The 108,078-nt window shown below is 69.9% G+C and carries 125 protein-coding genes, 1 tRNA gene and 7 pseudogenes (1 of these 133 only partly in view); 32 read left to right on the forward strand and 101 right to left on the reverse strand.

Annotated elements, in window-relative coordinates; genetic code table 11:
- Positions 1 to 215: 215 nt before the first annotated feature.
- Together ACIOKD_RS14115 and ACIOKD_RS14120 are read left to right on the forward strand one after the other, a co-directional pair.
- A complete protein-coding gene (locus tag ACIOKD_RS14115; protein WP_402082733.1) occupies positions 216 to 1,094 on the forward strand; it encodes an alpha/beta fold hydrolase in 879 nt (292 codons plus the stop codon).
- Between the two features lie 55 nt (positions 1,095 to 1,149).
- The gene (locus ACIOKD_RS14120; RefSeq protein WP_402082735.1) at positions 1,150 to 1,626 is read left to right on the forward strand and encodes a peroxiredoxin; all 477 of its coding nucleotides are present in this window, start codon (positions 1,150 to 1,152) and stop codon (positions 1,624 to 1,626) included.
- 412 nt (positions 1,627 to 2,038) lie between these two features.
- On the opposite strand, the gene ltrA is transcribed toward ACIOKD_RS14120, so the two are convergent.
- Positions 2,039 to 3,403 (reverse strand): group II intron reverse transcriptase/maturase, encoded by a 1,365-nt coding sequence (ltrA, locus tag ACIOKD_RS14125; RefSeq protein ID WP_402082738.1) that lies wholly within the window; start codon positions 3,401 to 3,403, stop codon positions 2,039 to 2,041.
- Positions 3,404 to 4,530: 1,127 nt separating this feature from the next.
- Between ltrA and ACIOKD_RS14130 the strand changes: the two genes are divergently transcribed.
- Both ACIOKD_RS14130 and ACIOKD_RS14135 read left to right on the forward strand, forming a co-directional pair.
- A tRNA-Arg gene (locus ACIOKD_RS14130) sits at positions 4,531 to 4,603 on the forward strand.
- A 561-nt stretch (positions 4,604 to 5,164) separates the two neighbouring features.
- Positions 5,165 to 5,398, forward strand: coding sequence for a helix-turn-helix domain-containing protein (locus tag ACIOKD_RS14135; RefSeq protein ID WP_402082740.1), 234 nt, complete (start codon positions 5,165 to 5,167; stop codon positions 5,396 to 5,398).
- A gap of 275 nt (positions 5,399 to 5,673) precedes the next feature.
- On the opposite strand, the gene ACIOKD_RS14140 is transcribed toward ACIOKD_RS14135, so the two are convergent.
- Entirely contained in the window at positions 5,674 to 5,880 is a 207-nt protein-coding gene (locus tag ACIOKD_RS14140) for a hypothetical protein (protein WP_402082743.1), read from the reverse strand.
- A 153-nt stretch (positions 5,881 to 6,033) separates the two neighbouring features.
- On the opposite strand from ACIOKD_RS14140, the gene ACIOKD_RS14145 reads away from it, so the two are divergent.
- Entirely contained in the window at positions 6,034 to 6,279 is a 246-nt protein-coding gene (locus ACIOKD_RS14145) for a GntR family transcriptional regulator (protein WP_402082745.1), read from the forward strand.
- Positions 6,280 to 6,331: 52 nt separating this feature from the next.
- On the opposite strand, the gene ACIOKD_RS14150 is transcribed toward ACIOKD_RS14145, so the two are convergent.
- From ACIOKD_RS14150 to ACIOKD_RS14285, 28 genes are all read right to left on the reverse strand, one after another.
- A complete protein-coding gene (locus ACIOKD_RS14150; RefSeq protein WP_402082748.1) occupies positions 6,332 to 6,697 on the reverse strand; it encodes a hypothetical protein in 366 nt (121 codons plus the stop codon).
- Entirely contained in the window at positions 6,687 to 7,130 is a 444-nt protein-coding gene (locus tag ACIOKD_RS14155) for a hypothetical protein (protein WP_402082751.1), read from the reverse strand. Before ACIOKD_RS14155 ends, ACIOKD_RS14150 begins: the two co-directional genes overlap by 11 nt.
- Entirely contained in the window at positions 7,130 to 7,399 is a 270-nt protein-coding gene (locus tag ACIOKD_RS14160; RefSeq protein WP_402082754.1) for a hypothetical protein, read from the reverse strand. The genes ACIOKD_RS14155 and ACIOKD_RS14160 overlap by 1 nt, the downstream gene beginning before the upstream one ends.
- A gap of 21 nt (positions 7,400 to 7,420) precedes the next feature.
- Positions 7,421 to 7,726, reverse strand: a complete 306-nt coding sequence (locus ACIOKD_RS14165; RefSeq protein ID WP_402082756.1) for a hypothetical protein — start codon at positions 7,724 to 7,726, stop codon at positions 7,421 to 7,423.
- The gene (locus ACIOKD_RS14170) at positions 7,726 to 8,595 is read right to left on the reverse strand and encodes a peptidoglycan-binding protein (protein ID WP_402082759.1); all 870 of its coding nucleotides are present in this window, start codon (positions 8,593 to 8,595) and stop codon (positions 7,726 to 7,728) included. The genes ACIOKD_RS14165 and ACIOKD_RS14170 overlap by 1 nt, the downstream gene beginning before the upstream one ends.
- A 15-nt stretch (positions 8,596 to 8,610) precedes the next feature.
- The gene (locus tag ACIOKD_RS14175; protein WP_402082762.1) at positions 8,611 to 9,039 is read right to left on the reverse strand and encodes a hypothetical protein; all 429 of its coding nucleotides are present in this window, start codon (positions 9,037 to 9,039) and stop codon (positions 8,611 to 8,613) included.
- A 54-nt stretch (positions 9,040 to 9,093) separates the two neighbouring features.
- The gene (locus ACIOKD_RS14180) at positions 9,094 to 9,249 is read right to left on the reverse strand and encodes a hypothetical protein (protein WP_402082764.1); all 156 of its coding nucleotides are present in this window, start codon (positions 9,247 to 9,249) and stop codon (positions 9,094 to 9,096) included.
- Positions 9,250 to 9,260: 11 nt separating this feature from the next.
- Positions 9,261 to 10,025, reverse strand: coding sequence for a hypothetical protein (locus ACIOKD_RS14185; protein WP_402082767.1), 765 nt, complete (start codon positions 10,023 to 10,025; stop codon positions 9,261 to 9,263).
- Positions 10,026 to 10,028: 3 nt separating this feature from the next.
- Entirely contained in the window at positions 10,029 to 11,153 is a 1,125-nt protein-coding gene (locus ACIOKD_RS14190) for a hypothetical protein (protein ID WP_402082770.1), read from the reverse strand.
- Positions 11,150 to 12,169: a hypothetical protein gene (locus ACIOKD_RS14195; RefSeq protein WP_402082772.1), complete on the reverse strand. Its 1,020-nt coding sequence runs from the start codon at positions 12,167 to 12,169 to the stop codon at positions 11,150 to 11,152. The genes ACIOKD_RS14190 and ACIOKD_RS14195 overlap by 4 nt, the downstream gene beginning before the upstream one ends.
- A gap of 13 nt (positions 12,170 to 12,182) precedes the next feature.
- Positions 12,183 to 13,052 (reverse strand): hypothetical protein, encoded by an 870-nt coding sequence (locus ACIOKD_RS14200; RefSeq protein ID WP_402082774.1) that lies wholly within the window; start codon positions 13,050 to 13,052, stop codon positions 12,183 to 12,185.
- Between the two features lie 19 nt (positions 13,053 to 13,071).
- Complete coding sequence (locus ACIOKD_RS14205) at positions 13,072 to 17,124, reverse strand: phage tail tape measure protein (RefSeq protein WP_402082777.1); 4,053 nt, start codon at positions 17,122 to 17,124, stop codon at positions 13,072 to 13,074.
- A 3-nt stretch (positions 17,125 to 17,127) separates the two neighbouring features.
- Positions 17,128 to 17,424 (reverse strand): hypothetical protein, encoded by a 297-nt coding sequence (locus ACIOKD_RS14210; protein WP_402082780.1) that lies wholly within the window; start codon positions 17,422 to 17,424, stop codon positions 17,128 to 17,130.
- 20 nt (positions 17,425 to 17,444) lie between these two features.
- Positions 17,445 to 17,966 carry a hypothetical protein gene (locus ACIOKD_RS14215; RefSeq protein ID WP_402082783.1) on the reverse strand — a complete coding sequence of 174 codons (522 nt, stop codon included), beginning with the start codon at positions 17,964 to 17,966 and terminating at the stop codon, positions 17,445 to 17,447.
- Positions 17,966 to 18,445 carry a hypothetical protein gene (locus tag ACIOKD_RS14220; RefSeq protein WP_402082785.1) on the reverse strand — a complete coding sequence of 160 codons (480 nt, stop codon included), beginning with the start codon at positions 18,443 to 18,445 and terminating at the stop codon, positions 17,966 to 17,968. The genes ACIOKD_RS14215 and ACIOKD_RS14220 overlap by 1 nt, the downstream gene beginning before the upstream one ends.
- Positions 18,446 to 18,513: 68 nt before the next feature.
- Positions 18,514 to 18,843, reverse strand: coding sequence for a hypothetical protein (locus ACIOKD_RS14225; RefSeq protein ID WP_402082787.1), 330 nt, complete (start codon positions 18,841 to 18,843; stop codon positions 18,514 to 18,516).
- 10 nt (positions 18,844 to 18,853) lie between these two features.
- A complete protein-coding gene (locus tag ACIOKD_RS14230; protein ID WP_402082789.1) occupies positions 18,854 to 19,273 on the reverse strand; it encodes a hypothetical protein in 420 nt (139 codons plus the stop codon).
- Between the two features lies 1 nt (position 19,274).
- Positions 19,275 to 19,673 (reverse strand): hypothetical protein, encoded by a 399-nt coding sequence (locus ACIOKD_RS14235; protein ID WP_402082791.1) that lies wholly within the window; start codon positions 19,671 to 19,673, stop codon positions 19,275 to 19,277.
- Entirely contained in the window at positions 19,670 to 20,080 is a 411-nt protein-coding gene (locus ACIOKD_RS14240) for a DUF6093 family protein (protein ID WP_402082793.1), read from the reverse strand. Before ACIOKD_RS14240 ends, ACIOKD_RS14235 begins: the two co-directional genes overlap by 4 nt.
- A complete protein-coding gene (locus tag ACIOKD_RS14245) occupies positions 20,077 to 20,622 on the reverse strand; it encodes a hypothetical protein (protein WP_402082795.1) in 546 nt (181 codons plus the stop codon). The genes ACIOKD_RS14240 and ACIOKD_RS14245 overlap by 4 nt, the downstream gene beginning before the upstream one ends.
- 3 nt (positions 20,623 to 20,625) lie before the next feature.
- On the reverse strand, positions 20,626 to 21,153 hold the full coding sequence (locus tag ACIOKD_RS14250; protein ID WP_402082798.1) for a hypothetical protein: 528 nt from the start codon (positions 21,151 to 21,153) through the stop codon (positions 20,626 to 20,628).
- A 15-nt stretch (positions 21,154 to 21,168) separates the two neighbouring features.
- Positions 21,169 to 22,152 (reverse strand): major capsid protein, encoded by a 984-nt coding sequence (locus ACIOKD_RS14255; protein WP_402082801.1) that lies wholly within the window; start codon positions 22,150 to 22,152, stop codon positions 21,169 to 21,171.
- 16 nt (positions 22,153 to 22,168) lie between these two features.
- The gene (locus tag ACIOKD_RS14260) at positions 22,169 to 22,942 is read right to left on the reverse strand and encodes a hypothetical protein (protein WP_402082804.1); all 774 of its coding nucleotides are present in this window, start codon (positions 22,940 to 22,942) and stop codon (positions 22,169 to 22,171) included.
- A gap of 42 nt (positions 22,943 to 22,984) precedes the next feature.
- A complete protein-coding gene (locus ACIOKD_RS14265; protein WP_402082807.1) occupies positions 22,985 to 24,076 on the reverse strand; it encodes a hypothetical protein in 1,092 nt (363 codons plus the stop codon).
- The gene (locus ACIOKD_RS14270) at positions 24,073 to 25,524 is read right to left on the reverse strand and encodes a phage portal protein (protein WP_402082809.1); all 1,452 of its coding nucleotides are present in this window, start codon (positions 25,522 to 25,524) and stop codon (positions 24,073 to 24,075) included. Before ACIOKD_RS14270 ends, ACIOKD_RS14265 begins: the two co-directional genes overlap by 4 nt.
- 41 nt (positions 25,525 to 25,565) lie before the next feature.
- A complete protein-coding gene (locus ACIOKD_RS14275) occupies positions 25,566 to 27,182 on the reverse strand; it encodes a terminase TerL endonuclease subunit (RefSeq protein WP_402082812.1) in 1,617 nt (538 codons plus the stop codon).
- Complete coding sequence (locus ACIOKD_RS14280; RefSeq protein WP_402082815.1) at positions 27,182 to 27,775, reverse strand: hypothetical protein; 594 nt, start codon at positions 27,773 to 27,775, stop codon at positions 27,182 to 27,184. Before ACIOKD_RS14280 ends, ACIOKD_RS14275 begins: the two co-directional genes overlap by 1 nt.
- Before the next feature lie 188 nt (positions 27,776 to 27,963).
- Positions 27,964 to 28,281, reverse strand: a complete 318-nt coding sequence (locus tag ACIOKD_RS14285) for a hypothetical protein (protein WP_402082818.1) — start codon at positions 28,279 to 28,281, stop codon at positions 27,964 to 27,966.
- 425 nt (positions 28,282 to 28,706) lie between these two features.
- On the opposite strand from ACIOKD_RS14285, the gene ACIOKD_RS14290 reads away from it, so the two are divergent.
- Complete coding sequence (locus ACIOKD_RS14290; protein WP_402082820.1) at positions 28,707 to 28,928, forward strand: hypothetical protein; 222 nt, start codon at positions 28,707 to 28,709, stop codon at positions 28,926 to 28,928.
- 66 nt (positions 28,929 to 28,994) lie between these two features.
- On the opposite strand, the gene ACIOKD_RS14295 is transcribed toward ACIOKD_RS14290, so the two are convergent.
- The 37 genes from ACIOKD_RS14295 to ACIOKD_RS14475 form a co-directional block, all read right to left on the reverse strand.
- Complete coding sequence (locus ACIOKD_RS14295; protein ID WP_402082823.1) at positions 28,995 to 29,204, reverse strand: hypothetical protein; 210 nt, start codon at positions 29,202 to 29,204, stop codon at positions 28,995 to 28,997.
- A gap of 106 nt (positions 29,205 to 29,310) precedes the next feature.
- On the reverse strand, positions 29,311 to 29,511 hold the full coding sequence (locus ACIOKD_RS14300) for a hypothetical protein (RefSeq protein WP_402082826.1): 201 nt from the start codon (positions 29,509 to 29,511) through the stop codon (positions 29,311 to 29,313).
- 16 nt (positions 29,512 to 29,527) lie between these two features.
- Entirely contained in the window at positions 29,528 to 29,791 is a 264-nt protein-coding gene (locus ACIOKD_RS14305; protein WP_402082828.1) for a hypothetical protein, read from the reverse strand.
- Between the two features lie 173 nt (positions 29,792 to 29,964).
- Complete coding sequence (locus ACIOKD_RS14310) at positions 29,965 to 32,085, reverse strand: cell division protein FtsK (protein WP_402082831.1); 2,121 nt, start codon at positions 32,083 to 32,085, stop codon at positions 29,965 to 29,967.
- A gap of 84 nt (positions 32,086 to 32,169) precedes the next feature.
- The gene (locus ACIOKD_RS14315) at positions 32,170 to 32,364 is read right to left on the reverse strand and encodes a DUF6257 family protein (protein WP_402082834.1); all 195 of its coding nucleotides are present in this window, start codon (positions 32,362 to 32,364) and stop codon (positions 32,170 to 32,172) included.
- Complete coding sequence (locus ACIOKD_RS14320) at positions 32,364 to 32,618, reverse strand: hypothetical protein (protein ID WP_402082837.1); 255 nt, start codon at positions 32,616 to 32,618, stop codon at positions 32,364 to 32,366. The genes ACIOKD_RS14315 and ACIOKD_RS14320 overlap by 1 nt, the downstream gene beginning before the upstream one ends.
- A complete protein-coding gene (locus ACIOKD_RS14325) occupies positions 32,611 to 32,850 on the reverse strand; it encodes a hypothetical protein (RefSeq protein ID WP_402082840.1) in 240 nt (79 codons plus the stop codon). Before ACIOKD_RS14325 ends, ACIOKD_RS14320 begins: the two co-directional genes overlap by 8 nt.
- A 97-nt stretch (positions 32,851 to 32,947) precedes the next feature.
- Positions 32,948 to 33,283, reverse strand: coding sequence for a hypothetical protein (locus tag ACIOKD_RS14330; protein ID WP_402082842.1), 336 nt, complete (start codon positions 33,281 to 33,283; stop codon positions 32,948 to 32,950).
- Positions 33,280 to 33,456: a hypothetical protein gene (locus tag ACIOKD_RS14335; protein WP_402082844.1), complete on the reverse strand. Its 177-nt coding sequence runs from the start codon at positions 33,454 to 33,456 to the stop codon at positions 33,280 to 33,282. The genes ACIOKD_RS14330 and ACIOKD_RS14335 overlap by 4 nt, the downstream gene beginning before the upstream one ends.
- Positions 33,453 to 34,337, reverse strand: coding sequence for a helix-turn-helix domain-containing protein (locus ACIOKD_RS14340; RefSeq protein WP_402082846.1), 885 nt, complete (start codon positions 34,335 to 34,337; stop codon positions 33,453 to 33,455). Before ACIOKD_RS14340 ends, ACIOKD_RS14335 begins: the two co-directional genes overlap by 4 nt.
- Entirely contained in the window at positions 34,334 to 34,552 is a 219-nt protein-coding gene (locus ACIOKD_RS14345; protein ID WP_402082848.1) for a hypothetical protein, read from the reverse strand. The genes ACIOKD_RS14340 and ACIOKD_RS14345 overlap by 4 nt, the downstream gene beginning before the upstream one ends.
- Positions 34,549 to 34,908, reverse strand: coding sequence for a hypothetical protein (locus ACIOKD_RS14350; protein ID WP_402082850.1), 360 nt, complete (start codon positions 34,906 to 34,908; stop codon positions 34,549 to 34,551). Before ACIOKD_RS14350 ends, ACIOKD_RS14345 begins: the two co-directional genes overlap by 4 nt.
- A gap of 98 nt (positions 34,909 to 35,006) precedes the next feature.
- Entirely contained in the window at positions 35,007 to 35,219 is a 213-nt protein-coding gene (locus ACIOKD_RS14355; protein WP_402082852.1) for a hypothetical protein, read from the reverse strand.
- 44 nt (positions 35,220 to 35,263) lie between these two features.
- Positions 35,264 to 35,878 (reverse strand): hypothetical protein, encoded by a 615-nt coding sequence (locus ACIOKD_RS14360; RefSeq protein ID WP_402082854.1) that lies wholly within the window; start codon positions 35,876 to 35,878, stop codon positions 35,264 to 35,266.
- Between the two features lie 4 nt (positions 35,879 to 35,882).
- Positions 35,883 to 36,890, reverse strand: coding sequence for a hypothetical protein (locus ACIOKD_RS14365; RefSeq protein ID WP_402082856.1), 1,008 nt, complete (start codon positions 36,888 to 36,890; stop codon positions 35,883 to 35,885).
- A gap of 79 nt (positions 36,891 to 36,969) precedes the next feature.
- Positions 36,970 to 37,500 carry a hypothetical protein gene (locus ACIOKD_RS14370; RefSeq protein ID WP_402082858.1) on the reverse strand — a complete coding sequence of 177 codons (531 nt, stop codon included), beginning with the start codon at positions 37,498 to 37,500 and terminating at the stop codon, positions 36,970 to 36,972.
- A 55-nt stretch (positions 37,501 to 37,555) separates the two neighbouring features.
- A complete protein-coding gene (locus ACIOKD_RS14375) occupies positions 37,556 to 37,711 on the reverse strand; it encodes a hypothetical protein (RefSeq protein WP_402082860.1) in 156 nt (51 codons plus the stop codon).
- A gap of 28 nt (positions 37,712 to 37,739) precedes the next feature.
- Complete coding sequence (locus ACIOKD_RS14380; protein WP_402082863.1) at positions 37,740 to 38,168, reverse strand: hypothetical protein; 429 nt, start codon at positions 38,166 to 38,168, stop codon at positions 37,740 to 37,742.
- Positions 38,168 to 38,461 (reverse strand): DUF6011 domain-containing protein, encoded by a 294-nt coding sequence (locus ACIOKD_RS14385; protein WP_402082866.1) that lies wholly within the window; start codon positions 38,459 to 38,461, stop codon positions 38,168 to 38,170. The genes ACIOKD_RS14380 and ACIOKD_RS14385 overlap by 1 nt, the downstream gene beginning before the upstream one ends.
- Positions 38,462 to 38,650: 189 nt before the next feature.
- Complete coding sequence (locus tag ACIOKD_RS14390) at positions 38,651 to 38,974, reverse strand: hypothetical protein (protein WP_402082868.1); 324 nt, start codon at positions 38,972 to 38,974, stop codon at positions 38,651 to 38,653.
- Positions 38,971 to 39,135 carry a hypothetical protein gene (locus ACIOKD_RS14395; RefSeq protein ID WP_402082871.1) on the reverse strand — a complete coding sequence of 55 codons (165 nt, stop codon included), beginning with the start codon at positions 39,133 to 39,135 and terminating at the stop codon, positions 38,971 to 38,973. Before ACIOKD_RS14395 ends, ACIOKD_RS14390 begins: the two co-directional genes overlap by 4 nt.
- Positions 39,132 to 39,785 carry a hypothetical protein gene (locus ACIOKD_RS14400; RefSeq protein WP_402082874.1) on the reverse strand — a complete coding sequence of 218 codons (654 nt, stop codon included), beginning with the start codon at positions 39,783 to 39,785 and terminating at the stop codon, positions 39,132 to 39,134. Before ACIOKD_RS14400 ends, ACIOKD_RS14395 begins: the two co-directional genes overlap by 4 nt.
- Positions 39,785 to 40,792 carry a hypothetical protein gene (locus ACIOKD_RS14405; RefSeq protein ID WP_402082876.1) on the reverse strand — a complete coding sequence of 336 codons (1,008 nt, stop codon included), beginning with the start codon at positions 40,790 to 40,792 and terminating at the stop codon, positions 39,785 to 39,787. Before ACIOKD_RS14405 ends, ACIOKD_RS14400 begins: the two co-directional genes overlap by 1 nt.
- A gap of 34 nt (positions 40,793 to 40,826) precedes the next feature.
- Positions 40,827 to 41,075 carry a WhiB family transcriptional regulator gene (locus tag ACIOKD_RS14410; RefSeq protein WP_402082879.1) on the reverse strand — a complete coding sequence of 83 codons (249 nt, stop codon included), beginning with the start codon at positions 41,073 to 41,075 and terminating at the stop codon, positions 40,827 to 40,829.
- On the reverse strand, positions 41,072 to 41,359 hold the full coding sequence (locus ACIOKD_RS14415) for a hypothetical protein (protein ID WP_402082881.1): 288 nt from the start codon (positions 41,357 to 41,359) through the stop codon (positions 41,072 to 41,074). The genes ACIOKD_RS14410 and ACIOKD_RS14415 overlap by 4 nt, the downstream gene beginning before the upstream one ends.
- Positions 41,356 to 41,727 carry a hypothetical protein gene (locus ACIOKD_RS14420; RefSeq protein ID WP_402082883.1) on the reverse strand — a complete coding sequence of 124 codons (372 nt, stop codon included), beginning with the start codon at positions 41,725 to 41,727 and terminating at the stop codon, positions 41,356 to 41,358. Before ACIOKD_RS14420 ends, ACIOKD_RS14415 begins: the two co-directional genes overlap by 4 nt.
- Positions 41,724 to 42,314 carry a hypothetical protein gene (locus ACIOKD_RS14425; protein WP_402082886.1) on the reverse strand — a complete coding sequence of 197 codons (591 nt, stop codon included), beginning with the start codon at positions 42,312 to 42,314 and terminating at the stop codon, positions 41,724 to 41,726. Before ACIOKD_RS14425 ends, ACIOKD_RS14420 begins: the two co-directional genes overlap by 4 nt.
- Complete coding sequence (locus tag ACIOKD_RS14430; RefSeq protein WP_402082889.1) at positions 42,311 to 42,655, reverse strand: hypothetical protein; 345 nt, start codon at positions 42,653 to 42,655, stop codon at positions 42,311 to 42,313. The genes ACIOKD_RS14425 and ACIOKD_RS14430 overlap by 4 nt, the downstream gene beginning before the upstream one ends.
- A gap of 56 nt (positions 42,656 to 42,711) precedes the next feature.
- On the reverse strand, positions 42,712 to 42,918 hold the full coding sequence (locus ACIOKD_RS14435; protein WP_402082891.1) for a hypothetical protein: 207 nt from the start codon (positions 42,916 to 42,918) through the stop codon (positions 42,712 to 42,714).
- Positions 42,915 to 43,784: a hypothetical protein gene (locus ACIOKD_RS14440; RefSeq protein ID WP_402082893.1), complete on the reverse strand. Its 870-nt coding sequence runs from the start codon at positions 43,782 to 43,784 to the stop codon at positions 42,915 to 42,917. Before ACIOKD_RS14440 ends, ACIOKD_RS14435 begins: the two co-directional genes overlap by 4 nt.
- The gene (locus tag ACIOKD_RS14445) at positions 43,781 to 44,371 is read right to left on the reverse strand and encodes a hypothetical protein (RefSeq protein WP_402082896.1); all 591 of its coding nucleotides are present in this window, start codon (positions 44,369 to 44,371) and stop codon (positions 43,781 to 43,783) included. The genes ACIOKD_RS14440 and ACIOKD_RS14445 overlap by 4 nt, the downstream gene beginning before the upstream one ends.
- Complete coding sequence (locus tag ACIOKD_RS14450) at positions 44,368 to 44,649, reverse strand: hypothetical protein (RefSeq protein ID WP_402082899.1); 282 nt, start codon at positions 44,647 to 44,649, stop codon at positions 44,368 to 44,370. The genes ACIOKD_RS14445 and ACIOKD_RS14450 overlap by 4 nt, the downstream gene beginning before the upstream one ends.
- Positions 44,646 to 45,068, reverse strand: coding sequence for a hypothetical protein (locus ACIOKD_RS14455; RefSeq protein WP_402082900.1), 423 nt, complete (start codon positions 45,066 to 45,068; stop codon positions 44,646 to 44,648). The genes ACIOKD_RS14450 and ACIOKD_RS14455 overlap by 4 nt, the downstream gene beginning before the upstream one ends.
- Positions 45,065 to 45,376: a hypothetical protein gene (locus tag ACIOKD_RS14460; RefSeq protein ID WP_402082903.1), complete on the reverse strand. Its 312-nt coding sequence runs from the start codon at positions 45,374 to 45,376 to the stop codon at positions 45,065 to 45,067. The genes ACIOKD_RS14455 and ACIOKD_RS14460 overlap by 4 nt, the downstream gene beginning before the upstream one ends.
- Positions 45,373 to 46,119 (reverse strand): DUF2786 domain-containing protein, encoded by a 747-nt coding sequence (locus ACIOKD_RS14465; protein WP_402082905.1) that lies wholly within the window; start codon positions 46,117 to 46,119, stop codon positions 45,373 to 45,375. Before ACIOKD_RS14465 ends, ACIOKD_RS14460 begins: the two co-directional genes overlap by 4 nt.
- A gap of 93 nt (positions 46,120 to 46,212) precedes the next feature.
- On the reverse strand, positions 46,213 to 46,491 hold the full coding sequence (locus ACIOKD_RS14470; RefSeq protein ID WP_402082908.1) for a hypothetical protein: 279 nt from the start codon (positions 46,489 to 46,491) through the stop codon (positions 46,213 to 46,215).
- Positions 46,488 to 46,703 carry a helix-turn-helix domain-containing protein gene (locus ACIOKD_RS14475; protein WP_402082911.1) on the reverse strand — a complete coding sequence of 72 codons (216 nt, stop codon included), beginning with the start codon at positions 46,701 to 46,703 and terminating at the stop codon, positions 46,488 to 46,490. The genes ACIOKD_RS14470 and ACIOKD_RS14475 overlap by 4 nt, the downstream gene beginning before the upstream one ends.
- 206 nt (positions 46,704 to 46,909) lie before the next feature.
- Between ACIOKD_RS14475 and ACIOKD_RS14480 the strand changes: the two genes are divergently transcribed.
- The 3 genes from ACIOKD_RS14480 to ACIOKD_RS14490 all read left to right on the forward strand — a co-directional run bounded on the left by ACIOKD_RS14480 (position 46,910) and on the right by ACIOKD_RS14490 (position 49,243).
- Entirely contained in the window at positions 46,910 to 47,401 is a 492-nt protein-coding gene (locus tag ACIOKD_RS14480) for a helix-turn-helix transcriptional regulator (protein WP_402082914.1), read from the forward strand.
- 115 nt (positions 47,402 to 47,516) lie between these two features.
- A complete protein-coding gene (locus ACIOKD_RS14485; protein ID WP_402082916.1) occupies positions 47,517 to 47,915 on the forward strand; it encodes a hypothetical protein in 399 nt (132 codons plus the stop codon).
- A gap of 32 nt (positions 47,916 to 47,947) precedes the next feature.
- Complete coding sequence (locus ACIOKD_RS14490; RefSeq protein WP_402082918.1) at positions 47,948 to 49,243, forward strand: hypothetical protein; 1,296 nt, start codon at positions 47,948 to 47,950, stop codon at positions 49,241 to 49,243.
- A 446-nt stretch (positions 49,244 to 49,689) separates the two neighbouring features.
- On the opposite strand, the gene ACIOKD_RS14495 is transcribed toward ACIOKD_RS14490, so the two are convergent.
- From ACIOKD_RS14495 to ACIOKD_RS14510, 4 genes and pseudogenes are all read right to left on the reverse strand, one after another.
- Entirely contained in the window at positions 49,690 to 50,823 is a 1,134-nt protein-coding gene (locus ACIOKD_RS14495) for a hypothetical protein (protein ID WP_402082920.1), read from the reverse strand.
- Positions 50,824 to 50,903: 80 nt separating this feature from the next.
- Positions 50,904 to 52,985, reverse strand: a complete 2,082-nt coding sequence (fxlM, locus tag ACIOKD_RS14500; protein WP_402082922.1) for a methyltransferase, FxLD system — start codon at positions 52,983 to 52,985, stop codon at positions 50,904 to 50,906.
- A 21-nt stretch (positions 52,986 to 53,006) separates the two neighbouring features.
- Entirely contained in the window at positions 53,007 to 54,281 is a 1,275-nt protein-coding gene (locus ACIOKD_RS14505; protein ID WP_402082924.1) for a lanthionine synthetase C family protein, read from the reverse strand.
- A pseudogene (locus tag ACIOKD_RS14510) lies at positions 54,278 to 55,001 on the reverse strand (thiopeptide-type bacteriocin biosynthesis protein); the annotation flags it as partial. The gene ACIOKD_RS14505 and the pseudogene ACIOKD_RS14510, both read right to left, overlap by 4 nt.
- A gap of 499 nt (positions 55,002 to 55,500) precedes the next feature.
- Here ACIOKD_RS14510 and ACIOKD_RS14515 point away from each other — a divergent pair.
- Together ACIOKD_RS14515 and ACIOKD_RS14520 are read left to right on the forward strand one after the other, a co-directional pair.
- Entirely contained in the window at positions 55,501 to 55,749 is a 249-nt protein-coding gene (locus tag ACIOKD_RS14515; RefSeq protein ID WP_402082926.1) for a hypothetical protein, read from the forward strand.
- Positions 55,746 to 56,147 (forward strand): DNA-binding protein, encoded by a 402-nt coding sequence (locus ACIOKD_RS14520; RefSeq protein WP_402082929.1) that lies wholly within the window; start codon positions 55,746 to 55,748, stop codon positions 56,145 to 56,147. Before ACIOKD_RS14515 ends, ACIOKD_RS14520 begins: the two co-directional genes overlap by 4 nt.
- 76 nt (positions 56,148 to 56,223) lie before the next feature.
- Here the strand turns inward: ACIOKD_RS14520 and ACIOKD_RS14525 are convergent, their stop codons facing one another.
- The 4 genes and pseudogenes from ACIOKD_RS14525 to ACIOKD_RS14540 all read right to left on the reverse strand — a co-directional run.
- Positions 56,224 to 56,553, reverse strand: coding sequence for a DUF6959 family protein (locus ACIOKD_RS14525; protein ID WP_402083534.1), 330 nt, complete (start codon positions 56,551 to 56,553; stop codon positions 56,224 to 56,226).
- A 123-nt stretch (positions 56,554 to 56,676) separates the two neighbouring features.
- The gene (locus ACIOKD_RS14530; RefSeq protein ID WP_402082932.1) at positions 56,677 to 57,330 is read right to left on the reverse strand and encodes a GNAT family N-acetyltransferase; all 654 of its coding nucleotides are present in this window, start codon (positions 57,328 to 57,330) and stop codon (positions 56,677 to 56,679) included.
- A gap of 543 nt (positions 57,331 to 57,873) precedes the next feature.
- A complete protein-coding gene (locus ACIOKD_RS14535; RefSeq protein ID WP_402082934.1) occupies positions 57,874 to 58,347 on the reverse strand; it encodes a hypothetical protein in 474 nt (157 codons plus the stop codon).
- Positions 58,348 to 58,451: 104 nt separating this feature from the next.
- A pseudogene (locus tag ACIOKD_RS14540) lies at positions 58,452 to 58,638 on the reverse strand (IS701 family transposase); the annotation flags it as partial.
- Positions 58,639 to 58,640: 2 nt separating this feature from the next.
- Here ACIOKD_RS14540 and ACIOKD_RS14545 point away from each other — a divergent pair.
- Positions 58,641 to 59,659: pseudogene (locus ACIOKD_RS14545) on the forward strand (IS701 family transposase); the annotation flags it as partial.
- A 226-nt stretch (positions 59,660 to 59,885) separates the two neighbouring features.
- Here the strand turns inward: ACIOKD_RS14545 and ACIOKD_RS14550 are convergent.
- Entirely contained in the window at positions 59,886 to 60,560 is a 675-nt protein-coding gene (locus ACIOKD_RS14550; protein WP_402082937.1) for a hypothetical protein, read from the reverse strand.
- 207 nt (positions 60,561 to 60,767) lie between these two features.
- The gene (locus ACIOKD_RS14555) at positions 60,768 to 61,334 is read right to left on the reverse strand and encodes a helix-turn-helix domain-containing protein (protein ID WP_402082940.1); all 567 of its coding nucleotides are present in this window, start codon (positions 61,332 to 61,334) and stop codon (positions 60,768 to 60,770) included.
- Between the two features lie 259 nt (positions 61,335 to 61,593).
- On the opposite strand from ACIOKD_RS14555, the gene ACIOKD_RS14560 reads away from it, so the two are divergent.
- Complete coding sequence (locus ACIOKD_RS14560) at positions 61,594 to 62,055, forward strand: hypothetical protein (RefSeq protein WP_402082942.1); 462 nt, start codon at positions 61,594 to 61,596, stop codon at positions 62,053 to 62,055.
- A gap of 258 nt (positions 62,056 to 62,313) precedes the next feature.
- On the opposite strand, the gene ACIOKD_RS14565 is transcribed toward ACIOKD_RS14560, so the two are convergent.
- A complete protein-coding gene (locus tag ACIOKD_RS14565; RefSeq protein ID WP_402082944.1) occupies positions 62,314 to 62,754 on the reverse strand; it encodes a VOC family protein in 441 nt (146 codons plus the stop codon).
- Positions 62,755 to 63,191: 437 nt separating this feature from the next.
- Between ACIOKD_RS14565 and ACIOKD_RS14570 the strand changes: the two genes are divergently transcribed.
- The gene (locus ACIOKD_RS14570) at positions 63,192 to 64,088 is read left to right on the forward strand and encodes a prohibitin family protein (RefSeq protein ID WP_402082947.1); all 897 of its coding nucleotides are present in this window, start codon (positions 63,192 to 63,194) and stop codon (positions 64,086 to 64,088) included.
- A 223-nt stretch (positions 64,089 to 64,311) separates the two neighbouring features.
- On the forward strand, positions 64,312 to 64,677 hold the full coding sequence (locus tag ACIOKD_RS14575) for a PH domain-containing protein (protein ID WP_402082950.1): 366 nt from the start codon (positions 64,312 to 64,314) through the stop codon (positions 64,675 to 64,677).
- On the opposite strand, the gene ACIOKD_RS14580 is transcribed toward ACIOKD_RS14575, so the two are convergent.
- Complete coding sequence (locus ACIOKD_RS14580; protein WP_402082952.1) at positions 64,655 to 65,890, reverse strand: MFS transporter; 1,236 nt, start codon at positions 65,888 to 65,890, stop codon at positions 64,655 to 64,657. The genes ACIOKD_RS14575 and ACIOKD_RS14580 overlap by 23 nt on opposite strands.
- Positions 65,891 to 66,022: 132 nt before the next feature.
- Between ACIOKD_RS14580 and ACIOKD_RS14585 the strand changes: the two genes are divergently transcribed.
- Complete coding sequence (locus tag ACIOKD_RS14585) at positions 66,023 to 67,099, forward strand: transcriptional regulator (protein WP_402082954.1); 1,077 nt, start codon at positions 66,023 to 66,025, stop codon at positions 67,097 to 67,099.
- Here the strand turns inward: ACIOKD_RS14585 and ACIOKD_RS14590 are convergent.
- Positions 67,014 to 68,120, reverse strand: coding sequence for an alkene reductase (locus tag ACIOKD_RS14590; protein WP_402082957.1), 1,107 nt, complete (start codon positions 68,118 to 68,120; stop codon positions 67,014 to 67,016). The two genes, ACIOKD_RS14585 and ACIOKD_RS14590, sit on opposite strands and share 86 nt — an antisense overlap.
- A 61-nt stretch (positions 68,121 to 68,181) precedes the next feature.
- On the opposite strand from ACIOKD_RS14590, the gene ACIOKD_RS14595 reads away from it, so the two are divergent.
- Complete coding sequence (locus ACIOKD_RS14595) at positions 68,182 to 68,607, forward strand: MerR family transcriptional regulator (RefSeq protein ID WP_402082959.1); 426 nt, start codon at positions 68,182 to 68,184, stop codon at positions 68,605 to 68,607.
- Between the two features lie 328 nt (positions 68,608 to 68,935).
- On the opposite strand, the pseudogene ACIOKD_RS14600 reads toward ACIOKD_RS14595, so the two are convergent.
- The 3 genes and pseudogenes from ACIOKD_RS14600 to ACIOKD_RS14610 all read right to left on the reverse strand — a co-directional run.
- Positions 68,936 to 69,803 (reverse strand): annotated as a pseudogene (locus tag ACIOKD_RS14600) (IS5 family transposase); the annotation flags it as partial.
- A 106-nt stretch (positions 69,804 to 69,909) separates the two neighbouring features.
- Positions 69,910 to 70,338: a RacP protein gene (locus ACIOKD_RS14605; protein WP_402082962.1), complete on the reverse strand. Its 429-nt coding sequence runs from the start codon at positions 70,336 to 70,338 to the stop codon at positions 69,910 to 69,912.
- Positions 70,339 to 70,340: 2 nt separating this feature from the next.
- Entirely contained in the window at positions 70,341 to 71,351 is a 1,011-nt protein-coding gene (locus tag ACIOKD_RS14610; protein ID WP_402082964.1) for a DUF6192 family protein, read from the reverse strand.
- Between the two features lie 520 nt (positions 71,352 to 71,871).
- Here ACIOKD_RS14610 and ACIOKD_RS14615 point away from each other — a divergent pair.
- Together ACIOKD_RS14615 and ACIOKD_RS14620 are read left to right on the forward strand one after the other, a co-directional pair.
- Positions 71,872 to 72,075: pseudogene (locus tag ACIOKD_RS14615) on the forward strand (transcriptional regulator); the annotation flags it as partial.
- A 9-nt stretch (positions 72,076 to 72,084) separates the two neighbouring features.
- On the forward strand, positions 72,085 to 72,612 hold the full coding sequence (locus ACIOKD_RS14620) for a glutathione peroxidase (protein ID WP_402082966.1): 528 nt from the start codon (positions 72,085 to 72,087) through the stop codon (positions 72,610 to 72,612).
- Positions 72,613 to 72,642: 30 nt separating this feature from the next.
- Here ACIOKD_RS14620 and ACIOKD_RS14625 read toward each other — a convergent pair whose 3' ends face one another.
- Both ACIOKD_RS14625 and ACIOKD_RS14630 read right to left on the reverse strand, forming a co-directional pair.
- Complete coding sequence (locus tag ACIOKD_RS14625) at positions 72,643 to 74,733, reverse strand: MFS transporter (protein ID WP_402082969.1); 2,091 nt, start codon at positions 74,731 to 74,733, stop codon at positions 72,643 to 72,645.
- A gap of 240 nt (positions 74,734 to 74,973) precedes the next feature.
- Complete coding sequence (locus tag ACIOKD_RS14630; RefSeq protein WP_402082972.1) at positions 74,974 to 77,943, reverse strand: D-alanyl-D-alanine carboxypeptidase; 2,970 nt, start codon at positions 77,941 to 77,943, stop codon at positions 74,974 to 74,976.
- A gap of 194 nt (positions 77,944 to 78,137) precedes the next feature.
- Here ACIOKD_RS14630 and ACIOKD_RS14635 point away from each other — a divergent pair, with 194 nt between their 5' ends.
- The 4 genes from ACIOKD_RS14635 (at position 78,138) to ACIOKD_RS14650 (ending at position 82,280) form a co-directional block, all read left to right on the forward strand.
- Positions 78,138 to 78,893 carry a GPP34 family phosphoprotein gene (locus ACIOKD_RS14635; protein ID WP_107015497.1) on the forward strand — a complete coding sequence of 252 codons (756 nt, stop codon included), beginning with the start codon at positions 78,138 to 78,140 and terminating at the stop codon, positions 78,891 to 78,893.
- A gap of 484 nt (positions 78,894 to 79,377) precedes the next feature.
- Positions 79,378 to 80,235 carry a helix-turn-helix transcriptional regulator gene (locus tag ACIOKD_RS14640; RefSeq protein WP_055512597.1) on the forward strand — a complete coding sequence of 286 codons (858 nt, stop codon included), beginning with the start codon at positions 79,378 to 79,380 and terminating at the stop codon, positions 80,233 to 80,235.
- 225 nt (positions 80,236 to 80,460) lie between these two features.
- Positions 80,461 to 80,661, forward strand: coding sequence for a DUF397 domain-containing protein (locus tag ACIOKD_RS14645; RefSeq protein ID WP_402082976.1), 201 nt, complete (start codon positions 80,461 to 80,463; stop codon positions 80,659 to 80,661).
- 443 nt (positions 80,662 to 81,104) lie between these two features.
- Positions 81,105 to 82,280, forward strand: a complete 1,176-nt coding sequence (locus tag ACIOKD_RS14650) for an ADP-ribosylglycohydrolase family protein (RefSeq protein ID WP_402082978.1) — start codon at positions 81,105 to 81,107, stop codon at positions 82,278 to 82,280.
- A gap of 121 nt (positions 82,281 to 82,401) precedes the next feature.
- Here the strand turns inward: ACIOKD_RS14650 and ACIOKD_RS14655 are convergent, their stop codons facing one another.
- On the reverse strand, positions 82,402 to 83,967 hold the full coding sequence (locus ACIOKD_RS14655) for a sodium:solute symporter family protein (protein ID WP_402082981.1): 1,566 nt from the start codon (positions 83,965 to 83,967) through the stop codon (positions 82,402 to 82,404).
- 172 nt (positions 83,968 to 84,139) lie between these two features.
- The gene (locus tag ACIOKD_RS14660; protein WP_402082984.1) at positions 84,140 to 84,925 is read right to left on the reverse strand and encodes an SDR family oxidoreductase; all 786 of its coding nucleotides are present in this window, start codon (positions 84,923 to 84,925) and stop codon (positions 84,140 to 84,142) included.
- A gap of 90 nt (positions 84,926 to 85,015) precedes the next feature.
- Between ACIOKD_RS14660 and ACIOKD_RS14665 the strand changes: the two genes are divergently transcribed.
- Together ACIOKD_RS14665 and ACIOKD_RS14670 are read left to right on the forward strand one after the other, a co-directional pair.
- A complete protein-coding gene (locus tag ACIOKD_RS14665; protein WP_402082986.1) occupies positions 85,016 to 85,891 on the forward strand; it encodes a hypothetical protein in 876 nt (291 codons plus the stop codon).
- A 75-nt stretch (positions 85,892 to 85,966) separates the two neighbouring features.
- Positions 85,967 to 86,476, forward strand: a complete 510-nt coding sequence (locus tag ACIOKD_RS14670) for a DUF2165 domain-containing protein (RefSeq protein ID WP_402082988.1) — start codon at positions 85,967 to 85,969, stop codon at positions 86,474 to 86,476.
- A 21-nt stretch (positions 86,477 to 86,497) separates the two neighbouring features.
- Here the strand turns inward: ACIOKD_RS14670 and ACIOKD_RS14675 are convergent, their stop codons facing one another.
- Positions 86,498 to 89,872, reverse strand: coding sequence for a BREX system ATP-binding domain-containing protein (locus ACIOKD_RS14675; protein WP_402082991.1), 3,375 nt, complete (start codon positions 89,870 to 89,872; stop codon positions 86,498 to 86,500).
- A 132-nt stretch (positions 89,873 to 90,004) separates the two neighbouring features.
- Positions 90,005 to 90,391: an ATP-binding protein gene (locus ACIOKD_RS14680; RefSeq protein ID WP_402082994.1), complete on the reverse strand. Its 387-nt coding sequence runs from the start codon at positions 90,389 to 90,391 to the stop codon at positions 90,005 to 90,007.
- A gap of 28 nt (positions 90,392 to 90,419) precedes the next feature.
- On the opposite strand from ACIOKD_RS14680, the pseudogene ACIOKD_RS14685 reads away from it, so the two are divergent.
- Together ACIOKD_RS14685 and ACIOKD_RS14690 are read left to right on the forward strand one after the other, a co-directional pair.
- A pseudogene (locus ACIOKD_RS14685) lies at positions 90,420 to 90,542 on the forward strand (transcriptional regulator); the annotation flags it as partial.
- A complete protein-coding gene (locus ACIOKD_RS14690) occupies positions 90,539 to 90,721 on the forward strand; it encodes a DUF397 domain-containing protein (protein WP_402082997.1) in 183 nt (60 codons plus the stop codon). The pseudogene ACIOKD_RS14685 and the gene ACIOKD_RS14690, both read left to right, overlap by 4 nt.
- Before the next feature lie 11 nt (positions 90,722 to 90,732).
- Here the strand turns inward: ACIOKD_RS14690 and ACIOKD_RS14695 are convergent, their stop codons facing one another.
- Complete coding sequence (locus ACIOKD_RS14695) at positions 90,733 to 90,930, reverse strand: hypothetical protein (RefSeq protein WP_402083000.1); 198 nt, start codon at positions 90,928 to 90,930, stop codon at positions 90,733 to 90,735.
- Between the two features lie 34 nt (positions 90,931 to 90,964).
- On the opposite strand from ACIOKD_RS14695, the gene ACIOKD_RS14700 reads away from it, so the two are divergent.
- Genes ACIOKD_RS14700 through sigJ form a run of 3 tightly spaced genes read left to right on the forward strand, consistent with a single transcriptional unit; the run spans position 90,965 to position 93,137 of the window.
- Positions 90,965 to 91,411: a hypothetical protein gene (locus tag ACIOKD_RS14700; RefSeq protein WP_402083003.1), complete on the forward strand. Its 447-nt coding sequence runs from the start codon at positions 90,965 to 90,967 to the stop codon at positions 91,409 to 91,411.
- Positions 91,408 to 92,175, forward strand: coding sequence for an SDR family oxidoreductase (locus ACIOKD_RS14705; protein WP_402083006.1), 768 nt, complete (start codon positions 91,408 to 91,410; stop codon positions 92,173 to 92,175). Before ACIOKD_RS14700 ends, ACIOKD_RS14705 begins: the two co-directional genes overlap by 4 nt.
- 50 nt (positions 92,176 to 92,225) lie before the next feature.
- Positions 92,226 to 93,137, forward strand: a complete 912-nt coding sequence (gene sigJ, locus ACIOKD_RS14710) for an RNA polymerase sigma factor SigJ (protein ID WP_402083536.1) — start codon at positions 92,226 to 92,228, stop codon at positions 93,135 to 93,137.
- Positions 93,138 to 93,148: 11 nt separating this feature from the next.
- Here sigJ and ACIOKD_RS14715 read toward each other — a convergent pair whose 3' ends face one another.
- The 3 genes from ACIOKD_RS14715 to ACIOKD_RS14725 form a co-directional block, all read right to left on the reverse strand.
- On the reverse strand, positions 93,149 to 93,724 hold the full coding sequence (locus ACIOKD_RS14715; protein ID WP_402083009.1) for a hypothetical protein: 576 nt from the start codon (positions 93,722 to 93,724) through the stop codon (positions 93,149 to 93,151).
- 155 nt (positions 93,725 to 93,879) lie between these two features.
- Positions 93,880 to 96,465, reverse strand: a complete 2,586-nt coding sequence (locus ACIOKD_RS14720; protein WP_402083012.1) for a bifunctional FO biosynthesis protein CofGH — start codon at positions 96,463 to 96,465, stop codon at positions 93,880 to 93,882.
- A gap of 112 nt (positions 96,466 to 96,577) precedes the next feature.
- A complete protein-coding gene (locus ACIOKD_RS14725) occupies positions 96,578 to 97,423 on the reverse strand; it encodes an LLM class F420-dependent oxidoreductase (protein WP_402083014.1) in 846 nt (281 codons plus the stop codon).
- Positions 97,424 to 97,646: 223 nt separating this feature from the next.
- Between ACIOKD_RS14725 and ACIOKD_RS14730 the strand changes: the two genes are divergently transcribed.
- The gene (locus ACIOKD_RS14730) at positions 97,647 to 99,200 is read left to right on the forward strand and encodes a CehA/McbA family metallohydrolase (RefSeq protein ID WP_402083539.1); all 1,554 of its coding nucleotides are present in this window, start codon (positions 97,647 to 97,649) and stop codon (positions 99,198 to 99,200) included.
- Between the two features lie 58 nt (positions 99,201 to 99,258).
- Here the strand turns inward: ACIOKD_RS14730 and ACIOKD_RS14735 are convergent, their stop codons facing one another.
- The 5 genes and pseudogenes from ACIOKD_RS14735 to ACIOKD_RS14755 form a co-directional block, all read right to left on the reverse strand.
- Complete coding sequence (locus ACIOKD_RS14735; RefSeq protein ID WP_402083017.1) at positions 99,259 to 101,055, reverse strand: protein kinase; 1,797 nt, start codon at positions 101,053 to 101,055, stop codon at positions 99,259 to 99,261.
- A gap of 181 nt (positions 101,056 to 101,236) precedes the next feature.
- Positions 101,237 to 101,418: pseudogene (locus tag ACIOKD_RS14740) on the reverse strand (hypothetical protein); the annotation flags it as partial.
- 294 nt (positions 101,419 to 101,712) lie between these two features.
- Positions 101,713 to 102,468 (reverse strand): TetR/AcrR family transcriptional regulator, encoded by a 756-nt coding sequence (locus ACIOKD_RS14745; RefSeq protein WP_402083020.1) that lies wholly within the window; start codon positions 102,466 to 102,468, stop codon positions 101,713 to 101,715.
- Positions 102,465 to 102,875, reverse strand: coding sequence for an SDR family NAD(P)-dependent oxidoreductase (locus ACIOKD_RS14750; protein WP_402083022.1), 411 nt, complete (start codon positions 102,873 to 102,875; stop codon positions 102,465 to 102,467). The genes ACIOKD_RS14745 and ACIOKD_RS14750 overlap by 4 nt, the downstream gene beginning before the upstream one ends.
- Before the next feature lie 48 nt (positions 102,876 to 102,923).
- Positions 102,924 to 103,694, reverse strand: a complete 771-nt coding sequence (locus ACIOKD_RS14755; protein WP_402083024.1) for an SDR family oxidoreductase — start codon at positions 103,692 to 103,694, stop codon at positions 102,924 to 102,926.
- Between the two features lie 229 nt (positions 103,695 to 103,923).
- Here ACIOKD_RS14755 and ACIOKD_RS14760 point away from each other — a divergent pair, with 229 nt between their 5' ends.
- Positions 103,924 to 104,364 (forward strand): hypothetical protein, encoded by a 441-nt coding sequence (locus ACIOKD_RS14760; protein WP_402083027.1) that lies wholly within the window; start codon positions 103,924 to 103,926, stop codon positions 104,362 to 104,364.
- Positions 104,365 to 104,410: 46 nt separating this feature from the next.
- Here ACIOKD_RS14760 and ACIOKD_RS14765 read toward each other — a convergent pair whose 3' ends face one another.
- From ACIOKD_RS14765 to ACIOKD_RS14775, 3 genes are all read right to left on the reverse strand, one after another.
- Positions 104,411 to 105,877: an aldehyde dehydrogenase family protein gene (locus tag ACIOKD_RS14765; protein WP_402083028.1), complete on the reverse strand. Its 1,467-nt coding sequence runs from the start codon at positions 105,875 to 105,877 to the stop codon at positions 104,411 to 104,413.
- Entirely contained in the window at positions 105,874 to 107,604 is a 1,731-nt protein-coding gene (locus tag ACIOKD_RS14770; RefSeq protein WP_402083029.1) for an amidohydrolase family protein, read from the reverse strand. The genes ACIOKD_RS14765 and ACIOKD_RS14770 overlap by 4 nt, the downstream gene beginning before the upstream one ends.
- Before the next feature lie 111 nt (positions 107,605 to 107,715).
- A protein-coding gene (locus ACIOKD_RS14775; protein ID WP_402083031.1) for an LLM class flavin-dependent oxidoreductase crosses the window boundary here: on the reverse strand, positions 107,716 to 108,078 show its end. Its footprint extends 756 nt past the window's final position; only the last 363 of its 1,119 coding nucleotides appear in the window; its start codon lies beyond the right edge, outside the window; its stop codon occupies positions 107,716 to 107,718.

Here is a 108,078-nt window from a genome sequence, read left to right on the forward strand (position 1 = left end):
GGTCGTTCTCCCCACATGGACTCGGGGGACGCACCATCACAACCTCACCTCCAGGCCCTCCATCGGCCAAACACCTGAATCCTGCGGCTTTCAGTGACTCATTCGTCACGTTGACCCTCACAGAAGCGCGCGCTACGGTCGCCACTAGACAGAACATTCTGTCTACCGACAAGACTCGTCGAGTCTCCTCATGTCATTTACAGAGAAGGCACATCATGTCCCGACGTCACACCCAGTCCGTACGCCGTACGCGCCGCGCGGTTCTCGCAGTCACCGGCGCGGTCGCCCTGGTCGCCGCCGCCGTCCCGGCCGTCGCCAGCAGCAGCGCTTCCAGTGACGGGAAGACCGCCGTGGCCGTCACCACGGCCTCGCACTCCCCTGCGAAGCCGACCGTCCTGCTCGTGCACGGCGCCTGGGCCGACTCCTCCAGCTGGAGCCCGGTGATCGACCAGCTGCAGGCCCAGGGCTATCCCGTACAGGCACTCGCCAACCCCCTGCGCGGGCTCACCTCGGACGCGGCCTACGTCAAGAGCCGGATCGAGAGCATCGAGGGCCCTGTCGTCCTGGTCGGACACTCCTACGGCGGTGCGGTCATCAGCGAGGCGGCCGCGCAGGAGCCCAACGTGAAGGCACTCGTCTACGTGGCGGCCTTCGCACCGGACAGGGGCGAGACGATCGGCGCGCTGGCCGCCAAGGACCCTGGCTCGCACGCCACACCGGACGCTCTGAACCCCGTCCCCTTCGACACGGGCAGCGGGGCGAGCGGCGTGGACCTCTACATCAAGCCCGACAAGTACCGTGACGTCTTCGCCGCTTCCCTGTCGGCGCGCAGGGCCAACAGCCTCGCCGCCGTGCAGCGGCCGGTGAGCGCCGTGGCACTGGAAGAGACCGCGACAGATGCCGCCTGGCAGGACATCCCCTCCTGGTACCTGGTCACGCGCCAGGACCACGCCCTGCCCCCGGCCACCCAGCGCTTCATGGCCCAGCGGGCCCACGCGCACACCAGCGAGGTCAACGCGCCCCACGCCGTGATGCTCACCCGCCCGGACGCCGTGACCGGCCTGATCCGGCACGCGGCGACGGCCACCCGCTGAACGGCATGACATCGAGAACGGCACAGGCAACGCGGACGGCATACAAGGAGACGCAATGGCAGGCTCGATAGAAACAGGCAGTAAGGCACCGGAGTTCGTCCTGCACGGGGGCGTACTGCGGGACGGCGAGTTCACCCGTGGGACCTACCTGCTCGACGCCGCACGTGAGCACCCCCTGGTCCTCGCCTTCTACCCGCAGGACAACTCAAGTGTCTGCACCAAGCAGTTGTGCTCCTACTCAAGCGGGCTGGAGCAGTTCACGAAGCTGGGCGCCGAGGTCTGGGCCATCAGCCCTCAGGACGTCGAAAGTCACGAGGAGTTCGCTCGCAAGAACGACCTCCGTATGCCCCTGCTCAGCGACCCCGACCGCACCGTGGCAAAACTCTTCGGCGTCGCAGCCCCAGGTGTCGGCCTGCGGCGCTCGGTGTTCCTGATCGCTCCCGGGGGACGGATCGCGTGGAAGCACGCGGCACTCGTCGGCCTCACCTGGCAGCCTCTGGAGAAACTCACTGCCGAACTCGCGCTGCTCTGAGAGTCGGCAACACGCCGACGCGCCCCTGCCGCGAGGAATTTCACACCCGTTACGTCAGGGCGCCACAAATCGAGCCGGCGTGCAAGCAACCCTTCGCTGCAAGCCCGGATGCTTCTCACTGTGGTATTCAAGTCTCAGGCAACCCACTTCCCGAAAGCACAAGATAAAGCACCGGTGACCACGCCCTGCTCGCCCGTGATCCACGAGGTGTGCAGTACATGACGATCGATGCGCCACCCGCTTTCGGTCCGGACGAAGAAATCCGTGTGCGTGCCGCCGGTGCATTTCATTGCTCTATGAGATTCCCCCTCAGTAGGGTCGGGGACTGGCGCGGTGGCTTCCGCTCCGTTTCCAGTCCCCGCCGCTTCAAACCGTGCATGCAGTTCTCCCGCACACGGCTTTCCGACATCGTTCACCGGCTGGCATGCGCCGTTGCCCTGCGTACGGTTCCGGTGAGGCGGTAGACCCCGAGCCGGGTGATCCACCCGTAGGTGAAACGGGTGGCCCAGTTCCGGCCCCGCAGTCCGTGTTTCCGGCTGGCGAGGATCGCCAGCCGCTCGTGGACGTAGCCGTCGACCGCGTTGAACTTCCGCCCGGAGTTCCCGTTGCGGAAGTACGCACCCCAGCCTCGCAGCACGGGGTTGAGGTCAGCGACCACGGCGGCCACCGGCCGTTCGGTCCTGGAGCGTCCGGTGGCCGCGCGGACTTTGTCCCGCAGCACCCGCATCGCTCTGACCGAAGGCCAGCGCTGCAAGTAGAACTTGCCCCGCCATTTCCACGACTCCACTTTCCGGTGGTGGAAGCCGAGGAAGTCGAAGCCTCGCCCGCCCCGGCTGAGGCAGGTGATGCCGGACTTCTCAGGATGCAGCCGCATCCCGAGCCGTTCCAGCACCCTCGCCGCCAACTCCCGTGCTTGTTCGGCTCGTTGGCTGGTCGGCGACAAGACCACGAAGTCATCGCAGTACCTCACCAGCACTCCCAGCCGGCGGCCCCCGTCCTGCCACGCCTCGTCGAGGACGTGCAGGGCGATGTTCGCCAGCAGAGGTGAAACCGGTGAACCCTGTGGGGTTCCCGCCCCGGTCGGAGAGGTCACCCCGCCCTCCAGCACTCCCATCCGCAGCCAGGCCCGGATCAGCTTCAGCATCGGCCGGTCCACCACCCGCCGGGCCACCTGGGCCATCAGCGCATCGTGGTCGATCGTCCCGAAGCAGTCCCGGATATCGGCCTCGAAGACCCACTCCCGGCCCTGGTTCACGGAAACGCGCACGGCTTCGCACGCATCGATCGCGGACCGCTTGGGCCGGAATCCGTAGCTCGCCTCGGTGAACTGGGCCTCGAAAACCGGTTCCAGGACCAGTTTCGCGGCCGTCATCACCACCCGGTCCGCCACGGTGGGAATCGAAAGCGGCCGGAACTCCCCCGGCCGCCCCGGCTTGGGAATCTTCACCCGCCGCAGCACCGACGGACGATACGTATACGTCCGCAGTCTCTGCGCCAGGTCCTGGAGGAACGCATCCACCCCCGAGGCCGCCACCGCGTCGACGGTCACGCCGTCCACGCCGGGGGCTCCCCGGTTCGCACACACACCGGCCCACGCCCGCCGAAGAACGTCCATGCGGTGGACATGGCCATACAGGGCATGAAACCGGCGTTCGGGTTCTTGCTCGGCACAGCGGTAGAGCGTCCGCTGCAAGGCTCGGACCTTGTCCAGAGGACGGCCACCCGGTCCTGCGGCGCCTTCCTCCCGGCGGATGGATCTAGCCGAAACGGCACTCATCCGGGCCCCTCCCTGTTCACGATCCGCATCGATGAAGCAGGGGCCCTTCGCTCCCGGCGGGTTGTGTAGTCCCGCCGATCCTCACTACTACGACCCCCTCCGACTGCCTCTCGGCAACCCGCCACTTCCTGGTTCTTCCGGTTATAGGCGGGCCACGCTTCCCGGGCCGCAATCCCTGGGGCCGAGGAGGCCCTCTCCAGTTCCCAGGACAACCGTCCGACCATTCCACGCCCCTTACGCCGGGAGGTTCTTCGGCGACCGCTCCAGGTCCAAGATCGCCTTCCATGGCCTTCGCCGAACAAGCACAGGCTCGGCTCCTCCTTGGCCCCGCCTTCCGGCGGGCTTAAATAACGACGCTGCAGGCTTCACTTCATGTTGCGGACTGGCCGGTTGCACACCCCCGAAGGGCGCTTGTCACTCCACTTCGACGCCACCATTTCGAGTGACGCCGGGAGTCAGCCACCGAGGACCCTGGCGTCTCCCCGGACCGGACTTCCACCGGCTGGCTATCCTGAGCTTGACGTCCGGTTACATCGTTCACATCCCTTCTGAACTGGGAAGACGTCCGGACTGCTGGACGTACGCTTGCCGTTTAATATTCGACGGATGCCGATGTTTGAACGGCAAGCTGAGGTAGTTCTCTGCACGCCTGTCTCATATACAGGACTCCCACTTCGCGGCCCAAGCCCTACCCGTCTACAGCACCAGCAGAGGATGGGGTCAGGCCGCGTGTATCGCAACGGCCCTGTCGCTCACAGACGAGCAAGGCGGTCTGCTGTGGCAGACGCCATGAGACGGTGCTCAACTGGCTCCACAAGCAGACACAGGGAGCAGAACGGTCCAACATCCCTTGGACCCACCTCCTCGACCCCCGTCAGCCGTTCGCCGCAACGCACAGAAACAGCAGGTCAGAGGCTTCCTGACGCCTCATCCTGTCCCCCTGCTCCGATACACAGGATCCTCGCTGCCAGGCATCCGCTAAGCTGTGCGTGGTCAGTCGTTGGTACGTTGCGTTGTCCGCTCCGGTGACATCACGGAGAACGTCACACCATGCCTGACCAGCGGGCTTGTAGTTCTCGCCGAAGATCCGCAGGCTGGATTTTCGACAAGCTTTTTTACAAGCCCCCGCCTTCGTAGCTCAGGGGATAGAGCACCGCTCTCCTAAAGCGGGTGTCGCAGGTTCGAATCCTGCCGGGGGCACAGCATTGATCAGGGCTAAGGCCCCGGAACTCCCAGGTCAGGGAGGGTCCGGGGCCTTTCTCGCGCCCCGCCCTACCTGCCTGACTACACCCTCACTACACGGCTGATACGCCCTCACTACCAGAGTCCATCGCCTAAATATCGCCTAAACGATCATGCCGTTTCCGCAGGTGGGGCCGGACGCGTGCAACCCCCGCACTCCCAAGAGGGAGGCGGGGGCTGCGCGTGCCGGGCCATCACGGAGAGGGGGCCACCGTCCCCTGTGACGCCCGGCACGACTGGAGTGCGATAGCGATCAGCGCCGCCACCTGCACCCCATGTCTATCAGGCCAGGTCAGAGTATGTAATCACCCATTCGTGTGAACGCATGTTCTATTCCATGACACTACCTGGAGCCCTACGGCATATGCCAAAGCCGCAGGGCTGGAGGACGGCCGGGGTCCAGGGCCGAGGAGGATTCAGTGGTTGTGCCCGCATGCAACCGGAGCCACACACTCATGATCGATAAATGCTGAACACATTCAGCAGACTTGTAATGATCGTCACCCGAACGTGGGGCGAGTGCAAGAGCTGCCCGATGACGACGCCTGGATTACCGATCGACGCCGGGTCATCGGCGCCCGTATCCGGGCGGAGCGCGAGCGGCAGAACCTCACCCAAGAGCAGGTCATCCTCGCAGGCCGCATCGACCGCGTAACCATCTGGCGAGTAGAGACGGGGCAGGAGACGACGCTCTCCACACTGCTGAAGATTGCCCGGGTCCTCGATGTCCCGCTGCCCGACCTCGTGCAGTGACCGGCCCCGGCCGGGGCACAGTTCGCCGGCCGGGGCCTATCCCGCCCGCCCCCGACGGGGGCGGAGACAGGCGGGAGATCAGGAACGCACCGGCCCCAATGCGCAGCCGGGGCACGCCCACACCTCCGCGTCCATACAGACCGGGCCGACACTGCCCCGGGCCACACCCTGGGACACCGCACCAGACGTCAGCCGGATGCCGCACCACACGCAGGCCCGGCCCGACCACACCTCCCGCCCCAGGTTCACGGCGCCGGGGAGTTTCCGGGGCGCGGTCACTGCGGCTGCTCGCTGAGCGGGACCAGGCGGTGCCTCTTGCGGCAGGGGGCGCAGGCGTAGAAGGGGCGCGGCGGGCCGCTGTTGGTCGACTGCGCGTCGATCAGGACCCCGGTGTCTGTGACGTCTCCGTGCCAGTGGCACCACCGGATCGCCTTGACCTCGGGCTCTGTGCCCACGGTCGGGGTGTGCGTATCGTCTGCCATGTCGACTCCAACCGGTCGGCCAAGCCCTCGGCCGTTCGCGCGGCGCGGGGGCTCTCTATGTCCGGGGACGATACCCCTTACATACACTGCATGCACTACATGCAGTGTATGTACCGCTCGCGCAGAGTGATCACCGTACTTAGCGTGAGCTGCATGATTGACCCAACGAGCGAGGTCCCGCGCTGGCGGCAGGCGCACGCGATCCTCACCGAGCGCATCCGCTCCGGGGTCTACTCTCCGGGCAGTCGTGTGCCGTCCGTCGTCGCGCTCACCGAGGAGCTAAGCATCAGTACACCGACCGCTCAGAAGGCCTTGAAGCAGCTGCGGGAGGATGGGCTGACGTACACGGTGCCCGGCCTGGGCAGCTTCGTCGCCGGGGCCGAGCCACCGACCACCTGACCCTGGACGCACGAAAGCGGCCCCGCCCTCCCGGAGGAGAGCGGGGCCGCAGTCAGTCGATCGAGTAGGGAACCAGCTCCCGGGGGACCTCCTCGGGTAGTTCTTGGCGGGCGGCCAGGCGCCGGTTCGCCCTGCGGATGATCCGCATCGCCATACGGAGAAGCCGTTCGAGGGTCGTCACCTTCTCCTTCTGCTGCTCCACCAGCACCGTCAGATGGTCGACCTTCGCTTCCAGGGTCTCGAACCGCGCCCAAATCTCGGGCGACACCTTCAGCTCTCCCGACTCCCGCGGCTCCTCGGCCGCCCCGCCCACAGCAGGCGGGCCCGCCCGCGGCGTCGAGACTCTCGCGACGAGGACAGCGCCGATGGCCCCCACCACCGCGATGATCACCCCAAGCACCGTGTCCTCACTGCCCACCGGTGCCCCCTCTCTCACACGTGCATATCCGTCGGCGCCTCCCCGTCAGGACCGCGACGACCACGATCAGCAGCACGATCGCCGCGTAGATCGGCACGGCCGCCCACGCCACCTCGTAGTCGCCGGTGGCCGCGGTAGCCGTGAAGGAGAGCGACCAGTACGCCGGGGGCAGGGACACCGCGGCGAACCCCCAGGTGTCCCTGCCCGGCCGGAGCGCCCCGGCGACCATGCCGAGGACACCGCAACCGATCCACACCCCACCCCACGCCTCGATGCACATGATGCGGATCAGCGGGGCAGTGCCGGAGGTGATGGAGCCGCGGGTCGTCAGGATCAGGCCGAGGCCGTAGACGACCCAGAGGGCGCCGACACCTGCGAGGGCGAGGCCGCGCCAGCGCAGGTGGCGCCAGACCCGCGCCGCCGCGGCCCGCATCAGACGCCCTTGGCGAGGCTCGCGCTGTTCTTCGTGCCGAACGCTCTGGCCAGCATGCCCTTCAGGAGAGTGCCGCCCGCGACGATGCCCGCGGTGGCCATGGTCTGCCAGAAGCTGGCGTGGAACATGTCGGCCGGGCCCGCCGCTACGGCGACGCCGCCGGCGGCCACGACGGCTGTGGCGAGAGTGCGCTCGGCGAGGTCGCGGCCGTAGGTCTTCGCGGTCTTGATGACGGTCTCGGCGTCGCCGGGCAGGGTGAACTCAGACATGGTGATGGTCCTCTCTGGGGTTCAAGCAGGTATCCACGCGCCGCCGCGGACGAAGCCGTGTAGGTCACAGCAACGCCACAGCAGCGAGGGTTCGAGGTGCAGCGGCTCACGACTGACGAGCGTGTGCGCGCCGGTTCCCGCGGCCACCCACCGACCGGTGACGGTGCGCTCTTCGGGGACGTTGGCGAGCGCAGCGCACCAGTGCCAGAACATTGGAGTGGTCTCTGTCGCCAACCACCCGAAGTAGATCTCGTCGGTGAGCCGGGTCAGGCTGGCCATCTCCAGGCCCGGCCAGTCCGAGGGTGGGGTACCGCGGTCGTGGCTCATCAGACGTTGGGAACTTTGAGCAGGTCCCAAGTGGTCTTGCCGGGCGGCCACTTCGCCGCCGTTCCGGTGTGGCCGCACTTGCGCTGCCACGCCTCGTAGGAGGCGACGTCAGCAGTGCCGAGCGTCGGGCCCGGGCCAACCGTGTACCGGCCACAGCCGACCGCGACCAGCCGCTTGCCCATCGCGGCGAAGACGGCCGACCTCTTGCCGAGGGCGGGCTTCGTCCCTGCCATGAAGAACGCCGTGCCGGGAAACGGTTCGTACTTCGGCTCAGATGTCGCCGGAGCTCCGACGAATGCGGGCCAACTGCCAGGGTCCTGGTGGTCGTTCTCTGGGACGTGCGCGTGCGCGTACCAGCCACCCTTGGACGCCCAAATGGCCTCCGACCGGTGCGACCCGAAGTCGACGGGGCGGCCCATCGGCCACGTGTCCGGGACGCCCCACGACCGGACCCAGGCCAGCAGCTCCGGCCAGCCCTTGCACGGGGTGTCGACGAGCCGCGGGTAGACCGTCGTCCCGACCCGGCAGTGCGGGAAGAACAACGCCTCGATCTGCAGCACGACCTTGCCCGCACGGTTCGTGCGGGTGCCGCCCGCGCGGTCGGCGAGGGACTTGCTGCGGGAGGTGGCCGGCAGGAACTGGGTGATGCGGCCGGTGAAGGGGTCCCACAGGACGTGCGGAGCGGAGGGCTTCCCGCCGCCGGAGAAGTACGAGCGGAGGTTCTCGTAGGGCACGAGGTCCTGCGGCTTGGCCGCGCTCGCGTTGCGGTCCCACGTGATGTGGCCGATGGCTTTGGGCGGGCCGCCGTCGGTGGGGGCGTGGTCGCCTATGTCGAGCTTCTGCGCTCCCGGCATCCAGGGTTCGGGCATGGTGCGGGCCTTCTTTCAGTAGTCCGGGGTCGTGGCGGCGAACTGGGCGTGCTCAAGGCCCCAGGGCAGGTGGTGGTCGTGCCAGACCTCCAGGCCGACGGGCATTCCGGCCTGCCCGACGAAGGGCCAGGCCACGGTCTGCCAGCTGCGGCCGGGGGTGGCGGTGCGGTCGTCGGCGCCGGTGTCGTCGTGGATGCCGGCCGGGTCGCGCACGAAACGCGACATGATCTGCCGGGGGCGCACGTCGCCGTCCGGGATGTCGATGGCTGACCAGCGCAGGTTGCGGGCCCACAGGAACTCTGCGGTCGTCGGCGGGACGATCAGACTGAGGTTCCGGGCCATGCTGCGGTCGTTGCTGACCGTCTTCTCGAAGCTGACCAGCGTCCACTCGCCGGGCGGAATGATCTGCGGGACGGTGCCGCGGTAGAGCTTGCAGGTGGCCACGACTTCTCCAGACACGACGAAGCCCCGGGCCGGGCGGCGCGGGGCGGGTGGGTTTCAGGCGATGGGCGGTTCTTCGGTTTCTGGCGGCGGCGAGTCCTCGGGGGGTGTCTCTCCGGACGGCGGGGGGACGTCGACCGCGGTGGCGACCGGCAGCAGCGGCGTGCTGGGGAACGGCTCGACGGGCGGCCGCTCGTCAGGCGGGGTGGTCACTGATCCTCCGGTTACAGCTGGTAGGCGGAGTACAGGGAGGCGCGCAGGGCGCCGGTGCCGGCGGTGCGTCGGCCCTGGACGGCGATGTCGACCTGCTGCATGTGGTCGTAGCTGTCGAGGGCGTAGGGGCCGAGGGTGACGTAGCCGACGCTGAAGGACACGCTGCTGCTGGCGCGGACGGTGCCGCCCACGGTGAGTTCGATGGTTCCGGTGGCGCCGGAGGTGTCCATGGACGCCTGCATGACGATCACCACGTTCGGGAGTTGCTTGTAGAAGCGGCCGTTCCACAGCCGGGTGGTGGTGGTGCCGGTGGTTCGGGGCCAGTAGTCCCAGCTGCCTTCGTAGGCCGGGCCGACCGGGACCGGAAGGTAGGGGCGGGCCAGTCCCTGACCGGAGTTCGTGTCCTCGGCCAGGATGATGTTGCCGCTGCGGTCGTAGAACTTCCAGGCCTGCGTCTCGAAGCCGGACGGCGGATACGAGAAGCAGGACATGAACAGCGAGCCGTCATCGCGGCGCAACTGCACGGCCTGCTGCGGGCTGCCGTCGCTGTGGTTGAAAGAGGTGTCGCTGAGCTTGCCGATGTCGACCATGCGGACCTTGCCAGGGGTGTCCATGGCCAGACGCCCGCCGTTGACGACGCGTAGCCCTCCGGCGCCGACGGCCGCGTTCTCCAGGCGGCGGGCGGCCCGCAGTTCGCGCACTTGCCGTTTGAGGTCGGCGATATCACGGGCCATCTGCTGTGTGCCGTTGGGCAGTTGGTCGCCGGGCGTGGGCATCAGCTAGTCCTCCTGGATCAGGATTGGGGTGATCCGGTTAGCTGCGGCGTCCAGCTCCCACGACCAGGCGCGGGCGACGACCTCGGCTCCTTCCGGGTGGCGGGGCGAGGAATCGATGACGACGCGCACGCTGTCGCCGATCCCCCAGTCCCGGCCCAGGCGGGGGGCCTGGGAGGCGACCGCCTCGACGATCCACACCTGGGCGCCGGTCTTCATCAGGCCGATCGCCTTCGCGGCGTGCGCGGTCAGCTGGGTGGGGTCGGTGAGGCCGGAGGCGGGCGTGTAGCGGTAGACGTAGCGCGGCCAGCCCGCGGCCTCCAGGTCGGTGGCGATCTGGGAGCTGCTGGACAGGCGTGCTGTGCCTTCGCCTTCGCCGCGGGCCAGGACCACGGTTGCGCCCTTGCCGCTCTCGTAGGACTCGCCGAGGGTGTAGGTGCTGATGCAGCCGGGGAAGTCGAAGACGGCTTCCGGCTCGGCTGCCTGGGTGCCGATGGCCGGGCGTACCCGCACGGGCAGGACGAATCCGCTGTGAGCGGCATCCGACCAGGCCACATCGACGGTCCACTCCGGGCCGCCGTCCTGCCCCATGACCTCCTGCAGTGCAGACAGGGCGGTTTTGTCGTCTCCGTCAAGGGCGGTGTAGTCCATGAGGACGCCGGTGCTGGGGGCGTCCAGGACGAACGGGGGGCCCTGGGTGAGCGGGGCGTTCATCAGGGCGGTGACGACGGCGGCCTGGTCCTGCTGGATCTGTGTCTGGTCGCCGGTGTACCGGCGGTCCAGGTACGCCTCGCAGGTAGCCGCGCCGAGCTGCGCGGTCCAGGACGATCCGGCGTCCCGGGTGAGGACCATGCCCGCCCACACGGGCTGGTCGGTGAGGCGGTCGACGCCGACCAGGAGGCTGCGGCCGGGGTCGGTGGCGGCCAGCCAGTCCCGGCCCGCTCCGGCGATACCGAGATCGAACGAGCTGGTGGTGACGGTCCCGAGGCGCTTGGTGAGCGGACCGGACGGTTTGAGGGATCCCAGGTCCTCGACGATCTGCCCGGTCCGCAGGTCACAGCCGAACCAGGACAGCTCGACCGCGCGCGAGGCATCGGGCTGGCCGAGTGCGGCGAACGTCTCGACGCTCATGACAGCGGATACCGCAGGCCCTTGAGGGAGAACCAGGTGGTCTCCGTGACGCCCGCGGTGGCGCTGACGAGGCCGATCGTTCCGTCCTGGTTGAAGTCGATCTTGCAGGAGTGCACGATCGACGCTTCACCGGAGTTGATCGAGGTGGCGTTGCGGGCGATGACGAAGCTGGCCCGGGACGCGGGCCGGAAGCCGGCCGCCAGGGCAGCGAGCAGGATGTTGGAGGTCTGGGAGCCGGACGTGCGTTGCGCTGACCCGTCCCACTCCATGTAGTCCGTGCCGCGGTCGGTGTACTTGCGGTAGCGCATGGGCCCGTTGAGGTTGCCGTTGGTCGTCGTGTCGCCGGTGGTGTAGTTCGCGGCCAGGGCCGGAGCCGTCCAGCCGACGCTCTCGACCTTGGCCATGGTCTCCCAGACCGACCCGTTCCAGCGGCGGAGGTTGGTCTGGTCGTCGTAGAACTGGCCGACGTAGGGAGAGGACGGCGCGACCGCCTGCAAGGGCAGGATGCCGCCCGGAGCCACGGTGTACGGCCGCACCGCGTTGGACACGGTCGGCGATCCGCCACCGGATGCGGGCACGCTGATCGTGGCCAGCGGCATGTAGATGACGGTGCCGGCGGGCACCGGAGCCGCGGGAGTGGAGGACGCTGTGCCCGCGAGGTAGACGACGTCAGCCTGGTTGAGGCCGGAGGCGTCCACGCTGTTGCACCACACGCGCAGGTACACCAGGTCGATACGCGGGAGCGTCGCGTGGGCCGCGGTGAGCGTGTTCGTGCTCGTCGAGGTCATGGACGCCCGGAAAAGACCCTCGCCGGCGTAGTAGACGAGGGCGATGCCCGATCCGGTGGTGATTGTCGAGCCGGACAGGCTGACGTTCAGGCCGCCGGACCCGGGGACGACGCCGGAGCGCGCGCCGAGGGCATTGCCGTTGTGCATGGTGAGGGCGGAGTCGCCGCGGCGCAGGAAGTACCCGCTCAGCGCGACGCCGTCGATCCATGAGGGGTTGACCGCTACCACTGCGGCTCTCCTTTCACATCCATGCCGACCGCCAGCGGGCCGTCAGCTTCGCGCCGGAGTTGTAGTACATGGCGTCGAACCGGAACGACACCATCGAGCGGGCGGGGATGATCGGCCAGCCGGTCGGCGTGGTCAGGAAGCGGCGCCGGGAGACGTCGCCGTTGAGGATCACGCTGTGCGCGTCCGTATCGATGACCAGCTGCTCGCCGTTGCCCAGAGACTGTGAGTAGGTCAGGAAGCGGACCGATCCGTCGGGCATCTGCGCGAGGATCCTGGGGGCGTCCACGGGCCCGTCGATGATGAACAGCGGCCGGGTCTCGAACGAGCCCGAATTTTCGGCGTCGATCACACCCGAGACGCTGGTAGAGACGATCGTGACGGGTGGGGTCACGGGCGGTACGAGACCGCCCGTTGTGATCGGCAGCAGGGTGTCGTCGCTCTGCAGGACGGTGGCATACCGGCGCGGGTCCGCGGCCGTGACCATCAGCGAGTACGAGGCGAGCCGGTCGGTCAGATAGGGCATGACCAGCTTCCCCGACCGCCTCACCAGGGCCTGCTTGGGTGTCGTCTCGTACACGACCATCAGGGTGTCGCTCAGGGCGGTCGCCTCCCTGAGCCGTTCCATGGCGTCCTCCAGGGTGGCCCGGTCCGGGGCCTCGATGAGTCCGGCCGCGGTGATGGGCCGCTCGCCGAGGTAGACGGGTGAAGCCCAGGCTCCGTGATCCGCCTCGCGCTGCTGCATCTCGCTGCGGACCTCGGGCGAATCCCAGCCCTGCAGCTCTTGCAGGCGCCAGGCGACGCCGGACGTGTCGACGCTGCCCAGCGGGACATCGCCGAGGTCGGCGCGCAGCCCCCCCAGGTCCTGGCCGGCGACATAGCTCACCGGTACCTCCCCTCTGTGGTCAGCCGATCAGGGACATGTGCCGGGCAACGTCCATGGCCTGCTCGGCATTCGACTGCTGAGCGCCGTGGAGGTGGACCTCGTAGTGCTTGGTCACCGGCCCCCCTCCGGCGCCGGAGGCCGGGGCGGACCGCGCGTACCGGGCGGCCGGGGTGAGCTGGTAGCCCATCGCTGCCGCGGTCCTGGCCAGCAGCCCTCGGGAGCGCGTCGAGCCGTCGTGCGGGATCCACGACTCGCTCACGCCGGCCTCGCCGCCGAGGACGAGCGAGGGCCGGTTGAGGATGCCGCCGCGGGCCATCGCGATCGTCCCGCCCTGCCCGCCCCACTGGGCCAGGAAGGTGGCCTTGTAGGCGTCGGGCAGGGCCTTGATCTGCGTCAGCATCTTCGGCACCAGATCCTTGATGACTGCCGTGTCCAGGCCTGCGCCGATCAGGTCGGCGTAGCCCTTGCCGGGCGCCGACCGCAGCGTGGACAGCAGCACCAGGGCGTTCGTCAGATCCTCACCGGCCAGGGTGTTCTGAGCCTTGCCGACGGCCGCGTTGGCCGCCGTCACGTCCTTCACATTGCCGGTGGCGGCCTGGCGGGCGAGCGTCATGGCGTGCTCGTCGCCCTGAGCGGCCAGGGCCTGCGCGAGATCCCCGAAGCCCTTGGCGGCGAGCGTCTGCAGATCCTTGGCGAACTGCTGGGACTCCACGGTGGAGGCGCCCAGCTGCTTGGTGAAGTCCGCCAGCGTCGCCTTGGCCAGGTCGCCGGTCTTCTGGAGCTTCGCCACGATGGATTTGAACTGCTTGTCCGACGCTCCGGCGAGGGCGTTGACGAGGGCGTAGCCTTCCTCGCCCATGCCCTCCAGCATCGACTGGAGTTCCTTGCCGCCCCGGGAGCCGATCTTTCCGAGGTTCTTGCGCCACTTCTCGGTGGCCGCCACCGACTCGTTCAGCTGGGTCTCATACGCCTTCAGGTTGAAGGTCTTGGGCGCCTTGGCGCCCTTCTTCAGCCCCAGCTCCTTGTCGGCGTCGTAGACGTCCTGCCGCTCAGCCTTGACCTTGGCGTCGGCTTTCTTCTTCGCCTTGCGGGCGTCCTCGACCTTGTCCTTCGCCGCGGCCAGCTGCTTCTTGGTCGGCGTGTCCCGGCGGACACGGGCGAGATCCCGCTCTGCCTTCTTGAGGTCGTCGGCCTTCTTCTTCGCTTCCTTCAGCGCCGCGTTGAGGTCGTCCCACGCCTTTTTCAGGTCCTCAACCTCGGCGTCGTACCGGGACTTCGCGTCCGTCGGGCCGCCGAGCACGGCCTTGCCGGTCGGCGTGTAAGTGAAGTTGGAGACACCGCCGTTGGCGAACCAGGCGACCGCCCCGCCGAGCCTGGCGACCGTCTCGGCAGCGATCTTCCGTGACCGGGGACGCTTGCTGGCGGCCAGGGGAATATAGGCCTCGCCGCCGGTCTCGTCCTCGCCCCAGACCCGCCACTCGCCCGCCCGTGCGAACTGCGCCACGTGGTTCTCGCGCATCCCGCCGTTGGCGTAGTACACGGCCCCGTCGGCGTTCAGGCGACCGAACTGCTGGGTGGGCTCGCCGACGGAGACGAACTTGCTGTAGCTGGTCGTAGTGATGCTGATCGACTTGTCGTGCAGGGCGTCGATGGCCAGCTTCAGCGCGCGGGCGTTGGCCTGCGCGGTGCCGGTCGGCGCGGTGATCCGCACGTTCTTGCTGCCGGGGATCTTCTTGACGTTGTACCCGGCATCCTGCAGCGCCTTGATCGCCGTCCCGGTGGGGGCACGGACCGTGATGGACTTCCCCGGAGGCACCGCCTTCAGCTTGCCCTTCAGCGCCTCCAGTTCGGCAGCGGCCTGCGTCGCGCCGGGCGCCGACACGTTGGTGGCCGCGGTGAGAGGAAGCTTCAGGTAGGCGCCGGTCAGCCTGTCGATGGCGTCCTTGCTGAATCCGGCCGCACCCATCTGCTCGCGCAGCAGACCGATGTCCTTCTCCAGGACGGCCTGTCCGGCTTCCTGGCTGTTCTTCTGCTCGGCGACCGCCTCGGCGTGCGCCATCGCTGCGGACGCGGCCTCCAGGAAAGCGCCCTTGACCTTGCGGCCCTTGTCGGACGTGACGTCCAGGCTGTGGCCGTTCTCCTTCACCGACTCGGTCAGATCGGCCATGGACTGCCGGAAGCTGATCTCCCGCTGGGCTGCGTCGATGGACACGCCGTTGAGAGCACTCAGGGCGTCGGAGAGCCGCTCCGCCTCGGTGCGCTGGTCCTGCAGCTCATCGGCGGTGATCCCGGCTTCCGCGCCGAGCTTGGCCTGTGCCTCGGCGGACAGCTTGGTCTGGGTGTCCGCCGCGGTGAGCGACTCGGCGTAGCCGGGAAGCAGCGTGCGCAGCTTGTCGGTGCTGGTGCCCGACGCTTCGGCTTCCTTCGCCATCCGGTTGAAGGCCTGCGCGGCCACGTCCGGGGCGCCGCCGGACACCAGATCCCGCAGCGCCTCATCGACGGACTTCAGCTTGGTGCGGGCCTGCTCCAGGTTGTAGTCGTCGTCCATCCCCAGGTGGGTGATCGTGTAGAGGGAGTCCCCGATGCGGTCCAGGGCACCCGGGTGGGCGACACGCTTGACGGCCTCGCCGAAGCCGTCCAGGTCCTTGCCGAAGGTCTTCGTCAGCTCACCGGCGGCCTTGCCGGTGCGGGCGAAGTTCAGCAGCGCGTTACCCATCTTCGTCACCGACGGCGGGGCCTCGTCGAACTGGGAGACCAGCTTCTCCGTACCCCAGCTCATCGCGGCCAGGCCCGCCACGACGATGCCGAGCCGTCCCAGGCCGAGCATCGCGGTACGGGTGGTTGCCGCGGTGACGCCCATCGCCGTGAGCGCGGCGCGGGTCGCTGCGATGCGCGGCAACAGGAGCAGCAGGCCGGCCCCGGCCAGTGCCGCCGCGCCCCCAATGCCACTGAAGAGGGTGATGGCGTGCTGCATTTCGGGAGACAGCGAGTTGTAGGCGTTCACGACACGGGTGATCCACTGGGTCATGCCGCGAAGTGCGCCGTTCGCAGACGAGCCGCCCTCGATGAGAGCAACCTCGATCGCACCGCGCAGCCGCTCCAGGTCACCGATCAGGTTGTCCGTCTGGACGGACGCCATACGGCCCGCAGCGCCCTGATCGTCCACGCTCTTGACGTACTTGTCGATGCCCTCCGACCCGAGCTGGTAGAGGATCGTCGCCGAGCGCACCGCGTCCGCACCGAAGATCGTCGCCATAGCCGAGTTGCGAGCCTCGGGGGTCAGCTTGGAGAAGCTGGACTTCATCCGCCCGGCCATCTCCGACAGGCCGACGAACTCTCCCTTGCTGTCATAGGCGGAGAAGCCGATCTCCGACATCATCTGAGCGGCTTCCTTGGACTGCGGGACCAGGCGCTGAAGCATCACCTTCAGCGAGGTACCGGCGTCCGAGCCGATCAGGGCGTGGTCGGCGAACGCGGCCAGGGTGCCCACGGTGTCCTCAATGGACAGACCGGTCTGGTGGGCGAGCAGGCCGCCCATCCGCAGCGACATCGACAGGCCGTGCACGTCCGCAGCGCTCTTGTTCGCGCCGGCGGCCAGGAGGTCGGCGACGTGGGTGACGTCCCGGCCCGAGAGGCCGAAGGTGTTCATCGCCTGCGCGGACACCACGGCCGCTTCGGTCAGGTCGACCTGCCCCGCCGCAGCCAGCGCCAGGGAGCCTTTCAGCGCGCCGCCGATGATGTCCGCCGTCGAGACGCCGGCGCGCGCCAGCTCGGCTTCCGCACGGGCTGCCTCGGTGGCTGTGAACGCCGTGGTCTTGCCCGCCTCCAGCGCGGCCGTCCGCAGCTTGCCCAGCTCCGCGCCGGTCGCCCCGGTCACCGCCCGCACGTTCGACAGTTCCTTGTCGAACTTCGCAGCCGAGGCGGCGGCGACCGCGAAGCCTGCGAGCATCGCGGTGCCGACCACGGCGCCCGCGTTGGCGAGCTGCGAGGTGTTGCGCGCCGCGGTGCGCATGTTGCGCGTGTACTGGTTGATGTCCGCAACGAGCCGGACGTTCACGGTGCGGGTGACCACGGATCACCACCCCCCGTCTTTTCTGCGTTCGAGGTGGACGTGCAATCCATCGGTCGACCCGCCCTTGTCCTGCTTCACTCGCACCGCCGCGGCGGACGCGGCGCATGCGTGGCAGCGGATCAGGTGGGCGTCGTAGGCGAACTCGTTCTCTTTGGCGGTGGCTTCGCCCCACCGCTGGCCGCAGTCCGGGCAGGCGTCAGCCTCGACCTCGGCGAGGGCGAGAGCCCACGCCCGGTCGTCCGGAAGCCACAGTGGTTCGCCCTCGGCGACCACGCGGCCCAGGAAGACCGAGCGGGGCACCCCCCACGATCGGGCGGTTTCTAGCTCTCGCCGCCAAGGCCCGCCAGGAGCGCGGAGGCGGCCAGCGAGAAAGGGACGACGTCCGACGCGTGATGGACCTCCCACGCCCCGTCGAACAGCTTCCTGATCTCGCCCTCGTTGACGACCTCGAACAGAGCCCGCACCTGCTCGTCGGTCATCTTCGGCTGGACGCAAGAGGCGGCGATCAACGCCGGTTTGAACGTCGCCTCGCTGAACAGCTCCTCGTCCTTGTCCGAGGGGTGCGCGGCCAGCAGATCGCTGTACGCGCGGTCGCCGATGTACCGGAACGTGAACGGCTCCTGAGCCGCCTTCACCTGTTCCTGCACCGCTTTCAGGTCGGCGGCGATCTTCCGACCCGGATGCTGCTCGGTGAGGTCTGCGGGCTGCCAGTCCTGCGACACCCGGGCCAGTTCGTCGGAGAGCCGCTCTGCCTCACCGGCGAGGTCACCGGCGAGGCAGATCTGCACGGTCTTCTCGCGTGCTCTGGCCTTCTTGAGGATGTCCTCGATGCTGGTCCCCATCAGGCGACCGTGGCGGACGTCGCGGGCTGGTCGGTGACCTTCATCGGGGAGACGAACTTGCTGACCTCGTTCGGCGCGGGCGAGGTGTTCGACGGCTCGCCGCAGGTGATCGGGTACACCTCGACCTTCTGGCTGATCGTCCACGCGGTCGTGTAGTCGACGCCTCGGCGCACGACCAGGAAGCCGGACACCCCGTACTTCAGCGTCGTGAACGGGGCATCGTCGGTGGGATTGTCGCCGCGCTTGAAGGTCACCTCCGGCTCGAAGCCGACTCGTCCGACGGTCTTCGTGTCGAACTTGCTCGCCAGCGAGCTGTTGTCGACATCCGCGGTGGACGGCTCGATCTTCAGCCCGTCCGGGGTGATCCGCTTGGTGTAGTCGGCCGCGGCATTCAGCTCCGCCACGGTCGGGGCGTTGATGTTGGCGAGGGATGCCGCCCACGCCACGCGGGTCTTGCCGTCGGAGATCAGGTCACCCATGAGGCCCTCCAGGGCATAGAGAAAGCCCCGGCCGCACGGCACAGGGCTTGGGGTGGGAAGAGGGGCTGTCAGATCCGCAGAGAGGCGACCGTCACGGTCGTCGCGGAGCTGTACCCGATGCCGCACAGGCCATCGGAGACGTTCTGCAGAAGGTCGGCGGACAGCGGGCCGATCATCCGTTCACCGGACGCCGGGACGGACACGACCACGTTGCCGACGGCCTGCCCGCGGACCGACGCCGTGGCCGTCAGCGTCACCGTGATGGGCGAGCCCGAACCGTTCTTGACGTGCAGGAACTGACGGTCGCCGACCTCACACTTGTCGCCGCCACCGGCCGCGGCGCTGTAGGTGGGCGCCAGTCCGGCCAGCGCAATCGTCTGGGTTGCCAGGGTTGCCATGAGTCCTCCATCAGGCAGGTGTCGAGCAGATCCGGTACTGGACCGGCACGAAGTAGACAGGCGGGGTGACGTCGTCGTCCCGCTGGACGGGAGGCCCGCCGAGGTCCTCGGCAGGCCAGCACGAGCGGCCCTCGACGACCAGCGACACCGCGAGGGCCCGGCGTACCTTCCCGGCGACCCACAGGGCCCGCACGACATCGCTGCCCACGCAGGTCACTTGCATCAGCGAGTCCAGGCCGGTGCGGTCATCGGCCAGCGAGGACCGCACGGCCATCCCCGGATCCGGGTACAGCACACAGAACTTGTCCGGCGGCGTCCACCCAGAGGTGCCGGGCGTCCCGCCGACGTAGACCGTCAGGCCCGCGTTCTCCAGCGCGGCCTGGACCGCGTCCAGGTGCGGCAGGACGTCCGGGGGTACCGGCGTGGTCATCTCACCCCCAGGCCAGTCCGCGCGTGACGATCAGAGCCATCTGCGCCTCGAAGGCCGGCAGCTCGGCGGCCAGCGCCCTGCCGCCGTCGTTGTGCGGCGGGTTCTTCACGGACCCGTACTCCAGGATCGCGCCGAGCGGCCCCTGGACGCCTCCCTTGTCGGGTCCGATGATGGCCGCCACGATGTCCGGCCCGTAGGGGGCGATGTCGAAGCCGACCGTGCGCGGGTAGTGCCGTGCGTGGCTGCCCGAGGTGGCCCGCGCGTTCGCCTTCCAGCCGTTCTTGATGTTCACTGCGCCGCGCATCACGACCGCGCGGGTGTCCTGCCGGGCCTGCGGGACCACGCGCGCCAGGTGCCGCTCAAGGCGCCGCACGTCCCTCATGTCGAAGCGTGCGTTCATGACCGGTCCTCCGTCATCACGCGCCAGGCCGTGGCCTGGTCGCCGAACTGGGAGCTGGTGACCCACAGCACGATGCCGACCATGCGCGCGTCGGGGGATGCCGTGACCTTCAGGCGCATGCCGGGCAGGACGCGGCTTCCCTGTGCAAGCGGGGCGTCCCAGGGCAGGGACACCTCGTACTCCAGCAGCCGAACCTCACGTTCGGCGGCCTGCGTGTCCTCGCCGGAGGCCTGCGCGACCGACTTCACGCGCCCCATGCCCTCGTACAGCGTGGTCTGCGGGCCGGGCACGGTGTTGCCGCTGGTCCGGTCGAAGACGTCGGGGCCCTGGGAGTACAGGCGCACGGTGTCGCGCATGCGGGCCTTGGCCGCCGCGCGGCCGGCGGCCAGAACGGTGTCGAGGTTCACGAGGTGACCCCCCATTCCGCCACCCCGAAGGCCTCCCGGATCGTGTCCCGCTCGCCGCTCATGAGCGAGGCGCGCGCGTCCGCGAGGGTCTCGGAGTAGTCGTCGATGGAACGCTGCTTGACCAGGTCCGGGTTGAGCAGGATCCGTTTGACGGCGTCGCAGGCTACGGACACGGCGACCTGGTAGGCGATGTCGTCGATGTCGAAGCCGTGCGAGTAGGTCACCGTGACGGGACCGTCCCACGCGTAACCGTCGCAGCGGGTCAGCAGGTCGCCGCCGTCCCACTTCCACAGGGTGGAGGCCAGCCCCGCGACGGCCGTGACGTCGCGGACGGGGCGTTGTGGCAGCTTCAGCACGGCCGTACCGGAGCCGCGCAGGGTGACCGTGTCGTTGTCGACTCGGGTGATCTGCTGGTAGCCGGCCGTCATCCGGATGAGGTGGGAGGCGTCGGCCAGCAGCCGGTTGGCCTGGGACTGCTCGGCCGCCGAAAGGTCCCGGCCGATACGCAGGTCGGATGCGGTGGCGAACGGTCCCAGCACCACGGCTCAGCCTCCGTACTGCTTGATCAGCTCCGCCTTGGTCTTCTTCTCGACCTCGGCGTGCACGGCCGGGTCGTTGTCGACCTGGGTGAGGGCGTAGGCCCGCCACTCGGCGACGGAGGCCGCCTGCGTGGGCTTCTTCGGACCGTCGTCGCCGCTCTTCTCCTCCTCGCCCGTGGGTTCGGCGGCCGGGGCGAGCGGCTGGTGGCCGCCGCCGGGCAGACCCTGCGCGTACACCTCGGGCCCGTGCGGGTTCGCGTCCCCGGCGTTCACCGGCGGACGGAAGTCGCCCGCGCGCGGGTCGACCGCCGCGTCCCGGGCCGGGGCCCCGACGTGCACGGTGGCGGTGACCTCACGCGGGTCGGGCACCTGCAGCTGCTTGCGCGCGGGCGGCTCGTCGTCGATGCCGTACCCGGCCGCCCGGCAGTACTCCAGGACGGCCGGGTCCTCGGAGTGGCCCTCGCCGTCCTGGAACATCAGCCCGGCCGGGCCGGGGCCGCTGTAGTCGGGAACCGGTGTGGTGATGCGTGCCATGGGTGTCGTCTCCGATCAGCGCACGAGGATGTTGCGGTAGACGGCCGCGGACTTCGTGGCCTTGAGGGCGACGGCGGCCGGGCCCAGTTCGACCTCGCCGGTCTTGACCGCGCCGGCCGTGGTGAAGTCGGGGAGCCACGTCTGCACCAGCGGGGCGTCGGCCATGGACACGCCGTGGAAGCCGTCCAGTCCGAAACGCACCGCGTAGATGTCGCTGTAGTTGCCCGCGACGGTCGCCACAGTCTTGCTGGTGGTCGGGATGACCAGGTTGTTCGATCCGGCCTTGTTGCCCAGGTCGACGAAGGGGATCCCCCGGTAGGTCTCGACCTGGGATCCGAAGTCGGCGCTGGTGGAGCGGTCGAAGTAACCGGCACGGCGGGCCAGGGACCGGATCCGGGCGATCGAGTCGATGTTGCCGAGGATGGCGTCCGGGCGGCCGTCCAGCAGCGCCAGCCAGGCGTCCAGCGCGTCCAGGGCGTCGTTGGCCTTGCCGAGGTCGGCGCCGATGGTGGCGCCGCGCCAGTCGGTGGAGACGGCCACGCCGATCTCCGTGGTGGAGGACGTCAGCGACTTGGACAGGCCGTCGAAGCTGTTGGCGTCCACGGCGCTGTCGCCGTTGATCACGGCGTCGTTGAACTTGGCGTTCGTCGCCTTGATCTTCTGCTTCATCTGCAGCGACGTCTCAGCCGCTGCGGCGACCCGGTTCAGGACGCGGTCGATCTGGAAGGACCCGCCGAGCGGCTTCAGGTCCACGGTGTAGCGCTGCTTGGTGACCTCGGCAGGCGTGTACTCGCTGTTGATCGCACGGAAAGCAGCATCCGCCTGCGAGATGAGCCGGGTGTAGCCGTATGTCAGGGTGGCCCCGGCACCGGCCTGGTTCACCACGTTCTCGAACGTGAGGGTCTGAAGGATGTAGTTGTTCTTGGCGAACTCGTCGATCACCTGGGTGTCGATGTCGTCCGTCGCGTTCAGCTTCGCCTGCGCGAGCGTCACGGGCATGTCTGGCTCCTAGGGTTCAGCCGCCGGTCTTCCCGGCGAACTTCGCCGCGATTGCCTCGTCGAGGCTGCCTGCGGACTTCTTCGTCTTCTTGCGGGCTCCGCTGTCGGCGTCGCCCTGGAACCGCCGGCCGGTGTCGCCCTTCGCGGGCACGGCCAGGTACGGGTCGGTGTCCAGCAGGTCGTCGATCAGCTCGCTGATGGCTTCCTTATCGGGCCGCCCCTTGGCGTCCTTCGGAATGTCGGCGAGGTCCTCACCGAGCAGGGCCGCGACGCGGGACGGGTTGGCCAGACGGCCGGCCGCCTCGGCGATCGCTGCCGCCTCGACGCGCTCGTTCCACACCTCGGCCCGCGCGTCCTGGCGGGCCTGTTCGCGGATCGACTCGGCGTCGTCCTGGTCGCCGTCCTTGTCGCCCTTGTCGCCCTTGCCGTCCTTCGCGGACGTCTTGCGGCCCGAGGTGTCGCCGTCGCCCCGCTCGCGCAGCTGGGCCTTCAGCCGGCGGTTCTCCCGCCGCACCTCGCGCAGGGCCTTGATGCCCTTCGCACCCAGCTTGTCGTCGTCCCCGTCCTTATCGTCGTCGTCGTCGTCGTCGCCGTCCCCGTCGTCGGAGTCGTCGTCCTGGTCACCGTCGTCGCCGTCCCCATCTGCGTCGCCGTCGCCGTTGTCTCCCTTGCCGTCCCCGTTGTCCCCGCCGCCATCGCGGTAGCAGGTGAACGGATCGGTGTAGGGGTGGATCCAGCCGCCCTCGCCGGTGACGGCGGCCAGCAGGCGGTGACGGGGGTGCTTGAGCATCGCGCTCTCCAGGGTTCGGTGTGCGGCGTCGCGCCACACGGGTCATTGCAGGTAGCCGAAGCGCCGCAGCATGCGGACCGCTTCCTCCCGGCTCTCAGCAAGCCGGTAGATCTCTTCCGGCATGAGCCGGGGCGTGCGCAGGTCGAAGCGCGGCAGTCCCTGCCTCGCTTCGATCCGGTCGCGGGCGAACCGGGTCCCGGTTCGCGCTTCGGTACGGGCCCGCTCGGCGCGGTAAAAGGCGCCGCGCCGGGTGGCGCCCTCCGTGGTGGCCCGCACGCGCCGGCCGTAGGCCGACATCAGCGTCATGCCGCGGCGTGCGTTGACGATCTGCGCCAGATCGGCGCCCTCACGGATCGCGCGGGCGCCGGCCTGGCCGAACACGCGGGCCTGCTCGGCGCGCGAGAGGCTGTTGAAGTAGGTGCGCGGGTCGATGAACCCTGGCGCCCCGCTGCCCGGCCGCGTCGTGGGGGTGAATCGGTCCGAGCCGATCCGGCCCCGGCCGCGGCCCTGGTTGCGGGCGATGAGCGTGGTCGGCAGGTGGATGCAGTCGCACTTGGGGTGCCGCTGGAAACCGCGGTTCCAGCCGAACTCCTTGCCCGCGAGGATCACACACCGGCCGCAGGCCGGAGGCTGCACCACCCGCACGTAGCCCTGGATCGTGCGCCGTCCTGCCATCGCGGCGCCGGTCGCGCCGCGGCCCGCGTCGGACACCTGCGTGCCCGTGATGCGCAGCGCGGAGGCCAGGGAGCCGCGAAACGCGTCGTCCATGGACTGCCCGGCGAGCATGCGGACCTTCCAATCGATGACCGGCTGGTACAGCAGGCTGATCAGCGGGCGGCCGTCTGAAGCAATCCCCGCCAGCGCCCCGGGCACCACGCGGCCGGCCGATGCCGCGTCGGCGCCCTCGGCGGCCAGGACGGCGTCCAGGTAGGGGTCGGCCAGCGCCGCGGCCCTGGCCTGCGCCTCGGTGACCGCGGCAATCAGCTCGGGTGCCAGCTCCTGCCACGATCCCGAGATGTCGCCGCGGTCGATCTGCCGCCACAGCTGCCGCACCCGGGCCGCCGCACGCCGCGCGATGGCCTGCTGGCGGGCGTAGTTGGCCAGCCCGATCTCCTGCACGTCCGCCGAGATCACGCGAGGACCCCTTCGTCCTCCCGGTCGTCCGCGCCCTCGTCGTCCAGGCCGCGGTCGAAGTCGTCGCCGTCGGGGGACTTGAAGGCCAGCGCGCGGGCGGCCCGCTCGGCGTCCTGCTCCAGCATCCGCTCCATGCGGTCGATCTGCGTGGGCGTGTATCCGGCGTCCTCCATCAGCTGCCGCCACGGCACCCCGAGCGTCTTCTTCTTCAGCACCGCGTCGATGTGCTGCGCCTCGGTGCGGTACTCGACGTCGCGCCAGATCGTCTCCGCCATCGGGTTCTTGCCGCGCTTGTCGTCGCCCTTGACCAGGAACGCGAGCCGCATGATCTCTTCCCAGTCCTCGCCCAGGAACATCGTCTTGTCCCGGCACTTAGAGGCCAGCGCCGCATCGGCGACGGTCAGACCGTCCGCGGACACGTTCTGGACCTTGCCCATGAAGTACGTGGGCGGAGTGCGCGACAGGGCACTGATGTGCTCGGTCAGCAGCGTGATCCCGGCGACGAAGTTGGACAGGTCCGCGGCCTCGAAGTTCCCGAACCGGGCCTGCGGGTTGGAGGCCCGCAGCATCTTGTTCATCGCGAGCTTCCACAGCTCAGGGTTGTCGATCTCCTGCCCGGTGATCGGGTCCTTCGGCAGGTCGATGCCGGTGCCCCACCGAGCCGGGAATGCTCCGGCCTCCGAGGCAGTGATCATGTCCGCGATCAGCTTGTTCAGGGCGCCCTGAATGGGGATGACCTGCCGGTGCTCCGGTGTGGGGTCGTCAGTCAGGCGGGGCCGGTTGGCCAGTTCCACCATCGGCACCAGGTCCAGCGGGTTGTCGATGCGCTGCTGCTCGGGCTCGTCCCCGCGCGGCTGCCACGACGACAGCACAAGCGAACGCGGCAGAATCAGTCCCGACGTCGCCGCCGTCACCCGCCGGAACTTCCACAGCTCGTCCTTCAGGTACAGCGTGGCGTACTGGTATCCGTCGTCCCCGTCGAACCGCTTCAGCGCCGCCTTGCGCTTGCGACGCGACCCCGGCTCATAGGCCACGATGCACTGCGTCGCGTCCTCCACCGTGATCTCCGGCTCGACCTCTTCGGCCTCCGGGTCGGCGGCCCACACGAGGACGAAGCTGCGGGACTTCACCGACGCCTCGGTGTGCGCCACCCGCGACCAGGCGTCCATGCTGGAGGCCTGCCAGATGCGCTGAGCCTCCTTGTCCGCAGACGGCGGGTCCTTCTCGTCCCCCGTGCCGAAGCGAAAACCGATCGGGCACAGCCGCTCACTGGGGGCGTCACACACCACTTCGCACCAGTTGTCAGCGAAGTCCTGGAACAGGCCGCCGAACGCCTGCCGGAAGCGCTCCGAGGCGAAGCCGAAGTTGTGGATGCCCTTGTAGAAGTTGTTCCACAGGGTGATTTTGGCCTGCCGACGGTCCAGTTCCTGCTCCATCACGTTGGTCATGCGGAGCGCTTCCAGCGCGGACACCCCCACCTGCACACCTCCTATCCGTAGCCGCTGAATGAACTGGATCCGGCACTGGCGGCCAGCTTCAGGGCGTCCGCGCGGGCCTCGACAGCCAGCGCTGCGGTCACCGCCGTGTCGATCTTCCGGTCATGGGACGGCTTGACGATCGCGATGCCCGAGGGCCTGCGCTCGGGCTTGGCGTTGCCCACGTGGTCGGCCATCGTCTCGTTGCCGTCGTGCGTCAGCTCCCCCGCCATCACGGACGTCTTCAAACGGTCCAGAGCAGGGCACATGCGGGTGGCCACCCGCGTCTCGAAGATCAGGAACGTCTCCTCGCCGAACTCCTCGGACCAGGCGTCGCATTCGTCGCGCCAGTCCGGCGGGTCCCCATACGCGCGCTCGACCTTGTAGGTGTTGAAGACGTGCGTCATGCCGGCCCGGACCTCGGCGCGCGGCACGCGCCAGCCGTCCGGGTCGCCGTCGTCCCACTTCGTCCAGATCATCGGACGGCCGTCCGGGAACGTCGGCGTGAACACGTATCCGTCACTCAGCCTGCATGCAGTGATCGCGGTGCAGTCGTCATGGTCGGATCCGTCGAAGCCGACCGTGATCCGCTCGCCGGGCGCGACCTCCTGCGGCAGCGCACACCGTTCCCACAGGTGTCGGGACAGCCACGTCTCCGACAGGGAGACGGGCAGGTTGAGGAAGTACCGACGGAACTTCGCCCGGTCCTGCGTCGGCTTGTGCGCCAGCGTGACCATGCGGTCCAGGTCCATGTTGGCCGCGAACGGCCCATAAGCCTGCATCAGGCCGCGCTTCAGCTGTCCTGGATCCTCGTAGGCCGCGTCCTCCAGCAGCGTGTTGGGCGCCTGGACGTGGTCGAACAGCAGCCGGGGAGCCTTGCGCGCCTTGGAGTTGCGGTGCGTGCGCTCTGCGATGGAGTCCTCGCCGATCGCGTACATCGTGCTGGTCTGCAGAAACCACGGCTCGGCGACCTTGCGCTTCATCGTGTTCCGCTCGACCGTCTCGTACATGTCGCGCAGCTCTGGCAGCACGTACAGATGCGTCTCATCAGCGACGGAGAACGACTCCTTGCCGCCGTCCTTCGCCGCCGAGCTGGCCGTCGAGGGCCGGATCTCCCCGCCGTCCGGCAGGAACACCCGAGTCGAGCTCTGCCAGTCGTTGCCGATGTCGATGCCCGGGTAGTCCTCGGCGAGCAAGTCCGAGTGCGTGAGCATGTAGGTGACGTTGGCGTAGGTGTTACCGGCCTGCGTCTCCTCGGTTGCCAGGCACCGGATGAACGGGTACGTCACCGGGCGCCCGACCGGCTCGCCCTTCTCGTACTCGTATCCCCAGTCCGAAATCTCTCCGGCTTCGGCCCAGTGGTCGAAGCGGACCGGTGCCAGCGCCTCGGCGCAGACCAGCATCCCAGCGATCTCGGACTTTGCGCGGCCCTTGGCACGGGACAGCATCGCCTCGTCGAAGCGCCGCCGGCCCTTCGCGTCGATCGCGTAGCAGCAGACGATGAACCGCAGGATCTCGTCGTCCAGCTCGATCGGCTGGCCCTGCACGTCGCCCGGCCCGTGCAGCAGGTAGAACTCGATCCAGTCCACCAGTGCGTACCCGAGCGACCGTCGGACGCCCGGGGTGCGCACTACTCCTCACCGACCGCCCGAAGGCGGGACCGCACGTCGCCGCCCCTGCGAGCCGGTCGCGCCGCCCGCTGCTCAGCCACCTCGTCCGCTGAGACCTCCCACCGCAGCCGGAGCATCGACAGCGGGGTGAGGCCCAGCCGGTCGGCCAGCATCCGCGCTTCCTTGGAGGCGTCCAGGTCGCCCATCTCCGCCTGAACCTTCCACCGGACGTACTGCGCGACCTCGCGCACCCACGCCAGGCGCTCCCAGATCACAGCCTGCGGAAGATGCCACAGACCGCCCCAGATCTCCGCCTCGATGCCCTGTTGGGCCTGAAGCTTCTTCTCCAGGATGTTCGCCTCGGTGAGCGCCGCGTCGTACTTCTTCTGTGCGGCGGCCCGCCGCCGCCCGGTCAGCTCCGGTTCGAGCAGCTGCAACTCCAGCTCGTCCCGCAGGCGTCGAGCGGCATCGCACCGCGCGGTCATGGTGACGTCGTCGAGCAGCGGCCAGGCCGGAGGGTCGCCCTCACGCCCGTTCGCCGGGAGCATCGTCATCGGAAGCTGTGCGTTGCGGCGCCTGGAATTCGCGCTGGGCGCCGGTCCGTTACCAGCCATGATCATCACTCCTTGGTGCCATCGCGGCACGTCAGCGCCCTGCCGTCGCGGCGGGCGGAGCTACACAGGGTCACCGATGACGCGTGGTCGCCGACCCTCCAGACCCGTACATCCAGCGAGTCACCTCCCCGGCGGTCCTCCGGTTTGGCCTTGAGGGGGCCTCCCCCCGGGGTGATCTTGACCCGGGGCTACTCTCCGTCACCAACCTGGGTCTCAGGATCGGATGCCGGGTAGCCGTGCTGTGCCAGGGTCTCGACCAGGGGCACGGCCATCCGGATCATCAGGCCGGCCTGCGCGTCGTCGTCGAACAGGATCTTTCCGTCCTGGGAGCGCTGGAACTGGTGGTAGACGATGACGGTCCGCCGGCCCGTCCGCTGGATGGTCATGCCGGTGCGGGCGACGACGTCCTCGGGTTCGATGCCGTTGGCCGTCGCCCACGCACACAGCACCTCGCGGTGCGTGTCGATGTCCTCGGCTGTGATCGTCGTGATGGTGCGTGTGGTCACCGGTTCCATCCTCCTGGCTGATGCTTGGCCGTCTCGCTGGAGTGGCACGGCCCGCACAGCCCACGCCCGTGGGCCGGATCGTCTGGGTCCAGGCCGCGGTCGACCAGCTCTCGTCTGCTCAGTGGCCAGTGGTCCGCGTGTGCTGAGGGCTGGCCGCACGGCTGGCCGTGCCCGTGGTCCTGGTCGGTGCACACGCACCGTGGGTTGCGGACGAGGACGCCTGGTCGGAAGCGCTGCTGGTGTTGCTGCCCGTATCCACGCTGGCGTGCGCTGCCCCGCTGCTGCTCAGCCTGGGCACGGCAGGCCGGGCATCTGCCGGCGGGGGTCAGCTGGGGGCAGCCATCGGTGGAACAGACGGTGAGAGCCCTGCGCCTGGCCATGCCATCTCCACTACGGTGTCGGGCCTACAACCGAAGGGGGTTGCTGTGGCTGGTCAGACGCGTCCGGACTGGGCGCTAGGGGTGTTCGCGGCAGGGCTGGTGCTGGTCTTCCTCGCTGTGATCACGGGCTGGTGGCTACTGCTCATACCAGCGGCCTGCCTGATGGCGGGCACGGTGGCGGCGACGGCTCGGCAGCGTCGAACCGGCCCCGCTCCCGATACGACGCTGCGACCGGGCGGTGAGGGGCGGCCGTGGCGTAGGCCGTGACGGCATCTTGCACGGCGGCGCCCCAGGGTTCAGGTCGCCGGGGCGCCGCCGTGAGTCTGTGGCTCGTCAGATCCGGTGGATATCGAAGCGCAGCGCGATGCGGGATAGCCGGGCGTGCTCACGAACCGCGGTGGGGATGAGCACGGGCGTGGGCCCGCAGGTCGCTGCGACGCACGTGCTGTGCCCCTCGGATACGAGGTGGACGTGCGCTCCGTCTTTGGCGAGCAGGTGGGCAGCTTCGGCGGCGCTCCGGGGCGCCTCGGTCGTGGCGGGCATGGGCGCCTCCGGGTACGACAAAGGCCCCGCTGGTGGGCGGGGCCTCGGGTGCCGGTGTGCGGGCACAGCTGTACGCGCAGATCGTCACACAGTGTCTGACCTGCGGTCAAGCAACAGCACGGTCACGGCGCTTGAGGACGAGGGCGGTGACGTCGGTGACGGGGTAGTACGGGTGTCGTTCTGTGCCGAGCGTGCGGGTGAGCTGGCCGCGGTAGACGAGGTTGCGGAGGGCGCCGGCGCTGATGCCGAGCATGTGGCGGGTCTGCTCGGCGGTGAGATGGCCGGGGCGGATGATCTGTGGCTCCATGCCCCCATGATGCGGCTCACAGCGGCGGATTGCCTCCCTCTCGGCTCTGGTACGGCAGGTCGGGGCGGAAGGCGCGCAGGTGCTCCTCCTTGTACTCGATGCGCAGGCTGCCGATGGAGGTGAAGCGTGCACCGCACGGCTTGTCGAGTGGGTCGGGCATGTCGAAGCCGGTCGCGATGCGGTCGTGATGAGTGGCGTCCAGGAACGCGCCCTTGCGGCAGCGCCCGCAGGTCGAGGTGTGGGTGCTGACCCAGAGGGTCGCTGTGGGTTCGTCGGGCATGAGGCCATCCTCTCGCGAATGCGGTGGGGAGGGATGCGGGGCCGGGGAGGCAGACACCCCGTTTCCGGGGGTCTCAGCGCCTCTCCGGCCCTGCCTCCCTGCCTCCCTGACTGGCCATTTATGCAGGTCATGTACAGGGAGGCAGGGTAGGGAGGCGTTGAGGGAGAACTCCCTCAGTCTTCGGTGCCTCCCTCGTCGTCTTCGACGTCGTCCCGGGCGGCGATGGCGTCGAGGATGCGGTCGAGGCTGACGTGCATCTTGCCGCCGGTCTTGTAGTCGCCGTGCCCTGCATCGTCGAGGACGCTCTTCAGATCCCGGGGCGACCAGTCGCCGTACTCGATCGGGTTGCGGTCCTTCAGGCCGTGCAGCACGTCGAGGGTGAGCATCTTCGTTTCGTGGCCCAGGATGGCGGCGATGTCGGCGAGCGGGTCGGGCACGTCGAAGGTGGGGGTGTCGGCCGGGCCGGTCTTGTACAGGCCCATGGCGCGGTCCACGACCGGCGTGACCTCGTCGATGCCCTTGTCGGGGTCGCGGGCGACGTAGTGGGCACGCACGACCTCGAACGGCTTGTTGCTGAAGCCGACGGTCACGGCGGTGCCGACGTCTTCGCCGGGGATCAGGGTGGTGGCGGTGATGCCGGCCTTGTGGCGGCCGGAGCCGAGCAGCCCGTCATTCGCCACGTGGTCACCTACCGCGAACGCGACGCGGTGGGAGGTGTTGCGGGTGACGTCGCGCGGCAGGCTGTCGGCGGTCGGGGAGACGGTGACCCAGATGAGGGTGATGGCGGTCTTGCGGGCCTTCTTCATGACCTTGATGGCCAGCTCGGCGGCCTCTTTGCCGTACTCCTTGTGCATGAACAGCTCGTGGCACTCGTCGAAGACGACGACCTTGGGGCGCATCCGCGGGTCCTTCAGGGCGAGCTCGCGCGTCACCTTCGTGGCGCCTTCGCCCATCTCCTCAAGGAGCTTGCCCCGCACGCTCACTTCGTCGCGCAGGGCGCGCAGGGCCTTGAGGGCGGCGTAGATGTCCTCGTCGTCGTCGCCCTTGACCAGCGTCTTCAGTCGCGGCTTGAGCGGGTCGTAGTCGGTGTTGTAGGCCATGACGTAGGCCTCGACGATGACGATGGGGTCGAGGATCGCACCGAGGAGCAGGGCGATGACCAGGGACGACTTACCGGAGCCCATGATGCCGCCGACCATGTAGTTCGCGGCCATGAGCTTGCCGATGATGCCGTCGCCGCGCTGGGAGACGGCGACGGGCACGCCCTTGAAATAGTCCGTGGTGCCCTCGGTGAGGAGCGGCCAGGGCGGGACGGGGCCGGACAGGGAGCCCTGGTCGGCCACCCACAGGTCGAGGGTGCCGGGCTGCTTGGGGGGCTCGGTCGGCCACACCTCGACGGGCTTGCGCAGCAGGTTGTGGGCGAGGACGCCCTTCTTCGCGCAGATCATTTCCACGGTCACGCCCATGGGGAGCTGCAGCTGGGTGTGCCAGCCGTTCCCGGAGCGGGTGGTGGGCTGCTCCCAGCGTGGCTGCCAGCCGTCCTTGATGGCCTTGTTGAGCGGGGCGATGCCGAGGTTGCCGAGCGCGCGCAGGATGGCGCCCTCGTCGGGGATGACGTCCCGCTCGTCTCCGCCGACGGGCAGCGCCCATGAGGGGGCGGTCTGCCGGTGTCGGCCGACAGCCCACGCGCCCATGAGAAGGGTGACGGGCAGGGAGTACAGGACGGGCTCCCACAAGACGCCTGCGATGAACGCCACCCATCCGACCAGCTCGATGACGGTGTCGAGCGGGGTGAGGACGTCGGCGACGTCGTGGTTGTACCAGGCCAGCATCAGGCCGAGGAGGATCAGCACGCTGCCGGTGCTGAAGACCGCGGAGGCGATGGCCTTGGGGGCGTTGAGGAGCATCTGCAACAGGTCCATGCGCCGCTTGTGGCGGGCGAAGCGGAAGGCGTAGGCGCGCTGCTCCCACTGCCGGATCAGTTCCTCGTTCCCGGCGGCCTCGGCCTGGCGGATCATCCGCGAGTGCATGGCGGTCGTGCGGGCCTCCCACGCCCGGCGGGTGAGGACGCGGGCGCCCCCGAAGGCGTAGGCGCCGTGACGGACTACGAGCCGGTACGCGTCGTGCTCGCGGGCCTCGACGACGGCGCGGCGAAGACCGGCGATCCGGAGGCGGCGGGACGCTTCAGGACGGTCGGAGGGTGCGGGGGCGTCCTGCGTGTCCCGGGCGTCCTGGGGTGCGTCCTGTGCGCCGGGGGTAGCGTCCTCTGGCGTTTTGATCAGGTCCACGGTCATGCTGGCCTTCCGGTCGTTCTGATGGGCGGTCCGGGGCCCGGGGACGGCGGCTGCTTGGCGGTAGGACGCCGTCCCCGGGGTTGGCTACTTGCCGCGGTTCTTGCGGCGCAGGGCCTGCTTCTCGATGCGCTCCATGCGCTTCTTCAGGTCGCTGAGGTCGACGTTGCCGGTGCCGTCGTCGGCGAGGCCGCGCTTTCCCATGCGGGCGACGAGGACGCCGAGGCGGACCCATTCGCCGGCGGTGAAGTCGCCGGGCTTCAGGCCGGTGGTCTTGGGCATCACTTGCCTCCGGTGCAGGTCGGGTAGGCGGACTGTTCGGGGCAGGCCCTGTACGTGTTGCGCAGCACCTTGAAGGTGGCGGTGCTGCCGTCCGGTCGGCGGACGGTGAGCTTGTACGTCCACTGCTTCGTCGCGGACCAGTAGGTGTCGTGTCGTTCGGTGACCGTTCCCGCGGGGCCCTGCGGGGGCTGGCATGCGGACACGGTGAGGACGGCCAGGACGCTGAGGACGGCGGCGGGGATGGTCTTACGCATGGGTGTCCTCGGTGTCCTGGTCGGTGGGCTCGGGGAGGATGGCGGCGATGGCGCTGTAGGTGCGGGCGACGTCGGCCCACAGGGCTCCGGCCGTGGCGAGCGGGGCTACCTGCTTCTGCCTGTCGCCCTCACGGGCGGCGTTCTCCGCTTGGCCGGCGAGGTCGGCGGCCTTGCTGACGGCGTTCCAGGCGAGGCGGACGTACTGCTGCTGTGTCGTCGGGTCGGTGTCCACGGGGTTCCTCTCGGGTTGCGGGCCGGGCTGTCCGGCCCCACCGCACCCCCGCAGTCGTGCTCATATCGACACGACTTGCGGAGGACGGAAGGGCAGGTCAGCCCTTGCGGGAGGTACGCCACATGTCGCGCAGGACGAGCAGGCAGACGGTGAGGCAGACGACCGTCAGGGCCAGGACCGCGGCGAGGATCGTCAGGCCGAACACGACGAACATCACCAGGACCACGACGACCGTGAGGGCGAGCAGGCCCAGGCATCCGCCGGCCAGGTAGGTGCCCCATGGGTGTGCCTTGATCGACTGTTGTGCGGCCGGGGCGGGCTGCTGATGGGCGGCCTGCTGGGTGGCGAGGACGGCGGCCAAGATGCGCAGGACGTCGGTGTCCGCGGCTGCTTCCTTCACCGCGTCCTCGGCCTTGTCGAGTGCGTCGCTCATGCCGCCCACCGCCGGATACGGCGGACGATGCGCGGCCAGGCGAGGACACCCGCAGCGAACGCGAGGACGGGGGGCTGCGACGCGGCCAGCATGGTGCAGGCGAGGGCGATGTCGAAGAGCGGCGGGACGGCGACCATGAGCGCGAGGACGATGCCGAACAGGAAGCGCATCATGCGGGCACCAGCCCTACCTGGAACTTGGGCAGCTGGTCGGGGTGGAAGAGGTTGCGTCCGGCTGCGTCCTTGGAGTGGACGGGGATGCGTCCTGCGGCGACCCAGTTGCGGACGGTGGACGGCTTGATGCCGTAGTGGTCGGCGACGTCGGTGGACGTCATGAGGGGCGGGGCGGGCGGCGGTCCGTCCTCGGAGTCCTCGTCGTCCTGGCCCGTCCCGGGCGGCAGCTCGCGCGTCCTGTCGGCGTCCTGCCGGTCCTCGCGTTCGAGGGTCACGGTGGGTACGGGGCGGGCCATCATCGGCAGGAGTCGGGTACCGGGTGGGACGACGGCCGGGCGCGGCAGGACGGCCGGGACGGTCGGGGACGGCTCCGCGTCCTCGGCGTCCGGGGCGTCCCCGGGTGCGTCCTGGCCGTCCGGCGGTGAGGCGGCCAGGTGCAGGAGATGCCCGACGACGGCGGGCGGCACGAGGCTGGTGACCGCGATCAGCAGCGGCTGGTCGGCGACCACGTGCCCGGTGGTGATCAGGTGGGAGACGACCTGCGCGGCCATGGCGAGGCCGAGGGCGAGGCACGCGCCGATGATGGCGGACCAGCGTCCTCGGTCGCCGGGGCGGCGGGTGGAGGCGACGGCGGCGGCGATGCCCGCGTAGGCGGAGAGGACGACCGGCATGCCGTAGGTGAAGGGGTCGTTCCATCCGGCGGTTTCGGCGAGGTGGTATTCGCCGGGGGCGCACATGAGGAGGGCGACGCTGAGGACGACGGGGCGTCCGCCGGCGGTGAGGCCGCGTACCCACATCGGTGCGCCGACGCGGCGTCCGACGGCGGAGGCGGGGCGGAAGGGGCGGGCCAGCCGGGCGGCGGCGCGACGGATGCGGCTCACTTCGCCTCACCCCGCTCGGCGTCGTATGCGGCGACCAGGGCGCGGACTCGGCAGTCGAGGGCGACGGCGGCCTTCAGCATGCCCATGTGGTCGTGGATGTTGAGGGCGGCGGTCTCGGCGATGACCTCGCGGGTGTGGGCGATCTCGGCGTCCAGGGAGCTGGGGGCCGGGGGCGTGTAGTCCGGCTCGCGCAGGGGCTCGTGGTCGGTGCTCATCGTGCGGCCACCGCCTCGGAGGCGGAGGCGATCAGGTGGGCGTCGTCGCGCTGGGTCTGGATGCGGTGGTCGACGCTGCTGGCGTAGTCCTCGCGGGCGAGGCGGTGGAGCTCGGCGACGCGGACGGTGGCGCCGGGGTCGACCCCGGCGCCGCACTTGGCGCAGACGAACTGTCCGTCGCGGAGGCCCATGGGGCGGCCGTGGCAGACGGGTCCGGCGGCGGTGATGGTGCCGGTGACGCCTGCCTGCGTGGCGCGCACGGTGAGGGTGCGGCCGGGCAGGCGGCGGATGAAGCCGGCCGCGATGAGGCGACGGGCGGGTACGGGCACAGACGTGCCCGTGAAATGATCGGCCATGCCGACTCCTGGTCTAGTCAGGTAGTTCGGTGAAGGGGTCGGGCGGCGCGCGCGCCTCGGGTGTTCCACCACCCGGGAGCTGTCGTCCGGCCCCGCTTCTATTCGGTTGTCGAGTACTTCTTGATCGCGTCGTTGACGACGGTGTAGCTCCGGCCGAGTTCCTTGGCGACTCTGTACGAGCTGCCCAGTTCGGCCTTGCCGTCGGCGAGGGCCTTGCCCCGCCGTTTCAGTGCCTCGGACAGTTGTGATTGGAGCTGTTCCACCAGCTCGTCCTCGCGCTCGAACCGAGACCGCCAGGGTTCTTTGGTCACAACGCAGAGACTATCACGGTCCCCCGTGATAGTCACGCTGGCTCCTAAGGCTGGTAGTGCAGCAGCAGCAACAGATCCGCCTGCCCGGCGTACACGCAGTGGCAGGCGCGGCACCGCAAGTCGGACTCGCCCGCGCGGTGGGTGATGTCGGCCCCGCACACGGTGCCCTGGTCGTCGGTGACGGCGATGCACTGGCCGACGGTCTTGCGCTGGGGTACGGGGTCGCCGGTGACGGCGCGGGCCTGGCGCTCAAGGGCGCTCACTTCGCGCGCCAGGTCGGCGGCGGCCGGGTAGTTGGCGGCGATCCAGTCGAGTTCCATGGCAAGCCAGCGGCAGTCGGCCGCGAGTGTGCCGGGGGGCGGTGGCGAGTGCTGTGGCCAGCGGACGCGCTGTACGTCGACGCGCCAGGAGTGCACAACCAGCCCTATGGCGCCGGTGCTGATCTCGTCGAGCACGCTCTCGTCCAGGGGCGAGCGGGGGCCGGCCGCGCCACGCGTCGACACGATCTCGCCGAAGCCGGAGCGCCGCGGCACGAGGCACTGCACCAGCTCGTCGTACAGCACGGGCAGTTCGGCCAGCTGCTTGGCCAGCCTGGTGGTTTCGCGCGGGCACAGGAAGCGGTCGCCCGCCTCCTGGCCGCACATTCCGCACAAGGTCACGTGCTCAGGCCTCCCCTCGTCCGGTGAGGGCGGCCAGCGCTTTTGTGTCGTGTGCGGTCACGTGGCCGCACGGCCATGGGCTGTGGCGGTGTCCCGGCGGGGCGGGCCGCGGGTCCACCTGATACCCGGCGTCCGTGATGCGTTCCACGGACGCATCACGGTGTCGGGCGCACGCGTAGATCACGCCGTGGTGAGTGCCGAGCTTGCCGGGCCCCGGGGTGCTGGCCTCCACGATCAGCAAGGCGCCCGCGTCGCACTCCCATCCGGTGTGCCCGTCCGCCACCACGCTGCTCGGGTTGCCGCGCAGTTTTTCGGCGTAGCGGCGGGTGGACTTCTTCACTGGGCCCGTTCCATCCTGCCGCGCCTCGTCGACAGGCGCGGACTGCTCGCCCTCGGTCTGCGGCTCCTCGGCAGGTACCCGCCGCAGTTCGGCGCGGATCTGGTCGCGGAGTTCACACCCCGCGCAGCCGAGCCCCTCACCCAGGTTGTCGTGTCGGGCGACGCTGCCGTGCATCGCGGACAGGTATGCCTCGGTACGGCGCAGGATGTCGGCGGCCCGGTCGGCGGTCGCGGGCAGCACCAGAACGGCCTGCTGGAGCGCGGCTACCCGGCCGTCGATCTCCTCGGCGCGGGCGTGGAGGGTCGCCCCCTCGCGGCGGAGCCGGGCAGCCTCGTGAACCAGGGCGTCCCAGTCGGCGGCTGACGGCAGCACGGCCAGGACCGCGTCGGCCTCGCCGTAGTGGTGCTCGCTCGGCGTGACCCTGCCCGAGAGCCCTGCGTTCCAGTCGTAGCGCACCAACGCGGTGGCGATGCGGTCGCGCAACTCGGCCGGGTCGGTGACAGGCGCAGGCGCAGGCCCGGCATCCTCGTGCAGTTCGGCCGCCACCGGCGCATTCAGGTACCGGAATGCCGCCTGGATCGTGCCGACGGGATGGTCGGCGATGTGACGGGCGAGCGCATGGGCGGCCGGGTCGTCGGGCTCGGTCGGCTCGGGCGTCGGGTCGGTGGTCATGCTGCTCCTTGGCTTGGGTGAGAATCGGGGTGCCGGCCGCCCCGGTTCGAGCGGGGCGGCCGGTCTTGCGGGCGGAAGGTCACGCGAGACGAGCACGGCCGGCATCCGTGACGGACACGCGCTGCCCGCCGATGCTGCCCATCCGCTCGGTGTGGATGTAGCCGGCCTTCTCCAGCGCCACCCAGATCCCGATCGACGCGCGGTGCCCGTCATGGGAGGCGACCCGCCAGACGCGGCGCAGCCCGTCGTCGTAGATCAGCGACCCGTCGCGCTGGGCGATCTCCCGCAGCAGGCGCTGTGCGGTCGCGCCCTCTGAGGACGGTGCGGGGCGGGCCTTCTTCGCGGCCTGCTGCGCCTTGCGCTGCTCGGCCAGCTCGGCGGCCAGTTTCCGTCCGGCCTCCGTGACGCGGACCGGTGTGTGGTCACTGCCGCCGTCGTCGACCAGCCCGCGGCCTGTGAGCGGGTAGAACGTGCGCAGGTTGTAGGCGCTGAGCGTGTGCGGGTGGATGTACCGGGCGCGGGCGGCGTGCTGGAAGAGGACGCCGGCGCCGCGGTCGTGCTCGGCGATCTCCCGTAGGAGCTTCTGCGAGGCGGGGCTGAGGTCGGTCACGGGTGTCTCCTGGTGGTTGGCGTGCGGGGCGTGCGGAACCGGATCACCGGGCGGGTCACGCCGCGGGGTAGTCGCGGGGGGTGACGGTGACGGTCGGCTTCCACGCGGCGACGGCGTCCTCGATGCGGTCGCGGATCTCGTCGATCTCGCCCGAGGTCTCCAGGTCGCAGATGTCGATCTCGATGGTCACGGCGTGCAGGCGGTCGGTCATGGGGTTGCTCCTTGGGTGGGGTGGGCGGTCAGACGGCAGGCGGGGTGGCGGGTCCGGGGCAGATGAACGGGTACGGCGGGTTGGTGCCGTGGCAGGCCGGGCAGTCCTCCGCGTTCGCCCCGCCGCCCAGGTGCTTGGGCGGGTTGCGGCGGTACACCTCCAGGGCGGTGCGGCCGTTGACGATCAGGTGCGGGGCGGCCTGCTTGGCGAGCTGCAGTGCGGTGTCGAGGTCGAAGCGGTGGGTAGCCATCCACTCCTCCTCACGCTCAGAGGGGATCGACTCGAAGGACCATTCGCCTGTGGCGTTGAGGCACTGGCGGTGGCGGACGGCGGCCCACCGGCCGTGGCCGCGGTACTCGACGTCGATCGTGAACGGGAAGCGGTTGATGTTGTCGGCGGGGAGCAGCGACACCTCGTAGCGGGTGGCCTTGACGAACGGTTCGGGTGTGGTGGTCATCAGAGGAGGGCTCCTGTCGGTACGTCGGTGATGTGCCGGCCCAGGCCGTACTCGTCGTCCTGGCCCTCGTCGTCGCCGTAGATTTCGAGGACGAGTTGCGCGGTCCTGTGGGCGGGGACGGCCTTCGGGTGCGGGCCGGCGGTTGCGGTTCGGACGCGGGCGAGCCGGGCCGCTGACGCGTCCTTCAGGCGCTTGAGGCAGTGCGGTCCGATACGGAGCCGCCTGGACTCCTGATCGCGCAGGAGACGGCCGCACGCCATGCACGTGACGGCCTCTCTGGTCGCACGGTCCACGCCCGTCACGCTGCCGCCTCGATGGCGTCGTCCTCAACCGCAGCGGTTGGCACGGGGCGCTTCGCGTCTGGCGTGCCAACAGCGGCGGCCAGGTCCGCCCAGTGCTGGTCTTGGTCTGCCTGTGTCCACACCCTGTGGATTGCGGCGCCGGGCTCCGGGCGGGTGGGGATCTGCTCCAGGAGGAGGCGCTCAAGCGGCGTCATCAGATGAGGTGTCCTTCGCTTCCTGGATGCGGCGGGGGTGGACCTCGGCGAGCGGACGGCCGTCGTCGTGGCACGGAATGCCGGGCTCGACCTGGCAGTCCGGACAGCACGCGGTGAGGACGGTCCACGCGGTGACGCGGGAGTCGTGGGGCTTCTCAAGGACGCGTCCGTTGACGCGGACGATGCAGGACTGGTGAGGGCGGGCATGGCAGGGCCCGTGGGGGCAGGGAACGGAGCGGGCGGGGTGCGCTCGGGCGCGGAGGCCGTGGCGCAGGGAGGCGGGCATCGGGGCCCCGGGGCGAACACTCATCGCTGCTCCTTCTTGGGCTGCTGGGTGCCGGGCTCGGGCTTGCCGGCCATGGCGGCGGGTGTGTGTCGTCCACAGCGCCAGCCGCACGGGTAGAAGCGGGGGCGGCGCAGGGTGTGCGGCGGGGTGGGCACGTCGCAGCCGGGGCGTTCACGGCGCTTCACGTGGCGGACTCCTGCATCTGCTCCAGCTGTCGGAGGTACTGCGCGCGGCGCTGTTCCTCGTCGGCGCGGGCGGTGGCCCGGTCGATGACGGGCCCGCCGGTGGCAGCGGTCTTCCGTGCGGCGTGCGGCTCCCGCTCGCGGGGCGCACGGCCTTCGACGGCGGGCGTCTTGCAGGCGTAGCCGATGGCGGCCTTGCACTGGGGGCAGGCGATGCCGAGCGGGCCCGGTCGGCGGACGGTGGCAATGGCACCGTCTGCGGTCGGCAGGGCGGCCTTCACGGAGACGATCAGCTCGGCGACCGGGCGGCGCGTGAGCAGCTGCCCGTCGGCGGCCCGGGTGCGCTGCTCCTTCACCGCTGCGAGGTAGGCGGGGACGTCGTCGGGGTCGGCGTCGGGGATCTCGGCGGGCAGGCCGGGGCCCTGGATGTCGGCGGCGGCGTCGGAGCGCTGCGCGGTGATCTCGTCGATCATCTCGGCGGGGCTGACCCAGGGCTGACGGCGAGCGACGGCAGCGGCGGCGGCGCGGGCGGCCACCAGGGAGTAGCTCCCCATGACGTCGTGCCAGGCGTCGGCCGTGTACTCATCGAACTGCTGCTGCGGGCAGAGGGCTTTGACGTAGCGGGTGAGGAGGACCGCCTCTTTCGGGTTCATTAGGACTCCTGCTGCATACGGGCTTCGGCGCGGGCCATCGCACGGTCGAAGAGGTCGTCGGTTGCTTGCTGCTGGCGGGACTTGTTGAGCGGCACGACCTCGCCGCCGTGCTGGGCGGTCGCGAGGTCGGTGCCGGGGGCGGGCGCGTCCGGGAGGGAGCGCCAGCCGGGGAGGAAGTAGCGGCCGGAGCGGGGCCGGGAGCGTGCGCCCTGCGCGCTGGCTGTCGCGGAGGCGACCAGGGCGGGCAGTCCGCAGCGCTGGATGAGCGCCTCAATGAGGAACCACTCGGCGGACTGGAGGTCCCAGCCGACCCCGATCAGGCCGGCGGCGCTGAGAGCGTCGACAAGGGGCTGTGAAGCGGCGGGGATTCGGGGCCTGTCTCCGATGCGGGGAGGCTCGTCGGAGCCCGCTCGCGTAGCTAGCTTTCTCTCCTCCTTCTCCTTCTCTGAAGGAGAAGGAGGGTTAGGACGGGACGGGGTGCCGTTACTCACGGCGTTACGAATCGCTGTGACCTGCGGCTCTACCGGTTCTTCAGCGTCTTTTTCTCGCGTCGTCGTGTCGTCGTCGTGTCGCGTTCCTGTCGCCGAAGTGTCGTCCGGGGTGTTCTCGGCGTCGTCCGTAACGCCGTTACTCGGGGCGTTACTCGCCCCCTGTGCGGCGGCTTCCTTATCGGCACGCTTCCGGTCGCGCCACGCCTTCTGCCGGGCGGCGTTCGCGGCGCGCTCGGACAGCACCTGCTCACGGTCGCGCTGATAGATCTGGTAGTCGTGGATCTCCCAGCCGCCGTCGATGCGGTCCCACAGCCGGGCTTCTTCCAGCTCCAGTGCGGCCTTCTTCACACCTCGCACGCGGGCGACGATGGGAAGTTCGCGGTCGAGGATCATGCCCTCGGTGAGGTTCTCGGCGGACCAGCAGAGAGCCGAGACGTACAGCCGGAAGGCTCGGTCGGACAGCAGGTCGACCTTGCGGTTCGACGGGAACCGGTCGTCCAAGCGGACCCAGGGCATGAGTTCTTCTCTCGGTGGTTCGGATCGGGCTGGGTCAGGCGGCGGGCTTCGACGCCCTGGCGCGCTTCTTGGGAGGTTCGGCACCCCAGATGCCGTGCCGGTGGGCTTTAGCGAGGCCGTCCTCAAGGGACTGCGCGTAGGCCTCGCACTGCGGGCGGACGGGGCACCGGCCGCACACGCTGCGGGCGTCGCGGTAGCTGCACCCCTTGCCCTCGGGGTGGAAGAGATCGGGATCGGTCTGCGCGCACAGGGCGGCGTCCATCCAGGACAGGTCGCGGGTCACAGCTGCTGCCCCCGTTCCTGGTCCTCGCGGACGGCGGCGTCCAGCCGGGCAAATCCCTCGGCCAGCTCCGGGTTGTCCGTGGACAACCGGTCCAGGGACAGGTCCAGGGTCTGCAGGAGGCGCAGTGCGTCCGCGCCGACGTCGTGCTGCCGGGCCCGCCGCCACCGCACGAAGGCGACGACGACCGCGAACAGCAGGAGCGCGGCAAGGCTGGCCAGATATGCGGCGCCGATGATCGCGGCCCCCACGTACAGCTCTCCGGGGACCGGCCCGGCGGGCATCATGCGGCCCTCCGGGTGCGGTACTCCGCGGTGCCCGTCCAGGTCCGGCACAGGGAGCGGTGGACGGTGGCCCGCTTGGACTGCGCGACGCCGGCCGCCTCAATGACGCCCGCAGCGGCGGCGGCCCGGAACGCGGGGCCCCACCGGTTCGGGCTGTCGGGCTCGTCGACTAGGCCCTCGGCGATGAGGTCGGCTGCCTGGAACTCGGTGCCGCGGCGGGCCATCAGCTCGATGGCGGCGGCGCAGGTGTCCGCCCACTCGACGGTCGTGTTGGCCTGGGCGAGGGACATGCCGTTGTCCTTGGCGTGCTCGCCAGCGGCCGGGTCGATGACACCCTGCACGGGCTCGGGGAACTGGAGTTGCTGGGTCACTGGTTGATCTCCCGTCCACAGGCACACAGGACGTGTCCGTCCTCGGCGGTGGTGAGTTGGCGCCAGCGGTGGAAGGGGCACGGCGGTACGAGCGCGGCCCCGGCCTGGTGCTGGACGATCGAGTAGCGGGGGTTGTACGGACCGCCCATGGCGCGCAGCGGCTGGAGCTCTCCGCAGGCGAGGCAGCGTCCGACGCGACCGCCGGACAGTGCCTCGTACAGGCAGGAGCGGGAGGCGGGGCAGTTCTTGGGCGGGGCGATGTCGCGCGGCGTGAAGAGGAGGAGTCGGCCGGTGGGGCTGTTGTCCTGCCCCGCTCCGGCGGCCCGCCCTTCGCAGGTCGCGCACACGGGCTCACCGGCGGGCGGCTCGTCGGCAGCGAGGAAGGCTCCGGTCCTTTCGCTGCCTCCGATGCCGTAGCCGCACCACGCGCCGTAGACGACTCGGTCCTGCGGGTACCGACTCCCGGAGCGGGGCCGGTGCCAGCGGCTCATACCGCGAGTGCGGACGAACCGCGGGCCCTCGGCCAGCGCCTCGATGTCCAGGCTCACAGTGCCGCGCGTCGTGGGCGGGAACAGTGCGACCGTCACCGCGTGCCTCGCAAGCCCGCTTCGAGTTGCTCGTCCGAGCCGCGGTCGAAGAGGTCGTTGAAGTCGAGGAAGCCGGTGGTCTCTTCGCTCTCGCGGGCGATGCTCCAGTCCCGCGCGCAGAACCACATGACGGGCGGCTCGTCCTGCTCCCACGGCTGCTGCTCGCGGACGTAGCGGAAGACGATGCGCTTCTGCCCACACTGTTTGCAGACGCCTTCATGCGCGGTTCCCAGGCGGAGCAGCACCTCTTGCCGGTCCAGCTCAAGCTGGTGGTCCGGCCAGCTGATGCCACAGCAGGTGCAGTCGCCCGGGTGGACGAGCGAGCCCAACGGAGGCTGCACGGGGAAGCCGTGCTTGCAGAGGGACAAGACCGCAGAGCGGCCGGGAACGCGGAGCTTCACGGCTGATCCTTCCGTGCGTGGCGGCCGTGGTGCGGGGCCTCGTCGCTGGGCGGGGTGTGGCCGTGGCGTGCCCAGTGCGGCAGGTGCTGTTGGCGCAGGTGGGCGGTCATCCGGCCGAGGAGGATCGGCAGGTTGCTGGCGGCGTAGCCCAGGAACACCGCCCAGCAGCAGGCCATCCAGAGCAGCCATTCGGTGACGCTCACTCGTCGGCGTCCGGGGCATCGGGCAGCGTGGGGCAGCCGTCCGCGTGCCGGTTGAAGCGCTTCGGGCATCCGCACGGGTGGCACGGGTCGCAGTCCTGCGCCCCGGCAAGCCGCGCCGTCGGGCACGGGTACGGCACCGTGTAGTCGTCGCCCCGCGCCATCGCGTCCGCGTCGACACACACCGGGCACGGGCCCATCGGAGAGTCCTTGTGGAGGTGCCGGATCTTCTCGGCGGCGGCCTCCAGCTCGGCGACCCGGGCCCGCAGCCGCTCGGTGACTGCCTGCTCCTGCTTCAGCCAGTCCTGGTACGACTCGCGGTCGGCGACGATCCGGAGGATGCCTTCGCCGTATGCCTGCGCCCGCTCCCGGGCCGACTGCCAGGCGAGCCGAAGGCGGGCGTTGTCCTGCTCTTCCTCCCAGCGCGCCAGGTAGGCGCCGGTCAGTTCGTCCGAGGCGTCGGCGTTCAGCAGCCCGGCCAGGTATTCGGCCCACACCGCGGAGTAGGTCTCGATCTGCGGATACGGGCAGCAGTCGTAGACGCCGTCCTCGTCCCGCTGCGGGCCGCCCGGATAGTCGTCGATCATGTGGAGGGCGTCGCTGCGCTCTCCCGTGCACACCGGGGCGAGGCCGGTCGGGGACTCGCTGTCGGTGATGACCGTCCGCCACATCGGGCGGCTCGTCCCGGTGTCCCGTCGCAGTTCCTGCCAGGCCTGGTTGCGGACCTTGGCGAGCACGTCGTCCGGGGCGGACTGCATCGCCAGCATGCCCGCTGACTCCAGTGCGAGGGCGATGCCGGCGGCCGTGCGGTTCTGGGTGAGTGCGGCCAGGACGACGTCAGCCGCGGTCTGAACTCGCTTCGTGTTCATGCGGACACCTCCGCCTGCGCGGGGGCGCCGCCGACGGGCGTCGACTGGAACTCACGGCGCCACCGGTACTGAGGCTTCATGGACCGCGTTTCGCGCCACTGGATCGGGCCGTGGCACTTGCGCATTGGGTTGTGGATCCACTCGCGGCGGAACGCCTGCGCGTTGCATCCGGGGCAGAGGATCTGCGGGCCGATCTTCGACCCGTGGTGCCTCGACTGAAGCGCCGCCTGTCGCTGGTACCGGTCGGGCCGCTCGAAGTCCAGGCAGCCGTCCAGCACCTCGGTGTTCTGCAGCGACGGATAGTCGCCGCCGTCACTCCAGTAGGCGAGCGCCTGGTCCTCTGTCTCGGCGTCCACCCACAGCACGCGGGTGACCGTCTCGGTGACGATGATCGGGAAACTGCGCTCCATCACACCCCACGCGGTGCGGGGCGTCTGGTCTTCCATGAGTTCCTGTACGTCCCAGGCCGGTTCGTTCGGCTGGATGCGCGGCCAGCGGTCACGCAGGTAGCCGTGGTCGCCGCTGTGCTTCAGGTCGCGGTCGCAGTCCGCATACGTCTTGTCGGGGTTCGGCTCGCCGCACTTCATGCCGTCACCTCGGCATCCGCGACGCCGACCGGGACCCCGATGTAGCCGGCCTCGACGCGAGCACCGAACTCGGTCAGTACGCGGCGGGCCTCGAAGGAACCGGCGGGACTGTACGCCGACCGGCTTGCTTCTCGCGCGGTGCTGGCCTTGCAGATGGAGCCGACCGTCCCGTCGGCGCTCATCCCGGAGTTGTACTCACCGACCGGCCTCCACACGCCCGGCTGCTTGCGGCAGGCGGAGGCGACGGCGAAGTGGTCGACACGGTTGCGGCGCATCATGCCGTCACCTCGGTGGCCTCGGCGACCTGCAGCGCCTCGATCGTGAACGAGCCGCCGTTGTTGCAGCCGGTGTAGATCTGGCCGCGCATGGCCTCCAGGTCCACCACGACCTCGCTGTCCCGCGACAACAGGTACGGGCGGATGTCCTTGTGGATGTGTTCGGCCAGGCCGTCTGCGGTGACCGCCCACACCGTGAGCGGGGCCGGCGCCTTGCTGCCATTGCGCCCGCCGTGGCGGCCCACTCGGTCGTAGGTGACGCGGTACTTCGTCTGCGTCGCGCCCGGAGCGGCGGCCATCTCGTCGAGCGAGGGGGTGGTGATCTCGGCCTCGGGGTCGCGCGGCTCATGGCGCCCGGCCTGCCAGTCTGGGCCCAGCTTCATCGCGTCGCGGCGGTCTTCAGGGGTGACGGGGTTCCTCATGCGTCGTCACCGCCGTCGCGCTCCGCCTTGAGGCGGGCGATCTCCTCACGGGCTGCAGCCAGTTCTTCCTCGGCGGTACGACCACGCTGAGCGTCCTCCGCCAGCTGGTCGCGCCACTGCTGGACGCCGCGCAGGATCGAGTCTGCGATCTTCAGCTGCTCGTCGGCGGACAGCTCCGACCCCATCTGGAAGCTGACGGCGCCGCGGAAGCTGGTGCCAGGCCGGACGTACAGTGCTGCGTTCGGAGCGCTAGACCCGGTGGCGGTGGCGTCGTTCTCCAGGAACCAGGTTGCGGTGAAGCTGCTCATGAGGCACCGCCCAGCGCGCGGCGTCCGCCCGCGATGCCGGTCTGCCCGATGTTCGCCGAGCGGCCGGCCGCCTGCCCGGCCTGGTAGCCGGAGCCGCGGAAGGTAGTGCGACGCGCCTTCAACTTCCCGTACTCGGCGGTCATGCGCTGCTCGATGACGGCCGTGCGATCGGCCAGCACCAGGGCCGTGCTCGGGCCGGAGGCTTCCTGTCCGGGCCTGGTGGCTTCCGCGACCGCGCGGGCCTCGGCCTCCTTGATGCGGCGTACTACTTCGCTGCGGAAGCCGATGATCCAGGACCGCCGGTAGGCCCGCGTGTTCTCGTAGTACGGGACCTCGACGTGGGCGAGCTGGTGGGTCATCTGCAGCAGGAGCGAGGTGTACAGCATCTCGGCCCGCTCAAGGTCGGACTCGTAGCCGAACATGTGGACGCGGTGGCCCATCCGGCCGGAGCGCAGGACGGCCTGGCCGCGCAGCGCCGTCACGATGCCGGACACCAGGGACTGCTTCTCTCGCGCCCAGGGGTCGGTCATGGCCACGATGCGGTCGGCGGGTGCGTCGGCCCTGGCGCCGGTGCTGGCCAGCATGGCCTGCTCGATGCCGTACTTGGCCATCAGCTCGGTGGCTTTCGCGGTGAATGCCTCAGCCTCGGCTTCGGTGCAACCGGGGTCTTCAGCCTTCGCCAAGATGGCGCGGACCTTGGCGAGCAAAGACTCGTTGGGGTGGGCGGTAGTCTCCGTAGACACGGTGACCTCGATTTCTCTAGGGGTTGAGGCGCCGGTCGGGGGCTGCTCGGGCCGGGAAGCTGAGAGCGGCCCTTCGGCGCGTTCAGGGGTGGATCAGGCGGCTGGCGCCTGCGCGCCGAGCTGGTTGTTCAGGCGCAAGTCCTCGGCCGTGAAGGTGATCCGGCCGCCGTCCTTGTGGAAGTGCAGCTCGCGGCGGTAGCACTTCTCGCGGATCATCCGCTCGGTGTACGGCAGCAGCTTCAGGGCGGCGACCTCGTCGGGCGTCCACCGACGGAATTCGGCCTCGGGTGAACTGCCTTGTGCGGTGCGGGGGTTGGGCACCTTGGGGGCCTTTGCGGGGGCCCGGCGCCTCTTCGTGGCCTGAGCGGTCACGGCGTCGACTCCTCTGTGTCAGTCAGAAGGTCCTCATCCACTTCAAGGGCCTTGGCGACCCGGCGGACCTGCTCAGAGCCGACGTCCTGGATGTGGCCCCGCTCCAGCCGGGAGAGGTAGCCGCGGTTCAGGCCGGTCTTGGCTTCGAGCTCAGGAAGGCTGAGCCCTCGTCCAACTCGAATGCCTCTGATCATGGATCCGTTGGGCTTCACACCCACATTGTGACCACACTTTCCCTACGCAAAGCAAGCAGTCTGCCTACCTTTTTCTTGGCAAGCGCTATCCATTGCCTGGAGGTGCGCCGGGAGCGCGTGGGGGTCGGTGCAACCGCCGGGGCGCAAAGCGCCGAATAGTGCCCAGGTCAAAGCGCCGGATCTGAGCTATTGGCATGCAACAAGGTGTGCCAAGATGAGGTCTCATGGATGACGGAACCAAGGAGCTGGGCTCCCGGCTTCAAGTGGCACGCGAAGCGCGACGCCCTCGGCTCACCCAGCCTGCCGCTGCGGAAGCCCTCGGAGTGAGCCGCACGACCATCCAGAACATCGAGAGCGGCGACTTCATCAATGTCAACAAGACCGTGCGCAGATACGCCGAGCTGCTCGGCATGACGGCAGATCAGGCAGAGCGCATCGCCCGAGGTGAGCAGACGGCAGAGAAAGATCAGTCTGCCGATACGAGCAGGCTGCCGCTGCCGCCGGCGGTTGAATATGAGCTGCGGTCGTCGAAGACGCTTGAGGCTGGCGTTATTCCGCTGGGTCCGGATGAGGCCGACGGCCACGTAATCGTCATCCTGCAAGGACGCAAGGACGCCTCACCGGAGGAGATGGAGCGCATCGCCGCCCGGTACCGCAAGCCCCGCAGAATGCTGCAGGGTCTCGCCGGTGAGAGCGATGAGGTTGCAGAGTCCTGATTGCTCCATGCGAGGTACGTGACTCAGAGCCGAACGTGTGGTTGCATGCACAGACCGTCACGAGAGGGGGCCACCGCTCGGCGGAACGGGGGCCTTTGTGCTCACGATCAATGTGATGCGACACGCCCAGGGTGAGGCCTATTTCGAGCCCTGGATTGAGGACTACTCAGACGGCTCCGGCTGTCTGTTCCACTTCCACCACGACGACATCAATGACGAAGGCTGCCTGGTCTTCGCGGAGCTGTTCACGCTCCAGGCACGACGCTGGCACCCGCGCCCGGCAGGGACGCCTCTTGGCCCGCGCATTCCCATAACGATGGAGCGGCGGGCCATCATGAAGGACGACGCTGCGGTGGCGGTCGACGACCACGCCGACTACATCGCCTACACGGTGCGCGCCGATCTCATCAGCGAGCGGGCCGCGGGCCACCTCACGCGTCACCAGAGCGAGCGTTCCCCGTACTGGGAGCGCAGGCCGGCCTGCTACGTGATCCACGGCAAGAGCCGCGTGTAGCCGCGCCGGGCCGGCCGCAGGAAGGGGGAGGCATGGCTTTCGCAGCGAAGGTCTACAAGGTCCGCAACGGCGTGAAGACGAAGCAGTTCACGTGGCGGGTGAAGTACCGGGCTCCGGACGGACACGAGCCGCCGTGGCTGTCCGAGTCGGGGTTCCCCACGAAGAAGCTGGCCGAGGACTGGGGGAACGAGCAGGAGCGCGAGATCCGCGAGGGGACGTGGATCGACCCGGCCAAGCAGGGCGTCACGTTCGGCGAGTTCGCGCGCACCTTCATGGCGTCGAGGCGGAAGCGGGGGCGGACCACCGGTACCCGCTGGGACAAGCTGGAGAACCACATCCTGCCGCGGTGGGACGGCGTACCCCTGCGGAAGATCAGCTGGTTCGATGTGGACAGCTGGCAGCAGACGATGGGCGTCGAGGACGTCAGCCGCGGGCACTGCGTGAGCCTGATGTCGACCATCATGACCGGCGCCATGGACGCCGGGTACGTGACGGTGAACCCGCTCTTCGGCCGGCGCCGCACCAAGGAGACGTCTGGCGACGCGGGGAAGCTGAAGGCTCCGAAGATCCGGCGCGACGGCGGGGCCCGGCCGGAGGACGCCGTCCTCCTGGCCGAGCGGCTCGGCCCGGCGATCGGGGTACACGTCCTGACAACGGCCTTCGCCGGGCCGCGATGGGGTGAGGGCCTCGGACTGCACCGAGACAACACGCTGCTGATCCGGCGCCAGCCGTGGGGGGCGGGCGAGTTCGTGTGCCCGATCCTGCGCATCGCGGAGGAGTACGCCGAGTACCAGGAGCGGGACGAGCACGGGAACAAGAAGGGGTACGTGATCCAGCTCGAACCGACGAAGAACGACGGCTCGACGCGCGACGTCGACGTGCCCCCGTTCCTCGCGCTGCTGCTGCGCTACCACCTCGACGACTGGCCGCACGCTCGGATCTTCTGCACCCCGTCGGGTGTGCCGTGGCGGCGGGGCAACTGGTCGCGCGGATTCCGGCCTGCCTGCGACGGGCGTGAGGAACGGAAGAAGCGGCAGGGGGTGAGTCACCGGGCGGCGTGGGAGCCGATCCTGCCGGGACTGGACATGCAGGCGCTGCGGGCACTGCACGACACGCTGCAGTCGGAGATCGGTGTGAAGGAACCGCTCGCGTTCGAGGCGGCCGGGCACCGGCGGCCGGGCATCAAACGGCACTACCAGAAGCCGACTCCGGCGATGCGCGCCGAGCGCCTGGACGGGTTGGAGGAGACGTTCTGGCGGGCGATGGGTAACGTGGGACTGAGCACGCTGTGGGGCCGGGTCGACCTCCGGAAGGCACCACGGAGTTGATCGCCTAAATATCGCCTAAATGATCACAGCACGTGCAACGAGACAGGGTCTCAGCAGGGCGTATCCCGCTTGGAATAGCCCCTCTCCTAAAGCGGGTGTCGCAGGTTCGAATCCTGCCGGGGGCACAGCGCATTACGCCGCTGACCTGGGGTTTCCTCTCCAGGGAGGCGCCCTATTCGGCCTCGGACTCCTCGTCCGGGGTCGTTTGCGTGAGCGGTGAGTAAGCGGACGGGGAGTTGATCTCCCGAATATCGCCCAACGGATCGGCATCATCCGGCACAGACTCCGGGTCGGGCTTCTCCGCTTCGTCGAGCTCGGGCTCCGCCGCAGAAGCGGTGTTCTCGGAGGCGGCGCGGGCACGTGGTACGAGCCAGGCTGCGGCCTCGCTGCCACCGGCGACTACGACGCCTACCGAACAGCAGCACCGACAGCGCCGATAGACACCGTCAGAACCGCGGGGGTTGCGTTCCTCCGGGATCGGAGGAACGTGCGAGGCTTTCCCGGATCACGCTGTCGCTGGCGCGCAGTGCCGCCGTCAGTTCTTCTCGCAGTTCGTCCGGGAGGATCCCTGCGCCGAGGGCGCAGGCGCGCACCAGCGTGCGGCAGTCCTGTACTTGCCGGTCCGTGGCGATCCCGGTGAACAGAGGATGAGCCAAGTTCTCGCGGGCCGCGTAGCCGTCTTCGGCGTCTGTCGTCCTGCGGTGGAGGTCCTCGACGATGCGGTGCGCGGCAGGCGCCTCGGCGGAACCGATCGCGTCAAGGACTGTGAGTCCGAGCCTGGTGTCGAAGACGGTCATCCCGGGTTCGGTCTTCCGTTCGGAGTAGGCCGTCACCAGGTCCGCCTGGTGGCCGTCGATCGACTGTCCGACCTCGCGGCGGCAGAGAACGGCCAGACATGCCGTGACGGCTTGCTCCCACGCATCGCCAGGCATCGTGTCGGCAAGGAGGACAGCGGCCCATGCGGTGTCACCCGCAGCGAGGGCGGTGAGTACGGCGACCTGCCGACCGTCGAGCATCCGCTTTCCGATGCCATGGTGGGCTTCGATGTGTGCCAGCGCCTCGGCCCATCGCCCCTCGGTGGTGAGGGTGCGCGTGCCGTCGGCGAGGAGTACGCGCCTAAGCCACGCGCGAACCTCCTGGCGGTCTTCGCCGGTCGCAGTGAGGTCCGCGGATACGTTGACGCCCTCGAACCGGGCGGCTGTGCCCGTCTCGACTGCCTTGTACAGGTCGAGTAGTCGCTGACGCCCCTCATCTGCGCGGCCGGCGCGGATCTGGAGGCGGGCCAGGTTGACGACCGGTTCCAACCCCCGGATCGCGCTCATGCTGGGGAGGGGGCAGGCGTGGAGGTAGGCGGCGGCGTGCTGGTGGCACATTTCGCGGGCGTGATCGGGAAGGTCAAGATCGGAGGCGATGAGCGCGGCCTGGTTGTAGACGGCCGATGCGAGCCCTTGATCGCTCTTTTCCATAGCAGAGTCGGCGAGTTCGACGAGGCTGCGCACACGCTTGGGCAGGGGTAGGCAGGCGGGCCGGAAGCGGGCGACGAGCGGGAAACGCTGGGCTGTGGGGCCGTGCGGATCCATGAGTCCCCCAGTGTGTGGGTGAGGGCTGGTGGGGCGACGGTGCCCGCGTGCCGCGGGCACCGTCTGCTACGCGTGGGGCGTCACCGCCAGTCGACGACGATGCGGTTCAGCGAGGTGTCGAGAGAGAAAAGACCGGCACGCTGCTCGATCTCGCGGGCGCCAAGGGGCTGGATCTCGAACGTGGCCTCACGGTCGCGGTAGTAGCGGTCCCAGGTGCGGATGGCGTCCGCGACCTTCGCGACCAGCTCGTCGCTACCGGAGCCGTGGCCGATGACGCCGAACTCCCAGAGCTTGTCGCCCTCGGGGGTCTTCTCCTTTGACAGGCGCCGGGCGAGGTAGGTGACGGCGCCCTCGTCGACGGCCGCGGTCGACGAGGGGTAGGGGTCCTCGGTGAGCAGAGTGCCCTTGGCACTCTGGGGGAACAGCATCCGGATCAGACCGGAGGGAAGGGAGCAGGTGACGAACAGTTCCATCCATTCAGGCGATTCCATGGCGCGGACCGTCATGCCGGTCCACTTCTCGGTGCGCGGCTGGTCAAGTACGCCTGCGAGGGCGTCGGCGTCGATGTTGTGCCCGGCGGGGGCCTGGAGTCGTACGGCGCCGTCCGTACTGAGCGGGATCATCCGGCGATCGTCGTCGGCGATGCCCCGCCGAAGCGGCATGAAGGTGTTCATCTCGCTGCCGAGGGACACCCACCGGCCGTCACGCTGCTCGTAGGCGATGGAGCGGGACACCGTGCCCTTGAGGCGCTGGGGGACGAGAAGACGGCCACCGGGGACGAGCTGCTGCAGCCAGGCGTGCGGCACGCCGTGCGCGCCCACGGTAGCGATGATCCGGTCGTACGGCGCGGCTTCGGCGTAGCCGAGAGCCCCGTCGCGGGTCACGGCCTCGAGATTGGTGATCCCGGCGGCAGCGAGGTGCGCACGAGCGCCTTCCACGAGGTCGTCGTCAACATCGAGGGTGGTCACTTGTCCGTTCTTGCCGACCAGGTGGGCAAGCAGGCCGGCGTTGTAGCCGGTGCCGGCGCCGAGTTCGAGGATGCGCTCGCCGGGCTGGGCGTCGAGCTGGTCCAGCATGAGGGCGACGACGCCCGGCTGGGAGGCGCAGGAGATGGACGTGCCGTCGGTGTCGTACTTGATGTGCACGGGCGCATTCGCGTAGGCGTCTTCGAGCGACGCTTCGGGCACGAACACGTGGCGTGGCACGGTCCGCAACGCGGTCTCGACGGCGGGCGTGCGGGCATGTCCGTCCGCGCGGAGCTGGTCGACCAGGGCGTTGCGGAAGCGCTCGGCATCCGCCGTGGGGGTGGTGATCGTGTCGCTGTTCACCGCGCTGACGCTATCGATGTCGGCCGTTGCCTCGGTGGGCGACTCGGTGTGGTCAATCGTTCCCATGACTACCTCTCGTGCGATGTGGGACAGGGCGCTCTGGTCGTCCCGAAGGAGACCGCTGCGGTTGGCGTGGAAGATCACGTGGTGAGCGATGACGGCTCGCAGGCCGCGGGTGAGGGCGCCGCGGTCTGCGAGGTCGGCGAGCGTGGCGCCGGCCCGTTCGAAGGCGGTCACCCATCCCTCGTGAGCGTGGAGTGGTCCACCCGAGCGATAGAGGCTGTGGGCATCGGCGGTCATGAGTTTTCGCATGGCCGGGGCCAGTTCGGTGGCTCGTTCGGCTGATGGTGGATGGGTGGCCGGTCGAAGGGCCGCGACCTTCGCCCATACGTCGCCCTGTTCGAACCAGTCGAGTCCGGCACCGCGCATCATGACGCTCGCCAGCAGGACAGCGGTCTCCCGGCGTCCCAAGTGCATCGGGCTCGGCTGGTAGGTGAGCAGGTGGCGGGAATCGCTGTGGAACAGTTCGTGGGCTGCGTCCATGGCCTCCGGGCCGCCGAAGGTATCGGTCTCGGGCTCGTAGACACAGGGCAAGCACGACACGGCCACGCCGCCGCCGATGAGATCGCTCAGGAGCGACTCAATGGCTGGTGAGGGCTTGTCCGCGAGGTAACGCAGCGGCCAGGGCCGCTTGTTCATGAACCACCAGCCGGTCAGCTGTCCGTCGGCCTCGGCCTCGATCAGGGCGGGGCCGAGGCGTTCGGCGATGGTGCGGCGGGCACTTTCGCGGTCGACGAAGGTGATGTTGTGCTGCTGCCAGCGGTCGGGAGGCACAGAGGTCCTTCGGTCGGTGCATCAAGCGATGAGGAGGCATGCGTCCCAGGCGGACCGGGGTGGTGCGGCGGTGCTGGGCGCCAGGAGGGCCAGGGCTATGCCAACGGCGCCGTCGAGTAGACCGGGGCCGCCTTCCTCGTCCTGAATGAGCGCCGTGGCCATGAGTTCGGGGTCGGTGCCCGGTGGAATGACCGCAGCCAGGAGGGCCGGGATCGCGGCGCGGAGTTCTCCCGCAGTCGAGGGGTGGGCGTCGTCGGCCGTACGCGCGGCAGCGTGGGCGAAGCCGGCGAACCCGTGGCAGAGGCCGTTGTCCGTCGTGGCCTTCAGCTGCTCGGGATCGGTGAGGGCGGCCACGAGCGCGTTCTCCGCGAAAATCTGTCGGCTGGTATCGCTGAGGGCAAGCGCGGCAAGTTGCTGGGCGCGGGCGAGGCCGGCGGTGCCGTAGCACCAGGACGGCCGCCTGAGGACTGACGAGCCGAGACGCCCCCTGCGCAGCTCGCCCTGAGTTACCCAGTACGGCCAGACCGGCCCACCGTCGGTCTTCTCCTTCCAGCGGTCCAGCCAGGCCAGGATGGTGCGCAGTGCTGCATGGTGCCCGTCGATGACGGAGCCGTTCCGAGCGGCGAGGGCCAGGAACGCGAGCACGCCGCCGATGCCGTGCGCCATACCGGTGTTGGCGTGTCCACCGGGGAATCGGTCGTCCGGGCTTCCCGAGGGACCGGTCTCCGCCCACCAGCCCGGCAGGGTCTCGCCGTGGTGGATGATCGGTTCGGTGAGGCGCACGCAGTAGTCGAGAACGGCGCGCATCGTGGAGCTGCTGGGGTTTCGGCGCAGCAGATAGGCGCCGTATCCAGCGAGGCCCCGGATGGCATCGAACTCCGCGAGCTGCGGCAGGCGTCCGGCGTCGATGCGACGGTGTGCGACATCGAGACGGCGTCCGACGTCGACTGTGATCTGTCTGTCCATCACGTCGAGGACGCGCTGGTAGGAGTCGGGAAGGTGGTTGGTGGCACAGGTCAGGGCGTGGGCGAAGGCGGGCACTCCGTAGAAGGGGTGGCTGTCCGGGCCGCTGGTGAGCGGCTGCCGGGAGGCGGCTGCCAGCCAGCCATGGGCGCGGTGCCACGGGCCGAGACCGTTCGCGGCCAGCTCGATGTGCAGGAGCGCGATTCCGGGAGGTCCGTAGGCAAGGTGCTGCCGGTTCGAGGACAGCGTCCTGGAGCCGAGGGGCGCGGTATCAGGGTCGGCGAGCTGGGCGGCGATGGCGTCGACCAGGCCGAGCGCGGGGTGGGCGCTCACGAAGCCCTCCCCCTGGTGCGGGCGGTCCAGGCCAGGGCGGCGGCGCGCGCCAGGTGGAGGCACACCTCTTCCTCCGGGAAGTTCACAGCGACGTGGCGTACGAAGTGGACGTGTAGCAGGGAGGTCAGGACGTCGTCGACGGCGATGCCCTGGGTGTCCGGGCCCGGTAGGTGCGACCGGTACGCGGCGAGTGCCGCTTCCCGGTCGGCCCATCCGGACACGATGGCGTCTCCGCCCGGGACGCTACGCAGGGCCGGCCAGTCGTCGCTCGGGTCGGCGAGCCGTACGGCCTCAGTGAACTGCGGGCGCGGAACGGGCACCGGGGCGGTCGGCGGGATGTGGTCGATCAGCCACTGCATTCCAGCCTCGGTAGTGCCGAGGAACGCGGAGGTGATGGCGACCGTGTGGGCTGCCACCAGCGTGCGCTGACCGGGACGCTGTTGGCTGCGCGAGCTGGGCCAGGACGGCGCGCGAGTCCGCCCGGAACACCTCCTCGGCCGCCTCCCATGCGGTGCCGGATCCCCAGCGGCCCATCTCGCGGTAGGAGGTGGGATAGCGCAGGTCGGCCAGCAGGCCGATGCTTCGCAGCTCGTCAGCCCAAGCGCTCACCGTTCGGACCGTGTCGGCGAAGGCTTCCGGGTCGGGGAGGCCGATGCGTACGCGGAGGTGTTGGTCCGGGTCGCGGAAGCGGATGATGACCCATCCGGGATAGCCGAGCTGTGGTACGGAGACTGTGGCCTCCGTCGAATGAACGTCATCGACTAACTGTCCGGCCCGCGTCAGCCACGGCATAGGCATCTTGCAGCCTTCGCCCCTTCTCCGAGCGTCGAAGTGGACTACGAGGGCTGGACGTTCCCGAAGGTCGGGGAGCGTTCGTATGGGTGCTCGAAGAAGAGTTGTTGTGATCGACTTGCCGACAGCAGCCAAGCCTCTGAGAGATCGCCAGCCACATCCGCTGTCAGTACCCGGCGCTATCGTTGAGGCACTCAGCTCAAGAGGCACCGTCCTCAAGCGGCTGTCGCAGGTTCGAATTCTGCCGGGGGCACAGCGTCGATCAGGGCTGGGCTCCGGAACTGCCAGGTCAGGGCAGGTCTGGAGCCTTTCTCTTGCCTCCCACTCCCGCGCTGCCCCAATTCGGGAACGCAGACCGCCCCGACGCGCACCCAGGAGCGGCGATCACACGCACGCCATACAGCGCATACTCCAGCATGCTTGCCGTATGTCCTCCACGACTCGTATCACTGCCACCTTGCCCAGCGGCCAGGTGGCAGAGCTTCGCAAGCTCACGGACAACGTCTCCGGCTACGTGGCGGAAGCAGTAGCCCGCCAGATCCGGCACCAGCTGCTGGGTGACGACCTACGACGCCATGAAGAAGAGCACGGGAAGTACAGCGACGAGGAGATGGCGGAGGCTCGGTCGAAGATCTTCGGTGTCCTTGCCCCCTCCAAGAACACGGACGGCGCATGAGCGAGCGCATCAAAACCGTTGTCCTGGGCTCCGAGGGACTTTCGGCCTGGATCACGCGGGACCGCAAGTTCCTCGCACTGCTGCGGGTGTTCCACGAGATGGGCGCCGACCTCGCCATCGGAGTGAACACCATCGTCGAGGTCAGCCACTCGCGTACCAACGTTCCACACCTCGACTGGGCTCTGTCACGCATCAAGGTGGAACCGGTCACCGAGCGGGCCGCAAAGGCCGCTGCGGAACTCCTCAAGGAGGCCGGACTACACGGCCACAAGTACGCCACCGACGCAACCGTGGCCGAAGTGGCACTGCGCCAGCCAGGGCGGGTCGCGCTGCTGACGTCCGACAGCGACGACATGACAAGACTCTGTGGCAATCACGTGCGGATCATCTCCCTCTGATTTGTCCGAGGCTCCGTAGGGTGCACCTCTGCGCCTCTTATCGAAATAGTCATCGGCGCGCAACTGCGGTAGGCGTTCACAGCTCTCGATCTCGTGTCCCATCTGTGCCCAGCCGAGCGGTCAACAGCGGTAGCCAGGAGCATCGAGGGGCCACTCCGCAAGCACCCCTCACCCGAGGTATGACCGCGGCAGAGCACCTTCGACCACCGCGAGCACCGGGGATTCCCCAAGCCGAGAGTCCCGCTACTCGGTACGGCCGCTGAATCTGGTGCTCTTCCAACGCCGTGGGGTATCGGATCAGCAGTGCGTCGAGAGCTGACAGTAGAAGGCCGGCGGGCTTACCCGCCTCAGCCGCTTCGCCACGTTCGCAAGCCTCTGCCGACTCGGCCACGTCACTGCGAAGGATGTGTCTTGGCCATTAAAGGCTGCTGTGAGTTCAGATCACCTGGTGGGCTGGAGGCTGCGAAGCCACAGGATGGCGCCGCGTAGGCGGAGTCCGGCGAGATGGGCCAGTGGTGTCATGTTCAGGTCACTGGGCGGCGTCCGATGGCTCGTACCAAAGGCTCGTCATCGGGGAGCGCATGGTCCAGCCCAGCGAGGAGTAAAGCGCCCGACCCTCGGGCGTGCCGACCAGGAGGCCAGTCTCTGCACCGGCCTCGTACGCGGCGCTCTGCAGCGTGCGCATCACCAGGCCGCCGAGGCCCTTGCGCCGGTGCTCGGCGGCGGTCTCGACCTGGTCGACCACGACATGGGCCGCTACCTGGGCGATCTGTCCACGGGCGGCGAAGTGCCCGGCGCGCGTGCGGACCAGTACTCGACTGACGCCGCCCCGGGTCCAACTGGTGAGCGTGTAACCGGCCGGCACCTCATGACACTCCGGCACTAGACGACAGGTCATCAGAAAACCGGGAATGTCGCGCCACCAGCCCGGCCCGACCCAGGGCAGGACCGCCTGGTCCTCGGCGAACAGCTTCAGCCACGTTCCGGGCGCGCTCGTCCCGGCGACGATCTTGCGCACATCGGCCTCGCAGGGCTCCGGCAGCACGTGTCGGGCAACGTGCTTGGGCTGCCCGACGTCGATCGTCCACCCCCACGGCTCGTCGACCGGGTCCGAGCTGCCGCGGGAGACGACCCAGCCGTTGATCCACATCCGCACAAGTTCGCTGATCCCGGTGTCCGGCATCGCCGCCCCCCCCTGAAGAGTAATAGGTGAAAATGAATAATGAACCTTACGCAATAGACGCAGGATTCACCATAGGTGCAGGTCGCTTGGCCAAGGATCACGAACGATTGCCACGGGTAGCCCACGGGTAGCCACTGAGGCTGTTCCGGCGCTGGCCGCCTGGTGGTGCGCGCGGACGATGGTGGAGACGATGGTGCAGTTGACCGAGATGTCCCCGTCGGTCTCGCCTACTGCGTCAGCTGCGGCCCGGACCTGCCGGAGCAGTTGTTCACAGGCGCCATCGGCCGACCATAGCCGGTGACGTTCGTAGACCGTCTTCCATGGGTTGAACCGTTCAGGCAGGTCACGGCTGAACTCCGGTTCGCACCCTGTGCGGAATCCCGTCGATCACCTGCCGGTGATCCCGCCATCGTCCGCGACGCCTGTTGCTGACCGGAGGAACGGCTGAAGCCGTTCGCACGCAACATCCGTCACATCACCCCGCCCCATGGCCATATGGACGATCAGCAGCAAGGGTCAGCCGCATGCTCCGCCGCGTCAGTCCTAGTCTCCCGAGAATCCGAAGATTCCCAGGTGAGTCGGCCTATCGCCGCAGTAGAGGACGACGTAGTAACCGGTCCACCGCATCCGGCACTCGCCGAGCAGGCTTCGCTCGTGCTCCTCATGGCTCGCAGCCTCGTTGGCAGCAACACCGAGTTCCTCGTACTGCTCGACCGCCGGGTGGTTTGTGCCGAAGTGGTGCATCACGCGGTTGGGAGCCAGAGGGCGCAGGGTGCCGTAGTCAGCGACATTGGATTGCGTCGGCGGGTCATCCGTGGCAACAACCCTGTCGATGTCGAGGATCGTATGGGTGCCCTCCGTCCCCATGAACTCCTCGTCCTCGTAGAGATTCTCCAGGCTTCGGTATCGGTCATCGCTGCCGTACTCCTCCTGGAACACCCTGGCCTGCAGTGTCGCCAAGGCCGCCTCGACATCGCCGTCGTACCTGGTGACGTAGTCCCATCCGCTGGCACCCATCGAGCCACCCCTCCCTGAAGATCGTCAACGGGCGAACGATAGCGGCGAGGACTGACAACGCCGCGGCCTGGCACCGGGCTCTGACCGACTTACTGGACCGAGGCATCGTCGATGACCAGCACCGCGGATCGTCGTGGAGGTGCGCGCAACAACGTATTCGCGCACGTCGCCGCGGACGGCATCGGCATCCCCCACGACTCGGCACAGCAGATGCTGCATACCGTGTGGGCCGGCCTCCCTGGTCCACTCGGCGATCGTCCAGCAGTTCTTGCGCGGTAGGTCCGGCAACAGGCAAGACCGGCGGTATGAGGAAGGGCACCCACACCGTCACCGTCCAGCGCCAGTACACCGGAACGGGCGGCAGGATCGAGAACTCGCAGGTCACGGTCTATCTCGGCTACGCCGGCGTCCGGCGACACGCGGCGGTGGACCGGGAGCTGTAATGTCCCGCGCTCTTGGACGTGCGACCCAGATCGCTGCCGGACAGCGGGGCTCGGCGAGGACACGGTCTTCGCGACCATGCCGGAACGGGCGCACTCGATGATCGAACGGTTCCTGGACGCCGGACACCACGCCAGCTAGGTCACAGGTGACGAGGTCTACGGCGGCAACCCGAAACCGCGGGCGGCTCTGGAGGAACACGGCATCGGCTATGCCCTCGCGGCGGCATGTTCGGTCGAACTGACGACCGGTGCGGGCACGTTCCGTGCCGATCCCTGGCGCAGTAGGTGCCGAAGCGGGTCTGGCAGAAGCTTGCGGCAGGACGCGGTGCGAAGGGAGAGCGGTTCTACGACTGCGCCGTCATCGACCTTGCCGAGCCGGCGCCGGACGGGCGCCCGCTGCTGTTCCGCCGCAACCGAGCTACCGGCGAACTCGCCTACTGGCGTTGCCATTCCAGCAAGCCAGCGCCACTGGCCGCCCTGGTCAAGATGGCTGACTCCAGGTGGCGTGTGAAGAAGACCTTGCATGCCGTGCCGGGAAAGGGCTGGCGGGACTCGATGAGCACCAGGTCCGCCGTTACCCCTCCTGGACCCGGTGGGTCACCCTTGCGCTGCTCGCTCACGCCTTCCTTTCGGTCGTCAGAGCCGACGAACACGCCCGTCATCCCGGGCCGACTGGCATGGTCCCGCTGTCCTGCAACGAGATCCAGCGCCTGTTCATCACGGTCGTCGTCCAGCCTCTCCACGACACATCCCACCGACTCGGCTGGTCCCACTGGCGACGCCGCCATCAGGAGCGAGCACGCACCGGCCATTACCGGCGGCAAGCCGCATCCCAGACATGGAGATCACGATCTACAGCTGGAGTATGAGGGGCCCGTTTCCCTTCTGTCTCCCGGATCATCGAGCCGAGCCGAGCCCAGCCGAGCCGCGCCGATCGGCGATCGCCCGATCACGGGCACGGGCACGGGCCCGATCACGGGCACGGGCGCGGGCACTCATCATGTGTTGCTCCGCCGAAGCTGCCCACCCTGAGGACGACGAACAGGGCACCGTCCTGCGAGGATCTTGTCCTCAGCCGATCAGCCGATCAGCCGATCAGCCCATGCCGCCCAGGTCCAACACCTCGTCCTTGCCCGGCGGGTCTACGTCCAACGGCTTATCGAAGGCGCTGAACGATGTGGTGTTGTCGAATTCGCTGTCCTTGTACACGACTTTGAGGATGTACGGCTTTCCCTCGGTGGCGACGTAAAAGGCGAAGGAGCCGCCCTTGTTCTCCTCATCGGCCACCTTCAGCGGAATGGCCGGAGTGCCATCGACCTTGGTCGGTTCGCCCTTGGTGGCCTTGTCGAAAGAGGTGAACTCGTGCGTGCACTGGGCGAGCCCGTCTCCCGGCTGGGACTTGCTCACAGGGGTTTTGACCCAACGCTTCTGCTCGTCCGCGCCCGTCATGTCATGGCCGGACGCCTTGAGGTAGGCCCGATTCGGGCGGACGTAATCCGTCCTGTCGATCCGGATCTGTTCGAGGCTGGCGCCCGTGGCCGAGGTCGTCTTGAACGCGCACTTGGCCTTGAGATCGGTCGTCAGACGGCTGGAGCGATCTTCTCCGCCGGTCACCTTGGTCACCGTATCGATGGTTACTGACTTCAGACCGCGCATCGTGTCATTAGCATCGTCAAACATCTGATCGGCAGAGAGTTCCTCCGCCGCGCTGTCATCTGAGCACCCAGTCATGGAGACCCCCATCACCAGGCACGCCAGGGCCGCCGTCACAGCGGTCGGTAATGTTCTCACGAGGACCCCCCAGGTCTGAAGCGGGTCATACTAGAGGAGTCGGGCCGCCGTGTGGCCGCCGGGTACGACTGCAGGACAGCAGCGACACGCAGCACCCCGATGACTGTCCCCGGACGACGCCGCTGGGTCCGAGCGACCGTGGCTCGTCCGTTCCCGCCTCATGACCGATCTCTCCAGAGCTACGAATCAGCAGGAATACGACCTCAGGTCAACGACATCCTCGCCGGACCGGGCGAGGCTGGGATACAGGCGGCGTACGGGGTAAAGGTGACGTGCGAAGCACCCTCGTCGATGGTCAGGTTCAGGGGTGCCGTCCAGGGCCTTCGCCAGGCGTCGCAGCAGCGGGAGGGGAGGCACGGTGTCGCCACCCTCCATCCGGAGCACCTGAGGCTGCGTCATCCCGGTCCGCCCAGCCAGGTCGGTCGGCCTGAGACAGGCCGAGTTCGATGTGGCGGTCGTAGAGCGTCCGCCCGAGACCGCCGGCCAGCCGCGCATCGACGTACTCCTGCCCGCACTCCACCGCCCGCCCGCAAGCTGTCGGGCCCGGCGCGTCCTCCACGTGCTGTGTTCAGCAGCTCTCCGTGCGTCGCTCGTACGTCGCTCGTACGTGTGCTCGGCCCGGCCGTGCTGGGCCTCGCAGACCTGCGGGCCTGAGTTGGCCACACCGAAGGCCTCCGTCACCGACAACACGGTCCGCTCGGGCACGTCATAGCTGTCCGCGCCTCTGACGCGGCACGGGTTGCGACGGATCATTTGGTTATCGCTCGCCCCGACGCGTTATCCCTCGCCCCGTCGCGGCCAGGGTCTCGTCGTAGGCCGGGCGCGGGAGGACGCAGGTGCGCGGTCGATAGGCGGGGAACGCGGGCGGGGGATCAGAAACCGTTGCGCCTGTGGCATGCCTGTGCGACAGGATGTGCCCATGATGCGAACCGCTCGTGCGCTGCTCCCCCTCCTCCTGCTGCCAGTGCTCCTTACAGCATGTGACGCGGACACGGGGGACGGGGCGGAAGGGGTGGCCGCTGACAGCGCCGATCTCGACGCCGCCGCGCGCGCCTGGGGTGTCGCGCCGGAACTCGTCTATGTCACCGAGGTCTCCGGATACACCGTGTTCCAGGAGTCAGTCGGCGAGTACGACGACGAGTTCGTCGCCGCGTATCTGTCCGAGAAGGCCGCCACTAAATTCAGCCTGTTCGTAGGTCGCGGCACGATGACAGCGCAGAGCTGCCCCAAGCAGCCGCTGGGCGAGGTCTCGGACAAGCAGGTCACCTGTGAGCGCGACGGCGACGCCTGGTACCGAACGGCCGGTGGCAGTCACGAATACGCGGTGCCCGACGACGGCGTGCTGATTCATCTGTTCGCCGATGTGGACAAGGTCGACCGGGTCATTCTGCGTAAGGCGGCCGAGGCGGCCCACCGCCCGGGTGACGCCGAACTGTCCGCGCTTCAGCCAGCCGGAAACGGTGTGAATACCTGATCGGGACGCGGGGAGGAAGGGCGCAACGAGCGTGGCCGCGTTGCGCGCGATCAGTTCCTCGCGGTTCGCGGCACAGCCCGGCACAGCCCGGCACTCCGCTGAGCCACGCGAACGTCTTTGCTCGGGCGCGGATCGACCAGTGGGCGTGGGTTCTCCGAGGTCACCGGCGATCATCGCCACCCCCGTCCGCGTAACCGTCGCGGGGTGAACAGTGCAGCCCTACGCCCTGACAGCCGCACCTCCTGGTGAGGGCCCTCGTCAGCTCAGTTGCTCCGCCAGTCCGATGATGATGCCCTCCGGGCCGCGGAGGTAGCAGAGCAGGTAACTGTCCTCGAACCGGGCGATCTCGCCGAGGAGTTCGGCGCCGTGGGGGCGCAGGCGGGCGACGGTGTCCTTGATGTCGTCGACGGCGAACATGACGCGGTGCGTGCCCAGAACGTTGTGCGGCCGGTTGCGCGGGCCGGCACTGATCGCCGCGGGGCTGCGGTACTTCGCCAGTTCGAGCCGGCTGTGACCGTCCGGGGTCCGGACCATCGCGATGTCACAGCGGACGCCGTCGAGTCCGGTGCACTGGTCGGCGACGAGGCCCTCGACCTGCCCCCTGCCCTCCAGCTCCATACCCAGTTCCACGAAGAACGCAATCGCGGCATCCATGTCCTCGACCACGATGCCGACGTTGTCCATACGCTGAATCGCCATGCTGGTTTCTCCTTGTACGTCGAGTTCTACGTCGTGTTCTGCGTCGAGTTCTACGTCGTGTTCTGCGTCGTGTTCTGCGTCGTGCGGCCGGTGGTGGCCGCTGGTGTCACTGGGACGGAGCCGGTGCCACGTTCTCGACATCCGCAGACCGCAGACCTCCGGACTCCGGACTCCGGACTCCGGACTCCGGACCATCTGGATCGCGCTCATGACTCGACCGTCACGATCTGCCGCTGTCGACATCCCGCCGGGCCTCCCTCGGCGGCGCCAGGCACGGTACCGATGCGCAGCCGTGGATGGCGGGAAACTGGTCCGGCCGCCCATCCGACTCGAACCCTGTCTGATCATCCAGCCGTCCCCCGCCCTTCATCCGAGGTCGCTACGATGCGCCCCGCCGCGCCTGGGGGGCGCGGGTACGTGTTTCAAGGGGGAAAGCCGTGTTCGTACTGTCCATCCTGCTGCTCATAGCCGCAGTCGTGCTCTTTCTCGTCGGCCGTGGCGGTGGTGGTCGAAGCACCTCGGGCTGGAAGCTCGGGGCGGCGCTCAGTGCCGTGGCGGGCGTGCTGGCAGGCGTCTTCGCCTGCGTGCATGTCGTGAGCGCCTACGAGGTCGGCGTGCCGGTGACCTTCGGCAGGGTCGGTACGCCGTTGGCCTCGGGCGTCCACTTCAAGTCACCGCTCACCGACGTCACGTCCTTCTCCACCCGCCCGGTGGACCTGAACCTCAACGACGAGGACGTGGTCGAGGTGCGCTCCTCGCAGGGCGGTGTGCTCTACGCGGACGTCACCATCAAGTGGGCCGTGGTGCCCGCCAAGGCGGTCGGCCTGTACCGGCTGGCGGGCAACGAGGAAGCCGTCGAGGAGCGGCTCGTGCTGCCGGACAGCCGCGAGATCATCCGCAATGTCTTCGCCAAGCACACCAGCGAGGAGGGTTACGCGTCCGCACGTGAGCAGATCGGCTCCGAGATCGCCGACCTCGTCAAGGAACGCCTGGCACCGCGCGGGATCGACGTCACCTTCGTCAACCTGCGCAATGTGCGGCCCTCGAAGAAGCTGCAGGAGCAGATCGACAAGAAGATCCAGCAGGAGCAGGCCACCGAGCGGGCCACCGAGGCGTCGCGTACGGCCAAGGCCGAGGCGGAGCGCAAGCGGATCGAGGCGGAGGGCGTCGCCCGCGCCAACAAGATCATCGAGACGTCGCTGAGCGACAAGGTGCTGTACAACCAGTGCCTGGAGGCATACAAGGAAGCCGCGAAGGCAAACCCGGTCTACGCGGTGCCGTGCGGTACCGGCTCGAACGGCACGCCGGTCATCGTGGACGGCAGCAAGAACTGATGCCACCCGCCCACGCTGAAGCCCGAAGCCCGAAGCCCGAAGCCTGAAGCCTGAAGCCTGAGGCCCGAAGCCTGAGGCCCGAAGCCTGAGGCCTGAGGCGTGGGCACGGGCGGCTGCGTTTCCGGGCTGTCGCATCCTTGCGACAGCCCGGAAACAGAGCATTGCTCCGCATGGGCTCCGGTGCGAGGCTCTTGGGACTTCACACATCCCATGGGGGTCAGTCATGGCGCTGTTCGGAAACGCGCACACCGTCGATCCGGCGAAAGCCCAGAACGACTACGCGCGACTGCTCGGGCAGAACGAGCAGGTGTACGCCGCCTACCAGTTGATCCGCGACACCATCCTCTTCACCGACCGCCGTCTCATCCTGGTCGACAAGCAGGGCATCACCGGTAAGAAGACGGAGTACCACTCCGTTCCGTACCGCAGCATCACGCACTTCGCCGTCGAGACCGCCGGGACCTTCGACCTCGACGCCGAGCTGAAGATCTGGATCTCCGGCACGCCCACGCCCATCGAGAAGACCTTCACCAAGGGCGTCGACATCTACGAAGTCCAGGCGATCCTCACCCAGTTCGTCGCTCGGTAGGCGTAGGGGCGGCGGGCGCGGGAGACGGCGGTCGTACGGGCCTCAGGCCCCGCGCCAGCGTCAGCGTGACCGCGATCGACGCGGTCGCCGTCGCCGCCATCGCCGTGGCCGGTGAGGACAGTTGGGCCACCGAGCCCGCCATCGCCGCGCCCACGCCCTGCATCGTCAGCATCCCGGACGAGTGCAACCCCAGTGCGTGCCCCGCCAGTTCGGGCGGCGTCACGGCCATGAGACGTTCCTGCTGGAGGAGGCTCGCGCCGAAACCGACGGAGGCCAGCGCGGCGAGCGCCGCGGCCAGGGCCGGGCGCGGCTGCAGGGCGAAGAGGAGATACGGGGCTGCCAGCAGCAGGAGCAGCGGTACCCCGAGGCGTGGGCGCAGGCCCGGTCCGGCGAAGCGGGCGACCGTCACGTCCCCGGCCAGCATGCCCAGCGCCGCGCACGCGAAGAGCAGGCCCGCGTGCTCGGGAGCGTACGAGACGTAGAGGGACTCGCAGCCGACGATCAGGCCGTTGGGGATCCAGAGGGCCAGGTAGAGATGGCGGCGGGGGCCCGGGGAGAGCAGGCTTCTGTTCGTGTGCCAGGTGGCGCGTACCGATGGGCGGCCGGTGGTTCTCGGCGGGCGGGGCGTCAGCGCGCAGCGGGCCACCGCCGCGGCCGTCGCGTAGAGGGCAGCCGCCGTCAGCAGGGTGCCGCGCGGGGACAGGAGAGCGATCAGGACGCCTCCGGTGGCGTATCCCGTGATCTGCGTGATCCCGTTCGCCATGCTGAACACCGAACGGCCCACGATGTAGGCGTCCTTGGGCAGGATCTCGTTCAGCAGGCCCCAGCGGACACCTCCGCCCAGGGAAGCCACCAGGCCGAGGGTCAGAACCAGCGCGAAGACCGTCCAGAGGGGAGCGGGGAGCGCCAGGAGCGCCGTACCCGCCGCGAACGCCAGGGCGGTGCCCGTCATCGTGGCGCGCGGTGGCAGCCGGTCGGCCGCCGACAGGAGCGTGGTCGCGCCCAGGACCTGGGCGAGCGAGGGCCCGAACATGCTGAGGGCCGACAGGAGGGGTGAGTCCGTGGCCTCGTAGACCAGGGTGCCGAGCGCGAGTCCGCTCATCGTCTGGGCCGCCACCTGCGCCGAGGAGGCCAGGAAGAGGGGTGTGAACTCCGGGGTGCGGAAGAGGGACCGGTACGTCGGTCGATACGTCGGTCGATACGTCGGTCGCATGGGCCGGAGTCTCGGGCCCGCGCCGGGGCAGCCGTTAGAGTTTCGCGTCTGTGCGAAACCGCGCAACACCGACACCGACACCGAGACCGACAGCAACCCCTACACCGCGCACGACACGAGGAGGCTGCGGCGATGGGCTGGTGGCAGGTCAACGCCGACACCCTGGCCGGGAGCCGCTTCGTGCTCTCGCCGCTCGCCGAGACCTTCGCCTGTCTGAAGGCACTGCACGTCCGGAGCGCCGCGCATCCCGGCGAACGGGTCTGGCTGAACGCCCATCTGCCCCGCTACGCATGGCGGCTGGCGTCCGACCCCGTCACCTCCGCCCTCGTCCGGGCCGGGTTCGGACGCGAGTGGATCGCCGACTTCCTCACGCCCACCCCGCGCGGCGACGAGGACTTCGCCACGGAGGTCGCCCGGGTGCGCGGAGCCTCCCCCGAGGCAGCCCGCGCCCACCTCGCCGTCGCCCTGCGCGGGCCGCTGCCCGAGATCCTCCGGGACCGCGACGACCTTCCCGAACGCGCCGCCGATCTCCTCACCCACGTCTGGACCGAGGCCGTACGCCCCGACTGGCGCCGCCGCCGGCGCGTGCTCGAAGCGGATGTCGTGGCCCGCACCGCCCGGCTGAGCCAGGAGGGCTGGGCGGCCGCGCTCGGTTCGATGCGGCCGGGTATGCGCTGGCTCGGCGAGAACCGGCTGCAGGTCAATCTGCACGAGTACCCGCCTCGCGAGATCTCCGGCGCCCGGATCGTCTTCGTACCGGTGACTCCGCAACGGCACGGGTGGGTGTCGTGGGAGGAACCCCGGCAGCGCCCGCACCCCGAGACGACCCCGCACCGGTACGGGGTCGTGTACCCCTGCTCGGGCGTGCTGGCGCAGGCCCACCAGCACGAGTACTCGCCCTCCCCTGTCGCCGTTCCGGACAGTCTCACCCGGCTGCTCGGCGGCGCTCGGGCCCGCGTGCTCGTCCTCCTGGGGTCCCCCATGAGTGCCTGTGTTCAAAGTCCCGGTGTAGTTCCCCAGCTCAGGATTCGAACAGGCTGGTCTACGAGACGTTCACCGAGGTGCCCGCACGCCTGGGGCTGGAGCGGTTCTTCGTCCTTGGCGTTCGCCGACCAGACCCAAGTCAGTCGTGGGTGTGCATGGTGCGGTAGTCGGTGTAGCCGGTGGGTCCGCCGGTGTACATCGCGTACTTGGCGCGGACGGCGTTGATCGGGGCTCCGGTGCGGATGCGCTGGACGAGGTCGGGGTTGGCGAGGAATGGGCGGCCCAGTGCGATGAGGTCGGCGCCTGCGACCAGGAGGCGTTCGGCTGCTTCGCGTCCGCCGTCGGCGGGGATCTGGTCGGCGGGCAGGACCGGGTTGGCGATCAGAGTGCCGGTCCAGAGTTCACGCAGGCGGGCGAAGAGCGGCTGCTCTGGATTGGCGAAGGCGACGTGCAGGTAGGCCAGCCCCTTGCCCGCGTTGGCCTTCAGCAGGGCCGGGTAGAGGTCGTCGGCGTCGGTGTCGGCGATGCCGTTGACGGTGTTCCCGGGGGAGATGCGCAGGCCGGTGCGGTCCGCGCCGACCGCGTCGGCAACGGCGTCGACGACTTCGGTGGTGAAGCGGATGCGGTTGTCGATGCTGCCGCCGTAGGCGTCGGTGCGCTGGTTGGTGTTGGGCGCGAGGAACTGGTGGAGCAGGTAGCCGTTGGCGCTGTGGACCTCGACCCCGGCGAAGCCCGCGTCGACGGCGCGGCGGGCTGCGGCGGCGAAGTCGGCGATGGTCTGCCGGATGTCGTCGGACGTCATCTCGCGCGGGGTGACCGATTTCTGGAAGCCGGAAGGAGTGTAGATGGGCTCGGGCAGCGCGATCGGCGAAGGCGCGATCGGGGTGAGGCCGCTGTTGTCGGGGTGGCCGACGCGTCCGCCGTGCTGGATCTGCAGGAACATCGGGCCGCCGCCAGCGGCCTGGACGGTCTTGGTGACCTGGCGCCATCCGGCGGTGTGGGCTTCGGTGTGCAGCGCGGTGATGTTCGGATAGGTCTGGCCGACCGTGTTCGGGGTGGAAGCTTCCGCGATGATCGCCCCGGCCGTGGCGCGCTGGGCGTAATACTCGGCCATCAGCGGGGTGGGTGTGCCGTCGCTCTCAGCGCGGTTGCGGGTCATGGGGGCGATGACCAGGCGGTTCGCCAGCTCGTGGCGGCCGAGGCGGGCAGGGTCCAGGAGGGGGGAGGTCGTCGTTTCGTGCGTCATGTGTTTACCGTAGAAGTTGACACCAATGTGAGAATCAAGCGGAAACGATGTGATCTACGTCATGCGAATCGGTGAGCTGGCCCGGCTTCCGGGCGTCAGCGAGCGCTCGTTGCGCTACTACGAGCAGAAGGGCCTGCTGTCAGCCCAGCGCACCCCGGGCGGACACCGGGAGTACGCCGAGGCGGCGGTGGCCCGGGTGCAGCGAATCCAGGAACTGTACGCCGCCGGCCTGTGCAGCTCGAAGATCTCCAAGCTGCTGCCCTGCATGCGCGACAGCGACGGCGGCCCGGCCGAGACGGCCGACGAGTTCCTCGTGAGCGAGCTGACGGTGGAGCGGGCTCGCATCGACCGCATGATCGAGGACCTGCAACGCTCCCGCAGCCTGCTGGACACCGTCATCGACAGCGCCGCCGCGCCGCGCCAGAAAAAGCAGCAGGAGACGAGCCCGGCTTCGCGGTCCGGCCTCCGACCTGTGGCATGGCAATAGGCTGAACTTGACAGAAAAGTCGTCGCTGACGACCTCGCGCAGCCCGTCAAGGGACAGGTGATCTCCGGCGGTGGGCCAGCCCAAGGTACTTCTTTGCCCAGGTCACGAGCTGTCCGGCGAGATCGGCAGGGCACTGGGGTTGTTTGACGACGCTGGGATCCTCGTCCGCCAGTCCGCCGCTTTGCTCTCGGGGCTGCCCGCTGCCGATCGTGCGGCTGGGTGACGGCTGGTCTCGCGGGTGCGGATTGCCCGGTGGAGCCGTCGTGGTGGTGCGACAATCAGGCTGGCTATAAAGCCCGGTGACCTCTTGGTGGGACTGCTGACCGTCAGTGCCGAGACGATCAGTCGCGTTGGGCCTCGCGGGAGGGCGGCTGTCCGCTCCTGCGGGAGTTTCGGCGGGTGATTCGCCTGGTCATAAGGGTGATCGCGGCCCATGTGATCAGTGATTCCGAGTGCTGGATGAGCCGTTCGTAGTCGCGCGCATGCCGGCGCGCGTGCATGACCCAGGCGTGTGAGCGTTCGACGACCCAACGCCGCGGCAGGACGACGAACCCGGGGGTGTTCTTGGGGCGGCTGACGGTCTTGATCGTCAGGTTCAGGTAGGTCTTCGCCCAGGTCACGAGCTGTCCGGCATAGGCGGAGTCGGCCCAGATGATGGTGATCTCGGGGTGCATCAGTCGTAGCCGGAACAGCACTTCCTTTGCCGCGTTGCGGTCGGTCATGTCAGCCGGGGTGACCATGACGAACAGCGGCAGTCCCTTGGTGTCCACGACCAGGTGCCGCTTGCGGCCGTTGATTTTCTTGCCCGCGTCGTAGCCGCGCGAGTCCTTCCCTACGGTGTCGGCGGCCTTTACCGACTGGGAGTCGATGACGGTGGCGACCGCGCCGGGCGCCCGGCCCATCTCGCGGCGGATGCGCTTGCGGAGCTGGTCACGGATCTGTCCGATGACGCCGGCAGCCGCCCAGCGGGCCATGAATCCGTAGCAGGTCCGCCAGGGCGGGAAGTCTCTGGGCAGGGCCCGCCACTTGCAGCCGGTGTCGACGACGTACCGAATCGCGTCGACGATCTCGCGGCGAGGATGCTTCTCCGGGCGCCCGCCCTTGGGCAACTCGCAAGCCGGGGTGGGCAGCAGCGGTTCGAGCAGGACCCATTCGTCGTTGAAGGTGTCCGAGGGATAGCAGCGGGGCCGCGGCAACGGCCTCTCCTCCCTCAAGACAGGGTGGGGGGGGGGGGGGGGGGGGCGCGCCCCCCCCCCCCCCCGGGGGGGGGGGGGGGGCGGCCCCCCCCCCCCCCCCCACCGGTCAGGCGTCGGTGAAGTCGGCGATCACATCGAGCGTGGACTCGACCGAGTTGAGCTGGGTGTTCAGGTGCTTGATCCACCGGCCCTTGGGCTGGAGAGCGGCGTGCGGGGCGACGACCCCGGTGATGAAGCGGCGGATCTCGGTGAGCTTGCCGCGGATGACCGCGACCTCGTATGCCTGGAGTTCGGCGAGGTCGGCGCAAAACTTGTAGCCGTCCGGCCGGGTCCAGATCAGCGGCGGCCAGCCGCGTTCGGTGATGGTGTCCCGCAGGCAGGCCAGGCCCGAGCGGGTCTGATGGGGCGACAGCTCGCCGGCTCTGACCAGCTGGACGAAGGTCAGACCGGCGGGACGTGCCTCGAACAGTACGAACCGGACGGTGTCGGCGTGGCGCTGGGCGGCTGCCGATCTGCGCTCGGAGGCGCGCGGCACGGTTACTCGCCTTGCAGGAGCTTGGCCAGCTCACCGTCGACGTCGACCTTGCCGGTGTCGACGGCCGTCTCGATCCAGTCAAGAGTCGCCCGCACCCGGGCGACGTTCTCGTGCACGATCACGCGTTCGTCGTCGCCGAGCTGGCGGTCACGCATGCCCGGAACGACCCGGCCGGCGGCCGCGACGAAGGAGTGGCAGGCGGTGACCAGGTCCAGGAACTCCACCGACCGGTCGATGTTGCGGATCGCCGGGGCGACGGGGCTGGTGTCCTCGAAGTGCTCGCGGGCCTGTCGGCCCCGCTCGACCTGGGCGTGGTTGACCTGGTGGCGGGCGGTGTCGTCGGACATGGCCCGGAAGGCGACGTCCGGGCGCCGTAGCAGACCTGTGGTCACCTTCGCGGCGACGTGTTCGTCGCGGGTCAGCTCCTCGACGACCCGGACTTTGTCCTCCTGATTGACCTGGGCGACCACCGCTGGCCGCCGCAACAGGTCGCTGGTGACGGTGGCCGCGACCTCCTCGTCGGTGGCCAGGGTGTGGATCGCGCTGATCTTCTCCTGCGGAGTGACCGGGCGCTCGACCTGTCGGCCGACTCTCCGGTTCGCCTCGTCCGGCGTCCAACGGGCCTTGCCCTTGGGTGGGCTGGTGATCGCGTTGAACCGTTCCTCGTCGTCCGTGAGCGACGCCAGGATTTGGTGGACGGTGAAGGACACTCCCGAGATCCGACGGTCCTTCGGCCACTTCGACGCGGTCCACCGGGCCTTGTCCACCATCGCGTAGGACAGCCCGATGTCCTCGGCCAGGCAAAACAGCGAGTCCTTGACCGTGAACAGCCCGTCGCTCCGCTCCTGGCCGCCGGACTCGCGCATCGGCTCCACTTCCAGCGCGTAGTCGCCGATCGTGAACTGGATCCGGCTGGCGGTCTCCACCAGTTTCCGCAGCTCGGCCACGATCTCCGCGTACCGGTTCGCACTGACACAGCCGACCTTGTCGGCGATCTCTATCTCTTCGGGCATGGCATCCACCACCCACCGCAAGGCCGGGGCACGTCCCCGAGGCCGTGACAAGACCCGGCCCGCATCTGAGAACGAGAGTCAGACTATAAATCCTATGATCACAATGAATGACCGAAAGTGACCAGAATCTGATCGAAGGCGCGGTTCGGATGCGTTCGCGATGCGGTCACTGTGACCGTTCGCCGAACGTTTCCTTCCGAGCCCGCCAGGCCCTCGTGACGCACCGCCGCGAGCAGTACACGGCGTTCGAACGCCGGTCCACCCCGGCCACCCAAGCAGCCCCGCACTGAGGGCACTTGGCCCGACCGACCCCGCTCAACTTCGCGGCCACCCGCTTGCGCAGCCGACGGCTCCGACGCCACTGCCTGGAACGACATGCCGCCGAGCAATACACGGCCGCGGACTGTGCTTCCGGCCTCAGCCGTTCACTGCAGCCCGCACACACCCGCTCTCCGGCTTGCCCGGCACCCTCGGACACCCTGCCAGCCTAGGCCCCAAAACTACTCAAAACCCAGGATCGGAAACAGGCACGAGTACGAGCCAGCTGGTCGCCGTCACCGGGCAGGGCCTCGGATCCGTCGGCCGCCATCTGAAACTGCTGCTCGACTCCCGCCTGGTGGGGCGGCGGCGCTCGGGGCGGTCGGTCCTCTACTACCGGACGGCTGAGGGTGATGTGCTCGTCGGGGCGCAGGGTGCCGATCCGGGGCCGGCGGAGCGGAGCTAGCATCCGCTCATGACTACTGACAACGCCTCCGCCTCCTCTGCCGCCTCCGGTGCCTCCGTTCTCGACGTCGGCATCGATGCGCTGCAGGGCGGTTCCGCGGATCTCGGCCAGTACAGGGGCCAGGCCGTGCTCATCGTCAACGTGGCGTCCAAGTGCGGGCTCACCCCGCAGTACGCGGGCCTGGAGCGGCTGCACGAGCGGTACGCGGCGCAGGGCTTCACCGTGCTCGGGGTGCCGTGCAACCAGTTCATGGGCCAGGAGCCCGGCTCCTCCGAGGAGATCGCGGAGTTCTGCTCGGCGACGTACGGCGTGACCTTCCCGATGACCGAGAAGGTCGACGTGAACGGGGACGCGCGCCACAGCCTCTACGAGCGGCTCACCGGCTTCGCGGACGGCGAGGGGCACACCGGCGACATCCGCTGGAACTTCGAGAAGTTCCTGATCGGCCGGGACGGCACGGTGGTCGCGCGCTTCTCCCCGCAGACCGAGCCGGAGTCCGCCGAGCTCGTGTCGGCGGTCGAGGCCCAGCTCGGCTGACGCCTACCGCTCGCCCCCGCCGACTGACCCCTATCCCTCGCTCCCCCGGACCTCTTCGCGCAGCTCCTCGGGGCACCCCGTGCCCCGGGGCAGCTGATAGGGCGCCGCCAGACGGTACGTACCGGCCCTGGGCGCCAGCAGCTCCGTCCACTGATCGCCCTGGGCGTCCTCTTCCGTCTCCATCAGGCAGCCGTTGACGTTGTCGTACGTCTTCGGCGCCCCGTCATCTCGCTGCTTGGACTCCTCGGTCTCCTGCGGGGGCTTCACGCTCTTGCCCTCCGCGTCGACGAGCCCGAGCCACGGCGAGTACGGGATCCGGACGAGCACCCGCCCCGCCCGCTTCACCTCCAGCGTCAGCTCTCCCTGCTCGGCACGGTCGACGACCGCGGGCGGGTCGGCCATCGGCATGGGGTCCGTGACCTCGAAGAGCTGCCAGTTGGCGTCGCCCCAGACCTGCTTCAGGTACGGCATCCCGCGCTGGACCAGTTCGCGCTCGCGCTCGCCGCCGTCGCCGTCGGGCTCGCCCTTGGGGACGACGACGTAGTGGACGGCCCAGCGCCGCAGCCACTCGTGGTAGTTCGCGGAGTTGAGGGTGTCGTCGTAGAAGAGGGGGTTGCGCTCCATGTCGGCCTGCCGGTTCCAGCCGCGGGCGAGGTTGACGTACGGGGCGAGGGCGGACGCCTCGCGGTGGGAGCGGGCCGGTACGACCTCGACGCGGCCCTTCTCGGCGCCGGCCACCTGGAGCTGGTTGACGAGGGGGGCCAGTTCGCGGGCCCAGGACGCGGCGGGGGTCGTGTGCACGATGTCGTCGACGGCCTTGAAGGCGATCCAGCCGTTCACGGTCGCGAAGGCCAGCAGGATCGCGTACCACTTGCGCGAGCGCGGCGCCGTGAAGGGCAGCGCGGCGATCAGTGTGACCCCGCCCAGCAGCATCGGCAGCCGGCTGATGTTCGAGCCGATCTGCGAGCTGATCAGCCAGACGAGGACGACGGCCAGGCCGTACACCGCCGAGGTGATCCGGACCGTCTTCCACTCCTTGGGGACGAGGAAGAAGGCGCAGGCCGCGGTCGCGAACGGCAGCAGGACCGACCCGAACATCATCGGCTGCGTACCGGAGAACGGGAACATCAGGGCCGAGACGCCCACGACCGCGGCGGGCGCGAGACCCAGCGCCCACGCTCCCGGGCGGCGTTTCTGCAGGAACAGCGCGACGGCCACGAAGCCGACGAAGAGGCCGGCCACCGGGGACGCGGCGGTCGCCGCCGCGGCGAGGGGGGCGGCGCACAGGGCCTTGGCCCAGCGCTTGTAGCGCCAGCGGTACGGCCAGCAGAAGACGACCGCTGCCGCGCCGAGCGCGAAGACCATGCCGAGGCCGAAGGTCACGCGGCCCGAGATCGCGTTGCACAGGAGCGCGAACACTCCGGCGGCCGCCGCGGCCACGGGGTTCCGTACGGCCCGGCTGCGCATCAGCACCAGCATGAGCAGTCCGGCGGAGAGCGTCCCCGCGATCATCATCGTCGTCCGCACACCGAGCACGGCCATCAGGTACGGGGACACCACGCTGTACGACACCGGGTGCATGCCGCCGTACCAGGCGAGGTTGTACGCGGACCCGGGGTTCCGCCCCACGAACTCCGCCCACGCGTCCTGCGCCGCGAGGTCGCCCCCACTGTTCGCGAACGTGAAGAACCAGATGATGTGGAGGACGCCGGAGAGGGCCGTGGCGAGGACCGCGGGATGCCGGACGAAGCGGTGCAGGCGGGTGCCGTCACGGCCACCGGCTCCGGGGTCGTCGTCCGGGTCGTCGTCCGGGTCCATGTCCGGTCCGTCGCCCGGGTCGGCATCCGGTCCGTCGCCCGGGTCGGTATCGGGGGCCGGGTGGGAGTCGGCGCCCCGTCCGGCATCGGGGGCGGCGTCGGGCGCGGCGTCCGTGTCGGGGATCGGCTCGGCGGCAGGAGCCGGTTCGGTAGCGGTGTCCGGCCCGGACTCCTCATCCCGTCCAGCGTGAGTGTTCTCGGCCGTGCCGGAGCTCTCGGCGTGCCGTGTGCGCACGCTTATTCGCGGGCCGGCCCCTCGGCTCGGCTCGGCGTCGTCGGCTTGCGTCGGCTCCGCTGTCGCCACGTGCTGGCACTCCCGTGTCCCGTTGTTCCACTCTCGGCCGGGCCCCGCGGCGGACGGCCTGCCCCATCCTGGCGACGCTAGCACGCACCCCGCCGTGGAGCTCCTGGGTGGTGCTCCGTCGGCGGGGTGCGGTCGGTTCTTCTGCTTGCCGGTTCCTCGGTTTGCTTGTCGGGGCTTCGGTTTGTTTGTCGGGTCTTCGGTCATTTATGGGCGTACGCCCTCGTGAAGGCGTACGTCCCGTCAGCCGACCCGGGTCAGCTTGGCGCCGAATCCCGGTTCGGTGAGATCCGACTGGAGCGCGACCGGAACATCGACCGCGTCGCCCGTCGTACCGTCACCGACGCTCAGCGAGCCGACCTTGGTTCCCGCCTTCGCCTCGTGCGGGATGGCCGTGCCGCCCTCGTCCAGCTTCAGCTTGACCGTCTGTCCGGCCCAGCCCACCGCGGAGACGTCCTTGGTGGCGACGACCGGTACCCGGCCGCCGAGCCCGTCGTCCACGTACCCCACGACGTCACCCTTCTTCAGGATCTTCCGCGAGGTCAGCGCCTCCTGGGCGGCGATCATCGCCGTCTTGCTGACCGCGTTGACCGTGTCGATGATCGGCGGTGTGTGCTGGCCGAGGATCGCGCCGACGACGATGACGTTCTCACCGCCGACCTCCTGGGTGGCGGCGAAGAGCAGGTTGCCGCCCGCCTTGGTGGTGGAGCCGGTCTTGATGCCGATGGCGTTGTTGTACGGCACGAGGCGGTTGTAGTTGTCCCACTTCTTGCCGGACGGGTCCACCCAGGTCGGCAGCTTGGTGATGTCGACCAGCGCCTTGATGTCCACGAGCTCGTTGCCGAGCTTCACCTGGTCCTCGGCGGTGGAGACGGTGGTCTCCTTCAGCCCCGAGGGGTCGGTGTACTTCGTGTTCTTCATGCCCAGGTCCTTGGCGGCGGCGTTCATCTTCTCGACGAACTTCGCCTCGGAACCGGCGTCCCAACGGGCCAGCAGCCGCGCGATGTTGTTCGCGGACGGGATCATGATGGCCGCGATGGCGTCCTTCTCGGTGAGGGTGTCGCCCTCCTTGACGGTGTTGAGGGTCGACTCGCCCTGCGCGTCGAAGCCGCCCTCCGTCTCCGCCTTCTTGTCGACGGGGATCTTCGCGCCGTCCGCGCCGGCCTTCAGCGGGTGCTCCTTGAGGATCACGTAGGCCGTCATGGCCTTGGCGACCGAGCCGATCGCGACGGGCTTCTGCTCCCCGAACGAGTCGACCGTGCCGATGCCGTTGACGTCCATCCAGCCCTGACCCTCCTCGGGCCACGACAGGGAGACCTTGCTGCCCTCGAAGGCGTACGTCTCGTCGGCGGTCAGCGCGAGGGTGGGGGCCGGCAGCGGACGTACGGCCTGTACGACTGCAAACACGACGATCAGCAGGAGGACCAGCGGCGTCCAGATCTTGACCCGGCGCACGATGGTCCGGACCGGGGTCTGGCGGGGCGGCGGGGTGTTCGTCAGCTCCGCCAGCAGGTCCAGCGGGGGCCTCGGCGGGAGGGGCTGCTGAGTCGTCCGCTCGGGGCCGGCCTGCGGGGCGGCGGCGGGCGCGGCGGCCGACGGCGCCGAGGACGGGACGGGCGGCCCCGGTGGCGGGACGGCGGGCCTCGCCTTCGGCGGGGCGGGCTCGTCGAGCGGCTTGAGCGCGACGAACTTGCTGGTGCGCTCGGCCGGGGCTTCGCCCTTTGCCCCGGCTGCCGGCTCACCCCCGCCCTTCGGTTCGCCGCCCTTGTCCGACTTGGCGGGCTTGCCCGGTCCGGCGTCCGGCTTGGCGTCGCCCAGTTTGAGCATGGTGGTGGGCTGATCGACGGCGGGCGGCCGCTTGAAGATCGCGGTCGCCTGGTCGACGGGGGGCTCGTTGCCCTCGTCGGAGGCGGCCGGCTTCGCGGCGGAACCCGACTTGGCCGCGGTGCCGGACTTGCCTGCGGAGTCCGACTTCGCCGCGGAACCTGACTCGCCTCCGGAATCCGCGTGCGCCGCGGATTCCGGCTTCGCCGGGAGGCCGACCGACGCCGCTGCGCCACCCGACTCCCCCGCCGACGCCGAGCCGGCCACGGGATCCGGCGCCGCCGCAGAGTCCGGCTTCGCCGCGACGCCCGACTTCCCCGCGGGCTTCAGCGCCGCCGCGGAGTCCGGCGTTGCCGTGGAGTCTGGCTTACCTGTGGCGTTCGACTTGCCGTCTGCGCCTGCGCCCGCGTCGGCGTCGGCCACGGGATCCGGCGCCGCCGCGGGATCCGCGTCAGCCTCGGGTCCCGGCGCCGCCGCGGAGGCCGTGTCGGGGCCGGAGTCCGGGTCCGTGCCGGCGGCGGGAACTCCGCCGGTGGGGGCTTGCGCCCTGGGGTCGTCCGCCTTGCGCTGGGCGTCGGCGCCCGCGTCAGCCTTCGAACCGGCCTTCGCGTCGGCGACGTTTCCGTCGTTCTCGGCGTTCCCGGCCACCTCGCCGGAGGCGGAGATTCCGCTCCTGGGCGGGGTGTCGGCCTCCGAGGAGGCACCCGCCGCCTCAACCGCGTCCTCCGAGCCGAAGTCGCGGTCGGAGTCGGAGTCGGCCTTCGGGTCGGACCCGGCGCCGGCGTCCGGGTCATCCCCGGTCGACCCGCCGCCCGTACCCGTACCCGTACCCGTACCCGCGTCGGCGTCGGCGTCGGCGTCGGCGTCGGCGTCGGCGCTCCGGCTTTCGCCGGCGCCCGCGCCCTCGTCCGCGCCCTCGTCCGCGCCCTCCGGCGCACCCCGATCCGCTCCCGCGCCCGCAGAAGCGCCCTCAGGCGCCTCCTCGTCCGCTGTGGCGGCCCAGGCCGCCACGGCGGACCGGAGTCGCGCGTCGCCGCCTCCGGTGCCCTTCCCGGCGCCCTCGGCGGAGCTCTCCGGCTCCGCAGAACCGTCACTCCCCTGGGAACTCCCGGCAGCCGGCTCCGCCTTCTCCTCCGCGTCCGCGGAACCCGCGGACGCGGAACCCGCCGCCTCCGCGGAGCGCTTCGTCGAGAACACCGCGGTGGCCGTGTCCACCCGGGCAGCCGCAGTCACGGCCTCCCGCGCGACCGCCAGCCGCGGATCCGGAACCGGAACCTTGCTCCCCGACGTCGGTTCTGCCAACGACTCGTGCTGCTTCGACCTGTCGGGGGACTCGCCCGCCACCGATGCCTCCTCCGTGCGCCACACACCGTGCGCCCAACCGAACATGAACCCGTTAAACAGTGCACACGCGGCCCGGACACTCGTGTCCGAACCATCTACCAGTGTCCTGTGTGAGGGATTGACCCCTGCGGTAGACGAGAACGACATATCTACTGGTTCCATTACGAACCGGTCACGTGCTCTCGACAGACCAATGTGAGAGGGGTCACCCTGTCATTCATCCACGCGGGGAGGCATGGATGGGCAGGAGCCGCAGAACACTTCCGGAGGAGCTTCTGTTGCTGGCGTTGGACCCGACCACGGGTACCACCGCACAGCCGCAGTCGCTCGACCTCGGTCTGGCCGGAGCACAGCTAGTGGAGCTGGCGCTGGCCGGACGGATAGCCCCAGACGGGGATCGTATCGCCGTGGTGGCACCACGGCCGACCGGAGATCCGACCTTGGACTGTGCGCTGGAACTACTCCGCAGGCGGGGTGCTCCAGTACGCGCTGTGAACTGGATCGGCGGGCCCCGACTGGGGTTGCGCCAGACATATCTCTCGCATCTGGAGCGATGCGGCATGGTCCATGCCGTGGCGGGCCAGATGTGCGGGGTGCTTCCGACGACTCGCTACCAGGCGACGGACACGGAAATCAGCCGGGAGATCAGGGCCCGGCTGGACAGCGCGATCCGCACCGGCGTCCCGCCGGACCCGCGGACCGCCGCTCTGGCCGCACTGGCGCATGCCGTCGGCCTGGGCAAGCACCTCTACCCGGGGAACGAAGGGCGTTCGTCGCGCTCCCGACTCCGGGACCTGATCAGGCACGACCCCATGGGCGGACTCGTGGCGCACGCCGTGATGGACGTCCAGAACGGAGTGGCCGCACAGCCACGCCGCAGCCCGGCACCGACCGGCCGTCAGGCCGCCCCCGGAGCCAGGCCCGCACCGGAGCCCGCCAGGGGCGTCCCGATGCAACCGCACCGCAGTTCGATGGCACGTGCCGTGGCCCACTGAGTCACCGGTCCACGGCACGCACCCACCGACACAACCGCAGCACCGCAGTCCCCGAAGTACCGCTGTATCCGCTGTATCCGCTGTATTCGCGGAACCCGCAGCAACTCCGCAGCAACTCCGCATCAAGCACCGTGCACCACGCCTCGCGCGTCACGCACGTCAGCGCCGCACCGCAGTCCCCTTGACCCGGTTCGGGAGCCGCTGGGCCGCGCGGGGCGACAGGCCGTACGTCCGGACGAGGACACGGCCCGCCGCCCCGCGCGTCCGCATGTCCCCGTATCCGCGTGTCCCTGAACACGTAGGCCCATGGTCGCTTGTCGTCATATCCACTGCCAGGTGGCGACAGGTGGCGCGGGGTGGCGACAAGTGGCGCGTACGCACCGCATATCCGCTGTTTCATAGCGGTGGCAAGCACCTTGGTGGCAATCTGCTCAACAGCAGATACGCAAAGTACAGGCAGTCCGCAGCCGGAGGTGCACGTCCCGTGGCGTCCAACGTCAATCCCACCGTCAGGCGACGCCGGTTGGGCCAGGAGCTGCGAAGGCTCCGGGAGCTCAAGGGCATGACGGCCGAAGAGGTGGCCGAGCGGCTGCTCGTCTCGCAGTCGAAGATCAGCCGCCTGGAGAACGGGCGGCGCAGCATCAGCCAGCGCGACGTCCGCGATCTGTGCGGGGTGTACGAGGTCGAGGACGTCCGGATCGTCGACTCGCTGATGCAAATGGCCAAGGACTCGCGCCAGCAGGGCTGGTGGCACTCCTTCGGCGACATCCCGTACAGCGTCTACATCGGTCTGGAGACCGACGCGGCGAGCCTGCGCGTGTACGACCCGCTGGTCGTGCCGGGCCTGCTGCAGACCCGGCCGTACGCCGAGTCGCTGATCCAGGGCGCTCTGCCGGAGGCGGCGGCCGGCGACATCGACAAGCGCGTACAGGTGCGGTTGCGGCGACAGGAACGTATCTCCGACCTGGAGAACCCGCTGCGGCTGTGGGCCGTCCTCGACGAGGCGGCGCTGCGCAGGACCGTCGGCAACAAGCAGGTGATGATCGAGCAGTTGGAGCATCTCGTCGAGATGTCGCACGTGCCGCACGTGACAGTTCAGGTCATCCCGTTCGCGATGGGTGCCCATCCGGGGGTCAGCGGCCAGTACGCCATCCTCGAATTCCCCGACGCGGCCGACTCCAGCGTGGTCTACATCGAGGGTGTCACCAGCGATCTGTACCTGGAGAAGGCGAACGACGTCCAGAAATACAGCGTCATGTACGAGCATCTGCGGGCACAGGCACTCAACGCGGACCAGTCGCGGGAGTTCATCGCGGACGTCGCGAAGGACTACGCGCACTGAGGTAAGCCGGAGGGCGGCGGGAAGGTACACCCTCCTCCTATCCCGGCGGAAGACTCAGCTGGCATATGTCACCCGAACGAGTGAATAGTCGCTTCGCACGCCGATGTTGGCGAGTAGCGTCGATCACGCCAAGGGGGAACAACCTTGGCGCAATCCGAACCGTGGGTTCCGGAAGGAACCCACAACTCGGTGACAGCTACTCAGCAACCGGCCACCGGAGTGAACATGGCAATCCAGCAAGGCGTCACGGACACGTGGACGAAGTCCTCGTACTCGCAGGGAAACGGCGCGTGCGTCGAGGTCAAGTCCCCCGTCACGGCGGCCATGGCCGTCCGCGACTCGAAGGTCACCGAAGGGCCCGCCCTGGCCTTCCCGGCGGAGTCCTGGAACGCGTTCGTGGCAGAAGTGAGCCGGGGCACCGTCTGACAACGACGGAGACCTCGCACAGCACGTCCACACCCGCTTCACCCGTGTCATCCGCTTCCGAAGAAACAACTTCATTAACAACCGCATCAACAGCTGCGTCAACAACCGCATACGCAACGTGTGAAAGAGCCCTCTCGACTGGCCCGCCGTCCTGGCCGAGGGGGCTCGGCGCTGTCCGCACCCGTCCCGAAGATCCTCCCGCAATTGTGCGCATGCTGCGCAGGTATCGCGTATGAAAGTCGTCGTCATTCGCGTGGATCTTCATTTCCCGGTGGCTCCGCGTCGGCCGGCCGACGGAAACGCGTGCCGATCGCTGACAAACACACTCAGTCGGCTCACTGTTCGCATACCGATACGGCTTTCAACCGAACGTTCCCGTTCGATTACAGTGCTGAGTTGTCGGCCGTACGGACGGAAACGGATCGGGATCTCGGGAGGCCTCGGTGGGTGCGACAGCCGGTGCCGTCTGGGGCCGTGCCGAACAGCAGGATTTCCGCAGCCGGGTGCGTGGCACGCTCCTCGGCGCGGCCGTGGGCGACACGCTCGGCTCGCCCGTCGGTGACCTCTCGATGGAGCAGATCCGCGCTGCGCACGGCGCGGAGGGCCTCACCGATCTGGCCCACGGGTACGGCAGACGCGGGGCCGTCTCCCATCTCACGCAGCTGACCCTGTTCTCCATCGACGGACTGATAAGGGCCCAGGTCCGCCGGGACACCGGTGCCTGGCATCCGCCGACGGATCTGCACCGGGCGTATCTGCGATGGGCCTCCACCCAGCGCGACTGGGGCCCGGACGAGCGGCGCAAGGAGGACGGGTGGCTGGCCCGCGAGGAGTGGCTGTACGCCCGCCGTGATCCGGCGCGCGCCTGTCTGCTGGGCCTCGGCGACGCGACGATGGGCACCCTGGACGCGCCCAAGAACCCCGACCAGCGGGGCGTCGAGGCCGCGACCCGCTCCGCGCCGTTCGGACTTCTCGTCGGCTGGGAGCCGCAGCTCGTCATGCAGCTCGCGGTGGAGTGCGCGGCGCAGACGCACGGCCACCCGCTCTCCTACCTGTCGGCGGGCGCGTACGCCGTCGTCGTACACGGTCTCGCGCGCGGTGAGAGCCTCGACACGGCCGTCCAGCGGGCGTTGCAGCTGCTGGCACCGCGACCGGGGCAGCAACCGGTGGCCGAGGCGCTGCAGCGGGCGCTGGGGGCCGTACGGCAGGGCATGCCGTCCCCGTCCCGGGTCGAGGACCTGGCCGGGGAAGGCACCGCCGAGGGCCTGCTCTCGGTGGCCGTGTACTGCGCCCTGGTCGGCGAGGACACCCGGCACGGGCTGTGCCTGTCGGTGAACCACGGTGGCGCTTCGGGTGCCACCGGCGCTCTCACCGGCGCGCTGCTCGGTGCCCTGCACGGCGAGACGGCCCTGCCGCCGTCCTGGCTGGCCGAGCTGGAGGGCCGCCCCACCATGCTCGTCCTCGCCGACGACTTCGCGATGGAGATGACCCAGGGCCCGGCCCTGCACGGCCCGGCGGGCTCCTCCCCCGGCTGGCTGGCCCGCTACCCGCGTGGCTACGCGGCCCTCTCCGGCACGGGCGCCACCCTGGTCCCGGCGGGCCTGACCGCCCGACGCTGACCGCACGGCGCGTGTGTACGGCGCGTATGTACGGCGCGTACGTACGACAGTGAGGGTGGCCGCTCGTCAGGAAGCGGCCACCCTCACATCCGTACATACGTGCCGTGCGCGCGGTTCAGCGCTAGTCCTTGGCCGGGACTCCCACCGCGTCGTCCGCCGGTCCGGCGGGGGTTTGTACCGCCGCGGCGGCGGACCCGCCGTCATCGCTGTTGATCTTCGCGATGAGCGCGTCCCGTTCCGGGGTGTCCTCCGGCTTCACGTATCCGATGAGGATGTAGAGGACGAGCGACACCGCGAGCGGGATCGACACCTGGTACTGGAGCGGTACCCCGCCGTCGACGTTCCAGCTGATCGGGTAGTTGACCAGCCAGAAGGTGACGAGGCCGACGCCCCAGCTGATCAGCGCGGCCGTCGGACCGCTCTTGCGGAACCACGGGAGCAGGCCCAGCATCAGCGGGATCGCGATCGGGCCCATCAGACCGGCCACCCACTTGATGACGACGGTGATGATGTCGCCGAAGAAGGCGGAGTTGACCTGGGTGGCGATGGCCATCGACAGACCGAGGAAGAGCAGCGTCGACCAGCGTGCGGCCAGCAGCCCCATCCGGGTGTCCCATTCGCGCGCCTTGCGGGAGACCGCGGGCATGATGTCGCGGGTGACGACGGCCGCGATGGCGTTGGCGTCCGAGGAGCACATCGCCATCGTGTGGGAGAAGAACCCGACGATGACCAGACCCAGCAGCCCGTGCGGCAGCAGGTGTTCGGCCATCAGCGCGTACGAATCGGCCGGTACGTCGGTCTTGATGATCAGCGGCGCGACCCACATGGGGAAGAACAGCACCAGCGGCCAGATCAGCCAGAGCGCGGCGGACAGGGTGGCCGAGCGCGTGGCGGACTTCGCGGAGTCCGTGGCCATGTAGCGCTGGGCCTGGTTCCACATGCCGCCGTTGTACTCGAAGGTCTTGATGAAGAGGTACGCGATCAGGAAGACCATCATGTACGGGCCGGCCAGCGGCTTGGTGTGCCCGTCCAGGGCGGGCTCGTCCCAGACGCTCCACAGGGTGCTGAAGCCGTTCAGTTCGGCCATGACGGCGACGAGCATCGCGATGCCGGCGACGAACTGGATGATGAACTGGCCGAGTTCGGTCAGCGCGTCCGCCCAGAGTCCGCCGACCGTGCAGTAGATGGCGGTCACGAAGCCGGTGATGAGGATGCCCATGTTGAGCGAGACACCGGTGAAGACGGACAGCAGGGTCGCGATGGCGGCCCACTTGGCGCCCACGTCCACGATCTTCAGCAGGACGCCGGACCAGGCGAGCGCCTGCTGGGTGGGCAGGTTGTAGCGGTTCTTCAGGTACTCCAGCGGCGACGCCACATGGAGCCGTGAGCGCACCCGGTTGAGCCTGGGCGCGAACGTCTTCGCACCGATCGCGACACCGATGGCGATGGGGAAGGACCAGGTGACATAGGAAGTGACGCCGTACGTGTAGGCGATGGCCGCGTACCCCGTGAACATGACCGCGCTGTAGCCGGACATGTGGTGCGAGATGCCCGACAGCCACCACGGCATCTTGCCGCCGGCCGTGAAGAAGTCGCTGACGTTGTCGACCCGTTTGTGGGACCAGACACCGATCGCGACCATCACGCCGAAGTAGCCGATGAGCACGGCCCAGTCGAGACCGTTCATATGCCTTCTCCCAGGATCGTCAGGGTCGTGAAGCGCCCGCTCATCGTGGGTTCGATGGCATGACTCCGACAACAGCCCGTGCAGTCAAAGGGAGGTAAAATAGTTCTGCTTACTGACCTCGGTTCATGTTCCTGAACATTTTCGACGGGTCCCCGAACCGGACATGCGGGCTCTATCGCATCAACTCCCCTGCGTTGACCAGCAGCGACTGCCCTGTGATCGCCCGCGCCCGGTCCGAGGCCAGAAACACCGCGGCGTCCGCCACGTCCGAGTCCGTGGCCAGCTCGGGCAGCGCCATCCGCGAGGTCAGCCGCTCCAGCACCTCAGCCTCCGGTACACCCTCGGTGTACGCCGTGAACTGCACGTACGCCTCCACCGGCGGACCCCACATCCAGCCAGGCAGCACGGTGTTCACCCGGATGCGGTCCGGTCCGAGCTCCCGCGCCATGGAGTACATCGCACTGGTCAGCGCGCCCTTCGAGGCCGCGTACGCCGCCTGTCGCACCTGGGAAGGGGCGGCGACGGACGACTGCGTGCCGATGACGACCACGGATCCGCCGCGCTCCTTCAGCGCGGGCAGACAGGCGCGGGTCATCCGCAGTGTGCCGAGCAGGTTCACGTCGAGCACGGCCTGCCAGGTGGTGAAGTCCGCGTCCTGGAGGCCGCCGAAGTAGCTGTCCCAGGCGGCCACGTGCACGACCGCGTCGAGCCGCCCGAACCGCTCACGGGCCAGCGCCGCGAGCGCGTCGCACTGCCCCTCGTCGGTGATGTCGGTGGCCCGGTACGCCGTGTGCGCGCCGTCCGGGTCGAGTTCGGTGGCGGTCTTGGCGAGGTTCGCCTCGGTGCGCGCCCCGAGCACGGCGTTCCCGCCGTCCCGCACGACGGCCGCCGCGACCTGATGACCGAGCCCGGCCCCGACCCCCGACACGACGACGGTCCTGCCCCGGAGCAGTGACATTACGGGCCTCCCGGCTCTGGCGGTACACCTGACGGTCCGTCAGAGTAGGGGCGTCCGGAGGAGGAAGGAAGAGGGAGGAAGGGGAGCGCCATGCCCGATGAGACGCCCGGCGGCCCGGCTGCCCACACGGCTGCCGGCACGCGTGGCGAGGTGTACGGGGAGCTGGCCGCCGTCGGCCCGTACGGGGTGCGTCCCGGCCATGCCCTGATCACGATGGTCGAGCCGCATCCGGGCCACGAGTACGCGTACAACCGCTGGTACGAGGACGACCACTACTACGCGGGCGCGATGGCGATGCCCTGGATGTACGCGGGGCGGCGGTGGGTGGCGACCCGCGATCTCCAGCTTCTGCGCCATCCGGAGAAGTCGGCGGTCGCGCAGCCGGTCACCGCCGGCTGCTACCTCTCGACGTACTGGGTCACGGAGGGCCGCCACGACGACCACATGAAGTGGACCGTGGGCATCAACAAGCGGCTGAACAGGGACGGCCGGGTCTACCAGGACCGTACGCACGTCTTCACCGCGTTCCAGGACCACGAGGCGACGGTGTACCGGGACGGGGCCGCCGGGCCGCGCGACTTCCACGCACTGGACCACCCGTACCGGGGTCTGGTGCTCCAGGTCGTCGACGCCGGGTCCGCCTCCGGGCGGGCCGGGTTGCTGGAGTGGCTGCGCTCCCGGCATCTGCCGAAACGGCTCGCCGGCTCCCCCGCCGCCATGGTCACGATCTTCCGGCCGACCCCGCTGCCCGGCGACCGTATGACGTACGTGAAACAGGTCGAGGGTGTCGATACGCGGCTGACACTGCTGTGGTTCCTGGAGGCGGATCCGCGGGAGTGCTGGGAGGAGTACTTCACCGGGCTGGAGGCCCCGGTGGCCGAGAGCGGGCTGGGGCGGGTGGAGTTGGTGGCGCCTTTCATTCCGACGGTGCCGGGGACGGACCGGTACGTCGACCGGCTGCGGTGATCCGTCGGCCGTACCCGGCATACACGTCGATGTCCCGTCGTTGACCAACACACGTATCGACGAGGGGACTTGAGAATGGCGGCAGCACGCGCGCTTCCGATCACCGCGACCCTGCTCACCGGCACGGTCGCGCTCTACATCACGCTCGTGGCGTTCGGGAACATCACCGACTTCGGCACCAACCAGCAGTTCGTCCAGCACGTCCTGGCCATGGACACCACCTTCAAGGACGACGACCTGATGTGGCGGGCCGTCGAGTCCAAGGGGCTCCAGAACGCCGCGTACGTCGCGATCATCGTGTGGGAGACGGTCGCCGCGCTCGTCCTGATCCTGGGCACGTTCCAGTGGCTGCGGCGCGATGCGCCGCGCGCCCGGCGGACCTCCACCATCGGGCTGTTGATGCTGATGCTGCTCTTCGGCGCCGGGTTCCTCGCCATCGGTGGCGAGTGGTTCGCGATGTGGCAGTCGGAGGACTGGAACGGGCTGGACGCGGCGATGCGGGTGTTTCTGTTGAGCGGGGTCGTGCTGGTCGTCATCCACCTTCCCGTGGACCGGGTGCCGGAGGCCGACGTCCAGCCCCGGTGACAGGCCCCGGTTCGGCGGTTGTCATTGCTCGTGGCGGGACTGGATCTCGTCGCGGGTTCTCGTTGTCCGTGCCAGGAGGCGGGTGACACGGGGGCGGTCGGCCCCGGGGCTGGTCAGGAGGTTGGTGAGGATGAGGGTGAGGTTGGCCAGGTCGTCCCAGTCGGGGGGCAGGGCCAGGACCTCGGCCAGGCCCTGGTCCGCGGCCGTCCAGTCGGCCAGCGCGCAGCCGAGGAAGCAGCGGGCCTGCGCGCGTTCCAGTTCGCCCAGCGCACTGTCCGCCTCGTCCGGTTCGGTGTCGGCGCGCACCAGGGCCGCCAGTTCCCGCCAGAGCGGTTCGGCGGCTGTCAGTCCCTCTGACCGGCTGACGGTCATCGCCAGTTCGAAGGTGCCGGGGATCGGCTCGGTCGCGCGCACCCGCTCGGCCACGAGGCGGGCCTGGGACCACTGCCCGGAGTGCCGGTGCAGCTCGCAGCGCAGGTCGTCCAGGTCGTCCGGGGCGTCGTCGGTCCTCCGCGCCCGGTCCGCGTCGGCCAGCCGTGCGGACGCCTCGTCCCAGCGGCCGCACTGTGTCAGCAGTTCGACGGCCGCGCGGCGCGCCCAGGCCGCGCCCTGCGACGCCGGTTCCAGGGCGGCGCAGCGGTCCAGGTCGGCGAGGGCCTGCTCGGTCCGTCCGGTCGCCAGGCCGACTCGCGCACGTGTGGCGTACGACCATCCGTCGTCCGGGCTCAGCGTCAGGGCGCGGTCCAGACACCGGCGGGCCTCTTCGTACTCCTTCATGAGGAGGTGGGTGCCGCCGAGGCCGGCCAGCGCGGGGTGGTCGTCCGGGCTCCGTTCCAGTACGCGGCGGAAGACGGCGACCGCTTCCTCGTAACGGCCCTCCTTGCGGTACTCCACGGCCAGTTCGTGACTGATCCAGTCGCCGTCCACAGCCGTCGCGACGGCCCGCTCCAGATACGCGAACATGGCCTCCCGGTCGCCGAGTTCGTCCTTCACACGGGCCGTCATCACCAGCGCCCACGCGTAGTCGGGCCGCAGTTCGACGGCTCGGCCGAAGTCGGCCAGCCCTTCCTCGTAGCGGCCCAGGTCGCACAGGGCCGCGCCACGGCTCGCGAGGGCGGAGGCGTAGTCGGGTTTCACGGAGAGGGCGCGGGTCAGTTCGGCGACGGCCTCCTCGGGGCGGCCGGCGAGCCGGTAGGCGTCCCCCCGTTCCGAGGCGACCCAGGCCGCGTCGGGTGCGACGCGGACCGCCCGGTCGAAGTCGGCGAACGCCTCGTCCGGTTCACCTCTGGTGCGGCGAAGGCGGGCCCTGCGCACCAGCGCCCAGGGGTTGTCCTCCTCGATGCTCAGCGCCCGGTCGAAGTCGGCGAGCGCCTCGTCGTACCGCCCGAGTGCGTGCCGGCACACGGCTCTGCCGGTCAGCGGTTCGGCGTCGGCCGGGGCGAGGGCGACGGCACGGTCGAAGTCGGCGACGGCTTCCTCGAAGCGGCCCGCCAGCCGGTAGGTCTCCGCACGCCCGGCGATGATCCACCCGGTGCCGGGGGCCAGTTCGTCCGCCCGGTCGAGTGCGGCCAGTGCCGCCGGGAAGTCGTCCAGCAGTTGGTGGGTGTAGCCGCGGCCGTAGTGGGCCCAGGCGAGCCGGGGATCGAGTTCCAGGGCCCGGTCGTACTCGTCCAGGGCCTGCCGGTGCTCGCCGCCGTGGCGCAGTTCCCTGCCCCGCAGTGTGTGCGCGAGAGCCCGGCCGGCCGTGTCCGGGCCTGGCCGGGCCAGGAGCAGGGCCATCGCCCTGGCGACCGGGGCCGTGTCGTCGTCGAGCGCCTCGCCCAGCCGCGCGCCCCACTCGGTGAGGTCGGTGTTGTCCGTGTCGTGGCCCGCGTCCTCCAGCATCCGCGCCCAGCCGCGGCCGACGACGGCGTCCTCGCGGCAGGCCTCGACCAGCGCCCGCAGCGCCGCGGCGAGTGCCGCGGGAGGGCGCGCGCAGAGCAGGTGGTAGGTCTCCTCCAGGCGCAGTTCGCGCCACTCCTCGTCGACCCACAGGTTCTCGGCCTCCCGCCCGGCCTCGGCCTCGGTCCGCCAGCCTGCGAACGCCTCGGCCAGCCGTCGGTGCCGTGCGGCCCACTCCCGCGGGGACCGGCGGCGCTCCAGCCGCAGCATCGGAGCGCGTACGACGTCGTGGTACTGCACCCGGGCCCCGCGCTCACCGACGAACGGCAGCCCGGTCAACCAGTCGTACAGCTGGTCCAACGCGTCCGGATCGCTGTCCGGGCGGTGGACCAGGGCCCGGAACACGTCCGCGTCCAGGCGCCGGGGCAGCGCGCAGATCCGGGCGACCTGGCGGCGGGCGTCGTCGGTCTCCCACTGCAGGAAGCGTTTGACGGCGGTGGCGCTGGGGTCGCCCACGTCGTCCGGGTCGCCGGGGCGGGCCTCCGCGAGCGTGGACACGAGGACGGGCAGGCCACCGGTGAGGCGCAGCACCTCCTTCACGACCGGTTCGGCGACGACCCCCTTCCCGGTGAGGAGCCCGCGCGACTCGGACTCGGTGAACGGTGCCAGCGACACGTCCGCCACGGAGCCCACGCCGCTCCAGCGGGCGGTGTCCAGGGGGCGCTGGCCCGCGGTGACCACCACGACGGTGGCGGGCAGTCCGTTGTCCGCCTCGTGGCGCGTGACCATGTCGTGCAGCCACGGGTCGAGGAACGGCCCGGTCCTTTCGTACGTGTCGAAGAACAGGACGACCGAGGCGGTCGGGGAGGCACTCGCTCGCAGTTCGCGCAGCAGGACCGGTGTGAGCACCTTCTCCGGGGACAGCACCAGGTCGATGTCGTCGGGGTTGCGGAAGCGGGCGCTCAGGCCGGTGCGCAGGCGGTCCGCGTGCTGGGCGAGCAGGTCGGCGGGGAGGGCACCGGTGAAGAGGCCGGCGCCCGGTACGACGGCCTCGAAGGCTGCGACGCCGAGCCCGACGGCGGCCCGGCTGCCGGCCGAGGGGCCCGGGGGTGCCCCCGGCTCCGGCGCGAGCGCCGCGAGGGCGGCGGCCTCCGCCTCGTGCCGCCGCTCCCGGTACACGGCCAGCCGCCGTTCCAACTCCTTCAACCGCCGCCCCTGCTCGGCGAACTGCCGTCCTACCTCGGCCATCGCCTCGGGCACGCTCCCGGCGCGCTCGTCGACGTAAGCCGTCAGCGCGCCGCGCTCGCGCGCGAGGTGCCGCAGCTCCTGGACGAGGAAGGTCTTCCCGACTCCGGCGGTCCCGTGCACATGGAAGCGGAAGCGGCGCCGGGCGTCCCCGACCGGAAGGTCGAGGTTCGCCAGGAACGCGGCCCGCTCACCGTCCCGGCCGACGAACCCGGCCCGGTTGCCCCGCTGGATCAACTCCTGCCACGACGCTCCCGCCGTCCACACCACGATCCCGCCTCCACCCCGCTGCGGCCCACGCCCGACCCGCGTCCGGCTCCCAGTGTGGATCAACTCGGGCCCGACGGCCCAGGAGTTACGGTGGATGACGGACCGGACGGGGTGACGTCGACCGTCGCCGGGTCACCCGTGCGCGCGATCCGGCACCAGTTCGGCCCAGACCGTCTTGCGGCCCGGACCCGGGCCGTCCGTCACGCCCCAGCGGTCCGCGTACGCCGCCACGAGCAGCAGGCCGCGGCCCGACTCCGCTCCGTCGTCGGCCGGTACCTGGATGCATGGGAGCCGGTCACCGCGGGCGTCGGTCACCGCGATGCGCAGCGTGCCGGTCCCGTCGAGGCCAAGCGCCGGTCCGAAGTCCCGGCCCGGTACGAGTCCGTGCGGCACGGCGTTGGCCGCGAGCTCGGCGACGACCTGCTCGGCGGCCCCGGAAGGCTCGCCCCAGTCGGCGAGTTGACGTTCCGTGAGCAGGCGGGCGAGGCGAGCGCCCCTGCGCGTGGCGGACAGCAGCACGGTGAAGTGCCGTACGGGGGCGACGGTTCGAGTGATCAGCGATCCCCGGGACGTCCAGATCCTGGAGATGCGCTATGGAATGATCCGTGCGCAGGCTCTCTCGCCTCGGGAGTCACTGACCTTCATCGAGAAAGTTCTGGGAGAGACATGACCGCCCTTGTGTGGTTCAAGAGCAGTTACAGCAGCAATGACGGCCCGGAGTGCGTCGAGGTCGCGATAGCCGCCCCGGACGCCACCGTCCACGTCCGCGACTCCAAGGACAAGGAAGGCGCGCGGATCGCCTTCGCGGACAGGCCATGGGCCGCCTTCGTGGAGGCTTACTCCAGGTAACGCGACCACCCTCACATCACGCGCAGGGACGGCAAGGATCTCCGCTTGACGCGCTTCCCTTGGCCCTTCCCTGGGTCCGTGACCTGTCGGCGGACGAGTTGCGGCTGTTCGTCGCCGAGCTCATCGACACCACGTACGGCGCGGCCCTGCCGGACGAGGACCACGGCGAGGTGACCCTGTGCCCCGAACAGCGGGTTCGCCCTGCTCACCTCACAATGTGCGGCGCCATTTCGTCATACGGGTATGAACACGAAAATCCGGTACGCCTGCCTCGGGTTTCTGGGTGTGACCGCGCTGTACACCGGGGTCTGGGCCTACTTCGCGCCGCGGGGGTGGCACGCGAGTTTTCCCGGGTTCGGGATGAGCTGGCTGCCGCAACTGGGGCCCTACAACGAACATCTCGCCAAGGACGCCGGGGCCATGTTCCTGGCGCTGGCGGCGCTGACCACCGTCGCGGTCCGGTCCGTGCGCAACACCCGGCTCGTGCAGACGACCGGTGCCGCCTGGCTGGTCTTCAACGTGCTGCACCTCAGCTACCACATGCAGCACCTCGGCATGTACGGCACACGTGACCAGGTCCTTAATGTCATCGTGCTGTCGGCGCTGGTGCTGGCGTCGGCCGTTCTGCTCGTCCCCGTCCCCGTCCCCGTCCCCAAAAAGATCGCAGCGCGAAAGGAAGGTTCGTCATGAAGGTCGCGGTAGCCGGCGGGACCGGGCTCGTCGGGCGGTACGTCGTCGAAGAGCTGACGGCGGGCGGGCACGAGCCGGTGGTGCTCGCCAGGGCGCGGGGAGTCGACCTCCTCACCGGTGCGGGGCTGGACGCCGCGCTGGCCGGTGCGGAGGCCGTCGTCGACGTCAGCAATCTGCAGACCACCGGCGCCGGGAGATCCATCGCGTTCTTCGAGAAAGCCGGGCGGAACCTGTCCGGAAGCTGCGCCCGGGCCGGGGTGCGGCACCACGTCCTGCTGTCCATCGTCGGGATCGAGCGGGTTCCCTTCGGTTATTACCAGGGGAAGCTGCGCCAGGAAGAGGTCCTGGCGCAGGACGGGGAGGTGCCGTGGACCGTGCTGCGGGCCACCCAGTTCCACGAGTTCGCCCAGCAGGTCCTCGAACGGTTTCCGGGGCCGCTCGCCGTCGTGCCCCGGATGCGTACGCAGCCCGTGGCGGCCCGTGAGGTCGCCCGGCACCTCGTCGGGCTCGTCCTCGGGCCGCCGCAGGGCATGGCGCCCGAGCTGGCCGGGCCGCAGGTCGAGGAGATGACCGACATGGTCCGCCGGCTGCTGAAGGCCCAGGGGCGGCGTCGGCTCCTGCTGCCGGTGAAGCTGCCCGGAGCCACCGGCCGGGCCATGGCCGGAGGCGGCAACCTGCCGACCGGTCCCGGGCCCCGGGGCACCCGGACCTTCGACGCGTGGCTGGCCGGGAATGGCGTACACGACCCGGTCGAGGGAGGGTGAGCCGCTCCGTGTCCCCCTCGTCCGGTGAACCCAGCAGCCTCGGTTCCCTCATGGCCGAGCGGCGCCGGCTGCTCGGGCTCGGATACCGGATGCTCGGCGCGGTGCAGGACGCCGAGGACGTCGTACAGGAGACGTACGCCCGCTGGTACGCCCTGTCCGAGGCCGAGCAGCAGGCCATCGACGTGCCGATGGCCTGGCTGACCCGGGTCGCCTCGCGGATCTGCCTCGACCAGCTCGCCTCGGCGCGCGTGCGCCGCGAGCGCTACACCGGCGAGTGGCTGCCCGAGCCGGTCAGGGGCGTCACCTGGACCAGCACGGGCGGCGAGGACGGCGGCGATCCCGCCGACCGGATCACGCTCGACGAGTCCGTGAGCATGGGCATGCTCGTGGTCCTGGACTCGGTCACACCCGCCGAACGCGTCGCCTTCGTCCTCCACGACGTGTTCGGCGTGCCCTTCGCCGAGATCGCCGGGACGGTCGGCCGCTCCCCCGCGGCCTGTCGTCAGCTCGCGTCGTCCGCGCGGCGGCGCCTTGCGGAGCGGCGGCCGGTCGTGGTGACGGCGGCGGAGCACCGGCGGGTCGTCTCCGCGTTCCTCGACGCGTGCGGGACCGGTGACCTCGACACGCTCGTCGCGCTGCTCGACCCCGCGGTCGAGGCGCGCAGCGACGGCGGCGGCAAGGTGCGCGCCGCCCTCCGGCCGATCGTCGGCCCGGACAAGGTGGCCCGGTTCCTGCTCGGGCTTCTGCGCAAGGAGCCGGGGATGGAGGCCGTGGAGGCGGATGTCAACGGCGCTCCGGGGGTCGTCGTGCGCGTCGCCGGGGCGACCGTCGCCGTGGTCGGGGTGGGCGTCCGCGGCGGCCGGGTCGGCGACCTGTGGCTCGTCGTCAACCCGGACAAGCTGCGTGCGTGGACCGGCACCGGGACCGGCACCGGCACCGGCACGGACGTCGGTTCCGGCTGAGGGGCCGACGGTTACTTCACGACCGCGACCGTCGTCCCCGCCGTGCCGAACTTCCACACCGCGTCCCCGTCCGCCGCCTTCATCCGGACCCCGCCCGTCGTCGCGCCCGAGGCGGGCGGCGGCGGGGAGGAACCGTCGAGGGCGTTGGAGAAGGCGACGTTGACGCCGGACGCCACGGCGAAGTAGACGATGTTCTCGATCTCCACGCCGTCACTGCCGGTCGCGGCCTCGCGCCGGGTGCCGACCGTGTACGTACCGGGGTCCGGGCTCACCGTCCCCTGCCACACCTTGAACGTGCGCCGGGACGCGTCGCTCGCGTCGACCAGCCACACGCGCTTCTGCCCGAGGGAGTAGACGATCCGCCGTCCCGTCCCGGAGCCGTCCGGTACGGCGACCGGAGCGGACTCGTCGGGCGACGCGGAGGGCTTGGGACTCGCCGAGGAGCTGTTCGACTCCTTGCTCGCCGACGCGGTCGGCTGGGGCCCGTCCCCGGCCTTGACGGCCAGCACGGCCACCAGCACCAGGGCAGCCGCGGTCAGACCGGTGACCCAGGCCCACGAGGGAAGCCGTCGGGCAGGCACGGGCACGCATCTCCTCAGCTCTGGCTCACCCCGTCGGAGACACCCCGTCGGAGGTCCGATCATCCTACTCCGACGGGGAACTCCCTCCGGAACCGGCGGCCCCGCCGGCTCCGGAGAACGGCCCTCTGCTCCAGGACCTGCGCCAGGACCTACTCAAGGACCTACTCAAGGACCGGCAGCAGCTCGGGCAGGTGCCCGTCGGAGACCGCCGCGGCCCGCTGCCGCTCCTCCGGCACCTCCCCGTACAGCGTGGTCCGCGGCTTCGCCGGGCGGCCCGCCGCCTCCGCCACCGCGATCAGGTCCTTGACGGACTTGTACGAGCCGTAACTCGACCCCGCCATACGGGAGATGGTCTCCTCCATCAGCGTTCCGCCGAGGTCGTTGGCGCCGGAGCGCAGCATCTCGGCCGCGCCCTCCGTGCCCAGCTTCACCCAGCTGGTCTGGATGTTGGGGATGTGGGGGTGCAGGAGGAGCCGGGCCATCGCGATCACCGCGCGGTTGTCGCGGGTCGTCGGTCCTGGCCGGGCGATCCCCGCCAGGTACACCGGCGCGTTCGTGTGGATGAAGGGAAGCGTCACGAACTCCGTGAAGCCGCCGGTCTGTTGCTGGATGCGGGAGAGCGTACGGAAGTGGCCGAGCCAGTGGCGGGGCTGGTCCACATGCCCGTACATCATCGTCGAGGACGAGCGGATGCCGAGTTCGTGGGCCGTGGTGACGACCTCGATCCAGGTCGCCGTCGGGAGTTTGCCCTTGGTGAGGACCCAGCGGACCTCGTCGTCCAGGATCTCCGCGGCGGTGCCGGGGATGGAGTCGAGGCCCGCCTCCTTCGCGGCGGTCAGCCACTCGCGGATGGACATACCCGTACGGGTGGCGCCGTTGACGACCTCCATCGGCGAGAACGCGTGGACGTGCATCCCGGGGACGCGTTCCTTCACCGCCCGCGCGATGTCGAAGTACGCGGTGCCGGGCAGGTCCGGGTGGATGCCGCCCTGCATGCAGACCTCGACCGCCCCGACGTCCCAGGCCTGCGCGGCACGGTCGGCGACCTGGTCGAGGGAGAGCGTGTAGGCGTCCGCGTCGGTGCGGCGCTGGGCGAAGGCGCAGAAACGGCAGCCGGTGTAGCAGACGTTGGTGAAGTTGATGTTCCGCGTGACGATGTACGTGACGTCGTCGCCGACGGCCGACTTCCGGACGTCGTCGGCGATCCGGCAGAGCGCGTCCAGCGCGGGACCGTCCGCGTGCAGCAGGGCGAGGGCCTCGTCGTCGGTCAGCCGGGTCGGGTCGTCGGCCGCGGTGGCGAGGGCCCCCCGCACGTCCGTGTCGATCCTCGACGGGACCATCCCGGGCGCCGCGGCCTCCCGCAGCGCGTCCCAGTCGCCGTACACGTGGTCGTAGTCCTCGCGCCGGTCGGAGGTGCGCCCCTCGGTGTCGATGGACGCGTGCAGATCCGTACGCCCCGACGACGTGAACGCCTCCTCGGGCTCCTGCCACGGGTGGCCCTCCACGACCGCGTCCGGCACGGCGAGCCCGGTCTGCGGGTCGGCGAGCGCCCGTACGTGCGGCAGCAGCCGCGGGTCCAGCCACGGCTCGCCGCGCTGCACGAACTCCGGGTAGACGCACAGCCGTTCGCGGAGCGTGAAGCCCGCTTCCGCCGACTGCTCGCGCAGCAGGTCGATCTGCGGCCAGGGGCGCTCGGGGTTGACATGGTCGATGGTCAGCGGCGAGACCCCGCCCCAGTCGTCGATCCCGGCGCCGATCAGCCGCGCGTACTCGGAGTCGACCAGGTTGGGCGGTGCCTGGAGGCAGGCGGCGGGGCCCATGATGTGCCGGGCCACCGCGACCGTCGCGATCAGCTCGTCCAGTTCGGCGTCCGGCATCCCGCGCATCGCCGTGTCCGGCTTGGCGCGGAAGTTCTGGATGATCAGCTCCTGGATGCCGTGGTAGGCCCGGGAGACGCGGCGCAGCGCGAAGAGGGAGTCCGCGCGCTCCTCGTAGGTCTCGCCGATGCCGATCAGCAGTCCGCTGGTGAAGGGGACGGAGGAACGGCCCGCGTCCTCCAGGACCCGCAGCCGGACCGCGGGCTCCTTGTCCGGGGAGCCGTGGTGCGGGCCGCCCGGCTCGGACCACAGCCGGGTCGCGGTGGTCTCCAGCATCATGCCCATGCTCGGCGCGACGGGCTTGAGCCGCTGGAAGTCGGTCCACGACATGACACCGGGGTTGAGGTGCGGCAGCAGGCCCGTCTCCTCCAGGATGCGGATGGAGATGGCCCGTACGTACGCGATCGTGTCGTCGTAGCCGTGCGCGTCGAGCCACTCGCGGGCCTCGGGCCAGCGGTCCTCGGGCTTGTCGCCGAGGGTGATCAGGGCTTCCTTGCAGCCCGCCGCGGCACCCTTGCGGGCGATGTCGAGCACCTCGTCGGGGGACATGAACATGCCGTGACCGGCCCGGCGCAGCTTGCCCGGGACGGTGACGAACGTGCAGTAGTGGCATTTGTCCCGGCACAGCCGGGTGAGCGGGATGAAGACGCTCTTCGAGTACGTGATCACGCCGGGGCGGCCCGCCGCCGCCAGGCCCGCGTCACGCACCCGCGCGGCGGACGCGGTCAGGTCGTCCAGGTCGGCGGCGCGCGCCTGGAGCAGCACGGCGGCCTCGGTGACGTCGAGGGCGACGCCGTCGCGGGCGCGTTTGAGGGCACGGCGCATGGCGTTCTCGGTGGGCCCGGTTCCGGAGGTCGCGGAAGTCGTCATCCTTCGAGCATACGATCGCAGTGATCAGGCACTACCGGTGTGCCGCGTCACAAACGGCACACCGGCGGCGGCCTGCTGCAAGCCCTCCCGCAAGTCCCCCTACACGTCCCCCCTACAAGTAGGGCGCGAACTCGTCCAGTACCCGCAGGACTTCCCCCTCGCCGGCCGGCGGCAGCTGGAGGACGACCTCCTCGATGCCGAGGTCCGCGTAGTGCGCGAGTTTTCCGGCGCCGGGCAGTACGGCGTACGGCACGACCTGGAGGGTGTCGGCGTCACGGCCCGCCTCGGCCCAGGCGGTCCGCAGCACGGGCAGCGACTCGGTGAGGCCCCGGCCGCCGATGGGCAGCCAGCCGTCCGCGTACTCGGCGATGTGCGAGAAGAGCTTGGGCCCGGCCGCTCCCCCGATGAGCGTGCGCGGACCGACGAGGGGCCCGCGCGGCTTCCGGACGGGCTTGGGGTACGCGTGGCTGGCCCGTACGGAGTCGAACCGGCCCTCGTACGCGGTCGGTTCGGGCGACCACAGGGCCCGCATCAACGCCATCCGGTCCCGGCCCAGCTCCCGCCTCGTACGCCACTCGACGCCGTGGTCGGCGGCCTCCTCGACGTTCCAGCCGAAGCCGACGCCGAGGGTGAAGCGGCCCCCGGAGAGGTGGTCGAGGGTCGCGATCTGCTTGGCGAGGTCGATCGGGTCGTGCTGGGCGACCAGGGTGATGCCGGTGCCGAGCGCGAGGGCCTCGGTGACGGCCGCCGCCTGGCCGAGGGCGACGAAGGGGTCGAGGGTACGGCCGTACTCGGGTGGCAGTTCACCGCCCGCCGGGTACGGAGTGGTCCGTTCCACGGGGATGTGCGTGTGTTCGGGCAGATAGAGCCCGGCGAAGCCGCGTTGCTCCAGTTCACGGGCGAGCCGGGTCGGAGTGATCGTCTCGTCGGTGAGGAAGATCGTCACGGAGATGCGCATCCCACATCTCTACCGGCACACGGTCCAGGTGTCCATACCGACCAGTCGGCATTCACAACCGCTCGCGTTCACATCCCGTCGTACGAGTGGTCCGTTCCCGAAAGCTGCCGATCCCCTTCCCTTGCCCCGCGGTTCACGGCTGAATACGAGAATTGCCGGTACCAGAATTGCCGGTACCACCCCTGCACCGCCCATGCACTCACGAGACCTGGGAGCAGCAGACATGTGCGAGGACGACCACCACGGCGTCGGCAGACGCGCCCTGTTCGTGACGGGGGCCGCCGCCGCTCTCACGTCGGGAAGCGTGAGCTTTCCGAGCGAAGCGGCCGACGCGGCCCAGGCCTCCGAGACCCGGACCGTCCGCGGCACCCTGCCCACCGGCTCGCCGGACTTCGTCTATCTGCCCGTCGAAGTCCCGTCCGGGGTACGGGAGATCAGGGTCGCGTACACCTACGAGCGGCCCCCCGTCCCGGCGGGCACCGCGGGCAACGCGCTCGACATCGGCGTCTTCGACCAGCACGGCACCGAGCTGGGCGGACGGGGCTTCCGGGGCTGGTCGGGCGGCGCGCGCACGGAGTTCTTCATCCGCGCGGACGACGCGACCCCCGGCTACCTCCCGGGCCCGGTCCGCGAGGGCACCTGGCACATCGCGCTGGGCCCCTACACCGTCGCCCCGCAGGGACTCGCGTACGAGGTCACCATCACGCTGACGTACGGCGAGCCGGGCGAGACGCTGAAGCCGGTGTACCCGCCGTCGCGGGCCAGGGGGCGCGGCCGGGCCTGGTACCGGGGCGACTGCCATCTGCACTCCTGGTACTCGGACGGCCGCCGCACCCCGGCCGAGATCGCGGCCCTCGCGCGCGCGGCGGGCCTCGACTTCATCAACTCGTCCGACCACAACACGCACTCCGCGCACGCCCACTGGGCCGACCAGGCGGGCCCCCACCCGGACGGCGAGCTGCTGATCCTGCTGGGCGAGGAGGTGACGACGAGGAACGGTCACGTCGTCGCGCTCGGCACGGACCCGGGCACGTTCGTCGACTGGCGCTACCGGGCCCGCGACAACCGCTTCGGCAAGTACGCGCGCCGGATCCGCCGGGCGGGCGGTCTGGTCGTCCCCGCCCATCCGCACGCCACCTGCGTCGGCTGCAACTGGAAGTTCGGCTTCGGCGAGGCGGACGCGGTCGAGGTGTGGAACGGCGCGTACGGACCCGACGACGAGGTGTCGCTGGCCGACTGGGACGGCATGCTGGTGGCTTCGGTGCGGGAGGGCCGGGGCGACGCGGAGAGCGGGAGGGGCCGGGACTGGATTCCGGCGATGGGCAACAGTGACGCCCACCGCGATCCCGACCCGGTCGGCACCCCGCAGACGGTCGTCCTCGCCGACGAACTGTCCCGCGAGGCGATCCAGGAGGGCATCCGCGCCGGCCGTTCGTACGTGGCCGAGTCGAAGGCGGTGTCGCTGTCGTTCTCGGCGACCGGCCCGAAGGGTGAACACGCGGACATCGGCGGCCGGTTGAGGGTGGACCGCGACGACCCGGTCACCGTCCGCCTGGAGGTCTCGGGCACACCCCGCTGCACGGTCCGTCTCGTCACCGACCAGGGCGTCCTGCACACCAGCGCCGTCCTGCCGGTGGCGGGCTCCGGCACGGTGGAGTGGCGTACGACGGCCCAGTACGCGGCGTACGTACGCGCGGAGGTTCGGCACGAGGCGGCGGCGGGGCCGTTGCCGGGGGCCCTGGCGGCGTTCACGAACCCGGTCTTCCTGGGCCGGTAGGGCGCTGGTTCGCCGGGTCGGCAGGGCCGGGCCGCGGGATTGCCCGGCCCTGCCGTGGTCAGGCGGTCCCGGTGCCCCGGGCCTCCTCGATGCGGGTCTGCTGCATGGAGGTGAGCCGCCTGACGAAGAAGACGGCCACCACGGCGCTCAGGACTCCGGCACAGGCGGCGATCTGCGTGTCGATGATGTCGGCCATGGCCCCGGAGGCGGTCTCGGTGCCGTACCAGTCGCTGAAGAAGCTGTTCGCGTACGCCAGGACGTAGACGATCCAGCACCACCACCAGGTGTGCATCAGCCAGCGCCCGGCGCCCCGGGCCCGCCCCGCCGTCGCCGTCCAGATGTCGTTGGTCATCTGCTTGGGCATGAAGAGGTTGACGAGCGGGATGAACCAGGCGCCGGCCGCCATGCTGGGCGCGAAGCGCAGGCGCACCGGCGCGAAGGCGTCGGCGTTGTTGCGCATGCGCTGGAACCAGAGCGGCCACATGACCAGCAGGGCCAGGCCGACCGCCGATTCGAGGAGATCCAGCGCGTCCGTCGCGAGGGTCAGCATCCCGTAGTCCTGGATGGCATCGGGGGCGGCCGCACCGTCCTGCGCGTCGAGCCGGAGATAGGTCTCACCCAGTACGGCACCCCGGATCAGCAGGGGCAGCGTGTAGAGGCCGAGCAGGAGGGACAGCCACACGCCGAGGCCGCGGGCCGGGCGGATCGGCGGGCGCGGCGAGAAGTAGTGCGGCGAGGGCTGCAGGCTGCCGGGCGGGGGACTGCCCACGTGGAGGCTGCCCGGCGGAGGGCTCTGCTGCCAGGGGGGCGGGGACGGGTTGTGGGCCGGGTCGTACGGGACGGGCGGTCCGAAACCCTGCATCGGGGCGGGTGCCGGGGCCTGCGCGGCTCCGGCCGCCGTGGCCTGTCCGGCGAGCGCGTGGCTCTGCAGGCGCTGCGGGCTCTGCGGGTCCTCGCTGTTGAGGAGTTGCACGGCGTGGCGGCCCAGCTCGGCCAGCACCTCGCCCGGCAGCCATGCGCCGCCGGTGTCCTCCATGCTCTCCATGCGCGCCAACAGCGTCTCCAGCGAGGGCCGTTGGGACGGGTCCTTCGCGAGACACCAGGCGATCAGCTGGTCCCACGGAGCGGGCACCCCCGCCAGGTCCGGTTCCTCGCTCGCGATCCGGTAGAGCAGCGAGTGGATCCCGCCCTCACCGGTGCCGAACGGCAGCTTGCCCGACGCGGTGTACGCGAGTACGGCGCCGAGGCAGAAGATGTCACTCGCGTACGTCACCCGCTCCCCGCGCACCTGCTCGGGCGACATGAAGCCGGGCGAGCCCACGACGGCACCCGTCATCGTCAGCCCGTCGGTGGACTGCATGGCCGGATCGAGGGCGCGGGCGATACCGAAGTCGATGACGCGGGGGCCGTCGATCGTCACCAGGACGTTGGACGGCTTGAGGTCGCGGTGCACGAGCCCGGCGCCGTGGATGGCCTGGAGCGCGCGTACGAGTCCGATGCCCAGGGCCCGCACGGAGTTCGGGGGCAGTGGGCCGTACTGCTTGTCCACCACCTCGGCGAGGGAGGGCCCGGCGACGTAGCCGGTGGCCACCCATGGGGTCGCCGCCTCCGTGTCGGCGTCCAGGACGGGGGCCGTCCACTCGCCGCCGACCCGCTGGGCGGCCTTCACCTCCTGCGCGAAGCGCCGCCTGAAGTCGGGTTTGCGGGCCAGCTGCTCCTGGACGACCTTGACCGCGACCGTACGGCCGCGGTCGGAGCGGGCCAGGTACACCCGCCCCATGCCGCCCTCGCCGAGTCTGCCGAGCAGTCGGTAATTGCCTATCCAGCCCGGATCGTCCGGGGCCAACCCGTCCATGCGTACGTCCTCTATCCCCGAAACCCCGCCGAATCGCCGCCGCATCACCGCCGACGCCTTCGCAGCGAGGATAGGAGATGGGACGGCAGTGGCGCGCGTGAACCCTGGGTCTGTCGGCAGTACTGTCCCCGGCGGGCCGGCGCCGTGTCTACTTCGGGTCCTGCTTCGGGTGGCTGGGTCAGGCGGCGCAGGCGGTGGCGTTCCGGGGCATCCCGGCGGTAAGCGGATACGCCTTGCGCCTACGCGCAACCCCTGCCTCGTACAGGGCGGTTGTGTGCTCGGGTGCGGGCGGAACGTCGCCTGCCGCAGAACATCGCCGTTCAGCTCGGGCGGGTTGGCGCCGGGCCACGGGACCGCGGCCCTGACGGCCGTATCCCCCGGGCGGGAGGGGGTGGGCCGCGGACCCTGGGTCTCCCCGGGCCCGTGATCCCGGACGGCGCGGACACCCCCTCCCACGATGGCGGGTCCCGCCCGTGTCCGGTACGGACTCCGGGGTTCCCGCGGCATGCCGCCTCCCACGACCCGGCGGTCACCGAGGGCGCCATGCGCCTCTCGGCCCGCTACCCGCTCCTCCCCGACGATGCGGTACGCCGATGAGGCCGGGGAACGGACACGGGTACGCGTACAGGGACGGGTGCTGGTACGGCGGCTTCGGCTTCAGGCCGTGTTCGACAGGCGGTCCAGCCACTCCGTGAGCAGGGCGCCCTCGGCCCGGCTGAGGGCCGGGGGCGGGGACTGGCGCAGGAGGGCGTTCAGGTGGGCGGCCGTGGAGGGGACACGGGGCTCGGACGGTTCCTGCGCCTGCTCCTGCTCCTGCTCCTGCGTCCCGGTCGTCGTCGCCATCACGTCCGGGGTGAACACCGTCGCGTGGACCGCGTCCCGGACCCGGCGCGACAGCGACTCGTCCGTGAACGTGGCCGGGCGGGCGACCAGCATCAGGGCCACGCCGACGTTCGCGGACATGATCATCTGGGCCGCCAGCTCTGGAGCCAGACACAACGTGCCCTGTGCCGCCGCCCGTTGCAGGTCGGTTGTGAGGATGCGGTGGGCCTCCAGGGCAGCCGCCGGGGGCGTACGCATGGCAGGCGAGTGCATGAGGCGGAACAGGTTCGGGTTCGCCCGCGCGAACTCGACGTGAGTGGTCCAGCCGTCCCGCAGGTCCTCGACCGGGTCCGTACCGGGGGGCCGGTCCCGCTTGGCCGCGAGGTACTTGTCCCAGCCGTGGTCCACGACCGCCGACAGGAGGCCCTCCTTGTCCCCGAAGTGGCGGTAGAGGGCGGGGGCGCCGACGCCGGCCCCCTCGCACACGGCCCTGGTCGACACGTCCCCGTCGGGGGACTGGGCGACCAGGGCCGCCGCCACTTCGAGAATGCGCGCTTTCGTACTCACGGCCGTGACGCTATCCGAGCTCATACGGCGGGCCGCGAGGAGGCTGAGGACGGCGGGGAGGCCGAGGACCGCGCGGAGGCCGGGGAGGGCCGCGGGGCGAGCAGGTCGTCCAGGCCGATGCGCGTCAGGAACTCCGCGCGGATGCGGTCCGCGACCCGGCTGACCTCCTCCGACCCCGGGGTGAAGGCTTCGGCGGGGCCGGTCGCCAGGTGGCCCGCGTTGTGGACGACCACGTCCAGCGCGCCGGCCCCGGCCAGGATCGTGGCGACTGCGGCGTCCGCGGACTCCTGGGAGAGGACGTCCAACTCGACCGTGCGCAGGTCGACCTCGTGCTCCGCCGCGTACACCGTGTGCCCGGCGTCGGCCGGCGCCCGCGCGGCGAGCGCGCCGAAACCGGAACCCGCCCCGGTGATGACGATCGTCTTGCCCATGACGGAACTCCTCGAAGAAGGGAGAGGGGAGGAGAGGGGGAGGCGTGGTTACGCGATGCCGCCGTTGGCGCGGACCACCTGGCCGTTGACCCAGCGGCCGTCCGGGCCCGCCAGGAAGGACACGACACCGGCGATGTCACCCGGCGTACCGAGGCGCTCCAGCGGCGGCTGGGCGGCCATCCGCGCGATGGTCTCGTCGTCCTTGCCGTCCAGGAACAGGGAGGTGGCGGTCGGACCGGGGGCCACCGCGTTGACCGTGACGTCCCGGCCGCGCAGCTCGCGGGCCAGGATCAGGGTCATGGCCTCGACGGCGCCCTTGGTGGCCGCGTACCCGGCGTAGCCGGGGAGGGCGAGCGCCAGCACGGTGCTGGAGAAGTTGAGGATGGCGCCGCCCTCGCGCAGCCGGCGCGCGGCCTGCTGGTCGACGACGAACGTGCCGCGGATGTTGGTGCGGTGCATGCGGTCCAGGGCGTCGAGGTCGGTGTCGACGAGCGGGGCCAGGGTCATGACACCGGCCGCGTGGACGACGACGTCGATCCCGCCGTACGTCGACTCGGCGGCGTCGAAGAGTGCCGCGACCTCGGTCTCGTCGGCCACGTCGGCCTGGAAGGCGAACGCCCGGCCGCCCGCCTCGGTGATCGCGCCGACGGCCTTGTCGGCCTCGGCCTGGTTGCCCGCGAAGTTCACGACTACGGCGAATCCGTCGGCCGCCAGCCGCTCCGCGCTCTCCCGGCCGATCCCCCGGGAGCCGCCGGTGACGATCGCGACGCGGGTGCTGGTGCTGGTGCTGGTCGTCCCGGTGCCGGCTTGCTCGGTCATGACGATGCTCCTCGTCTCGACGGGTGACGCTGCTCGCATCCCGATGAGAGCAACGCTAACACCAATACCGTATCGCCGCTACCCTTCGGCCGTAGCGTCGCTACGAGGGGACTTTCCGGACCCACTCGCACGCGGTGTTCCGGTCGCCGACCACGCCTTCGAGCCTGATGCATGCCGCACAGGCCGGACGGCCGAGCCGGGACGGACAGCGTCCCGATAGCCTCTGACCATGCCTGATTCCCATCACGCCGTGTACGAGGTCTGCTTCAGCCGCTCCCTGATCCAGGCGCTGGCGGGGGCCGGACGGACACCCCTCGTCGCCTTCCGCGTCGACGGCGAGGGCGTACTGCTCGGCGGTGCTCCGGCCCGGTACAAGGCGCAGACCGCGTTCGTGCCGTGGGAGGACATCACCTCGGTCGTGCTGTGGCAGCAGCGCATGGCCGGCCCGTCGATGACCTACGTCGGTGTCCAGCGACGGGCCGGAGCGCCACCCCTGCCCGGCATGAACGCTGGACTCCGCCCGGGGCAGACGACGAAACTCGCGCCCCACATCGAGCACGACCTCTTCCTGGCCAGCCGTCCCGTCAACCGCTGGCGCCTCGACCCGCACGGCCTCCAGGCGGCCGTCGACGCGTTCGCCCCCGGGACACCGGTCCTGGTCCGCGAGTAGCCCGACCCCGAACGGCCTCCCCGAGGGCCGCGGTGGCGGGTGGTGTTCAGCCCGGCCACACCAGCGACTGAAGTTCCGAGTACGCGTGCAGGGCGTACGAGCCGACGTCTCTACCCACGCCGCTCTGTTTGAAGCCGCCGAACGGGGCCTCCATGTTGCGGCCCACCGTGTTGATGCCGACGCCGCCGGAGCGGAGCCGGCCCGCCACGCGGAAGGCGCGGGCCACGTCGCCCGACCAGACATAGTCGATCAGGCCGTAGTCGCTGTCGCCGGCCAGCGCGACGGCCTCCTCCTCGTCGTCGAAGGGGACGACCACGACCACCGGGCCGAAGATCTCCTCGCGGACCACCCGCATGTCGGGCGTGCAGTCCGCCAGGAGGGTCGGGGCCACGTAGAAGCCCCGGTCGAGCGGCGGGCGTTCGCCGCCCGCGACGACCCGCGCGCCCTCCTTGCGGCCCAGTTCGACGTACGACTCGACCCGGTCCCGGTGGGCGGACGAGATCAACGGGCCGACGACCGTGCCCGGGGATCGAGGATCACCCAGCGGCAGACGGCTCGCGTAGGCGCTTAGTTGGGACACCAGGCGGTCGTACACCGGCCGCTGCGCGAGCACCCGTGTCGGGGCCGTGCAGATCTGGCCGCTGTAGAACGAGAATGTGGTTCCGATGCCCCGGACCGCCGACTCCAGGTCCGCGTCCTCGAAGACGATCGCCGCGCCCTTTCCGCCCAGCTCCATCAGCTGCCGTTTCATCCCGCGCCCGCACACCTCGGCGATACGGCGGCCGACCGCCGTCGAGCCGGTGAAGCTCACCATGTCGACGTCCGCCGAGTCGACGGCCGCCTCCCCGACCTCCGCACGCGAGCCGGAGACGACGTTCACGACGCCCGGCGGCACCCCCGCCGCCTCCAGCGCCTCGGCCATCCGGTAGACGGAGAGCGGGTCCTGCGGGGCGGGCTTCACGAGGACCGTGTTGCCCATCGCGAGGGCCGGCGCGATCTTGCCCGCCGGGTTAGCCCAGGGGTTGTTGTACGAGGTGACGCAGGTGACCACGCCCACCGGCCGGCGGACGGCGAGCGCGCCCAGCACGGCGGCCCCGCCGAAGGGGCCCGCCTCGTTGATCTGCGGGGGCAGCGGCTCCTCGACGGGCTCCACGCGCGCGTACCGCTGGAACCGGGCCGCCCCGACCCCCACCTGCATCCCGCGCGCGGTGCCGGTGGTGGCCCCGGTCTCCGCCTGGGCCAGTTCGGCGTACGGGACGAGGTTGCGCCTGATCTCCCCGGCCGCCCGGTGCAGGACGGCCGCCCGTTCCTCCGGTGCCGTGCGCGACCACGTCCGGAAGGCCTCGCGGGCCGCGCCTGCCGCCGCGTGCACCTGATCCCGCGAGGCCTCCGGCGCCAGCCCGACGACCTCCTCGGTCGCCGGGTCGATCACCTCGTAGTGGCCGCCGTCCGGCTCCACCCACGAGCCGCCGATGAACAGCCCCCGCACGGAGGCAACCGGAGCGCCAGTCACTTCGTGCTCACCGTGCGCGTGTCACGGCCCGAGCGGAGCACCTTGCCGGGTACGGCCCCGGTCACCACGTCGTCGCGTATCGACTCGACGCCGTTGACCCACACGGCCGTGACGCCGATCGCCCTGGAGTCGAGGCGCGGGCTGTCTCCCGGCAGGTCGTGCACCAGGGTGGCCTTGCCGGCGTCGATCCGTTCCGGGTCGAACAGCACGAGGTCCGCATGGAAACCCTCCGTGATCCGTCCGCGCTCACGGAGCCCGAAGAGCTGTGCCGGATCGTCCGTGAGCATCTTCACCGCCTGCTCCAGCGTGACCAGTCTCCGGCCCCGCAGGCAGTCCCCCAGGAACCGGGTCGTGTACGGCGCCCCGCACATCCGGTCCAGATGGGCACCCGCGTCCGAGCCGCCGAGCAGCACGTCCTCGTGCCGCCAGGTCTCCTGGCGCAGGGTCCACGAGCCGGGGTCGTTGTCGGTCGGCATCGGCCACAGGACCGTACGGAGGCGGTCCTTGGAGCAGATCGACACCAGGCACTCGAAGGGTTCCTGGCCGCGCTCGGCCGCGATGTCCCGTACGACGCGACCGGTGAGCCCCTCGTTCTCCGCGCTGTACGTGTCCCCGATGACGTACCGCCCGAAGTCCGCGAGGCGGCGGAAGACGCCGGCCTCCTTGGATTCGGCCCGCCTCAGCATCTCGGCGCGGACCCCGGGGTCCCGCAGCTTCTCGATGCGCTCGGGCACGGGGAGGCCCAGGATCTCGCCCCAGCCGGGGATGAGGTTGAGGGCGCAGAAGGTGCCCAGCGACATGTTCATGGGCGTGAGGATCGGCATCGTGAGCGCCACGATCCGCCCGCCCGCCTCACGGGCCCGCTCGCTCGCCGCCAGTTGCCGTGGCACGCGCTCGGGCACGGCCGCGTCGATCGTCAGGACGTTCCAGTTCAGGGGGCGGCCGGCCGCCGCGCTCATCTCCACGAACAGGTCGATCTCGTCGTCGCTGAACTGGTCGAGGCAGCCCGCCACGATCGCCTCGATCTGGGTGCCCTCGCGCTCGCCCACCGCCCGCGAGAGGGCGATGAGTTCGGCGGGCCCGGCGTGCCGGGAGGCGACGGGCTTCCCGTCACCGTCGGAGTGGGTCGACGACTGGGTGGTGGACAGACCCCAGGCCCCGGCCTCCATCGCCTCGTCGAGCAGCGTGACCATCGCCGCAAGCTGCTCCTCGGTGGGCTGCCCGCCCACGGCCCGCGGCCCCATCACGTACCGCCGCAGCGCGCAATGCCCCACCATGAAGCCCGCGTTGACCGCGATCCGGCCCTCCAGGGCGTCGAGGTACTCCCCGAAGGTGTGCCAGCTCCACGGCGCGCCCTCCTCCAGCGCGACCAGCGACATCCCCTCGACCTTGGACATCATCCGCCGCGTGTAGTCGGCGTCCTCGGGCCGCGAAGGATTCAGGGGCGCGAGCGTGAAGCCGCAGTTGCCGCCCGCCACGGTCGTCACCCCGTGGTTCAGCGAAGGAGTCGCGTACGGGTCCCAGAAGAGCTGCGCGTCGTAGTGCGTGTGGGGGTCCACGAACCCGGGCGCGAGTACGAGCCCGGAGGCGTCCTCGGACGTCCGGGCCTCCTCGGTGACCGCCCCGACGACGGCGATCCGCCCGTCCCGTATCCCCACATCGGCGACGAAGGCGGCCCCGCCCGACCCGTCGACGACTCGCGCACCTTTGATCAGATGGTCAAGCACGACAAAACCCTTCTCTGCCTTGCGCCTTCTGGCTTACGGCGGGCCCCACTCACCAAGGGGCGCGGGGAACTGCGCGACCAGCCACGACGCCGCCGCACCCTCCGACGACGCTCAGCCCGCCGCCCTGAACCGAGTGGTCCGGTGAACAGGATCCGTATCGATCTTCGGAATCACGTGTTCCCCGATCAACCGAATCGTCTGCAGCGTCTCCTCCTTCGGCACCCCCACCGGCAGCCCGAAGGACAACTGATCGGCCCCGGCCTGCTCCCACCGCTTGCACTGCGTGCGCACCTCGTCCGGGTCTCCGCAGATCAGCAGCTCCTCGGCGATGAGCAGTTCGATGAACTCCTCGTTGTACTCCGGCAGCGTCTCGGGCCAGACGGGGAAACCCTCGGGCCGCGGGAACGTGTCGTGGTAGCGGAAGACGAGCGAGGGCAGATAGTGCAGCCCGCCGCTCACGGCGACCCGTACCGC

The sequence above is a fragment of the Streptomyces sp. NPDC087844 genome (assembly GCF_044742785.1).
GTDB lineage: Bacteria > Actinomycetota > Actinomycetes > Streptomycetales > Streptomycetaceae > Streptomyces.

Bases quoted from the DNA above. Each gene is read 5' to 3' on its own strand.
- ACIOKD_RS14115 (WP_402082733.1), top strand. From the start codon at position 216: ATGTCCCGACGTCACACCCAGTCCGTACGCCGTACGCGCCGCGCGGTT.
- ACIOKD_RS14320 (WP_402082837.1), bottom strand. From the start codon at position 32,618: ATGCGTAAGACCATCCCCGCCGCCGTCCTCAGCGTCCTGGCCGTCCTC.
- ACIOKD_RS14520 (WP_402082929.1), top strand. From the start codon at position 55,746: ATGAGCGAGCGCATCAAAACCGTTGTCCTGGGCTCCGAGGGACTTTCG.
- ACIOKD_RS14350 (WP_402082850.1), bottom strand. From the start codon at position 34,908: ATGGCCGATCATTTCACGGGCACGTCTGTGCCCGTACCCGCCCGTCGC.
- ACIOKD_RS14330 (WP_402082842.1), bottom strand. From the start codon at position 33,283: ATGAGCGACGCACTCGACAAGGCCGAGGACGCGGTGAAGGAAGCAGCC.
- ACIOKD_RS14165 (WP_402082756.1), bottom strand. From the start codon at position 7,726: ATGAGCCACGACCGCGGTACCCCACCCTCGGACTGGCCGGGCCTGGAG.
- ACIOKD_RS14655 (WP_402082981.1), bottom strand. From the start codon at position 83,967: ATGAACGGTCTCGACTGGGCCGTGCTCATCGGCTACTTCGGCGTGATG.
- ACIOKD_RS14585 (WP_402082954.1), top strand. From the start codon at position 66,023: ATGGGCTGGTGGCAGGTCAACGCCGACACCCTGGCCGGGAGCCGCTTC.
- ACIOKD_RS14670 (WP_402082988.1), top strand. From the start codon at position 85,967: ATGGCGGCAGCACGCGCGCTTCCGATCACCGCGACCCTGCTCACCGGC.
- ACIOKD_RS14190 (WP_402082770.1), bottom strand. From the start codon at position 11,153: ATGAGCGTCGAGACGTTCGCCGCACTCGGCCAGCCCGATGCCTCGCGC.
- ACIOKD_RS14755 (WP_402083024.1), bottom strand. From the start codon at position 103,694: ATGACCGAGCAAGCCGGCACCGGGACGACCAGCACCAGCACCAGCACC.
- ACIOKD_RS14495 (WP_402082920.1), bottom strand. From the start codon at position 50,823: ATGGATCCGCACGGCCCCACAGCCCAGCGTTTCCCGCTCGTCGCCCGC.
- ACIOKD_RS14220 (WP_402082785.1), bottom strand. From the start codon at position 18,445: ATGGGTGACCTGATCTCCGACGGCAAGACCCGCGTGGCGTGGGCGGCA.
- ACIOKD_RS14380 (WP_402082863.1), bottom strand. From the start codon at position 38,168: ATGACCACCACACCCGAACCGTTCGTCAAGGCCACCCGCTACGAGGTG.
- ACIOKD_RS14730 (WP_402083539.1), top strand. From the start codon at position 97,647: ATGTGCGAGGACGACCACCACGGCGTCGGCAGACGCGCCCTGTTCGTG.
- ACIOKD_RS14160 (WP_402082754.1), bottom strand. From the start codon at position 7,399: ATGTCTGAGTTCACCCTGCCCGGCGACGCCGAGACCGTCATCAAGACC.
- ACIOKD_RS14400 (WP_402082874.1), bottom strand. From the start codon at position 39,785: ATGAACCCGAAAGAGGCGGTCCTCCTCACCCGCTACGTCAAAGCCCTC.
- ACIOKD_RS14250 (WP_402082798.1), bottom strand. From the start codon at position 21,153: ATGGCACGCATCACCACACCGGTTCCCGACTACAGCGGCCCCGGCCCG.
- ACIOKD_RS14665 (WP_402082986.1), top strand. From the start codon at position 85,016: ATGCCCGATGAGACGCCCGGCGGCCCGGCTGCCCACACGGCTGCCGGC.
- ACIOKD_RS14450 (WP_402082899.1), bottom strand. From the start codon at position 44,649: ATGATGCGCCGCAACCGTGTCGACCACTTCGCCGTCGCCTCCGCCTGC.
- ACIOKD_RS14295 (WP_402082823.1), bottom strand. From the start codon at position 29,204: ATGCCCGCCACGACCGAGGCGCCCCGGAGCGCCGCCGAAGCTGCCCAC.
- ACIOKD_RS14145 (WP_402082745.1), top strand. From the start codon at position 6,034: ATGATTGACCCAACGAGCGAGGTCCCGCGCTGGCGGCAGGCGCACGCG.
- ACIOKD_RS14555 (WP_402082940.1), bottom strand. From the start codon at position 61,334: ATGATCCGTCGCAACCCGTGCCGCGTCAGAGGCGCGGACAGCTATGAC.
- ACIOKD_RS14255 (WP_402082801.1), bottom strand. From the start codon at position 22,152: ATGCCCGTGACGCTCGCGCAGGCGAAGCTGAACGCGACGGACGACATC.
- ACIOKD_RS14405 (WP_402082876.1), bottom strand. From the start codon at position 40,792: ATGCCCTGGGTCCGCTTGGACGACCGGTTCCCGTCGAACCGCAAGGTC.
- ACIOKD_RS14225 (WP_402082787.1), bottom strand. From the start codon at position 18,843: ATGGCAACCCTGGCAACCCAGACGATTGCGCTGGCCGGACTGGCGCCC.
- ACIOKD_RS14480 (WP_402082914.1), top strand. From the start codon at position 46,910: ATGGATGACGGAACCAAGGAGCTGGGCTCCCGGCTTCAAGTGGCACGC.
- ACIOKD_RS14155 (WP_402082751.1), bottom strand. From the start codon at position 7,130: ATGCGGGCCGCGGCGGCGCGGGTCTGGCGCCACCTGCGCTGGCGCGGC.
- ACIOKD_RS14530 (WP_402082932.1), bottom strand. From the start codon at position 57,330: ATGCCGGACACCGGGATCAGCGAACTTGTGCGGATGTGGATCAACGGC.
- ACIOKD_RS14485 (WP_402082916.1), top strand. From the start codon at position 47,517: ATGCGACACGCCCAGGGTGAGGCCTATTTCGAGCCCTGGATTGAGGAC.
- ACIOKD_RS14140 (WP_402082743.1), bottom strand. From the start codon at position 5,880: ATGGCAGACGATACGCACACCCCGACCGTGGGCACAGAGCCCGAGGTC.
- ACIOKD_RS14300 (WP_402082826.1), bottom strand. From the start codon at position 29,511: ATGGAGCCACAGATCATCCGCCCCGGCCATCTCACCGCCGAGCAGACC.
- ACIOKD_RS14725 (WP_402083014.1), bottom strand. From the start codon at position 97,423: ATGCGCATCTCCGTGACGATCTTCCTCACCGACGAGACGATCACTCCG.
- ACIOKD_RS14215 (WP_402082783.1), bottom strand. From the start codon at position 17,966: ATGGGGACCAGCATCGAGGACATCCTCAAGAAGGCCAGAGCACGCGAG.
- ACIOKD_RS14750 (WP_402083022.1), bottom strand. From the start codon at position 102,875: ATGGGCAAGACGATCGTCATCACCGGGGCGGGTTCCGGTTTCGGCGCG.
- ACIOKD_RS14645 (WP_402082976.1), top strand. From the start codon at position 80,461: ATGGCAATCCAGCAAGGCGTCACGGACACGTGGACGAAGTCCTCGTAC.
- ACIOKD_RS14690 (WP_402082997.1), top strand. From the start codon at position 90,539: ATGACCGCCCTTGTGTGGTTCAAGAGCAGTTACAGCAGCAATGACGGC.
- ACIOKD_RS14390 (WP_402082868.1), bottom strand. From the start codon at position 38,974: ATGAGTGTTCGCCCCGGGGCCCCGATGCCCGCCTCCCTGCGCCACGGC.
- ACIOKD_RS14345 (WP_402082848.1), bottom strand. From the start codon at position 34,552: ATGAGCACCGACCACGAGCCCCTGCGCGAGCCGGACTACACGCCCCCG.
- ACIOKD_RS14705 (WP_402083006.1), top strand. From the start codon at position 91,408: ATGAAGGTCGCGGTAGCCGGCGGGACCGGGCTCGTCGGGCGGTACGTC.
- ACIOKD_RS14580 (WP_402082952.1), bottom strand. From the start codon at position 65,890: ATGCGACCGACGTATCGACCGACGTATCGACCGACGTACCGGTCCCTC.
- ACIOKD_RS14610 (WP_402082964.1), bottom strand. From the start codon at position 71,351: ATGCCCGAAGAGATAGAGATCGCCGACAAGGTCGGCTGTGTCAGTGCG.
- ACIOKD_RS14620 (WP_402082966.1), top strand. From the start codon at position 72,085: ATGACTACTGACAACGCCTCCGCCTCCTCTGCCGCCTCCGGTGCCTCC.
- ACIOKD_RS14660 (WP_402082984.1), bottom strand. From the start codon at position 84,925: ATGTCACTGCTCCGGGGCAGGACCGTCGTCGTGTCGGGGGTCGGGGCC.
- ACIOKD_RS14490 (WP_402082918.1), top strand. From the start codon at position 47,948: ATGGCTTTCGCAGCGAAGGTCTACAAGGTCCGCAACGGCGTGAAGACG.
- ACIOKD_RS14305 (WP_402082828.1), bottom strand. From the start codon at position 29,791: ATGCCCGACGAACCCACAGCGACCCTCTGGGTCAGCACCCACACCTCG.
- ACIOKD_RS14720 (WP_402083012.1), bottom strand. From the start codon at position 96,465: ATGACGACTTCCGCGACCTCCGGAACCGGGCCCACCGAGAACGCCATG.
- ACIOKD_RS14185 (WP_402082767.1), bottom strand. From the start codon at position 10,025: ATGCCCACGCCCGGCGACCAACTGCCCAACGGCACACAGCAGATGGCC.
- ACIOKD_RS14455 (WP_402082900.1), bottom strand. From the start codon at position 45,068: ATGAGGAACCCCGTCACCCCTGAAGACCGCCGCGACGCGATGAAGCTG.
- ACIOKD_RS14635 (WP_107015497.1), top strand. From the start codon at position 78,138: ATGGGCAGGAGCCGCAGAACACTTCCGGAGGAGCTTCTGTTGCTGGCG.
- ACIOKD_RS14170 (WP_402082759.1), bottom strand. From the start codon at position 8,595: ATGCCCGAACCCTGGATGCCGGGAGCGCAGAAGCTCGACATAGGCGAC.
- ACIOKD_RS14230 (WP_402082789.1), bottom strand. From the start codon at position 19,273: ATGACCACGCCGGTACCCCCGGACGTCCTGCCGCACCTGGACGCGGTC.
- ACIOKD_RS14735 (WP_402083017.1), bottom strand. From the start codon at position 101,055: ATGGACGGGTTGGCCCCGGACGATCCGGGCTGGATAGGCAATTACCGA.
- ACIOKD_RS14120 (WP_402082735.1), top strand. From the start codon at position 1,150: ATGGCAGGCTCGATAGAAACAGGCAGTAAGGCACCGGAGTTCGTCCTG.
- ACIOKD_RS14460 (WP_402082903.1), bottom strand. From the start codon at position 45,376: ATGAGCAGCTTCACCGCAACCTGGTTCCTGGAGAACGACGCCACCGCC.
- ACIOKD_RS14235 (WP_402082791.1), bottom strand. From the start codon at position 19,673: ATGAACGCACGCTTCGACATGAGGGACGTGCGGCGCCTTGAGCGGCAC.
- ACIOKD_RS14565 (WP_402082944.1), bottom strand. From the start codon at position 62,754: ATGGCGATTCAGCGTATGGACAACGTCGGCATCGTGGTCGAGGACATG.
- ACIOKD_RS14365 (WP_402082856.1), bottom strand. From the start codon at position 36,890: ATGACCACCGACCCGACGCCCGAGCCGACCGAGCCCGACGACCCGGCC.
- ACIOKD_RS14310 (WP_402082831.1), bottom strand. From the start codon at position 32,085: ATGACCGTGGACCTGATCAAAACGCCAGAGGACGCTACCCCCGGCGCA.
- ACIOKD_RS14700 (WP_402083003.1), top strand. From the start codon at position 90,965: ATGAACACGAAAATCCGGTACGCCTGCCTCGGGTTTCTGGGTGTGACC.
- ACIOKD_RS14535 (WP_402082934.1), bottom strand. From the start codon at position 58,347: ATGGGTGCCAGCGGATGGGACTACGTCACCAGGTACGACGGCGATGTC.
- ACIOKD_RS14260 (WP_402082804.1), bottom strand. From the start codon at position 22,942: ATGCTCAAGCACCCCCGTCACCGCCTGCTGGCCGCCGTCACCGGCGAG.
- ACIOKD_RS14335 (WP_402082844.1), bottom strand. From the start codon at position 33,456: ATGATGCGCTTCCTGTTCGGCATCGTCCTCGCGCTCATGGTCGCCGTC.
- ACIOKD_RS14415 (WP_402082881.1), bottom strand. From the start codon at position 41,359: ATGATGCCCGCCGGGCCGGTCCCCGGAGAGCTGTACGTGGGGGCCGCG.
- ACIOKD_RS14760 (WP_402083027.1), top strand. From the start codon at position 103,924: ATGCCTGATTCCCATCACGCCGTGTACGAGGTCTGCTTCAGCCGCTCC.
- ACIOKD_RS14440 (WP_402082893.1), bottom strand. From the start codon at position 43,784: ATGAACACGAAGCGAGTTCAGACCGCGGCTGACGTCGTCCTGGCCGCA.
- ACIOKD_RS14515 (WP_402082926.1), top strand. From the start codon at position 55,501: ATGTCCTCCACGACTCGTATCACTGCCACCTTGCCCAGCGGCCAGGTG.
- ACIOKD_RS14375 (WP_402082860.1), bottom strand. From the start codon at position 37,711: ATGACCGACCGCCTGCACGCCGTGACCATCGAGATCGACATCTGCGAC.
- ACIOKD_RS14280 (WP_402082815.1), bottom strand. From the start codon at position 27,775: ATGGCTGGTAACGGACCGGCGCCCAGCGCGAATTCCAGGCGCCGCAAC.
- ACIOKD_RS14575 (WP_402082950.1), top strand. From the start codon at position 64,312: ATGGCGCTGTTCGGAAACGCGCACACCGTCGATCCGGCGAAAGCCCAG.
- ACIOKD_RS14315 (WP_402082834.1), bottom strand. From the start codon at position 32,364: ATGCCCAAGACCACCGGCCTGAAGCCCGGCGACTTCACCGCCGGCGAA.
- sigJ (WP_402083536.1), top strand. From the start codon at position 92,226: ATGGCCGAGCGGCGCCGGCTGCTCGGGCTCGGATACCGGATGCTCGGC.
- ltrA (WP_402082738.1), bottom strand. From the start codon at position 3,403: ATGAGTGCCGTTTCGGCTAGATCCATCCGCCGGGAGGAAGGCGCCGCA.
- ACIOKD_RS14595 (WP_402082959.1), top strand. From the start codon at position 68,182: ATGCGAATCGGTGAGCTGGCCCGGCTTCCGGGCGTCAGCGAGCGCTCG.
- ACIOKD_RS14445 (WP_402082896.1), bottom strand. From the start codon at position 44,371: ATGAAGTGCGGCGAGCCGAACCCCGACAAGACGTATGCGGACTGCGAC.
- ACIOKD_RS14270 (WP_402082809.1), bottom strand. From the start codon at position 25,524: ATGACCAACGTGATGGAGCAGGAACTGGACCGTCGGCAGGCCAAAATC.
- ACIOKD_RS14590 (WP_402082957.1), bottom strand. From the start codon at position 68,120: ATGACGCACGAAACGACGACCTCCCCCCTCCTGGACCCTGCCCGCCTC.
- ACIOKD_RS14630 (WP_402082972.1), bottom strand. From the start codon at position 77,943: ATGTTCGGTTGGGCGCACGGTGTGTGGCGCACGGAGGAGGCATCGGTG.
- ACIOKD_RS14745 (WP_402083020.1), bottom strand. From the start codon at position 102,468: ATGAGCTCGGATAGCGTCACGGCCGTGAGTACGAAAGCGCGCATTCTC.